This is a genomic window from Anabaena azotica SJ-1, assembly GCF_047275885.1.
GTDB classification, from domain to species: domain Bacteria; phylum Cyanobacteriota; class Cyanobacteriia; order Cyanobacteriales; family Nostocaceae; genus Trichormus_B; species Trichormus_B azotica_A.
In genome coordinates this window covers 3,112,571-3,227,913 of the sequence record NZ_CP178454.1, presented here as the reverse complement: position 1 = coordinate 3,227,913, position 115,343 = coordinate 3,112,571, and the positions used below count along the sequence as shown (strand labels likewise).

Sequence of the window (115,343 nt, the reverse complement as noted above, 5' to 3'; positions counted from 1 at the left end):
TGGTCGCCAACTTTTAGTTTCATCTCCGAGTATGGCTAAACTAATGACTGGTTTTTGATACAAATCAAAAGCTCGATAGTTGTAGATAAACATTCTTTGGGCAAATTCTTTATCATATTGACTTTGCACCTCGACATGAATTAATATCCAAACTTCTTGATTATCTAATAACCACACCTGAAATAACTTATCAGCTTGGCGGTTTTGTGTTTTCGCTGAAGCAGTAATCTGTTCTAATTCTTTATCTAGAGAAATGGGGGTTTTCGTCCAATCAATTTGTTGATGAATTTCTGGATAGAAGAAGGTGAGAAATGAATCAAAATAATCTCCTATCGCTTCCTTCCAGGTTTCATCATAGTTGGCTGTAATTTCAGTCATTTTGCTCAAAACAGTGGAAATTATTTTTTAGTAACCATGCAATTTTAGCAGTTTGGCACATACACCTTGACAATTGGCTCATTTTATTACAGCATTTTTATATATTTATATTGATCTATTTCTTCCTTACTTTGCGTCTTTGATCCTACCCTGTGGGATCTGATGACGGAGATTGACTTTTTACGCGAAACTTACCATAAATTAAAAATGAGCAATTTAAAATTACAAAAGAGGACGAAAATTTTCAAAATCCACTCTTTCCTGCGTTATGGAATTTTGGCTTTTCTCACTGCTATATTGTGCATCTTTACTTGGCCTGTAGTTGCTCAGAACAAAAATACCACAACAGTAGTTAATCTTCCCCAGGAACAACAAGCAAAAACTCTTTATATAGAAGGAAGATTTGCCGAAGCTGTTAATTTACTACAGCAAGCAGAGCAAGTTTATGAAAAAAATAACGATGCTGTCGGACAGTCTGTAGTGCTGAGTAATTTGGCTTTGAATTTTCAACAATTAGGACTGACTGTACAAGCCAATCAAGCAATAGAAAATGCTATTAATATTTTGCAAAAAACTCAAAACTCTGGACAGAGTTTAACAGTTTGGGCGCAAGTTTGGGATGTGAAAGGTAGTTTGCAACTGACGCAGGGAAAAGCGGAAGATGCTTTATCATCTTGGCAGCAAGCGGAATCATTTTACCAGCAGTTACAAAATAGTAATAAAACCACATTTACCCAAGTTAACCAAGCGCAAGCATTAAAGGCTTTGGGACTATATCAACAAGCAATTTCTACTCTGCAAAAATTGATATCTACTCTGGAAAAACAACCAGATTCACTCACAAAAGCGGCTGGTTTTCGCAGTTTGGGTGATGCTCTTGTGGTTGCAGGTGACATCAAACAAGCAGAAGTATATTTAAACAAAAGTCTCAATATTTCTGAACAACTAAAATCAACAGAAGCTATTGCTCAGGCTCATCTAAGTTTAGGTAATCTCGCTCGTGTTAAGGGTAAATTGGCAGTAAAATTAGTAGAGAAAACACGGCAAAATAATCAATCTCTTGATTATTATAAAAAAGCATCTTTATCATCAGCTAATTTATCTACTCAAACCCAAGCAAAGTTAAACCAGTTGGGACTGTTAGTGGAGATGAAAAAATGGCAAGAAGCACAAGAAATTTATCCCGAACTGCAAAACCAAATTGCTAATTTACCTGTTGGTAGACCTAGTATTTATGCACAGGTGAACCTTGCCCAAAGTCTACTGAAATTAAGAAATTATATTCCTATAAATCTGCCAACAATTGCTAAAATTTTGGCTGTCGCAAAGCAGCAAGCGGAACAATTACAAGATGTGCGATCGCAATCTTTTGTGCTAGGTAATTTAGGACACCTATATGAATTAACTCAGCAATGGTCTATTGCCCAAAATTTGACTGAAAAAGCCTTGGACTTGTCCCAGTCTATTCAAGCGGAAGATATTGCCTATCTTTGGCAATGGCAAATGGGTCGCATTTTCTGTCAAGGTGACACTCGTTGCTCACAAAAACCAAATTTTAGCAGTGCTATTACAGAATATACAGAAGCTTTTAATACTCTACAAACCATCCGGGGTGATTTGGTCGCTACTAATGCAGATGTACAGTTCTCCTTCCGTGAAAGTGCTGAACCTGTATATCGTCGTTTGGTAGATTTGTTGTTGCAATCTCCATCTCCCACCCAGGAACATCTCAAAAAAGCTCGTCAAGTGTTGGAAGCTTTACAAGTAGCGAAATTACAAAACTTTTTACAACAAGCCTGTCAAGATAGCAAATTACAATTAGACGAAGTAATTGATACCAAAGACAAAACAGCCGCTGTTATTTATTCAATGATTTTGAGCGATCGCTTAGATGTGATTCTCAAACTACCTAATCAATCACTTTACCATTTTCCTACCCAGATATCTAGAAAAGAAAGTGTAGAAATTTTGAACCGTCTGCATAGTAATCTTCAAGAAGTAGGCAGCGATGAAGAGTTACAGGAAGATGCAAAAAAAGTCTACAGTTGGTTGATTCAGCCATTACAAACACTCCTAGAAAAAAATCAAATCAAAACTCTGATTTTTGTCTTGGATGGACCACTACGAAAAATTCCCATGGCTGCTCTTTATGATGGTCAACAGTATCTAGTAGAAAAATATGCTGTTTCTTTAGCTTTAGGTTTACAAGTACGTGATCCTATACCTTTAAAAAGAACAGAAATGAAGGTGTTAGCAGCCAGTTTAACTGAGCCTCCAGCAAGCGTTTCTGGCTTTTCTCGATTAGAAAATGTGGCAAAAGAAGTAAAAGAAATTAAGAATACAGGGGTAACAGTTAATTGGATTGCTGAACAACAATTTACCAGAAAAATATTTAATCAACAGCTAAATGCTGATAAAATTGACATAGTACATCTAGCTACTCATGGTCAATTTGGTGCAGATCGAGAAAATACCTTTGTGTTAACAGCGGATGGAACTTTAAAGATAGATGATTTCGCGCAGATGTTTAGCCGAGAAAGACAAAGTAGTACACAGAAAATTGAATTGTTGATTTTGAGTGCTTGTCAAACAGCCAGCGGTAACGACCAAGAAGTGATGGGTATTGCTGGAACTACGGTACAAGCAGGTGCTAGCAGTGCGATCGCAAGTTTGTGGGATCTAGACGACGAAGCCAGCGTTACCTTCACTAAAGAATTTTATCAGCACTTGGGGCAACCTAATATTAACAGAGCAGAGGCACTACGTCTGGCACAGTTAGCTTTGCTTGAAAATAGCAACTACGATCATCCCCGCTACTGGTCTCCTTACGTCCTTGTCGGTAGTTGGTTATGAAATTTTTTAGGATCATGAAAATGAATAGGTTGTAAATATCTTATACCCTGGCTGGGAAGGGAGTAACTAGAAGCATTAGTTTCAATCCCTCATAGGGATGATCTTAACAGGAGTCCCCACACTCCGGAAATTTTAAGCAATACTGGTACAGGATGGAAGGTTTACAGAACATTACAAAAATGACGATTCAACCTAAAAATACAGCTTTATTAGATTGGAGTGGTGATACATTAGCGATCGCCTTATTTGAAGACGCAGTAGACTTAACTGGGGATTTAGCGACTTTAAACGATAAGTTGGACGGACTGTTAAAAGAACTGATTGCTGAAGAAGAATTTACAGGTAAGGCAAATAGCACCATAGTTGCACGAGTAGGTGCTAATCATCCAGTGCGGAAGGTGATTTTAGTTGGTTTAGGTAAACCAGACGCGCTGAAATTAGAAACTTTACGCCGTGTTGCGGCTACAGTAGCGCGGACTGCTAAAAAGCAAAAAACCAAAACTCTAGCTATCAGTTTACCTGTTTGGAACAATGACCCAGCAGCTACAGCCCAAGCTATTGCAGAAGGTACACAACTGGCACTTTACCAAGATACGCGCTTTAAATCCGAACCAGAAGATAAAAATCCCCCCATCGAAACTATTGATTTACTGGGGTTAGCCGGACAAGAAGCCGCTATTACCCGTGCTGAACAAATTATTTCTGGTGTGATTTTGGCTAGGCAGTTAGTAGCAGCCCCAGCAAATGCTGTTACACCCATTACCATGGCAGAAACTGCCCAAGCCATAGCCAAAGATCACGGTTTACAACTGGAAATTTTAGAACAGGCAGAATGTGAAAAATTAGGCATGGGTGCATTTTTAGGAGTTGCCCAAGCTTCTGATTTACCACCTAAGTTTATTCACCTGATTTACAAACCAGCTACCACACCCAAGCGCAAACTTGCCATTATTGGTAAAGGTTTAACCTTTGACTCTGGTGGTTTGAATATTAAAGGCGCTGGTAGCGGCATTGAAACCATGAAAATTGACATGGGTGGTGCGGCGGCCACTTTGGGCGCGGCTAAAGCTATTGGGCAGTTAAAGCCAGATGTAGAGGTTCACTTTATCTCAGCCGTCACCGAAAACATGATTAGCGGTCGCGCTATGCGTCCAGGAGACATCTTAACCGCATCCAATGGCAAAACAATCGAAGTTAATAATACCGATGCTGAAGGACGTTTAACCTTGGCTGATGCTTTGGTTTATGCCGATAAATTGGGTGTAGATGCGATCGTTGATTTAGCCACTCTTACAGGTGCTTGTGTGGTTGCCTTGGGTGACGATATCGCCGGTTTATTTACACCTGATGATGCTGTAGCTTCCCAACTACAAACCGCTTCAGAATCTGCGGGTGAGAAAATTTGGCGGCTACCCATGGAAGAAAAATATTTTGACGGGTTGAAATCTGGCATTGCCGACATGAAAAATACTGGACCCCGTTATGGTGGTTCTATTACTGCGGCTTTGTTCCTGAAGCAGTTTGTTAAGGATACTCCTTGGGCGCATTTAGATATCGCCGGTCCCGTTTGGGCTGATAAAGAAAATGGCTACAACGGTGCAGGTGCAACCGGTTTTGGTGTCAGAACTTTGGTTAATTGGGTTTTGAGTTAGTTTAATTTCACCTCAACGGGGCGGGGTTTCCCCGCCTCTATGGTTTCTGTAGGGAACTAGATAAAAGTGCGATCGCTCAAAATAACATATTATTTAGCTAGGTATAACCTGTTTTCCATAGTCATAACTTCATGCCTTTCTCCGATTTCACTAACCCTTATAAAATTCGTCAATTATTGAGCGAGTATATTATGCAAGAATCTGTAATTTACCAGGATATTTTGCAAAAGGGTGAACAGAAAGGAGAACAAAAAGAAGCTTTCCGTTTCTTGAATCGTCAATTAAATCGGCGGTTTGGTGAAATAGATTCACCCATTATTGAAAGGATTCGCTTATTATCTACCGAACAATTAGAAGTATTAGGAGAAGAGTTTTTAGACTTTTCTAAAATATCTGATTTAGTTCATTGGTTAGATGCACAAATTTCCAGGAATTTATAGGACTTTTTCCCGATTCCCAATTTATCAAAAACATCGGGAATCTAATTTTTAATTTTGTGCTGCTATACTAGCCAAGATTCAGTAAAATTACTTAATAATGAGCTTCTTTTGGTAATTATTTTAAGCGTACTTAAATAAGTATGTGTTTATCTACTTCGCTTAGTTGTAGAAAAAGTCTAATTTCTTATGCTTTTTTTTGGAAATTTGAATTTTTAAGTATTGCAATCTGATAAAATTTGTAAGGTTTCTATAAGCTCTGAGCAATGGGATCGACTGGTGTAAGGATCGCAATTGACGCTATGGGGGGAGATAATGCACCCGCTGAAATCGTCGCTGGCGCAATGCGGGCGAGGGAAGAACTGGGTGTACAAATCTTATTGGTTGGTAATCCCCAACAAATTGAGGCTGTAATGCCGCCAAAAACAAATATGGCGGGGTTGGAGATTGTTCCTGCGGAGGATGCGATCGCCATGGATGAAGAGCCTTTAAATGCAGTTAGAAAAAAACGTAAAGCTTCCATCAACGTAGCGATGGACTTAGTTAAAAAGCAACAGGCAGATGCTGTATTCTCTGCCGGTCACTCTGGTGCAGCAATGGCATCAGCATTACTCCGGCTGGGAAGATTACCAGGAATTGACCGCCCAGCTATAGGGACAGTATTCCCCACAATCAAAGCAGGACAACCAGTATTAATACTTGATGTCGGTGCTAATGTAGACTGTCGTCCTAAATTTTTAGAGCAGTTTGCCGTCATGGGGTCGATTTATAGCCAGTATGTTTTGGGAATGCCTGAACCCAAAATAGGATTATTAAATATCGGTGAAGAAGACACCAAAGGTAACGAAGCAGCCGTTCGCGCCCATCAATTATTAAGGGAAAATACACAAATTAACTTTATTGGCAACGCGGAAGGACGTGATGTATTATCAGGTGAATTTGATGTGATTGTCTGTGATGGCTTCGTAGGTAATGTGTTATTAAAATTTGCTGAAGCAGTGGGAGGAGTAATTCTGCAAATTCTTCGGGAAGAACTGCCCCAAGGGCTTCGTGGTCAAATCGGGACAGCAATTTTAAAACCCAACCTCAAGCGTGTTAAACAGCGCATGGATCACGCAGAACATGGTGGTGCTTTACTATTAGGTGTAAATGGAATCTGTTTTATTGGTCACGGTAGTTCCCAAGCACCTTCTATTTTTAGTGCTATTCGTATGGCCAAGGAAGCTGTAGACAATCAGGTATTGCACAGACTACAGTCACAATATCAAATCCTACAGAGTCAGTAACCCAGCCCTAAAGGGACTGAGCTTGCAAGAGAAATCAAGCAACTTGTACTGACCAGACCACCTAGAAATAGGTAGCCGTTATTTGAGTCAAGACACCCCGGAATACGTAGCTAGTTCCCTGCACTGTCGCTTGTAATTAAACAGTTCTAAGGTCACTGGAGCAGTGTTGCAAGCCTAACAAGCTCTTATAACTGGTCAAAGCTAACATTACCCCAGAAATGGGAGTTGGTTTTTCAGATTTCCAATCAAAAAACCTGACTAAAATACAAGATTCAATGCGGTTAAAACCGCCCGTGTCCCTTACCTCTCAGCCCTAAAGGGACTGAGTTTCCCGCATACCGCGAGGTCTTGTGAAAGCGATTAGTTTTCCTGACGAGAAACTGCGCTAACAGCTATGTCATTTGTCATTAGTCATCGGTCATTATTGGTACTTAGTTATTGGTTATTTCTGCTGAACAAAAGACAACTGACAACTGACAATTGACAACTGACAACTGACAACTGACAACTGGGGAGATTAGGAGTGCAGAATTTATTGAAAAATGGTATTGCAATTACAGGAAGTGGCTCGGCAGTACCCTCCACTTCCTTAGAAAACGAGGTTTTAACTCAACTGGTTGAAACTTCAGATGAATGGATAAGCACAAGAACAGGAATTCGTCAACGGCAGTTAGCATTACCGCCTGAATCATTGACTACACTAGCCACAGATGCTAGTAAACAGGCTATTACCGCAGCTGGAATTACAGCAGCAGACATTGATTTAATTTTGCTGGCAACCTCTACCCCTGATGACCTATTTGGTAGTGCTTGTCGCATTCAAGCAGAATTAGGCGCGACAAAAGCAGTCGCCTTTGATTTAACAGCAGCTTGTTCTGGTTTCTTGTTTGGACTAGTTACAGCCGCCCAATTCATCAGAACTGGTGTTTATCAAAATGTACTGCTGATAGGAGCAGATATCCTCTCTCGGTGGGTAGATTGGCAAGATCGCCGCACTTGTGTATTGTTCGGTGATGGTGCAGGGGCGGTCATTTTACAAGCAAATAATAGCGATCGCTTATTAGGATTTTCCCTCAAAAGCGATGGTACTCAGAATCACCATCTCAACCTTGCCTATGAAGGTACAACCCAACAGGTAACACCAGATATTCACATACCCACAGGTAGTTATCATCCCATCAGCATGAACGGCAAAGAAGTTTACCGCTTTGCTGTCCAAAAAGTACCAGAAGTTATAGACAAAGCTTTATTTGAAGCTCATCTTACCGTAGATAGAATAGATTGGTTAATCTTGCATCAAGCAAATCAGCGCATTATTAACGCCGTAGCTGATCGCTTAAATATTCCTGAACATAAAGTTATCAGCAACGTTGCCCATTATGGAAATACTTCCGCCGCTTCTATTCCCCTAGCATTAGATGAAGCAGTAAGGCAAGGAAAAATCAAACCTAACGATATCATTGCCACCTCCGGCTTTGGTGCTGGACTCAGCTGGGGTGCAGCAATTTTTCAATGGGGAAGATAGTTGATAGTTGATAGTTGATACTGGAAAAACTAATAACTAATGACTAATGAATAATAACTGATGAATAATAACTAATGACTAAAACTGCATGGGTGTTTCCCGGACAAGGTTCGCAAGCCTTGAACATGGGAATGGATTTATTAGAAATACCATCTGCCAAAGAAAAATTTGACCAAGCTGAAGCAATTTTGGGCTGGTCTGTAAGTGAAATTTGTCAGAATGACGAAGAACGACTATCACGCACACTCTATACACAGCCTTGTTTATATGTAATAGAAAGTATTCTTGCTGATTTATTGCGAGAACGGAGACAAGAACCAAATTTAGTCGCCGGTCACAGTTTAGGAGAATACATTGCTCTTTATGTTGCTGGCGTTTTTGACTGGTCTACTGGCTTACAATTAGTCAAACGCCGCGCAGAAATTATGGATAATGCTGCTGGAGGGATGATGGCAGCATTACTCAATTTTGACCGAGAACAATTAGAAAAAGTTATTTCCGAAACGGCTGATGTAGTCTTGGCAAATGATAACAGTCCAGCACAAGTTGTTATTTCTGGAACTCCTGACGCTGTACAAGCTGTAATGTCCCAAGTGAAAGCTAAACGTGCTGTTCCTTTGAAAGTTTCTGGTGCTTTTCATTCACATTTAATGACAGCAGCATCAGCAGAATTTCAAACAATTTTAGATGCAACCGTTTTTCAAACAGCAATTGTTCCCGTTTCCTCAAATGTAGACCCAGTTCCCGCAATTGATGCAGATATTTTAAAGCAGCGTTTAACTAAACAAATGACTGGTTCAGTCCGGTGGCGAGAAATTGCTTTACAATTACCAGAAAATGGGATTACAAAAGTAGCAGAAATTGGACCTGGCAACGTTTTAACTGGTTTGATTAAGCGTACTGTTGAGGGTGTGGAATTAAAAAATATTCGTAATCTTGGGGAGTTGCCAAGTTAGGGGAAATTAATTCACAATTAGAGAATAACAATCAATGGGATGAATCAATGAGCCTAATTTTAGAATGTGAAGCACCTCCTCTCCATAAAGATGAAACAGGAGCAGTTCGAGTAGGTAATGCTAGAGTTTTGCTGGAGTTAGTTATTAGAGCTTTTCAGGATGGAGCATCTCCCGAATCTATTGTGCAACGTTATTCAACCCTATCTTTATCAGATGTTTATGTGACAATAGGTTACTATTTGCGACATCAAGAAACTGTAGAAGCTTATCTCAAACATCGTGAACATTTAGCAGAATCTGTTCATCAGAATTTGTCAGGTGTTCAACCTGATTTAAGTCTAATTCGTTCACGTCTATTAGCTCAACAATCTTCAAGATAATTATGTTACATTTGTTGAGTGATGAAAACTTCAACGGTGACATTGTTAGAGGCTTATTTTTGCGTCAACCAGACCTTGATTTAGTGCGTGTTCAGGATGTTGGTTTACAGGAAGTAGATGATCCAGCAATTCTAGATTGGGCTACGGTTAATAATCGCATTGTTTTAACTCATGACCGTGCAACAATGCCAAACTTTGCTTATCAGCGAATTTTGAAAGAACAAAAAATGGTAGGCTTATTCGTTGTGAATGATAGGATGCCAATTAGACAAGCTATTGATGAATTGTTACTGCTTGTTAATTCTAGCGAACAGTTAGAATGGAATGGTATCGTGTTGTATTTGCCGTTGTGAAATACAAAGATAAATAGAAGAAGTGAGACTTAAACATATCATTTTTTGTATAAGTCCCACTATTATTTTAAGTGCGAAAAATATTTCATGAACTAGACAGACAAAGAAACAAATTCATTCACAAATTATTTAACTTGACCGAATTCGTGTTCTACGTCTGCCATATTGTCATATTCCCGTTCTGGCATTTCTTGCAGAATTTGAATTATCTCCTGATTTGCTTTGTTGTCCCTGGCATGGTTGACCAGTTTCTGTTTATTAGCAGGAAAATCTATGCCGCTGAGACTTCTGGAAATATCAATCGCTGATACAGCCATAACTTACCTCTTCATAAATAATTGGTTGTTTAACATCTAGGCTATTGATATTCACTCCCTAAAATTCTCTAGCTACGGATGTATCTTATGATCCCAAAGTGTTGAATATTTAGCATATCTGTGAGAGGAGGGAATAGGAAATAAGGAATAGGAAAACAGTTATTATTTAGTAATTAGGCGGACTTGATATGATTTTGGATATGTTTTATTAAATTTATTAAAAAAATGCACCAATTTATAATATAAAACAGTGCGATCGCCACCAAATAGCCTATTAACAGCCTAAAATCTCCTCTGTGGGGTGACTAAAAGCGATCGCCATAGCTTATGCTAAATTTTAGTCTCTTTGAAATTATCCTCCGTGACCAGAGAACGCGAACCTTTAATGAGTTGGGTACTTTACCACACCTTTAAGTGGTCATTGCTTAGTCCCATGCTGCACACTTATTTTCGGATAAAAATTCATGGTGTGGAAAACATCCCTCAAAACTGTCCAATTCTCGTAGTTAGCAACCACGCCAGTTATTTTGATCCGCCAATTGTTTCTAATTGTGTACGTCGTCCAGTCGCGTACATGGCTAAGGAAGAATTGTTTAAAATCCCTGTTTTAGCACAAATAATTAAATTATATGGTGCTTATCCAGTCAGTCGGGGTACTGCTGACCGTGCAGCTATCCGTGCGGCTTTAGAATGTCTTGATCAGGGTTGGGCTGTCGGTGTATTCTTAGAAGGTACTCGTACCCCCGATGGTCGCATTACTGACCCCAAAAAAGGCGCAGCACTATTAGCAGCAAAGGCAAAAGTACCTTTTTTACCCGTCAGTTTGTGGGGTACGGACAAGATATTACAACCAGGTTCTGCAATTCCCCATGCAGTTCCCATTACTGTCAGAATTGGTAAACCCATTGATCCTCCCAACTCTACTACTAAATCAGAATTAGAAGCAGTAACACAAAAATGTGCGGCTGTAATTAATGAAATGCATGATTTAGGACGATAATAGCAATTTTAGATTTTGGATTATAAATCCTCATAGTGCAGCCAGAATTTATCTACTAAGGAATATGCTTTAAGGATGTAGCAAACAATTCTGGAATTGTATATATTTGAACTTCAGCACTATACCTATAAAAATTGAGAAAATAATTTACACAAATAAAGCTTTGCAAAGCTGATGTAGTGAATTTTTGACAATCTAAAATCCCAAATCCAAAATCTAAAATTGATATGAGTGGCGTTGAAGCCAAAAACATCTGGCAAAGACTAAATAATTTAGCCTTAGTCCGCTTTTTACTTTTAGTTGCTTCCGGTTGGGCAATTGTACAGCTTTTAGATTATTTTCAAGCAGTCATTGTAGTTTTTTCATTGGCTGCCATTTTAGCTTTTTTACTCAACTATCCTGTAGCATTTCTCCGGCGTTTTTTACCTCATGCTGTAGCCGTTATTGTAGTTTTCTTAGTTAGCATGATGATACTTGGGTTGTTGATTATGACCGTTGGTTTAACAGTTTTATCCCAAGGACAACAATTAATTGATAGTATCTCCGGGTTTTTAAATTCTTTAGTACCTTTAATAGAACGAATAGAAGAATTTCTACAAAATCGTAATCTCCAAATAGATTTAAGCGTAATTGAAACTCAACTTCGTGATCAAGCTGTATCAACTTTGGTTACAAGCTTGGCTATTCTACAAGGCATCTTAACTAATTTTATTACTTTTATATTTATTGCCGTCGTGGCTTTTTTTATGTTACTAGATGGAGAAAAACTGTGGAGATTTATGATTAAAATAGTTCCACAAAATCGCCGCCAAAGATTTACCAATATCATCAGACGTAGTTTTTTAGGATTTTTTCGCGGTCAGTTATTATTAACCTTGTTTTTGACAACTTCAACTTTTATAGTTTTCTTATTATTTAATGTCCCCTTTGCTTTATTATTATCACTAATAGTAGGAATTCTAGACATGATACCAGGCATAGGTGCAACATTAGGAGTTAGCACAATTACTTTGATTGTTTTAGCGCAAAACGCTTGGCTGGCATTAAGAGTATTAATAACTTGTGTTGTTCTCCAACAAATTCAAGATAACTTAATTGCGCCACGAGTTATGCAAGGAACAATGAATCTAAACCCAGTAGTAGTATTTTTTTCTTTATTGATTGGTGCGAGAGTAGCAGGTTTGTTAGGTGTCTTTATCTCTATTCCTATTGCTGCAATAATTGTATCTTTACTAGAAATTGAAGAAATGAAATCAGAAATTTAGTAATTGGTAATTGGTAATTTGCAATAAGAATTTTACAATTATGAATTATTTTACTCAAATTAATAAATCATGTAAAATCAGATTATAAAAGCAAAAATCGAAGATTATGTCTGATTTAAGAGTAGAATTAACACAAAACCTGGATGAAGCAGAATGGGATTGGTTAATTCCCCATGCACAAAGAGATGCAATAATTGTGGTAGCAGATGGGTTGGATTTATTGGATGTGGGGGAAGCGATCGCAACGGATAATATTCCCTCTGTCCAAAATTGGATTGATGAACAGTTGCTGGCCAAGCCTTCACCAGAACAGTTGGGAGAATGGAATAGCGATCGCACCAAGCGATTTAATGCTCTAATTGTTGAGCCTTACGTTTTGGTGCAAGAAAAAGCAGCTTTATGACACGACAACCCCATGACCAACTGGCCAAGGAATATCTAGAGGAATTATTAGCACCTCTAGGAGAGGTCAAAACCAGCAAAGATGTAAAAAGCGAAGTTCAGGAAATTGATGTTTGGTTTGTTCCCACCACAACATCTGTAAATTCCGAATTAGGAATATTAGGAAAAATGGCGGTTACAAGCTGTCTTTTTGAACCTTACCGTAATGCACCTAATGAAGTAGAAATTAGGAGTTGTTTGTTAAAATTGTATAGTGTTCAGGGTGATTTGTTACGACAAGCTAAAAGAGAAAAAATTTCTCTATCTGAAGAAGAATTACCCCTTCTATGGATTTTAACACCCACTTGTTCTGAAAGAATCCTGGAAGGGTTTGGAGCAAAAGCAAAGGAGGGATGGGAAACAGGAGTTTATTTTCTACCTCAATATCAGAAAACCGCCATTGTTGCTGTTAACCAGTTACCCATGACAGAAGATACACTATGGTTAAGGGTACTAGGAAAAGGCAGAACTCAAACAGCAGCTATCAGCGAAGTAGTTGAACTGTCAAAAGAGAACGATAAATGGAAGTATCTAGTAAGAATTTTCGCATCTTGGCGAAAAAATTTAGAATTGAATAGTAATGTCAATGATGAAGAGGTAAAGGAGTTGATTATGAGTTTATCACCTGCATATCTTAAACAGTGTGAAGAATGGAAACAAGAGGGAATAGAAGAAGGAAGACAGGAAGGACAAAAAGACGGACAACGTTTGATGGTAGAGAGTTTGTTAGCAGTCCGTTTTGGTAATTTAGATGAGGAGTTATCTGCTATTATCAGTCAGTTGATGGAACTTTCTCTCACAGACAGAAATCAGTTATTACTTAATCTTTCCCGTGAGGAGTTGTTAGCTAGGTTTAAAGTTGATTAGATGTTTTGAAAAACAATGTAGAGACGTTTCATGAAACGTCTCTTTAAATAAAATCAAGTTGACAGAACTTACTTACTGGAAATTCTTGTATTTTGATGCAAGAATATGGAAGTGAATAGTAATCTAAAGTGATGACGTAATCACTTCCCAGATTTTAATTTTTTTAATCAGTATTTTGTTGTAACCATGTTTCTAAATCAGCCATAGCAGAAAAATCAAAGATACTTTCTCCTAATGTTTCTAATTGAGGACTTGATAACTGGCGAATTTGTGATGCAACTTCTAGATCTAGATTACCAAAACGCTTTGATAATTGGCGAATAATTAAATTAGCTTCACCTTCTTGTTTACCGCGCTGTTCACCTTGTTGTAAACCTTCTTTGAGAATTTGTTGATACCAGGGTGATTCTCTTAATACTGTCATATCCCACCTCATGATTTGTTGAACTATTGGTATTTCTAGGACAAATGATGCAAAAAATGATAACAAGGGTTCTAAATCGCTTAACTGTTCATTTTCCCGGAGTTTAATTACTGCTTTTCTGACAATTGCTTCTTCACCACCTCCTTTGAGAACTGGTACAAAGGGTAATAAACTTGATAAATTTTCTGCAAATACTAAACTAGCTTCAATCTCCCATAGATTGATTACTCGATAGTCTTGATAAGTCTTCATTCCCATAAATTCTTGTTGATAGAAGTTGGGAATATTGGGTGTTTTGACGTGGGGTAAAATATTGATCAGTACGGGATAAATGGGTAAGTTATACCGTTCCCTGGCTAAAGCTATATAAGCCGTCATTCTCAGAGGAACTTTCTCGTTATAACGCAATTGTAGCTCATTGAGAATTAAAAATTCACCTTCTGGGTTTTCGGCTTTAATCAGTACGTCATTATCGCGGCTTATCCATTGAAATTCTGTTCTTAATTGAGTTAGTATGATTGTATCATAAATATCTCATGGCTTTTGTTTTACTCATCAATAAAATGATAAATTGATTAGAGGTAATTAACAATTATGAAATTCATTAAATTCATTTAAATTCATGACTCGTTTTATCCATGACCAATTCGCTAAACAATATCTGACAGAACTATTAACACCTTATGGTCAAGTAGATATTAGTAAAGATATTACTTCAGAGGTCAGACAAGTTGATATCCTATTTACTCCCACATCACCATCTTCAGATAGAATAGAAACTCTAGGACTGTTAGGAAGAATGGCCACTTATGCCAATTATGCTATATTTGAGCCATTCCGCAATCCTGTCAGTAAAAGTGAAATTCGCAGTTGTATGGGTAAATTATTTGATATCCATGCAGATTTAGAAAGGCAAGCTAAACGCAATAATACGCGAATTAATGAAGAGGAATTACCCTATTTATGGATATTGACTCCCACAGCATCAGAAGACATCCTAGAAAGTTTTAGTGGCACTATTAATGATAAAAATTGGAGTCAAGGAATTTATTCTTTGAAAAAAGGATTAAAAACAGCTATTATCGTCATTCATCAACTACCCATGACATCAGAAACACTATTTTTGAGGGTATTAGGTAGGGGAAAAGTACAAAGACAAGCGGTGGAAGAATTAGAAGCACTAGCTAATAATCATCCATTTTTGGAAGATGTTATAAAATTAGTACATGACCTAATTGCTTTGTTATCTGCACGTCAAGAAAAAGAAAAGGATATTGATCAAGATGATCAGGAGTTGATTATGAAATTATCAGAAATGTATCAACAACAATTAGAACAAATTAAACAACAAGTAGAGTTGCGAGGAATTGATAGAGGTATCCAAACCGAACGTCGCGCTATGGTTGAAAGTATCCTACAGGTAAGGTTTGGAGAAATAGATTCAGAATTAGCTAAGATTATTGACCAGGTAATTTCTATTTCTAGGGAAGAATTTACTCCGATGCTGTTAAATTTATCTCGTGAGGAATTGTTGGCTAGATTTAAACTTGATTAAACATATCAAAAAAATAAAAGAGGCGTTTTATGCAACGTCTCTTTTAAGAGCTTGGTTGAGATTACAAACAGGAGATTATAAGCATGAGGATATAAAGTTATTAGAACATGAATATTTTGCATCTCGGTTTGAAGGAATATTTAAAACAGATTATCGTACTGCCCATAATGCTACACTTAAATCAGGGAGAATTTGGACTCCTGAATAAAGAAAATCAATATTGGGTGAAAATTATAGGAGAGTTTTATGGCTTTTTATGTAATGTTAGTTAAAGTTAATGAAGATGATCAAGGTGTTACTTATAATTTCGGTACTGATCCCGAACATTTAGGTAAAGTTTATCTTGATAAACATAATGAAAAAGTTCAAGAAATTGAAGCCATTAATATTGAAAATTATCAGCATATTTTTACAAGAGCAGTGGTTAAATTACGTCAGCATTGGAAAGCAGGTAATTTTCCCGATCATACTTGTTGGGCTTCTTAAAGATAATATAGCGGTTCTTGCTTGAGTGAGATACAAGAACCCCACCCCCAACCCCCTCCCCGCAAGCGAGGATGGGGCTATAATATTTTTAATCTTCATCATCAGAATCTTGTTGTAAAATAAGACTATGCAATCGCTCATATTCATCCTCTAGTAGCCACATTTTAGCGGCTTCATAATTGTCACTGGTAAAGATAATTTTATAGTTTTGTGCAGGGTTATGGATACAGAATTTTCCTGATTGTTCTTTGACTAACATCAGAATATAGGGAGGAGATATTAGAGTATCTACCCAGATTTCTGCAAATTCCCATTCAGTTTGTTGTTTTGATGTTTGTTGCAGCATTTTCAAAATTTGGAAGTTTAAGAAAGTACCTTAACTATTCGCCATTTTTTGCACACGGTTAATAATTCCCTTCACTGTTTCTGCATGGGGAGATTTGACAAGTTGCAATATCTCTAAAGACTCCTGTAAATATTCCAGTCCAGTATCAAAATCTCCTTTTTCATCTGCTAACAACTGTCCCAACATTGCTAAAGTAATAGCTTTTCCTTGCACATTACCTATGCTTTCTTCAACTTCTAAAGACTCTTGGTAGAGGGCGATCGCATCTTCTATTTTCCCTGTGTTGGCGTAGATACCAGCTAATTGGTGTAAGGTAGCGGCTTTTCCTTGCACATTACCTATGCTTTCTTCAACTTCTAAAGACTCTTGGTAGAGGGCGATCGCATCTTCTATTTTCCCGGTGTTGGCGTAGATACGACCTAATTCGTGTAAGGTAGCGGCTTTTCCTTGCACATCCCCAATGCTTTCTTTAAGTTGTAAAGACTGTTGGTAGAGGGCGATCGCTTCCTCTATTTTCCCTGTGTTGGCGTAGATTATAGCTAATTGGTGTAAGGTAGCGGCTTTTCCTTGCACATCCCCAATGCTTTCTTTAAGTTGTAAAGACTGTTGGTAGAGGGCGATCGCATCTTCTATTTTCCCTGTGTTGGCGTAGATACGACCTAATTCGTGCAAAGTAGCGGCTTTTCCTTGCACATCCCCAATGCTTTCCGTAAGTTGTAAAGACTGTTGGTAGAGGGCGATCGCATCTTCTATTTTCCCTGTGTTGGCGTAGATACGACCTAATTCGTGCAAAGTAGCGGCTTTAATTTCAACATCCTCAATGCCTTGAGCAATTCCTAAAGACTGCTGGAATAGAGCAATTGCATCCTTGATTTTTCCCGTATCGGCGTAGATAATTGCTAGGTCATTAATTATTCTAGATTTCTCTATTTTGTCTCCTGTTGGACAGAGTTCTAGTGCTTGTTGATAATATTGCTGTGCTTGTTTAATGTATCCAAGTTGTTGTTCAGACCGTGCTAGTTGATGCAAAATGCGATAGTCTTCAATATTGTTTAAGGTTGATTTGCAAATATTTAAGGCTTCACGAAATCGGTTTTCGTTATTCCATTTACTTGCCAAAGCTGATCCAACTATTGAGGCAATTTCCCCTTGTTTCCCCAGCAACGCTAACCGATGAATTTCTAATCTTTCTTCTTCTGTAGAAGTTTCCGCTTCTTCCCACCACAGACGATACAACACTTGCGCTGCTTGTTGATGCAAGGTTTCTACATCAGTGGGTAACTTCAAAGGTAAAATTCTCGGTACTCGCAAAGACTGATCAGGACTAACTTCCAACAATCCCAAGGCCACCGCCCGATTGATATAATTATCTAAATTGGGGATATTTTCACAAACTGCGGTTAATGCTTCTCTAGGTACTGGTAACTCAAACACCAAACCCTGTGACAACATCTCCTGCATCGTTTCATCCATTTGTTGCAACAAAGCTTCAGCTAAAACCTCTTTTCGCAACTCCACCGGATCAACTTCTAGACGATTGAGAATTACAACTTGGTCAACTGTGGAATGTTGCCAAATTTTATTATCCAACCATTCCAACAAGCGGGGATTACCATCAGCTAACCTCTTCGCTTGCGATTTCAACACCTCATCTACCTGAGATTTTGCCCCAAAAGCAACAAGACGACTACACTTTTTTCTTAAATCTGCCCCCCGCATTCCCTCCAACGGTTGTTTATAGAAATACTGCAACTGGCTAAATTCAAAGTCATAACGACAAGTGATAATTAAACGATGATTGGTGTAGGTTTCCCGAATTGCCCAAACCAAAGCCGTTAAAACCTCCGCTGATGCTGTTTTAAGGACAAAGCTATCCTGACGAGGTTCTAAATTATTCTCAAAATCATCCAACACCAACAAAAACGGCTTTTCCCCAGCGTCCCACAATTGCTGAAATACCCGCTTGAATCTAAATTTCAAATCCTCATCAGGATTTTGTAGCTGTTTCCGTTGTTCGTCATCATCCAACTTGTCCGTCAACTTATTGACTAAACTCGGTGCATCAATTTTCCCCACCAACACAACACGCTGAAAAGTTGGTAGTCTGTCACAAAGTCTAGCTGCTAAACTACTTTTACCTAAACCACCCATGCCATAAATTAATACTCCTATTTCTTCACTCGATTGTGTCAGCGTCCTTAAACAACTTTGCAACTGACGACGACGACCGACAAAACTCTCACGGGTGGGAACTTTCACCCTTCCCGCAGGATCTAAAAATTCCGTACTCACAGAAAGCGGTGGTGCTGGTTTCCTTCCCAGAGTCCGCAATGGTGTCACCAATTCCCCTGGTAAACTATCGGCTGCATATAATCGTAATAAATGCCAAGCCCGCGCTTTGTTTTTGATTAATGTTTGATAGGTACTGGCAACTGCTTCGGTGATTTGCTTTCCGGCTGCTAATTCTTTATATAATGTCGCTGCGGCTTCCGTTGCATCAGATTCTAAAACTTTTTGTCCCCATCCCAAAACGGCAAAACTTGCAAAGCGCGGTTTTCTGGGTTTGTCTCCACAGATAATGTTTTTACAGAGTCTGATGATACCCACCGTACAGGAATAATTGACCGTTGCACCAAAAAGCTTTTACCATCGTGCAGAACTTCCCAAGGTAAATGGGCGAGTTTTTCGGCTGTAGCGATCGCTAAAATGATTCCTTGACGCTGATATTGATTGATGAGTTTTTGTAAACAGCGATCGCTCCCATCTAACCAGTTATACAGCCGTAACCCTGTAACTGCGTAATCTTCAGCAAATGAGGAAACGTAATAATCTCTTTCTGCTAACTCGATTAAATCGGTAATTTCGCTCAAAGGGAGCGATCGCTTTTCATATTTGTTGTAATTATCAGTAAAGTACCGTAACTCTACGTAATTACCTGCAACCGCTTTCAGGTCAAGGTGGAGAGTCTGCACGTGATAATTTTAAGATTTAAGATTCTAAAATTTGGCGAATTTGCTCAATTGTGGCATTTTCTAACAGCAATCGTCTACCGTTGCGGCCGACAATCAGAACTTTAGCAATCTTTTTACCAGACTGATTTTGTTTATACTCTAAATACCATTTGCGAATTTGTTCAGCAATAGCGATCGCACCACCAACCAAACCAACTATAGTTGCAACTGTGGTAATGACTGCCTCTTTTTTCACTTCTTCCGAATCTATGGCATAGTTACCTGTTATACCTTCTATCGCTAAAAGTTTCTCTGTAGCTAGAATTGCATCTTCACCTTCAATAGAAAATTTAATTTCTGTCATAAATTCACCTAGAAATATCACTTGATTATTAAAATACCATTGTGATATTAGAGGCAGAGCCTCGATAATGGCATTCCCAGCCGGAGACTGGGAACGAGGGAAAATTTCATCATCAAAAACTTCACTTTCTTGCAACCAGAATTGTTACCATATTTTCAGATTAGATAGTGAAGCCTTGATCCAGTCTGAAACCTTAGAATTACTAGAATGGCATCGCCTCTGCCAGCACCTTTCCACCTTTGCGGCAACTAAGTTAGGGGCGATAGTTGCCCGTGCCTTGCCGATACCGACAACTCTAGAGGAAAGTAAAGAGTTGTTAGCACAAACCAAAGAAGTCTACCAACTGGAAAGCCGGCTGACACCAGGGTTATCCTTTGAGGGCATTCAAGATATTGGTGATTCCCTAGAACGTGCGGAATTGCAAGGAATTTTATCAGGAGAGGAACTGTTAGCGATCGCAACTACCCTGTCCGGTGCCAGAAATTTACGTCGGGTAATTGACAATCAGGAAGATATACCCATCTTGACTGAGTTAGTTGCTGAGTTGCGGACTTACCCGGAATTAGAGCAGGAAATTCACCGTTGTATTGATGAAAGAGCGCAAGTTACAGACCGCGCTAGTCAAAAATTAGGCGAAATTCGCGAAGATTTGCGGAAATTACGTGGTCAAATTACTCAAAAACTGCACAATATCATTCAAGCAAAATCGGGAGCATTACAAGAACCAATTATTACTCAACGAGGCGATCGCTATGTTATCCCCGTAAAAGCACCACAAAAAGACGCAGTACCTGGTATTGTTCACGACACATCTACCAGCGGTGCAACTTTGTATATCGAACCTAATAGCATTGTCTCAACGGGCAACCAACTGCGCCAAGCCATTAGAAGAGAACAAGCTGAAGAAGAAGTTATTCGTCGTAACTTAACAGAACAAGTCGCCGCAGTTAAACCCGATTTAGAAAAGTTATTAGCAATTGTCACCACCTTAGACATAGCCACAGCCAAAGCCAGGTATAGTTTCTGGATAGGTGCTAATCCGCCCCGGTTTGTAAATCGTCAAGAACAAGAAATAATTACCCTGCGGCAATTACGTCATCCCTTGTTAGTTTGGCAACAACAGCATGAACAGGGACATCCAGTAATTCCTGTTGATTTATTAATCAGTCCCCACATTAAAGTTGTCACAATTACCGGACCAAATACTGGTGGTAAAACAGTAACTTTAAAAACCTTGGGATTAGCTGCCTTAATGGCCAAAGTGGGTTTATTTGTTCCTGCCCGTGAACCAGTGGAAATTCCTTGGTTTGACCAAGTTTTAGCCGATATTGGGGATGAACAATCTTTACAACAAAGCTTATCGACATTTTCCGGTCATGTTCGCCGCATTAGTCGGATTTTAAATGCTTTGGGGAGTCAGGAGTCAGGAGTCAGGAGTCAGGAGTCAGAAGGCAGGAGTCAGGAGGTAAATATTGTTCCCCAGTCCCCAGTCCCCAGTCCCCAGTCCCTAGTCTTACTTGATGAAGTGGGTGCGGGTACTGATCCGGTAGAAGGTAGTGCATTAGCGATCGCTCTCCTTCAATATCTCGCTGATCATGCCCAGTTAACCATTGCTACTACCCACTTTGGAGAATTAAAGGCTTTGAAATATGAGGATATTCGCTTTGAAAACGCCTCAGTAGAATTTAACGAAGCCACCCTTTCACCAACTTATCGGTTATTGTGGGGTATTCCTGGACGTTCTAACGCCTTAGCCATTGCCTTACGTCTGGGGTTAAAACCAGAAGTGGTAGAAGTTGCAAAAAGCCAAGTCGGAGAAGCAACGGATGAAGTTAATCAAGTAATTGCTGGTTTAGAAGCACAACGGCGCAGTCAAGAAACTAAAGCGGCACAAGCGCAAGAATTATTACGCCAAGCCGAAAAATTATACACAGAAGTTTCTCGAAAAGCTACAGCTTTGGAAGAGCGAGAAAAAGATTTGCGTGCTTCCCAAGAAGTAGCAGTACAACAGGCAATTATCCAGGCAAAAGGAGAAATTGCCCAAGTAATTCGTCGTTTACAACAAGGAAAACCCACCGCCCAAGATGCCCAGCAAGCAACCAAAGCATTAAGTGAAATTACTGAAAAATATCAACCAGCACCACCACCCAAACCCAAACCAGGGTTTATGCCCAAAGTAGGCGATCGCATCCGCATTCCCAAATTAGGGCAAACCGCCGAAGTTTTAACAGCCCCCAATTCAGATGGAGAGTTCAGTGTGCGTTTTGGCATCATGAAAATGATGGTGCAATTACAAGACGTAGAATCCTTAGACGGGCAGAAACCAGAACCCATTACTAAACCCAAACCAGCCCCAGCCGTTACCCCACCACCAGCACCCGCTTTAGCCATTCGTACCTCGAAAAATACCGTTGATTTGCGCGGAAAACGGGTAGCTGATGCCGAATATATCTTAGAAAAAGCGATTTCCGAAGCTGAAGGACCTTTATGGATTATTCATGGACATGGTACAGGTAAATTAAAGCAAGGAGTTCACGCTTTTTTGCATCAACACCCCAGAGTCAGCCACCACGAAAGCGCAGAACAAGCAGATGGCGGTACAGGTGTCACTATTGCTCATCTGGAATAAGTGACAAGTGACAGGGAACAAGTGACAGAATTTCAATTGAAACATAGATAGCAAGAGAGTTTCACACCTGACTTGTGACTCCTGCTCTATCTTAGCTTCCGCCTTCTAGCTCCTGTTTCCTAGCTCCTGCCTTCTGCCTTGCAAAATGGTATAACTATGGAAAACCAATAATTTTTCTGCTTATTTCGTTTCAAAATGGGTAACAGCAACAGCCTCTATTCGCCGGATCACCTATGCTAAAAGTTATGCAATCGGCCGCTAATTCAGCCACACCGCATTCCCAGTGGGACGATTTAACTCAGTTTGCGCCCCCAAATTCAGTTCAATGGGATAATATCAAAACCCAGTTAGATTTGGTGCTGTTGGCGCTAGAGACTTTAACTGGACTTGGTTCTGATGCAATGCTTTCGGCGGCGATTAGTTTAAATTTAGAGACGAAAGTCCCTGATCGAGTAGCTTTATGGCGACTACGTCAGTCTAATCCCATACGCAAAGGTCAAGGAGGGCGAAAAAAACTAGATGTAGAAGAAGCGCGATCGCTAGTTCTGATTACTTGTTATCTTGCCAAACAGCACCAAGAATTAATTCGTCGTGCCGTAGGGCTATTAGAAAAAATAGCAGCAAAAAATCAAGAACCTCATCAGAATTCTTTACTGGGAGATTATATTGATGCTTTCTGCAATACCTATCAAGAGCGCATGGAAGAAGATGAAACAATCTCCACAGAATTGCTGACTAATTTAGCATTAAAACTGATGGTAGATTTGCTTTTTTATAGTGCCTCTGGTGGACATCGCCGATTGTGGTTAGCACTAATAGACCGTTCCACAAAACAAGTTTAGATTTTCGATTGGAGATTTTAAATTACTAATCAAAAATCAAAAATCAAAAATCAAAAATTTATCTTTGTCCCCCTTGCAATTCCAGCTATGCCCAGACCAAATTCTGTCATTCGTCGCTACACACCCCCTACTTGCACACTAGAAATATTGGCACAAAATTCACCTTTATCAAAGTGGATGGGGCAAACTGTCATTAAGCAATTGCGTTTTCAGTTGCATTTTGATGATCCGACATTACCAGAAGAAAGTAAAGTCCCAATTCAGGGCGATCAGGATCAGCTAGAAGCTTTATGTCATGCTGTAACCCATTACACACAAAAACTTTTACAACAATCAGCAGATAATTTTTGTTTCAATTTTTTAGAACCGCAAAAATCAAATACAACATCAGAACAACCAGAATTAAGTGAAGTTGCCTCCGCCTCATCATTACCTAAAATCCCAGATACTTCTGGTATGAGCATTCTAGAGGCAACGATTTATGTAGAAGCCAGTGATCATTTAACTCATAAACTATTTCTCGGTTCTCTTGGCAACGCCACATCTGGGCCTGTAATTCAACTTACTTTATTACAATTATTTGATTTGGCAAATGCTTTAGATGAATACTCAACTGATGTCATCACATTACCAAATCTCAAAAGTGAAAGTTCTTTTCCCAGTTTGCCAAGTTGGACACCAATAGCGGCAATGATAGTATTAGCTCTGGGTTTAACTCCCTTAACCTGGCATTATGCTAATAACATTAGGCAAAATAACGAGCAAACAGCCAAAAAACCAGCTACAACGGCCGATCAAATTGCTCTTGAATCTTCACCCTCTTTAAATAACCCGCCCACAGGAATTAACACTCCAGGGATTTTGCCTACTCCCCCAAACAATACGGCTACACTACAAATCCCCAATTTAGATCCCCCTCCTCCACCGATTGATCCAAGTTTAACTGCCAAGCCGCTGGATTTCCCTAATGCAACTGTCCCAGCAACAAATCAAACATTACCGAAAAATCTGACCATACCGCAAACTACCAAGCCTGTTATTTCTAGTAATCTAGGACTACCATTACCCACCACACAAGGGAATCTCCCACAAAACTCGACAAGAGTGATTACCCAAAGTGGAATTAATTCTACCAATCGTCAAAATTTACCTCCCACAAATACCAGTAGTTTCTCTAATATCCCCTCTAATATCCCTGCGTCTGTTGCTAATTTACCTAATGAGACTCAAGCTCAAGCTTCTGCTCCCATAACTTCTCAACCAGACTCACAGCCATTAAGTCAAACAACGGATTCCTCTGGTGCAACTTCTTCTCTAGCAACTGATGATAATTTAGTAGCAAAATTGCGATCTGCAAAAAACTCTTCCTTACCGACAGATGTAGCAGCTAAGGAAAATACATTATTTGATATACCTCAAGTAGCCGAAGCTAGAGAATATTTGCAAAAGCGTTGGCAGCCTCCTGCTGGATTTTCCCAAACATTGGAATATAGTTTGATGTTGGGTGTTGATGGGTCTGTTGAGCGCATTTTGCCCTTAAATCGAGCCGCCAGAGAATACGTTAATAGCACGGGCATTCCAGAAATTGGTAAAGCTTTTGTTTCTACTAATAAATCTGGGCAAAATATTAAGCTCCGAGCAGTTTTTAGTCCAGATGGTAAAGTACAAACTTTTCCAGAAACACCGTAAAGATTGTAGGGGCATAGGGGAAGAAAACATATTACCTTCTGCCTTCCGCCTTTACCTTCTGTAATTTAGGGCTTGTTTAATAAACCTAAAACTTTAGATATAAGAAGAGTTTGAAGATTAAAAAAGGTGAATCAGGTGCAAGATTATTCTTATCTTCTTCTAATTCTTCCTCCTGACTCCTGACTCCTGACTCCTGACTCCTATTTATTATGCCACTTGTTAAACTGGTACAATATTTTCACCAGCATTTGCTTAATTTGCTGGTTTTTTAAACGGATTCATTCAGCACAGTTGCGGAACTGGACTGTTATTATAGACACCCTTCCTGGCACTGCATTAAATTTAACTGAAAGTGCGTTAGCCAAAAAGAAGGGAATATGCAAACATCTCAAAAAGATAGCACTGCTTGGGTTATTCAAACATGGGCAGCTTTTCTCATTTCTATTTCTATGACAACTTTCGGTGTTGTCAATTTGCCTGTTGATAACTGGGTAAAAGGTTTTATGGGCATGGGTTTGGCTTTCTCTGTTGGTTCAACTTTTACTTTGGCTAAAACCACCAGAGATTTGCATGAAGCCAAAAAATTAACTTCCAGAATCGACGAGGCAAAAGTTGAGAAGTTGCTGTCGCAACATGATCCTCTAACGCTGAAATAGTTGGTAATTAGGGAAGTTTCACCTTTTTCCTAACTACCAGGTTACGTTTTTATTCTGATGTTATCTCGCTAGGTTCTAGTTCATCTGTAGCTTCTTTTACCCTGCGGATGGGTAAATTTGCGATTAAAGCTGTTGTACGTTGGTTGCTTTCTAGGGAAAACTCCAAGCCATCTGTTTCAATTTCCACGTAGCGACAGACTATTGCCAAAATTTCTTGGCGCATTTTTTCCAAGGTTTGGGGGTCTAAGTCGGCGCGGTCGTGGGCTATAACTACTTGCAGACGACGTTTAACTTGAGTGCGACTGGTGTCAGGTGTGCGAACAAACAGTTTTTCTAAAAGTTCAAGGATCATTGCGGCTAGGTCTAAGGCGAAAACTGGAAAATAAGTTAAACAATCTTTGTCCACAACAATTTCCGCAAGCGGGAAAAGATGTTGTCGTTGGGTGAGTCAAGCTCAAGAAATTCAACAGTTTGCCCTTCTAACCTGCGAGCAATGTTTTCAAAGGCTAAGGCAGCTATTGAGGGGGTGTCTGATAATACTAAAGGTTCACCACGGTTGGTAGATACTATCACACGCTCGTCGTCAGGGATTACCCCAATTAAGGGGATGGCGAGAAGTTCCTGAACATCCTGCACAGACATCATATCATTTGCCCGCACCATTGCGGGTCTGATCCGGTTAATTATTAAATGAATCTTTTTGACACCTTGTGCTTCTAGTAAGCCTACTACTCGGTCAGCGTCGCGGACTGCGGAAATTTCTGGGGTGGTGACAATTAGGGCTTCTTTGGCTGGGGCGATCGCATTTTTAAACCCCATTTCAATGCCTGCGGGACTATCAATCAGTATATACTGGTATTTTTGTGCTAGTGCATTGACCAGCAGTTTCATTTGGTCGGGAGTGACGGCATCTTTGGTACGATTTTGGGCAGCTGGTAGCAGCACAAGATTGGGTTGTCGCTTATCTTTTACCAAGGCTTGATCTAAACGACATTCTCTGGCTAAAACTTCTACGGCTGTGTAGACGATACGGTTTTCTAGTCCTAGCAGCAAATCTAAATTTCTGAGTCCAAAGTCCGCATCAACTAGGGCTACTTGCCGACCTAGTTTGGCTAAAGCCATACCCAAATTTGCGGAAACTGTGGTTTTACCCACTCCTCCTTTACCGGAGGTAGTTACAATAATGCGAGTCATAAATAGGAATTGCGTTCTATTAGGCGTTGTGGAAATAATACTAAATATCTTAGAGGCTTTGATTAATTTTACTTAACTGATTGCGAGAAAAATCCGCTGCTTTGGCGATGCGAATTCCTTGGGGTGTAATGTGTGCTACTTCTGGAAAAAATTGTGTCAGTGATTTTTCTGGCGCTCTTGCTACTGCATCGGCAATTCGCAGTTGGGTTGGTTCCATTTGCAAAGCCATGATTATACACTCACGATTGCCTGTGGCTCCCGCATGAGCTACTCCCCGCAGCCGCCCCCACACAAGAATATCTCCATCTGCTACTACGATACCACCAGGATTGATATCTCCTAAAATAATCACTGTTCCAGGATGACGAATTTCTCCACCAGAACGCACTGTCATTTCTAGATACAGGGCATCTGCTAGAGCTTTGGGGGTAGCCTGAAGATCGGTAGTAAAAGATGTTTGTAGTTGTATTTGTTCTACAGAATAACCTAATGTACAAGCTGCGATCGCTGTTTGCCTCCGACTAGTGGCAACTGATTTTAACTGAAGTTGGACTTCGTTTAAAGTTTCTTCTAATTGTTGTAGTTGTCTGCTGTCTAACAGGCGGTCTTGTGCAACTAGATGTACTATGGTGTTAGGTATCCGTAAGCGATCGCTACCATTAAGACGCTGTTTCATTTGTTGCCAAATCTCTGACCAACTGACTTCGGAAGCAGGTACTTGAGATTCGGCTGGCAAAATTAATAACAGTCTCCCCTCCTCTGTTTTTAACTGGACTTGAATATTATGGTTAATCTTTTCTTCTAATAATCCTAATTCATCATTATTTACATCAGTTAAGTCAGAATTTGTACTAACAGCATTAGCTTGTAAATAAAGGAGAACTGAATTTAACTCAGCATTGGGGATAATAGAATTATTATCTGTATCCTCAGTAGAATCTGCTTCTAGATTGGCAGTTTTGGCAATCTTTTCTTCTACATCAGCTTGTTTAGAAATGGATTCTGCATCAGGAAGTTGAGAATTTGAATCCTGTTGAAAATCATTTGGGGAGTTGGTAGAATCAGAATTCATTCTTAATTAGGTGACAGGTGACAGGTGACAGGTGACAGAGAAGAGAGCAGGGGAGCAGGAAAGAATAGTGTATTACCTCTTCACTCTTGCCTATTGCCTTCTTCTGCTGATAACTGATAACTGAATTATTTTGTTGTTAATCTTTCATAAATTGTAGCTAAGGCATCGGCATTACCGACATTACCGGGAAAAAGTACCACTGGTAAGTTAGGAAATTGAGGATGATCAGATGGTGTAATTACCATTGAACAACCGGCTAAAATTTGACCCAGTAATCTGGCTGAAGTTAAGGCTAATCCCGTACTCAAAACATCGTTAGAAGTAATCCCACCTTTGCTAATCAAAAATCCTATATCTGCTGGTAAACCCTGAACAATATCCATTAATAAAGCCGAAACTTTTGCCCCAAAGTCTAATCTCGTTTTGATATCTTTAAAGGTCAATTCTTGACGACTAGTATAAATTACAGGTGTTTTTCCTGAATTATGGACTATCTTGATTTCTGCTAAACTTTCATTCAGCAATTCAACAGCTTGATGTTCTCCATCATCAAGTAACCTAGAGACATTGATTTCAATTCCTATTGTTCCCTGGGTTTGTAATAAAGACTCTAATTGTTGAGTCGTCTTTTTTACGTGAGAACCAACAATGACTGCACCTGGTTTACCACCACGTACATATTCTGCCATATTTTCAGCAGCGATGGGTTGGGGAGGTAAGGCAGCTAAAGCGGTTAAAATACTGGCAGCAGAACGGAATAAAAAGCGTTTTCCTTGACTTGCGGCTGTTAAGATATCAACAGCAAAGGTGTTAAGATCCGTTTGATTTTCACCGTCTACAACTCCACACTCATTATCATGGAGTTGCAATAATCTTTCTAAACTACCACTACGAATATCTGAAAGTAAAAATCTAGTTACAGTATCTTCTTTAATGCGTCCTTTAGTTTTTTCTTCTACATACTTGGGTAGGTAGCTGTAGTTGTAACTAAAGACAGAATCACGAGCAAATTCTGTTTCATGGACTGGGGTGGGAACACCATCAATAATTAAATAATGGATGCTATCGCGGGTAATTCTTCCCCCTTCAAAAAATGCGGGGACGAGAAAATGAGCATCAAAGGGTCCGAGTTCTTGGGCAATAACATCGGTTTCTATGGGATAATGTCCCCGTAAGGTAGAATCAGAACGACTAACGACGAGAAAATCGTCTATTTGTTCTGCTGCTAAGGCGATTTTCAGGTTATGACAAACTTCTCTGGTAACGGTTGCGGCTGCTTCTGGGGTCAGGGAACGAGTATTAGTTAAAATAAAGAAAATGGGAGCATCATCTTTTAACCCTAAACGCAAGGTTTCTACGTCCCAACGCATCAACAATAAGCAACTGTGGACAGTTTGAGAACCTGTTGGATCATCATCTAAAACGATTATTTTGGGTTGGTTATTCATAAGTATGTAAATGGTGGTAAATATTCTACATCTAAAATTTGTTCAATTGTGTAAGGGCAAGTTTGGGGAAAACAATTTAAACCACTTTTTTTCTTGGCTTGCCGTGCTGCATCATTATATACTTCATCCAGCACGGTTAAAAAATAATTGTAGAGGTTTTTTGATTTCGTTAATTTCCTAATTTCTACTCGAAAATTATCAATTTCTACTTCCCAATGATTTTTACAATCAGGAAGACTCCAGTGTTGATACAATAGCAGATGCTTGAGAAGTTGCAATAAATAACTTTCTAGTTTGTGTTTTTGTTCATTACCCAATGTGGCAATTTCTTCAATCAAATTCTCCCAATCAAGATTTTCTATATCTCGTGCTTGTAATTGTTGTAAAGTTGTTTCTAACCATTGGGGATAATCCTGTTCATAAAGAGTTTGACTCAATAATTTAGATATCATTTAGGATTCTCCTGATTGAATATACAGATTAAGGTTTAGGCATGGAATTTGTTTAATAAATTTATAATTACACTTTTCTGAGTTTTCTGATTTCTGCTTGTACGTCTAAAGCAATTTGCAATGATTGATTTAGTAGTCGTGCATATTCACCAGCTTGATTACTAACTTCTAAGGTTTGCAGATTGGCTAAATTGTTTACTACTAAGTCTTGGTTGTTAGCAAGCAGTTTTTTATTATCGCGCAAAATCCGTTCACTTTTTAAGGCACGAACTAAATCTTCTCGAATCAGTTGCAGTGCAGATATTACTTGTTCTCTGTCGCTAATGCTACTTTGGGAGTTGCCAGAGGTGGCCAGTTGGTCATTAATATCTATAGCTTGAATGACAGCGTGATATTTATCAACTTCGTCGAGGAGGATTGTTAATGCATGGGGACAGGTTTTTTTTCGCCAGAGCGATCGCCCCACAACCACGGCAATGGGTACAATAATCAGTAAAATAACGCCCAATTTGTTGGAAGATCCCAGTGTGGGCAAAATTATAAAAGCATAAATAAAGCCGACGATAATCGGTGTCAGTGCTAAAGCTACCAAACCTTCATTAAAGAAAAACCCCATACGCTTTTCCTTATCTGCCATAATTGAGGGTCTAAAAACGTCTTCTGGATCAAACCCAGTTAAGCGCCTTAGTTCCCCTTTGCTAATTTCTAAGCCGATTAAATCTGGCTGCACCGCTAGATACTCCTTAAGTAAGGGTGATTTGTGTATCTATTTTAGTCCGCTTTACCGTGATGATTGCAGCTATATTCACCGAAACCAGTTTTCATCTAGGATTTGTTCTAATGAACCTATGGGGATAAGAGGGAATATGTCAATAGCAAGTTGCGATCGGTCAGATGCTTCTTTTCTTGCATCTTGATAACATTCATCAAATATTTCTAAAATGTAAGGTTTTAAACTAGGACTATCTTTGAGTTCATCTTTTATTTCTCTGCGAAATGTTCTAATTTCCCCTTGCCAATGTCCTTGATTACGTTCTCGTTCACTATCCCAACATTTGAGTTTTAGTAGATGTACAAGCAGCTTTCTTAATAAACTTTTAATTGCTCGTTTTTGACTTCTACCTAGAGTTTCTAATTCTTCTAACAAATTCTCTAAATCAACAGCGGAAAACTGTCCTGTGCGAAGTTGGTTAATGGTTGTTCTCAGCCACAGGTAATAGTCTTGTTCGTATAAGGTTTGAGTTGTTGGGTCTGTTGATGTAACCATATACTGACGAGGATTTTTCTATTTCTTTTATTTTAGCTTAATAGACATCGACCGAATTTAAATATGCTGTTTCCAGAACCCTTGTAGAGACTATCGCAACGTCTCTACATCCTTCTTTGGAGATGTCTAATTTCTATGAGTTGCAAGTCAGAAAAATCTAATTTACTAAAATTTATTAAGTACAAGACTATGTATCAAAACTAAAATGTCATATTGTGTAATATATAGAGTTAAACAAATTACGCGCTACAAAATAGGATACTCGTAAATCATGAAAGCTCTTACCCCTCCCATAATTGCTAAAACTCTTTCTGTCACTAGTTTTGCTGTCATCACTGCCACTATTTCGTCTCTGGCTATTACCCAACCTGCTCAAGCTCTATCTGCACTCAGCTTTAGCAGTACGGGGTTTAGTAGTACTTTGACTACATCAACGCGAGGTTTTGCTTTTAATGTACTTAATCCAAGTGGTATTACTGTTACTGATTTGTCTTTTTTTGATGAAAACTCTGATGGACTGGCAGAAAGTCATGATATAGGACTATGGAATTCATCAGGAACTCTACTAGCATCTGGGACTGTGAGTGCTGGAACCACCAATGCTTTAGTGGGCTTTTTTCGTACAGTAGATATTGCTGATACTTTTTTAGCCCAAGGTAATGGCTATGTTGTAGGTGCAGTATTTTTAGTTGGCAGTTCAGATAAACAAGCAATTAACTTTGTGGGTTTAACCACACCTTCAGATATTTCTTATGTGGGAGGAAGATTTATTAATAATGGAGTGGCTAGCCTAACATTCCCTACATCAAATTTGGCTAGTGGTATTCCCGGAGGCAGCTTTGAGTTTACCCCTGGTGCTACCACTCCTGTACCCTTTGATTTCAATCCTAATATCAGTTTAGTATTGCTAGGTGGTGGATTAGTTTGGCGTAAACTCAGCAGACGTAAAGCCTCACGTACAGTATAAGTTTATATAGCTCATTAATAGACATCCCTGACAATTAAATATGCGTTTCCTAGAACTTTTGTAAAGACGTTGCAGGCAACGTCTTTACATTCTTTTTCACCAGATGTCTAATGAAGAATGCGATCGCTTTTTTTAGATTAACTTGATGTATACAGAGATCGCTTCGCCTATGGGAGAAAATTAAAACTTCATTTTCCAATTTATGATAAGCTATTAATTAACCCTTATTCTAAAAATGAGGTATTGATGCAACCTATATTAACTACCTTATTATCTTCTCTCTACAACCAAGATTTTCATCTTTGGGTAGAATCAACAATTGAAATATTACAAAAAAAAAGATTTGAAGAATTAGACCTAGAAAATCTAATTTCTGAAATAGAAAGTATGGGGAATAATGATAAAAAATCAGTTAAAAGTAACCTGAGAATTTTATTAATGCACCTGTTAAAATGGCAATATCAACCAGAAAAACGGACAAATAGCTGGCGCACAACTATCAAAGAACATCGTAACCGGTTAGAAGATGATTTTGCCGATAGTCCGAGTTTAAAGAATTATTTTTTAGAAGTATTTAATGAATGTTATCAAAAAGCCAGAGATTTAGCAGCCTCAGAAACAGGTTTATCTATATCTGTTTTTCCAGTAGAGTTTCCTTTTGATCCTAATTTAGTTCTCAAATCTGATTTTTTACCAGAATAGCAGAATTTATGATATATGAAATCGGACAGCCCCAGGGCGGACAAGATGCCCACCCCAGATGATTTTTAGCTAAATAGGACGGTAAACTCGATAGTTAATGTTGGGGAAAATATTATCCATTAATTCGACCTTTTCCAACCAACCACTATCAACTTTCCCGATTTTCACATCTTCATACAGTTTATTAAACCGCATTAGGTGCGATCGCGTTCTTCTCACTGCATAGGGAACCATTGTTCCTGTCCGCATAATAAACGCCCAGTCAGAAGATTGTGCTAATAATAACTCCCGCGCTGCTTGATTCAAAGCTTTCCATTGCAACTCATCCTCTGGTTCCAACTTGGAAATTTCAATCATCCGTTCCGCAGCCTTATGTAAATGCGGATAAATCCAGACATTGGTATTATTCAACCAATATTCATGGAAACCCTTATAACCCCAACTCGACTGAGAAGGACGACAGACTTGTTGTGTTGGGTTAGCCCGCAAATAATCAGCTAAATGGGTCATTTCATAAGTTCCTTGGTCATACCATGACTTACGGAACAAATAATCAATAAACCAAGGACCCTCATACCACCAGTGACCAAATAACTCTGCATCATAGGGAGAAACAATCACCGGGGGACGACCCATAATCCCATGTAAGTGTTCTGATTGGCGCTCCCGATTATACATGAAGTTAGCAGCGTGTTCTGCCGCCTTTTCCTTTGCCCAGTAAGGATCATAAAGCGCCTTATCAGAAAGACCTAAACCACGTCCGGTAATTTTATGATACTTAATCCCAGTATTTTTGCGCTGACCGTTGGGCATAATGTAGGGCTTAATATATTCATATTCAGCTTCCCAGCCCAAATCTTTGTAAAATTCGCGGTATTCTGCTGCACCAGGATAGCCTACTTCCGAAGACCATACCTGTTGAGAAGATTCATGATCTCGACCAAAAGCAGCGACACCAGTTTCTGTGAAAATTGGGGCATAAGTACCATAACGGGGACGAGGACGGGCGTATAATATGCCATGTCCATCAGTAAGGAAATAGCGTAAACCCGCATCCGCCAACATTCGCTCTACGCCTTCATAGTAGGCGCATTCTGGCAACCAAATGCCTCTGGGTGCTTGTCCAAAAGTTTGCTCGTAATGTTCACAAGCCACCTGAATCTGCGCCCACACAGCTTCTGGATACATTTTCATCAGCGGCAAGTAGCCATGAGTAGCGCCGCAGGTGATAATTTCTAAGTTATTAGAATCTTGGTACTGTTTAAAAGCTGTAACTAAATCACCGTCGTATTTTTCCCAAACCTGACGGGCTTCATTAAATTCAGTGGCGTAATGTTCAGCTAAATAGCGTAAATGCCCATTATGAATATTACGCTCTGCTTCTAATTCTATTAGTTCTTCTAGTTGAGCTAGATGTGCATCATAGCGTTCTTGCAGCAAAGGATCACGCAGCATTGACACTAGGGGCGGTGTCATACTCATCGTGATTTTAAAGTCGATGCCATCTCGCTTTAAGCCTTCAAATACTTTCAATAAGGGGATGTAAGTTTCGGTAATGGCTTCATATAGCCATTCCTCCTCCAGCACGTAGTCACTCTCTGGGTGACGAACGAAGGGCAAGTGGGCATGGAGTACAAGCGCAACGTAGCCTATAGCCATAATTATTCTGGGGTGTTCCTGTAAATTGAAGGTCGAGAGTTGGGCAGAAATTAACAATATTTTAAGACTATATCGGGATCATCACAGTAGTTTTATCAGTTATGTTTATAAGTCTGTTGGGTTGTGGTGATCTGGACAAAAATAGCTACCAGTTGGCTACCTTGCTACATCAGAGGTATCCGCTAAAAGGATTGAAAATAAAGAGCTAGTAAAGTATCCAGTTTTTTATGCCCAGTAATAGCACTGTTAATACAGTTAGCGATCGCTCAAGTGGCGGTCAAATAAAGATTATTGAAACCCATCAGTAGGATTACGTTTAGCTAACGCTGAATTCTGAATCATCACTCCTAGTACAGAACGGCGTAAATAAACCAACCATTGCAAATCTCTGAAAAACTTACGCTGTATTCGTTTTGACTTTTGACTTTTGACTTCCGCCTTGCGGTACTACCCCCTTCAATCCTCACTTTCTGTATAAAAATCTTGTAAATTCTGCACTTGCACGCGACGAGAAACACGACGATATTTTTTACTTTCTAACTTCGGTTCATACTGATTTTGACCTTTACCTTTGCTTTTCAGTTTTAATGTAGATTCAGGATCAGCTTGTTGTTTAAGATAATTCTGATATGCGATCGCATCAGTCAGAAATTCTAAATAATGCTCATACCTTTCCCAATCACTACCCACAGCGCAATCAGGTTCATCTCGATGCAAACAATCACTGAACCGACAACTAGCCACTTCTAACCTTTTCCTTGCTTCTGGAAAATAATAGATTAATTCTTCTGGACTACAATCCAAATCAGGTTGATTAAAACCGGGAGTATCAGCCAACAAACCCCCACTAGGCATTTCAAATAATTCTACATGGCGGGTAGTATGGCGACCACGGGCTAATTTCCCAGAAACTTCTCCCACGCGCAGGTTAACATCGGGAATTAGCCCATTAATTAAGCTGGATTTTCCCACACCAGAGGGGCCAGCAATGACGGTAATTTTATTACTTAAGAATTCGTCAACTTGATGAATATTGATCTGATTTTGGACACTAATAAATAATGGTTTATAGCCCCAAGCAAACAGGCGATCGCTAATTTCTTGCTGTTCCTCCGGGGAAATTAAATCACATTTATTCAAACACAACAGCACATCAACCCCTGTAGACTCAGCCTTAATTAAAAACCGACTCAACTGAAAAGGTTCCAAAGGTGGATCAGCCACCGCAAACACCAGCAAAATTTGGTGAACATTAGCGATCGCCGGTCTGTCCAACTCACTTTGTCGGGGTAAAACTTCAGCGATCGCCCCTCGTCCCCCACTCCAATCAGGTTCTTCCACAATCACGCGATCGCCCACCATCACCTGCTGGCCGATTTTCTTCAACCTAGTTCTGCGGGTACAGAGGAGAGTAGGTGACAGGTGACAGGGAACAGGTGACAGAGAAGAGGTGTTTTCCCCCTTGCTCCCTGCTCCCTGCTCCCTTTCCTCTTCATCCAGCTGTACACGATAAAAATTAGCCTGTACAGCCAACACCGTACCCAGCAACTGTTCAGCAGTAGAAACAGTATCCCCTTTCATGCAGCAGTCGCCGGACGGCGTACTAACAGAGAAAAATAACTAGAACAGTCCGTAATTTTTTCCACCTGATAACCCGCCATAGTCAAACTATCAGGAACTTGCTCAATAGGTTCTCCCGCATCTAACCAGACTTCTAGTAAACCTCCATTTGGCATTTGTTCCAGACGTAGTTTTGTCCGCACAAAATTAATAGGACAAGGAGTACCACGCAAGTCTAGTTGAGCATCAGGAGTTAATAGAGAAGATATACTCATCACTTAAATAAACTTCCCAAAAATCCTTCTATACCACCTTTACCGGTTCTGTCTCCCTTAATTTTAGCCAATTGTTCCAACAGTTGTCTCTCCTCCGGCGTGATCTTATTGGGAATATCAATTAACACCGTCAACATATGGTCGCCCCGACTCACAGGATTTCCCAAACGGGGTACACCACGATTTTCCAACTTCATCACCGTATTTGGCTGAGTTCCCGCGGGAATAATCAACTCCACAGGCCCATCTACAGTATTCACCTCCAAACGACAGCCTAAAATCGCTTGTAGATAACTAATTTTGATTTCTGAGAGAACATTAATTCCATCTCGCTGGAATTCTTCATCCTCATTCACAAACAAATAAACATACAAATCTCCAGCAGGTCCACCACGTTGACCAGCATCACCTTCTTGAGAGATTCGTAACCGTGTACCATTATCTACCCCAGCCGGAATAGTAATTTTGAGCTTTTTCGTGACCTGATTTGCGCCTTTGCCATCACACGCATCACACTTATCCTCAACGACCGTCCCTGTGCCATTACAAGTAGGACAAGTAGAAACTTGAGTAAAACTCCCAAAAGGCGTTCTAGTCACACGCCGGACTTGACCAGAACCGCTACAAGTGGCACAAGTACGGGGACGGGTACCTGGTTTAGCACCAGAACCACTACACACTTCACAAGTTTCTAAATGAGAAATGCGAATTTCCTTTTCACCACCAAATACCGCTTCCCGAAAATCTAACTTCAGGTCTAGCCGTAAGTCATCACCGCGTACAGGTCCACTGCGTCGTCTTTGCTGTTGGGTTGGATTACCCATTCCCCCAGCAAAGCCACTGAAAATGCTTTCAAAGATATCGGCAAAACCGCCCATATCACCCATATCTTGAAAACCTGAACCAGCTGCTGCACCAGATACACCAGCTTCACCAAACCGGTTATAACGCTCGCGGGTTTCTGGCTCAGACAAAACTTCGTAAGCACGATTGATTTCTTTAAATCGTTCTTCAGAACCCGGTTCTTTGTTCACATCTGGGTGATACTTCCGGGCTTGGCGGCGATAAGCCTGTTTAATTTCTTCTTTGTCGGCGTCACGAGAGACACCCAGAATTTCATAATAGTCGCGGGCCATAGAGCAAGGGTAAAAGTTAGAAGTAAGAAAGCAGAAGTAGTTGAGAGACTAAGGTAAAGGAATAGAGATACTACTTAATTTTTGTTAATAATTTATTTTACCTTTTACCTTTGACAAAAATTACCAGCAAGTTTTCAGTAACAGATACTTTCTTCGTTTGATGACGATGAAAGCTAGAACAGTAGAAAACAAAATCCGATAGGTCTTTTACAATTGTGCTACTTAGTTGAAGAAAACTAAGCTTCTTAACCAGAGGTACTAGCCGTACTATTAGGTGTGGAAAACCAGCCATATACTTTTAGTTGTATCTGTAGTATGGAAGCATTTAGTTCACTAAAGTTCGCTTCTACAATCTAGCAAACCTTGGCATATAAAACCATTTTCAGGAGTTCAGTAGTCCAGAGCATGGCTTACGCCACAGGGCGTTATCAGTAGATCAGCAAGCAATTTCCAGTCCCCAGTCCCTAATTAATCTATCGCTTCATAATCAGCCGAAGCTGTACTATCCTCATCAAAATCAAAATTAAATTGTGGTATTGATGATGTCTCAGCCGCTGAACTTTCTTCCACTAAAGTTAAGGAAATATCAGACAAGTCTTCTTTTTCCTCTAGTTCTTGCGATTGCGATTGGGAATCTACTGAGTTACTGGCGCGTTTGTAAACATCAGCACCAATAGCAAATAAAGCTTGTTGGAATTCCTCAAATATCGGCTTAAAGGCAACTGCGGAGATATTGGGGTCACTCATGACTGCTTGGAGGCTGTCAAATTTCTGACTGGCCAAATCTTTAATTTCTGCACTAATTAAATCGGCATTATCGTTGAGTGTAGATATGTAACTTCCCAAAAGGTTATCTGCTTGATTTTTGAGATCAATTAGTTCTTTACGTTTCTTATCTTCTTCAGCATACATTTCAGCTTGCTGTCGCATCCGTTCCACTTCGACTTGGCTTAAACCACCTGTATTAGTGATGCGAATACTTTGCTCCCTACCTGTACCCTTATCTTGAGCAGAAACTTTGAGGATACCGTTGACATCAATATCAAAAGCCACTTCAATTTGTGGTATGCCACGAGGAGCAGGGGGAAGTCCTGCCAAAAGGAACTTACCCAGAGTTTTATTATCTCGTGCCATTGCCCGTTCTCCCTGGAGAACGTGAATTTCTACAGAATTCTGACCATCAACTGCGGTAGAAAAGACTTGGGATTTGCTCGTGGGGATTGTGGTGTTACGTTCAATGATTTTAGTAAATACTTCCCCTAGAGTTTCCAGTCCTAAAGATAGGGGAGTTACATCTAAGAGCAGCAAAGTATCAACTTCACCACCCAGGACTCCAGCTTGAACTGCTGCTCCAAGTGCTACAGCCTCATCAGGGTTAACGGAACGATCAGGGGTTTTACCATTATAGAATTTGATCACAGCATTCAGAACCGCAGGAATGCGAGTAGAGCCACCAACCAAAATAATCCGATCAATGTCTTTTGGTTTGAGGTCTGCGTCTTTGAGTGCTTGACTCATCGGTTCTATGGTAGCAGCAATTAAATGTGCTGTGAGTTCTTCAAATTTGGAACGGCTCAGTTCCATTTCCAGATGCTTTGGCCCGGTTTCATCAGAGGTGATAAAAGGCAAGTTAATTGAGGTGTTTAGCATACTGGAAAGTTCAATTTTCGCCTTTTCTGCTGCTTCCCGTAGACGTTGTAGCGCCATTTTATCCAGAGAAATGTCGATTTTTTCTTGTTTCTGAAATTGCTCTAACATCCAGAGAACAATGCAATTATCAAAATCGTCTCCGCCCAGTTGATTGTTACCTCCAGTGGCTTTAACTTCAAATACGCCATCTCCCAGTTGGAGGATGGAGACATCAAAAGTACCTCCTCCCAAGTCAAATACTAAAATTAGTTGTTCTTGGTCTTGTTTGTCTAAACCAAAGGCTAAAGCAGCAGCAGTTGGTTCGTTGATGATTCTCAGAACTTCTAATCCGGCAATTGTTCCAGCATCTTTGGTCGCTTGTCTTTGGGCATCTGTAAAATATGCTGGTACGGTGATTACCGCCTGAGTTACTTCTTCACCCAAAAAGTTTTCCGCATCTTGTTTGAGTTTTTGTAGGATCATGGCGGATATTTCTTGAGGCGTATAATTACGTCCACGAATCTGCACATCAACGGTATCGTCTCGACCTTTGACACAGTTATAAGGTACACGAGTGCGTTCTGTGGTTGTATCTTCCCACCGACGACCAATAAATCTTTTGATACTGTAGATTGTGTTTTCGGCATTAGTGATGGATTGGCGCTTGGCTAACTGACCAACTAATAAATCGCCACTCTTGCCAAATCCTACAATACTGGGAGTAGTGCGTCCCCCTTCTGAATTGGCGATCACTATCGGTTGACCACCTTCCACAACAGCAACGCAACTGTTAGTAGTGCCTAAGTCTATCCCAATAACTTTTCCCATGCTGACAGTAATTTTTATTGAGTGCTTTTACCGTGATTTTTTTTGCGGACTATCGTTTTTGGCTCAGGACTGGAGACTCCAGTTAAGGTGCTAAACAACAATTAAACAAATTGTTTATGACTAAACAACTAAAATATTTTGTTGTTTGTTTCCTACTGTCACCAAGTACGTCGGTACGCCAGCAGCTACAACTTTATAGACAAAATTAACACACTGATTCATCTTTTTGCCCAGCGTTAATCCTGTGCTGGATGCACGTACTCGATGAGATGGCTTATGGCCACGCTATCAGGATATCTTTTAAATTAACAGTAGCATTTACATCACGGCCTTGAACTTTTCCACAACCGCTACAATTATATATCGTCTGTCAACTGTCAGAGAATGTCTGTGGGAATTATGTAATCCATGTTGCTAGTTATCTACTTTCAACAGGGAAAAAGGTGATCGGTTATGGATAAATTTCCTACCTGTCACCTGTCACCTGTTAGCTGCTTGGTTAAGTGTTTTCTTGATTTAACTCATCTTCTTGTTGTATGGGTGTATCTTCCTGGGGGGCTGCTACTTTTACCATGGCATGACGCAGTATGCGATCGCCTAAAAAATAGCCGCGCACTAACTCTTCTAATACTGTTCCTTCTGGATGTTCGTTTGTAGGTTCTCGCATTACTGCTTCATGCAGGTTAGGATCAAATTCTTGTCCTTCTGGACGCATTGGCGACACACCTAAACGTTTAAGGCAATCCACTAATTGTTTATAAACCCCTTGATAACTTTTGTGAATTGTCATCTCGCCTTCTGTTTGGGGTTTGAGATGCGCCCGCGCTCTTTCAAAATTATCAACAACAGGTAGCAATTCCATAATCGTATTTCGCTTCATCTGCGTCTCCATGTCTTCTTTTTCTTTGGAGGTACGCTTGCGATAATTCTCAAAATCTGCGGCAATCCGCATATATTGATTACTACGATCTTCTAGTTGAGTTTTCACCAACTCAAGTTGTTGAGTTAAATTTGCTAAAGCCGCTGTATCTACTTGTGTTGTCTCTGCCGCAGCGACACCATTTTCTTCTATGAGTTCAGGTTCTTGCGGTACATTATGGGCTGTCATTTGCTCAGTCACCTCGCTGCCTGATTCTTGAGAGTTAATTTCGTCTGGGGAGTCGCTTTTCATTGCTTGTTTTACCTCTATTGGTTCACCCAATTGCTGGTTAATGTTGTTTACTTGTTTATTTTCATCTATCATTGTCCACTCATCCCAGATGCTTTTTACGTCACAGCATCAAGCAATTGTAGATTGCGGATTTGGGATTTGTGATTTCGTCTATGCCTAAAGACATAGATTTAGCTGAGGGATTGGGATTTTAGATTTATGGTTTCCCTATTGTGACAAATTGTGAACAGATCAGCGTAGACCTTCTGAGGGCGGTAAACCGAACAGGTAGAGTGATTCGATTTGAGATTTTGGATTGACCCCACGCATAAATCCAGGGGGTACAAACAAGGAATTACACCTGCTCACCCCAGGAATGTGGTGAAATAAAAATTTTTAAGAAGAAAAATTTTAAACTGAAATTTAATACACTCATTATGAGAATAATTGACTACAGTGTGGGAATACTTAAATAATGAGGTTTCCCTGCGAGATTGCTTATGACTTACTCGTCACCACAACGGCCTAGCACCGCGTTAACTACAAGAACACAGTTTTCGCCCTTTGGCAACAAGCTAGTGCAATCTGGCTATGTCAACACTGAACAGATGAAACAGGCACTAATAGAGAGCCGGAAATCTGGCAAAATGCTGACAGATGTCCTAGAGTCAATTACTGGGCAACAACTATCACCAGAGTTTATTCGGGAATACAAGAAACAACATCTATTTGAACTAAAAATATTATATGGCGTTGAATCACTAGATCCAGAAGTCAATCAAATTGGCAATCTGATGGTTGGACAATTGATTGATAGTCTGATACCCGTGGATGTCTGCCGTCGTCATCGTTTGGTTCCGCTATCGAAACGGGAAGACCAAACGCCACCTTATGTTCTAGTGGCAATGGTTGAACCAGATAATCTGGATGCTTCCGATGACCTGAACCGGATCTTGCGTAACAAAAACTTATCCTTGCAGCGGATGGTGATTACTCAAGAAGATTACCAGCATCTGATCAACAAATATTTAGATGAGTTGGCTGTTCGGGAAAAGGAAAAAGAACAGAAAAGAGATACAGATATTAATCAGGATATAAAATACCTGGAAGATCAGGATATAGAGGAAGTTGGTGAGGACAAGGATGCTGATATAAACGCATCCATTAAGGATGCTGAAGATGCACCCATTATTAAACTTGTCAACAGAATCCTGTTTAAAGCTTTGCAGGAAAAGGTTTCGGATATTCATATCGAACCACAAGAGGAAAACTTGCGGATTCGCTTCCGTAAGGATGGGGTACTGCGTGAGGCTTTTGACCCTGTACCTAAAAAAATCATTCCGGCGGTGACAGCCCGATTTAAGATCATTTCCAATCTTGATATCGCGGAAAGGCGTTTACCTCAAGATGGTCGTATCCGTCGTTTGTTTGAAGGACGGAAAGTTGATTTCCGGGTGAATACCTTACCCAGTCGCTATGGGGAAAAGGTGGTATTACGGATTCTGGATAACTCTTCTACCCAACTAGGGTTGGATAAGTTAATTACCGATCCAGAGACTTTGCATATTGTCCAGGATATGGTCAGTAAGCCCTTTGGATTGATTTTGGTGACAGGTCCAACTGGTTCTGGTAAAACGACTTCGTTGTATTCAGCATTGGCAGAAAAGAATGATCCAGGAATTAACATCAGTACGGTAGAAGACCCGATTGAATATAGTTTGCCAGGGATTACCCAAGTACAGGTAATTCGGGAAAAAGGTCTGGATTTTTCGACAGCTTTAAGAGCCTTCTTACGACAAGATCCTGATGTGTTGCTTGTGGGGGAAACACGGGATAAAGAAACGGCAAAAACAGCGATTGAAGCGGCTTTAACAGGTCACTTAGTATTAACTACCTTACACACTAATGATGCTCCTGGTGCGATCGCACGTCTGGGAGAAATGGGAATTGAACCATTCATGGTTTCCAGTTCCCTAATTGGTGTTTTAGCACAACGTTTGGTGCGCCGTGTCTGTTCACAATGTCGAATTCCCTACACTCCCACTACTGAAGAACTGGCTCGTTATGGTCTGTCAGCATCCAAAGAAACATCAGTCACTTTTTACAAAGCTAACTCCCTACCACCAGAATCCATAATTGAAGCCAAAACTAAAAATCAACTCTGTCCAGCTTGTAATGGCATTGGCTATAAAGGACGTTGTGGTGTTTATGAAGTCATGCGAGTCACAGAAAACCTGCAAACTCTCATCAACCAAGAAGCACCCACAGAACGCATCAAAGAAGTAGCTGTAGAAGAAGGCATGAAAACCTTGCTTGCTTACAGTCTAGATTTAGTGCGTCAAGGTTCTACAACTCTGGAAGAAGTAGAGCGCGTAACCTTCACTGATACAGGTTTAGAAGCTGAGTTAAAAGCCAAACGTAAGAGCGGTCTAACTTGTAGAACTTGTGATGCCACATTACAACCGGAATGGCTCGATTGTCCCTACTGTATGACACCTCGTTTTCAAGATTAACAACAGAAAATAGGTGACAGGTGACAGGTGACAGGTGACAGAAAGAAGAAGCAGGGGGGCAGGGGAGCAGGGGGGCAGGGGAGAATAAATTATTATCTATTCCCGATTCCCGATTCCCGATTCCTTATTCCTTATTCCTCATTTTAAATTGGAGCGAAACGACTATGGAAATGATGATTGAAGACTTAATGGAGCAATTGATTGACATGGGAGGCTCGGATCTGCACCTATCCGCAGGTTTACCTCCCTACTTCCGCGTGAGTGGTCATCTGACTCCTATTGGTGATCATGTGCTGACCGCAGATGAATGCCAAAGATTAATTTTTAGTATGCTCAATAATACCCAGCGCAAAACCTTAGAACAGACCTGGGAATTAGATTGTTCCTATGGTGTAAAAGGATTAGCTCGCTTTCGGGTGAATGTCTACAAAGAACGTGGTGCTTATGCTGCTTGTTTGCGAGCATTGAGTTCTAAAATTCCTAACTTTGAAAAATTAGGTTTGCCAGATATAGTCCGAGAAATGTCTGAAAAACCCAGAGGATTAATTCTGGTAACAGGCCCAACAGGTTCAGGTAAAACCACAACCCTAGCGGCAATGATTGACCTCATTAACCGCACTAGAGCAGAACATATTTTAACGGTTGAAGACCCTGTGGAATTTGTTTATGAACCCATTAAAAGCCTAGTTCACCAACGTCAATTAGGGGAAGACACCAAGAGTTTTGCTAATGCCTTGAAAGCAGCATTACGGGAAGATCCAGATATTATCCTGGTAGGGGAAATGCGGGATTTGGAAACAATTGCTTTGGCGATCTCTGCCGCAGAAACAGGTCACTTAGTATTTGGGACACTGCACACAAGTTCCGCAGCCCAAACCATTGACCGGATCATTGACGTTTTCCCCCATGAAAAACAAACCCAAGTACGGGTACAATTATCAAACTCTTTAGTAGCAGTTTTTAGCCAAACTTTAGTACCGAAGAAAAATCCCAAACCAGGTGAATATGGTCGGGTAATGGCTCAAGAAATTATGGTAATCACTCCTGCTATTTCCAACTTAATTCGTGAAGGTAAAACGGCACAAATTTATTCAGCCATTCAAACTGGTGGTAAATTGGGAATGCAAACTTTAGAGAAAGTTTTAGCTGATTTATATAAAGCTGGTTCTATCTCTTTTGAAGCGGCTATGTCCAAAACCTCTAAGCCTGATGAAGTTCAACGTCTCATCGGGTCAGCACCACCACCACAATCAGCAGCAAAACCTGGTACTGCTGCTAAAGCTCGTTAGATTTTTTAATTAGTAATTCCTAATTATCATTTGAATTGCTAATTAGGAATCACCCATTTACTAATTTTGAATTTTTTTGTAAGCACTATTTTGTTAGCGTAGCTCTTCTGAAAGAAGCATTTTGAAATACTATGCCTACTTACCTTGCTCGTATTCGTGATTCTCAAGGAAATTCACGAACTCAGAAATTTGTCGCTGATTCCTTAAGCGATGCTCGGACTAATCTTAGAGATAAGGGTTTTGTAGTTCAAGACCTGAAAGAAGCTCAAAGTTTATCGTCCCGCTTTGATTTACAAAAATTTCAGAATTCCTTGGTTAAGGTTTCTGTAAAAGATAAAGCTGTTTTTTCTCGTCAGTTTGCTGCATTGGTAAATGCAGGTGTAGCGATCGTGAGAGGATTAGCAATACTTGGTGAACAGTGCAGTAATCCCAAACTCAAACAAGCTCTGATTGAAATTGGTGGTGATGTGCAAACGGGAGTTAATCTTTCCGATTCTATGCGTAAACATCCTGACTGTTTTGATGGTTTGTATGTGAGTATGGTTCAGGCCGGAGAAATAGGTGGGGTGCTAGATGAAGTATTAAATCGTCTAGCCAAGCTATTAGAAGACATGGCTCGGTTACAGAACCAAATTAAATCTGCTATGTCTTATCCATTGGTAGTGGGTTTTCTAGCAACCGCTATCTTTGTGGGTATGACTGTGTTTCTAATTCCCATCTTTGCTAATATTTTCAAAGACATAGGTGTAGAATTACCAGCACTAACACAATTCCTGATGACTTGTAGCGAAATATTGCGAAGTTATTGGTCTTTAGTAATTATCGCTGGTTGTATGGCAGCTTCCTTTGCCTATAAGCAGTATTACAAAACTCCCGTAGGTAAAGAAACTATTGATCGTCTTTCTTTAAAAGTACCTTTATTTGGTGACTTGATCCAAAAATCTTCAGTTGCTAGATTTAGCCGCACCTTTGGGGCTTTGACTCGTTCAGGTGTGCCAATTCTAACTTGCTTAGAAATTGTGCGGGATACATCAGGAAATCAAGTGATTGCTAATGCCATAGATGCAGCTAGACTAGATGTTCAACAAGGTGGGATGATTAGCGTTGCTTTGAAAAAAGATGCTGTTTTTCCATCTATGGCTATTGCTATGATGAGTATTGGTGAAGAAACTGGTCAGTTAGATGCAATGTTAATGAAGGTTGCTGATTTCTACGAAGATGAAGTAGAACAGGCAGTTAAATCATTAACAAGTATTTTAGAACCATTAATGATTGTGGTTCTTGGGGGCATGGTTGGTACAATTTTGCTGGCAATGTATTTACCAATGTTCAAGGTATTTGAAAAGCTGGGTTAATTAGTGCAGAAAGGCAAAATTAACGAGGCAAAAAGTATCAGGATTTGTTGAAGGGGAAAAGGAATAAGGTGAAAGAAAAAACCTTGACCTTTACCCTTTCATCTTTGTATTTTTGAATTTTGAATTTTTAAACTTATGTCTGGACAAAAATCTCTTTATGAAGCTAGTTTAGCTGAGTATAGCAATCATTTATCTGCGATCGCACTCCTCAAACAGCATCGTCCATATTTGGAAATGATTCCTAGTCTACGTCGTCCGTCGGAAAGTGTGATCACTATCCCTTTACCCATTGTGCGTATCCGTGATATTGAAGCTAAAACTTCCAACACGATGGCTTTACCCTGTGATATAGCTATTATCATGTGTGACCCGGAATGGAAAATCAAAACCGGTGTAGAAATTTTACTATTTATTCATCGTCCCCATGAAGACTTTTCTGACTTATTGGGAAGATGGAGACAAAGCCAAGTTTGGTTAGATAAAGAATATGAATGGATAATGCACCCCCGTCATAGTCATATTTTGAGTGAGGGTGCAAATAGCATTTATCCGTTGTTTGTAGTTTTTGATCAAACATCAGAACGCATTCAACGGGGTTTAATAGGTGCAGAATTACCTTTTGTCATCCAAACACCCGCAACTTTGGAAGAAGAAGAACATCAAGAATCTTATATTAGGGAATAGGGAATAGGGAACAGGGAACAGTAAGAAGACAAGAGAGTATTATTACCCATTACCCATTACCCATTACCCATTACCTATTTTACAAACTTAGGCATGATTTCCGCTGCGGTAAATAAGCCAGAAATGCCACGTTGATGTAATTCTTGACCAGCTTTCAAATAACCAAAAGCCGGACCGCACACATTAGCAGCCATGCTGGTTTCATCGCCTAATGTAAAGGTGTGAGTAGAAATTTTCCCCTCAAAAGTGCGTCCGGTAATTTTCACATTGGTACTGAGGGGTTTTTTGGGATTGCGGGTATCAACTACACCACCAACAGTGACTCTATCCCGTGAACAAATTCCCGCTATTTCTAACATCACATCATCGGCGTGTTCCATATTTTCCAAGGTTAATACGCCGTTGGTTTTATCTAGTAATGCTTCCACCTCTGCGTCAGTCATCGCCCTAGCAGCTTCTACACTATAACCGGGCATATGTCCAATATCTTCCCGAACCGTGGCGCGGTAGGCTTCCCAGTTAGCAATTCCCACACCAAAGGTAATTACTACATTGTGAATTTCCGCGTAACTTTGGGCTGCTAAAGCAGCGGCGGCGGTTAACAATCCTGGGGTAGCACCACAGCCTGTCATGTAAGTAATTCCCGCTGCTTGCAATTCGTCTTTCATGGACAGAAGTTGTTCAACTGCACTGGTGCGTTTAATAGCATCTACTAACACACCTTTCCAACCAGCTTTGATAAATTCTTTAGCAACGTTGGGGATAAAGTCGTTGGGGAGGTTGGGTAAAGCCAGGAAATAGCCATCTACAGCGTCACCAGTCGCTTGAATAAGGTCTTGAATACTGTTATTGCTTAATGTCCCAACTGGTTCTAAATAACCGACTGTACCATGTTTTTGGTAGGTGGTAATGCAAGCATCGGTGTTTAAGCCTTCTGTGGAGTAAGCATAGCCTTTTTGGTCTGCGGCTGCAACTAGAATCATTTCCCGTTTGCTGGAAAGGAGTTTGGCTGCTGCTTGTCCGAGTCCACCAAAACCGAGAACTCCGACGCGGATAGGTTGTGTGTTCATAGGGATTTTTCTGTGTTGGTTAATGGTTATAAAGGTTAATTATGCTTTATTTTTCTGGGTTCTCAAGTAGGAAAAAGCTATAATTGCTTGAACGTTATTTAAGGTAGCTTAAAAATCGTGAGTAAAGTATTAACCCTGGAACTGAACGATGACGTTTATACAGCTTTACAGCAACAAGCTAGTGCTGTTGGACTTTCAGTAGCAGAATTAGTTGCTGCTTCCCTAAATCGTCAGTATAGTTTGTCAGTTAGTCCTAAATCCGATGCTGAGGAAGCACGTCAGCGTTTGCTTGGCTATGCTGGTGTAATTAGTATGGGTTACGCTACAGGTACAGATAATGAAAGCATTGATGCTGATCTGGCTAAGGCTTATGATAATGACTTATAAAGTATAAATTATAATCGTGTTACTTGATACATCAGGAAGGAGATTATGGACAACATAGTAACTATATTCCATCTAAATGCTGGTCCTCTGCACAATCAAGCAAAAAATTACTACTATGTGAATTCTACGATTCACGACAGCGGAATTACTGATGCAATTCCAGCTATTTTGTTTTCAGCTATGTCCATTGAGGCATTTCTAAATGAATTGCCGGAACTAGCTACAGCATATATTACACCAGGAGAAGAACCAGAGAATTTTGTAAAAAAACTTGCAACAGAATTGACAAATATTGAGGAATCTAACGGACAAATAAAACAAAAGATTGAGGTAACTTACATAGCTATATCAGGTGAACCACCAAATTTCGGTGATACACTCCACCAAAATTTTAGTAATCTCATAAAATTGCGTAACGAGTTAGTTCATCTCAAGCCTAAGGATGAATATACTTTAAACCTTGATAGTGATGATCTTCCTTCTTCAAAGAGGACAATTTTAAACAAACTATCAGGACTAAATATTCTTCGTGAACCAAGCACTTACAAAAATCCTGTTATTAATAAAGATTGTCCTGTGCCTTTATTGGAAAGGATTAGTACACCTGCTGCTGCTAAATGGGCTTGTAATACAGCAGCTAAAACAGTGCAAGACATTGTAAACAAGATGCCTAATTCAGAATTCAAAGATTATTTGAAAAGAAATTATACTAATGTGTATTTTCAATTAATATAAAATTAGTGATTTTATCAAAAAATTTTGATTTTTCTAACTATATCTTAGACTACACAATTGTACATTTTTTTAAACCTGTACTATAAAGCTTCCGGGGATTATTTATGCAGTGGCAACCAATAAAAAATTTACCATCAAATTGGGAAAATTTAGCAAGTTCCGAATTACCACCTTTAGTTACTGTTTGGAATGAACAAGCAGAACGGCTGCGTTCCTCTGGAGAATTCAAAACCTTTATGGAAAGGTTATGTCGAGAGATTGCTATTGAAACTGGAATTATTGAAGGACTATATACCTTAGACAGAGGAATCACTCGTGTACTAATTGAACAAGGAATTAATGAGGCTCTTATTGCTCATAATCCTAATAATCTTGGCAATCCCCCAATCAAGCAAATTGTATCTCTCATCCAAGATCAAGAAGCAGCGATCGAAGGATTATTTGATTTTGTTGGTGGAGGGAGAAGCTTATCTACTTCCTACATCAAAGAGTTACATCAACTTCTCACGCAGAATCAAGACAGTACAGAAGCAAAAACACCAACAGGACAAATTATTCGTGTTCCTCTGAACAGAGGTGACTGGAAGAAGCAACCTAATAATCCAGAAAGAAAAGATGGCTCTATAGATGAATATTGCCCTCCAGAACAGGTTGCTTCTGAAATGGATAATTTGATTCAATGGCATCATCAACATAGAATAGAACAAATTCCCCCTGAAGTGGAAGCAGCATGGTTACATCATCGCTTCACACAAATTCATCCATTTCAAGATGGTAATGGTCGTGTGGCTCGCTGTCTTGCTAGTTTAGTTTTTCTGCAAGCTAGATGGTTTCCTTTGGTTGTTACAGGTGACGAAAGAGCAGCTTATATTGGAGCTTTAGAGCAAGCAGATCAAGGTGATTTATCAAACTTGATTAACTTGTTTGCTAAAAGTCAAAAACAGGCATTTATTCGTAGTCTTGGTTTATCTGAACAAATTTTGTCCGAAACACGACGCGCTCAGGCTGTTATTGCTTCCATAGCTAACAAAATTAGGCAAAATCAATCACCCACTATTCCAGATCGCCGTCAAAAAGTTGAAAGTTTTGCGACAAATCTTTTTAAAATTGCATCGGCTCGTTTAGAAGATATCGCTACCGAAATTAAGTTATCTGTTCAAAATCTAGTAAGTGATGCTGAGAGTTTTGTGGTTCAGGCTGCTGCTGGTGATCCTAAATCATATTATCATCGCTTCCAAGTTGTAGAAACAGCTAAACAATTAGGTTACTTTGCTAATATTCGGACTTATCACAGTTGGATACAATTGGTGATTAATGTAGAATCATCAACAACAATTCTACTTTCTTTTCATGCAGTAGGACACGAGTATCTCGGACTACTTGCTTGTTCTGCTTGTGCATATCACAGAGATAATACTGGAGAAGGTGAACGAAATATTAGTGATATTCAAGCCTTAACAGATTCTCTATTTCAGTTTTCTTATGCTGATGATGAGAGTAACCTGACGGAACGTTTTAAGAAGTGGTTGGAAGATGTGATTGTTACTGGTTTAGAGTATTGGAATAAGAGTGTTTAACAAAAGAGTAAGAGCGATTGCATTTTTGATGTAGATTAAACAGCGATCGCATTTTTGGTGTAGAGTTAGGAGCGATCGGATTATTGATGTAGAGTAAACAGCGATCGCATTTCTGGTGTAGAGTTAGGAGCGATATCTACGATGGGCTACACCTACGCTTATCATTTATAATAAAAATATTACAATCTTCAATGTCACAAGGATTAAAAAATGGATACTACAAAACTGAGTGACACAACAATAGAACTATCAGATATTACAGCTTGGGATAAAAATGGACAGAAACTTTTAGTATCAAAAGTTAGAGCTAGAGATATTGTAGAAGATATTACTGGAAAGGTTGAAGATATTCTCAAGTTTGAGTATGAACATAATAGAGTGATAATTCCTTATGCTATGACAGCTACCCGTGAAGAAATTAAATTTTTTCAATGGGATGGGGAAAAGTTAGAAAATGTCTACACCTTCCCAACTCATGAGGTTTTGTCTGAATATGATCCAGAATTTAGTCATAAAAAGAGGATTTTTGAATATTATTTAGAAACATTAGTGGAAGGATGGTTAAGAGATTTGGCTGAGAATTGGAAAACAGATCATCCTCCAAAATCAGAAGAACTAACCCAGATAGGTTTTGTAGGGAAAATTTATGATGCAGCACACTAAAGGTTAGCAAATTTAATGATTACGCTTTACATAGAAACTAATTTTTTTATTGATTTTGCGAAAAACCAAGATCAAGATACTGAGAATTTAGTAAATTTACAATATCCTGAAGTAACAACAAGAATTAAAATAGTAATTCCTGCAATTTGTTGTATGGAATCTCTTTCTGTACTGGAAAGTGAGCGCAATAGAAGTAATCGTTTTGGTGATAATTTAAATGATGAAGTAAAAAAACTCAAAGGAGATGTTAACTCTCAATATTCTAAAGACATTAAACGATTTCTACAGCAAGCAATAATTAAGAACAATGAGAGAATTAATGAGATTAATACTCGTCTTTTTGACATTTTAGAATGGGCTAAAAATTCTGTAGAATTAATATAATTAAAACCAGATATTCTCAGTAAAAGTCTGGAAAATGAATTTATTAATGATCCTACAGATAATTTAATTTTACATTGTATTCTTGATCATGCCAAAACTTATTTAAACGATCAGAAAGTTTTATTGAGTGGAAATCATACAGACTTTGGTACAAAAGAGATTAAAGAAATATTACAGGAAGCAGGTATACAAAGATATTTTGTCAAGACGGGAGATTTTTTAGGGTGGTTAAATTCACAGCTTTAATTATTGGTTAATATCGCATTTCTAGTGTAGAGTTATGAGCGATACCTTCGGTAAACTTCGCTAACGCATTTTCGATGTAGATTTAGGCGCGATACCTTCGGTAAACTTCGCTAACGCATTTTTGGTGTAGAGTGAGAGCGATACCTACGGTGCGCTTTGCTAACGCATTATTGTTGTAGAGTGAGAGCGTTCGGTGTGCTATAGTTCGTATTCTTCATATCCGTCACGCAGCACAGCAGACAATTGGTGAAGCAACATCAATTAGAGAGAATTGCATTTCTGATGTAAAGTTGAGAGCGATCGCAGAATGATAAACTTTTTGACCTACATTATAATAGTTGTTGTCTACAGACAACTTAACCAAAATTTATTATGAGTATCAGTCTAACACCTAAGCAAGAACACTTTATTCAAACAAAGCTGCAAACTGGGAAATACCACTCTGTAGAAGAAGTTCTAGAAATTGCTCTCCTGTTGCTAGATGAATATGATCGTTCTGAGACAGAATGGGTTAAGGAAGTGCGCGGAAAAATTGATGCTGCTATTGCAATTTCAGAACACACAGCACCTATTGATGGTGAAACATTTGTAAATCAAATTTTAGAGCGTTTTCAGCAACAGCGACAGGTACAAAAATGAATCGTTACGTTATTAATATTCTCGCTAGTCGTGACCTGAACGAAATTGCTGAATACTTCTCACAAAACAACCTAGAAGCGGGTGAAAAATTTTTTCAGGAATTTAATCACAAATGTCAACAATTGGTTTCTTTTCCAAATAGTGGTAAAAGCTATTCAGGAATACGTGCTGATTTGCGAGGATTACTCCTTGAAGGTTATATAATTTTTTATAGAGTGTTGGATGATGGAATTGAAATTTTACGAGTAGTGAGTGGTCGTCGTAACCTTCCCTCTGTTTTTGATGATTCTGAATTGTAAATTGAGAGAGATAGTTTCGGTAAGCTTTACTAACGCATTTCTGATGTAGATTTAGGAGCGAAATTTGTATTAGTAAAGAGTGATATCTAAATCAAGTCATTTTCATCAACTAACTGTAAAACACTTTTATACAAAGGTTTAGCAACCCAAAATCCTGCTTTATTAACAAGATCATCTAATAGAGGTTTGACAGCAGAAATCAGCCCTTGACTTTTCGCTTCTACCAATATTTCTAAAATCAATACATTCATCTAAAATCAATTTCATCTCATGCTACCTTACTAATTATTTCTTTCTCAACTTCCTCCAAAAATGTGATTACTTGCTCTTTAGTAACCGTGGGAAAACCATCTAAAAAATCATCTATTGAATCTCCTGCTTTTAAATAATCTAAAAGTGTTTGGATAGGAACTCTTGTTCCGGTAAAAACAGGAGTACCACTCATAATTTCAGGGGAAACGCTGATAATTGGAGTATTGCTAGACATGGTTTTTTATATGTTCAGATGATATTTTTAGTTTAACATTGATTTTAGATGAGGAATTACGCCAAATTATTTGGGAACAAGTTAAAATTCAAGAAGCTTGCTTGAATATGATATACAATAATATCTAGAAACTTTGCCCAAAATATACGGTTATGGCGATAGTTGTTTCCCTGAGTCCAGAATTAGAAGCTCGACTGAGAGAGAAAGCAGCAAAGCAAGGACAAGATATTAGTTTTGTCGCGGCTGAATTGCTGGAGAATATCCTAGACTGGGAATTACAAGACTCAGAAGCAGCTATTAAGGGTATTCACCAAGGATTAGAAGACTTTGAAGCAGGTCGCTTTCGTTCCTTTGATGATTTTGCTAATGAGCAGCGTCGCAAGTATAACCTGCCAGCAGATTCATGAAATACCGTATTGAAATCTCTAGCACAGCAGAAGCAGAAGCAGACAAAGCATTTTTACAGTTGTCTCAAATAACTTCTCCTGAAAAAGCAAACCAGTGGTATGCAGATTTACTAAGATTAATTGAGTCTTTATCACAAATGCCAAAGCGATGTTCTTTAGCTAGAGAAAATGATTATTTTAGTCAAGAAATGCGTCAGATAATTTATGGTAAAGGACGCAACGCATACAGGATAATTTTCACAATTTTGGAAGGACAAGAAGTTTCTACAGTTCGTATTCTTCATATCCGTCACGCAGCACAGCAGACAATTGGTGAAGCACTAGATGAATCTGATGCAACATAAATTAGAGAGAATTGCATTATCTGATGTAGAGTGAGAGCGATCGCCTTGAGAATGATAAACTTTTTGACCTACATTATAATAGTTCTTATCTACGTTCATCAATCAGTAAATCGCACAATAGAGCAATCAGTGATAAAAAAAGACAGGGGGATAACCCTGTCCTGGAATGAATTATTTAGCAGAGAATTTAGAAATTCATCTCAGCAGCTTGGACTTTTTCTACCTGTTTCTTCTTCAGCACTAGCATAACTTGTGCCAACATCACTAAACAGATGAAAGCAATCATACCTGCAACTCTGGTGGGGTTTTGTAAGACAATTTCTGCATCTTTTTGACCAAAACCACCGACGTTGGGGTTGTTGGTTAAAGCGTCACCAGATGCAACTGTTTGTCCTTCAGAAACAATTAAATCTGGGCCTGCGGGAACGGTATCGTCTACAACTTCACCAGCTTCGGTTTTGATGCTAACTACATATTTAACGTTTCCGTCTTCATCTTCTGTTTTGGCTATCTTGCTAATTGTGCCAGCAGCAGAAGCGTTGTAAATGTTGTTGTTGCTCTTTTCACCGGTGGGGTAAACTTGTCCACGTCCTCTGTTACCGCCTACATGAACGGAATATTTGCCAAAGTGGATATTGCTGTCGGTAGCAGGGTTGGGTGAAAGAACTGGGAAGACGATTTCCTGATATTCTTCGCCTGGTAAGGGGCCAACGATGACGATATTTTCTTTGTCTTCACTGTAGGGTTGGAAGTAAATATCACCTAGTTCTTCCTTCATTTCTTCAGGAATGCGGTCTTCTGGCGCAATCTTGAAGCCGTCGGGTAACATCAGTACAGCACCGACGTTTAAACCGACTTTAGAACCATCAGCACCTACTTGCTGTACGTTGGTATCGTAGGGAATTTTGACAACGGCTTTAAATACGGTGTCAGGTAATACTGATTGAGGTACTTCTACTTCTGTATTTTTTGCTGCTAGGTGACAGTTAGCACAAACAATCCGTCCTGTGGGTTCGCGGGGGGTTTCAGGGTAGGTTGCCTGCGCCCAGAAGGGATAAGCAGAAGCGGTTTGGGGTAGGGCTAGATCGCTGGTGAAGAAAAAGGTCACGGTGGCGATCGCTATAAGTAATGTGTTTAACATTACTTTAGCAGTGCGAGTTAACTTCGCTGGTGTACAGGCGTTTCTCATCTCTATAAAGTCATTAGTCAGTGGTCAGTTGTCAGTTATCATTGGTCAGTTGTCATTGGTCAGTTGTCAAGCGTTGACTAAAGACTAATAACTCCAGACCCAGCACGCTATTAACTCCACCAAGGTGCTTCATCGGTGCGGAAGTCGGTTTCTGTCCAAGGGGTCAAAACGATTTTGTCGTTGTCTGTTTTGGCATGAGCCAATGCTAAAGACTTGGGTGCAGGTCCGCGGACAACTTTACCAGTTGCATCGTACTGGGAACCGTGACAAGGGCATTTGAACTTGTTCTCTGCTACGTTCCAAGGCACTACACAACCTAAGTGGGTGCAGATAGCATTAATGCCATAGTCGGCGATCGCTTCTTTGCTCTCTACCACAATATATGTAGGATCTCCCTTTAGTCCTTGTACTAAGGTGCGATCGCCTACATTATGGCTTTCTAAGAATTGACTAACGCTAACATCGTTACCTAGTTCGTTTTTTGCTGTCACACCACCACCAGCACCACCGCTGGCTGGAGGGATAAAGTACTTAACTACAGGGTACAATGCACCTAGCGCCACTCCAGTGACAGTCCCAAAAGTCAGCAGGTTCATGAACTGACGACGACCCATATCAGGCACGTCCATTGATTCGGAAAATTGAGCCATAATCTACGCGCTCTTTGTGTAATTTGTTAAGCATTTTGACAAGAGTACCAGCACTTTAGCTACCCTTGTCTGAGTCGAAATGCTAAGGCCATCAGCGATGCCACAATTCTTTGTTCCAAGATATCTTTAGCATCTTTTCTGTTAGCATTACATTTCTTTATATCCTTATCATACTGGAGTTACGGAACTTAACATCATAACTAAATGTAAAATCTAATTGAGAACAGCCATGATCCCAAAAGGAGATAGGCTGCAATGTTTCATAGCAAAAAAACCGTCTCAGCATATCATTGCTAGTCCCAAATCCCAAATCCAAAATTTATATGACAGGACAGGAATTTCGTCAACTGTTAATTGATAAGTGGGGATACTCTTATGATGTCCAGTTACGCAGGACTCAGGGGAAGATATTTCTGCAAGTGATGTGGAAATATCTTGAACAAGCTTCATTCCCTTTAAGCGAATCTCAATACCAAGATCATCTTGATAGCATTGCTAATTATCTCAATGCTTTGGGAGGAACAATACAAGTACAAACTTTTATTACTCAAACAAAAGAGCGTCCCCGATTGGGTAAGGCTGTGAGTATACCACTAGATTTGGGCGATCGCGCTTCCGAATGGATATTATAAACAATTTAAAATTTAAACTTGGTATTATTTATGTCAATAATTATTGCTGGAGAACGTAGCGGTGTTGGTAAAACAACCGTAACGCTCACACTTTTAGCCTCATTATGCCGTCGTGGAGTCACAATACAATCTTTTAAAGTCGGACCAGATTATATTGATCCGATGTTTCATCAATATGTTACAGGTCGTCCTTGTCGCAACTTAGATACTGTACTGACTTCAGAAAGTTATGTACAGGAATGCTTTCACCATCATTCCCCAAAATGTGAATATGCATTAGTTGAGGGAGTTATGGGGTTATTTGATGGTGTTGGTCAATCGTCATTGGTCAGTCGTCAGTCGTCAAATAAAAGCGACAACATGACATTTGCAAGTACGGCACATATAGCTAAATTATTAGATATACCAGTGGTATTGGTAATTGATTGTAGTCGCTTGTCTGGTTCAGTCGCGGCGATCGCACATGGTTATTGTTCTTTGGATAGTAAAATTAAGATTGCTGGGCTAGTATTGAATCGTGTAGGAAGCGATCGCCATTTATCATTATTAAAAAATTCCCTAGCACCTCTACAAATCCCCATCCTGGGTGTACTCAGAAGACAAGATAACATAACCATTCCTGACCGTCATCTGGGATTAGTCCCCACCGCAGAATTACCAGAATTAGATAATATCATTAATCGGCTTGCAGATTTAGGTGATACTTGCTTTGATTGGCAACAACTATTACCTCTGATAAAAAGTAACCATTCAGTAATAAATCCACCAAAATCCGAAATCCAAAATCTAAAATCTAAAATTAAAATTGCCGTTGCACGAGACAACGCCTTTAATTTCTACTATCAAGATAACTTAGATATATTAGAAAAATTAGGTGCGGAATTAATATTTTGGAGTCCATTAAAAGATACACAATTGCCAAAAAATATTCAAGGAATTTATTTTGGTGGGGGATTTCCTGAAGTATTCGCATCAGAATTAGCTGCCAACACGAAAATTTTAACCTCAGTTAAAAAAGCTATTTTAGAAGGAATACCGACAATTGCTGAATGTGGCGGTTTAATGTATTTATGTGAGCAAATTATTGATTTTGAAGATAAATCTTGGTCAATGGTGGGAATATTACCCACATCTGCACAAATGGATAAAAAGTTAACTTTAGGATATCGTCGTGCAGTAGCATTAGAAAATAGTTTCTTATTTGATGCCGGAACAAATGTTTATGGACATGAATTTCATCGTTCTCATTTAATTACCAATCCTCAACAACCATTATTTGATACCTATCGCTTTGATTGTGATGAAAATACAGGATTTGAAGGTTGTAATTTACCTAATGTTCATGCTTCATACATCCATCAACACTGGGGAGAAAGTGTAGAAATTCCCCAAAGGTTTCTACAACAATGTCTCAACTTTAGAGAAAATTTTCAGATGACTTTATAGTTATTTATCAATGGAGAATTGATAATTGATAATTTATATTTAACCCTGTTCCCTGTTCCCTGTTCCCTGTTCCCTATTCCCTATTCCCTGTTCTAACTAATGACTAATGTTTTCATTCAGTCTGCGAATGATCCGAGATAGTTCACGAATAATATTGACAGCAATTTCTGGAGTTTCTTCAATCGCATCATAAAGTTGTTCTTGAGTGAGTTCCAAACAATCACAAGGTTCTAAAGTAGTAACAGAAGCGGAACGAGGCTGAGTATCAAATACAGCCATTTCACCAAAGTATTTTCCTGGATCTACCTCTGCTAATTTCGTATCCCCAATATGGACTTTCACTCTACCTGATACAATAATATAGAGCGATCGCCCCTCTTCCCCTTGTTTAAAGATACTGTGATTTGTAGGATATGATAACTCGTTCATCACCGAAGCCAGTCGGACTACAAAATCATCTCGCAATTCATTAAAAATAGGAACACGCCGGACAAATAACAAACGATCAACGCTAGTCAGCATAATTACTAGTTACAGATAAAACATTGGTATAAGTATATAGCGATCCGATTTCATGTCCGCGTAGCGTCGCGTAAGCCATCTTTTTCGTCGAGACAGGGAACAGGGAAGAAGGATTTCAGTATGTACCCAGTCTTGTGTGGCTACGCCATGAAAGCTATCAAAAATCAAATGGGATTCCTATATAACCGAATCAATCAGACAATTGGCCTGATTAACACAGGTTATGACAGAACTACATTATCCCATCCTAGATGCTAATAATACCCCAGGCTTTGTGACTCTGTGAGGTTTATTTATCAGAATTGGCTACCCCATAATCTTAACGGTATACAGTGTACACAGAAGTCCTAGATTCCTGACTTGATCATAAAGGCTTTGCTGTTTAATCCGCTACGAATGATTAGTACCAATGGGGATTCCAAGTTCAAAATGAATACACCGTAAACCGGATTTCTCAAATTTGGAATGGGTTGTTGATTTCTCGGTGCATTACGGCTAATCCTCACTCTCTCAAATCCTCAAATCTTTACATAGTCGTAACACACCCTACTGACTATTTATTTTATAAAAACTTTCATATTTGCCTAAAAAAGTCTATATTTACGTCTTAAATCCTCTATAAATTAGGAATTTTACCGACTCAGTCATAAGTAAATATATTTTTACAATATATCAAAAAATACTTCAATAGTGTATGCTAACTATCACTGTCATGTATAAATAATTATTGAATCTTGGCAGGATAAACTTTGTGGGCAGTTTCAAACTAGAAGATTGATATTCCCACCAGACATCTCTTGATTAATAGCATCTTGCCTGAAGGGTATTATTATGTACTTTGTAGACACTTATTCTCCCATAGAAAATTATAATCATGTACATAGCAAAATTATCTATGAACATCTAGTTACCCCAAATCAGCCTTTAATAGCAAATGCTTTTAATCAGTCTTTTATTATTTTTCACCAAGAACCTATCAATCAGGAAACTTCTACAGCCACAAACATTTCTGCTCATTACTTAAGTCAAGTTCCTGGAACAGATAACGATAAAAAAAATGATTCCGTTGGTGAAAATAGCTTGCAAACAGAACCTAAATATCCTGAACAAAAGCCATTTAAACCCCAAAAATTACCTTTAGTATTAGAAAATAAAAAAGCGCGTCCGTCTTCATCTCCTGGTATTACTATGCTCACACCATCAGCTTATGGTAAATCCTGGGGAAGAGCTTCTGTTGGTGTGGGATTGCAATCTCGCGCTCGTTTTACTGATACAGCAGATGGAGCTTTAGGGGTTGGTTTTGGTTTGGGTGATGCCAAAAAATCAATTGGTTTAGATATCAATATAAGCGTTGTTGATATCAGTTCCTTTGAAGACGGTAGTATTAGTTGGAAATTACATCGGCAACTTCCATACGATTTTGCAGTGGCTGTTGGTGTGAAGAATTTTGTGACCTTTGGTAATACAGATGGGGGTACATCTGGTTATGGTGTAATTACTAAAATGTTTCGGCTGCAAGATAGTGAACAGAAACCTTTTAGTCGATTATATGTTTCCGCTGGTGTTGGTGGAGGACAATTTCGTTCAGAATCAGATGTGAGAAATCAAATTGATTCTGTTGGTGTCTTTGGAAGTGCAGCTTTGAGAATTGCTCAACCTGTGAGTGCAATTGTTGAATGGAGCGGACAAGATTTAGGTTTGGGTGTATCTGTAGCTCCATTTAAGAATATTCCTTTGGTCATAACTCCAGGAATTAGTGATATTACTGGCAATGCTGGAGATGGTACACGCTTTATATTAGGAATTGGTTATAGTGTTGCTTTTTAAGTAAGCATTCAGGAGTCAGGAATTAGAATGTTTGAGAAATTCGTCAATTATCAAATAGGTATTTTTAGCGTTAGCCTGAAAAAGCTGACTGCTGAATGTTGATAGCTGAATACTTACCTTTTTAATTTAATTAATACCAAACTTCAGGATCAAAGCGATGAAATTTAAACGTTCATTTGTGGCAATTTTTTTATCAGTCATTTTAGTGCTGTTTTTGTTTAAATCTGTTCAAGCTCAAGAAGGAAATCAGTCAGATATCACAATTCCTGATCCGCAAGAGGTTGTAAATCCTAATAATCCTGGAAATCAATCAGATATTACTAATCCTGATCCGCAAGAAATTGTCAATACTGGTATTTCAACTGACAACCCAATTATTATAAATCGTGATTTTTTTGATAAGGATTTTTCAGAATTAACACCAGAAGAAGCTGTGGAACAGTTTGAAGAATTACAAGCAGTAGAATATGCAAATCAGCTTGGTATTGATCTTTTTGGCGATATTACTTCAGCGGAAGATATAGCTGACAATCTCAGCAAGCTGGCTAAGTTAACCGGAAAAAATGCAGCAATTCTTTATGTGACTTCCTTAAAAGATAAACTTAGTTTAATTCTCATTCCACCAAAACCAAAAGAGAAAGATTTGTTAAATGATACCAAAGATTTGAAAGATAATTCTCCATCGTTATCAATTAAAAATACCATAAAAATCGGTGATATTTTTCGTCAATATGTGGTAGAAGCTAACAATAGCAATATTCAAAAAGTTGCTAAGGATTTTCGTTTACAAGTTACTAATTCTCGGTCAAAATTTTTCTATAGTAGCGCCCAAAAACTCTATGAATGGATAATTGAACCTATAGAACCAGCCCTAGCAATCAATAAAATAGATACTGTAATCTTGTCTCTTGATAAAGGGTTACGAACTTTACCTGTAGCTGCTTTATATGATGGAAGTAAGTTTCTAATTGAAAAATATAGTGTTGGGATTATACCCAGTTTTAGCCTTACAGATACCCGTTATATTCCTATAGTTCAATCTGATATTCTCGCTGTAGGGATATCTAAAAGTACGGAAGGACAAGATCCTTTACCATCTGTACCTATAGAAATAAACACTGTAGGTAAACAAATTTGGCGTAATCAGGGTCAAATTTTATTGGATCAAGAATCTACATTAGAAAATCTTAAATCTTTCAGCCGCAAACAACATTCTGGAATTCTGCACTTAGCTACTCATGGAGATTTTAAATCTGGCAAAATTAGTAACTCTTATATTCAACTTTGGAATCAGAAAATCCACATAGATCAGTTAAGAAAGTTGTCTCAGGAATTAGAATGGAATAAAGAACCTAAAGTAGAAATGTTGGTTTTGAGTGCCTGTAAAACTGCTGTGGGTAGTGATGAGGCAGAATTAGGATTTTCGGGTTTGGCGGTGCAAGCAGGGGTAAAAACTGTTTTGGGTAGTTTGTGGTATGTGAGTGATCAAGGTTCTTTGGCGCTGATGACAAAATTTTATGATCAGTTAAATACTACTTCTTTGCGATCTGAGTCTCTTAGACAAGCTCAGTTAGGGATGCTGAAGGGAGAAGTCCGTATAGCAGACGGAAAATTATACTTGTCCCCAGAAAAGAGCATTCCTCTAAATCCAGAAATGACTAATTTAGGTAAGATCGACTTATCCCATCCATATTATTGGTCTGCTTTTACCGTAATTGGCAATTGGAATTAATAGTTATAGCAGAATTCAGGAGTCAGGAGTCAGGAGTCAGGGGGCAGGAGGCAGGAGTTCAGGAGTCAGGAGAATAAGAAAAAAATATTTCCCCCCTCTGCTCCTCTGCTCCTCTGCTCCCCCTGCTCCTCTGCTCCCCCTGCTCCCCCTGCTCCCCTGCTCCCTGTTCCCTGTTCCCTCTCTCCACGTAGGAAGTTAATTTTGCACGATCGCTTATCACTGTGATTTCATAAGAATAAATGTCTTGGAAATGGTGCGTTAGAGTTATTATCGCTTTGTTGGGGCTGTGGCTATTCTGGGATCTAGTTTCCCATTTAGGGGCTGAGATTTTTTGGTTTCAGGAAGTTGGCTATTTGCAAACATTTGTGCTGCGCTTAGTGACTCAGGGTGCTTTATGGGTGGGTGCGGTCAGTATCAGTTTTAGCTATTTGTTTTGTAATTTGGCTTTAGCACAACGCTGGAAATATCCCCAGTCTCTGAAAACTGAGTTGGTCAGAAGGGAGGAGACAAGACTGAGTAAGCAACTCACAAAATTCCTCAGTCCACAGTATGGAACAGTCTATAAACCTCTTCATGTTGAGACTAGATACAAAGCAGTTAGATTACGCTGGCTGTTACCGCTGACGTTAGGCTTGAGTTTGTTGGTGGGGTTGATGGTAACGCATTATGGACAAGTTGCTCTAAGTTACTGGAATAGAGGAGTTAATCAGGCTATTTCACCGTTTACAATTCTATTTAGACCAGAGATTGTTTGGAGTTTGGGACGCAGAATAATTTCTCAGGACTGGTATGTTGGTGTGGCTTTGGTCATAGCGATCGCACTCTTAATATATTCTCACTTTTTGCTGAGAGCGATCGCACTGATTTTTAGTCTCGGTTTTAGCTGGATACTATCTCAACATTGGTCTAAAATACTACTTTATTTCCACTCTACCCCCTTCAATAGCAACGACCCTTTATTTGCCAAAGATATCGGTTTTTATATATTTTCACTCCCACTCTGGGAACTGTTGGCATTTTGGCTAATTGGATTATGTTTATATGGCTTTGTATCCGTTGCTCTCACCTATCTTTTATCAGGAGATAGTCTCAGTCAAGGCATTTTCCCTGGTTTTTCTCTACCACAGCAACGTCATTTATTTGGCTTAGGTGGCTGTTTAATGTTGGTAGTAGCCTTTAGCTATTGGTTAGGTCGTTATGAACTCGTTTATTCTCCCCGTGGGGTGAGTTTTGGCGCTAGTTATACCGATGCTAAGGTACAGTTGCCAGTTGACACAATGTTATGTGTTTTAGCTGTAGCGATCGCATTTTATTTATTATGGCAAACTTGCTTTTGGAAACCCAAATCTCAACATCATCGGTGGGCAATTTATAGTTTATGTATTTATATAAGTTTAATAATTATAGGTGATTTTCTTGCACCTGCTGTAGTCCAATCTTTAATAGTTCAACCCAATGAATTGCAGCGAGAGCAACCTTACATCCAGCGGACTATTGCCTTAACTCGGCAAGCATTTGATTTAGAAGCAATTGATTCTCAAACCTTTAATCCCCAAGGAAAATTAACCCAAGCTGATCTCAAAGCCAATGATCTAACAATTAGAAATATTCGTCTTTGGGATCAAGAACCACTATTAAAAACTAACCGCCAATTACAACAAATTCGTCCCTATTATCAATTTCCCGATGCCGATATTGATCGCTACACAATCAAAACTGAACCCAACCAACAAGCAACCGCATCAACCGAAAAACGTCAGGTATTAATTGCAGCCAGAGAATTAGACTACAATTCTGTTCCCCAGCAAGCTAAAACATGGGTAAACCGCAATTTAGTTTACACCCACGGTTATGGCTTTACCATGAGTCCTGTAAATACTGTTGCTCCTGGTGGTTTACCAGAATATTTTGTTAAAGATATTAGTAGTAATGATAGTGCGCTAACTACCTCTAGTGAAGCTATTCGTGAAAGTATTCCTATTGGTAAACCGCGAATTTATTATGGAGAAATTAGCAATACTCATGTCATGACTGGCACGAAAGTTAAAGAATTAGATTATCCCAGTGGTAGCGATAATGTTTACACCAGTTATGAAGGCGTGGGTGGAATTAGAATTGGTTCTCTAGGAAAAAGATGGCTATTTGCTACATATTTAAAAGACTGGCAAATGATATTTACAAGGAATTTTAAGCCAGAGACAAAAGTATTATTCCGGCGAAATATCAACCAACGGATTCGTGCGATCGCACCTTTTTTAAAATTTGACAGCGAACCTTATTTAGTCGCTGCTGATGCCAATCCTGACAACAAAAATGAACAATTTCCAGGAACAAAGAATTATCTTTACTGGATTATAGATGCTTATACAACAAGCGATCGCTATCCCTATTCTGACCAAAATGGCGATGGTATTAACTATATTCGTAACTCCGTTAAAATCGTAATTGACGCTTACAACGGCACAGTCAGATTTTATATTTCTGAACCAAAAGATCCACTAATTATTGCCTGGTCAAAAATCTTCCCGCAAATGTTCCAACCGTTGGCAAATATGCCTGTGAATCTCCGCAGTCATATCCGCTATCCGGTAGACTTTTTCAAAATTCAATCAGAACGGTTAATGATTTATCATATCACTAACCCCCAAGTATTTTATAACCGGGAAGACCAATGGCAAATTCCCAATGAAATCTATGGAACTCAAACCCGTCCTATTGAACCTTACTATTTAACTACTAGTCTTCCTAATGTAGATTTTGAAGAATTTATTTTACTGCTTCCCTACACACCCAAAGAAAGAACAAATTTAATTGCTTGGTTAGCAGCACGTTCAGATGGAGAAAACTACGGTAAATTGCTGTTATATAACTTCCCTAAAGAACGTTTGATTTATGGACCAGAACAAATCGAAGCCAGAATTAACCAAGATCCGGTAATTTCTCAACAAATTTCATTATGGAATCGTCAAGGTTCAAGAGCAATTCAAGGTAATCTTTTAATTGTTCCCATAGAACAATCTTTGTTGTATGTTGAGCCAATTTATTTAGAAGCAACCCAGAATAGTTTACCAACTTTGGTTAGGGTGGTTGTTGCTTATGAAAATCGCATTGTCATGGCACAGACTTTAGAACAAGCCTTACAGGCAATTTTTCAACCAGAAGAAACACCAGCGCCGGCGATTATTCGTCCTGTTGAGGAGGAAGGAATACCACCTGGTTAAAATAATTTGTAATTCATTCTTTACGAAAGATGAGTTAGTATATAACGTATACGAGAAATAGTCTCTCAATCACAGCTATAAATTGTCAAAATTAGTAAATATGTTGTTAAGTGAACATCTTAATTCTAGTAATTTAAAGTCATTTTCTATCAACGGACTATTCGGCTACAAGGATGTGAAAATTCCTTTTGATAAAGAAGCTGTTATTCTGATTGCTGAAAATGGTTCTGGTAAAACCACTATTTTGAATGCTCTTTACTATTCAATATCTTGTAAATTTATTAGATTAATGACTATATATTTTGAAACAATAGTTATTGAATTTGCATCTGGAAAAGAAGTTCTCATTAAAAAGAGTGATTTAATTTCTTGTTATAAAAATGAGGATATTGAATCTGAAATTATATCTTTGCTATCCAATTATATAACTCCGCGTCAAGTAGATATATTATTAAGACATAGTAAACAAGGTTTATTAATAGAGGGTATTCACAAGCTCAGAAATTACATACCAAATGAATACTATCATGAATTACTTTCAGAAGTATTACCCAAGTTTAAAAATGAATATGAACAAGAACGGGAAAGTAAAATTAAAGAAAACCTTCAGGAAATGATATTATATTTTCCTACATATAGAAGAATCGAAGAGGATATTAAAAATTTGGGATATGATGACAGACTACGTTTTGCTGAAAATGATGATCGATTAATTCAATTTGGTATGGATGATGTGATTGCGAAATTCGATGAAATTGAAAAAAATATAAAAGACGCAACTTTAAAATTATTACCAAAAGTGAACGGTGAAATGTTAACTCAGTTTGTTGAAGCTATAACACCCACTCAAGAAATCAGAAATAGTATACAATCTGAAACTTTAAATATAGTATTAAGCAGGGTAGGAGATAATATATCTGAAAGTAATAAAAGTAAAATTGAAGAACTTGTTAATTCAGGAGATATAAATTCTAATAAATATGATCAATTAGTCTCTTTTTTGTCTAAACTTCTTACCTTATATGAGCCACAAAAAGAAAAAGATAATTACATTAAAAAATTTGCTGAAGTATGTAATAACTATTTACACAAAAAACGAATTGTCTATGATGAGAAAAACGTAAAAATTTCAATATTACAAGAAAAAAATAATAAGCCAATAGAGATTAAGCACTTATCTTCTGGTGAAAAACAGATTATATCTTTATTCTCTAAAATTTATCTAGATTCTAATAATGAATACATAGTTTTGTTTGATGAACCTGAGCTTTCTCTGTCTTTAGAATGGCAAAGATTATTACTTCCTGATATTTTGAAATCTGGTAAGTGTAAACTACTTTTAGCTGTGACTCATTCACCATTCATTTTTGATAATGAATTAGATACAAATGCAATAGACTTAGATGATTTTATCACCGAAAAATAGATGTCAGTAGCTAAACTTAGAGAATCTCGCAATAGACCAGCATCAGTATTTATGCAATTTACCCGACAATATAAAGAATATGAATCTGCTTTGTATTGCTTTTTTGAAGGTGAAGACGATAAGTATTATGGAATTAGAATAGACAATATAGCTAGACCTACAAAAGATATTTATGCTAATTGTAGTGGGAAAGAAGGAGTTTTAGGTGTTTATAAGTTAATCAATAATAATCAAAGTTATTCTAAGGTTAGAGCAGCATATTTTATAGATAGAGATTTTGATGAATCAATAAAAAATACACAAATAACGGGAGTATATGAAACTTCATGCTACTCAATAGAAAATTTCTATACATCCATTAATAGTTTTTGCAAAATTCTCAGAACTGAATTTAAGCTTGCTGAATCAGAGGATGATTTTAATAACTGTAAAAACCTTTATACACAACTCCAAAAAGAATTTCATGATGCAGTTGAACTATTAAATATTTGGATAGCTTGTCAACGAGAAAAACAAGCAAAGCTGAATTTAGCAGGATTTAATATCTCAGATTTCGTAGTAATAGATTTAGATAATATAAAAATAAATTACACAATTGATACATTGTATACTAAATTTCCCAAAGCAATTGCTATTACTCAAGAAGAACTAGACTTAAAGCAAAGTAATCTATGTTTACAAGAGCGTCAAAAAAGCTTTCGAGGTAAATTTGAGATTTATTTTTTATTCAAAGTTATTCAAAAATTAATTGAAGCAGCAAATAAAGGAAATCCAAAGTATTTTACTAAAAAAATCAAAGTTACTTTAAATTTAAGAGAAACAACACTAATTTCTGATTTGTCTCAATATGCTGATACACCAGAATGTTTAGTAGATTATTTAGAATCTTTTAGAACTTCTGTGAATTGAAATTCTAACAATACTTTGCGCGAAACATTTATCTGTAGTATTTTATAATCTGTAATTAACCAAACACTCTTAGGAAAATTAACCATGCTATATCACTTAGATTTTCACGTCGAATACCCCGATGACATGACACAGCAAGAACTGTTTAGCATTTGGAGTGAAGAAGCAGATACAGCACTACAAGCAAAACAAGCAGGAATTGTTGTCGATTTGTGGAAATGTGTGGGAACTCGTCGAGTAATTGTCATTGTCGATGTTCCCACACCTGACACCCTTGATCAAATTCTCTTGGATTTACCTATCATGAAAAAAATGGGTCAAAATGTCCAAGTAGAAGTAACACCCCTGAGAAGGTATGAAGACTTTGCAGCCGATGTCAAAGCTAGATTAGAGAAAAAAGAAAAATAGGATATGGGTGAGATATAGATAACTTAGTATTTAATACTCGGAAAAACGAGGATGTCTATCAACTCACCTACAGCTAAACCTAAGCCAGCAACGACTGTTAAAATCCAAAAAGAATCTGTTTTGCTAAAGCCAGAAAAACGCATTTCTAATTCGGCTAACAGCGTAGTTGTTAACGGTATCAAAAATAGGCTGAATAAGATTGACCAAATTGCGATTAAAGCGATTGATGCACTTAAAACTAAGACGACAACTAAGGTTTGAGAACCAAAGGCTAACAGACCTTCTAACCAAGTGTTACTTTTTCTGACTATAGCTATAGCGATCGCAGCTACAAAAGCTCCCACTAACCACGCAATCTGATGAGCCGCAAGATACCATCCTAGAAGATTGTAAGCCAGCCAAAGTAATGCTAAAGCAGTTACAGGAATCCTCTGGAAAAATAGCAAGTTCATATTTCCCATTCCTATAATTATATTACAATAAATACATTATATTTATAAATATATTCTGTGTCTAATTTTATAGATTAATTGTTTCAAAAACATCATCTATCTATAGACTTATTTTTTATTTTTTTGTTCCAGGTTTCAATTAATTGATACTTTTTAAATATATTACTTTTGATATAGATTTAGAAACTTGCAAGCAAACCTATCGACAGAGATAGCTGAAGTTTTATTTTGTTACACATATAATTGAACTCTTGTAAAGAATCTAATTTTCACTTTGCTGAGAAAAACATATATAGAGAAGGTAAATAATATGTATGTTGAGCAGATATTACAACAAAAAGTAGCACCTAAAAAAAGCTTTCATCAGTTAACAGATAGTCAAGTTAAACAAGAATATACCACACAACAGGAGGGAATAAATATTTCTGATTTAGCTATAGCTTTAACTCCACTCAGTTTTGTCTTTATTTGGGCAATATTTTTGTTTATTTTGCACAAAATTCGCTCTCATGCAGACAATAAAATAGCTTTTAGCATGAATGGTTTACATCAAGTTCCTTGTAAGAATTGTAAATTTTTCTCCAATAATCATTATCTTAAATGTGCTGTAAATCCTGATATGGTTCTCACAGAGGAAGCGATAAATTGTTCTGAATACTGCCCTAAAAAAGGTAAATTACCCTCTAATAAGTTCTTTGGTTAGAATTTGAATTTTTTGATTTTTGCGAATTTATGGTTTGATATCCCTGATTTGTTTGATCTTTTTTGTCAATGCAAATTCCCAGCGGCTTCAAATAAAATTGGATGCTCCCAGAAAATGAATAAAATTAAGCCGGGGGAAAGAGTGACGAGACGGAGATTAGCGATCGCTAACCCTAAACCCACAATTACCAGCAATACAGAGTTTTACTCCTGACTCCTGAACGGCAGTTGCTCCACTTGGGAAGACCCCAAGACCGCACCACCTCCTCCTGACTTCTGACTCCTGCTATACTTTTCTATCAACTCCTTGACTTGAGCAGACACCAATGGATGGGGATCTGTTTGTAAATGGGGGAGAATTTCCTGAAGAACGCGCTGGGAAACGACACTCAAGTATGATATTGTTGCTTCCCTCACAAAGCCTGTAGGATGGCGCAAATTTGCTAAGATTTCCGCAGTTGTGAGTCGAACATAAGCCGCTTGTGCAAAGTGTAAGCAACAAGCTAGACACCAATCAGAAAGCAAATTTCCTTGAGATATCAACTTAGAAAGGCGCTTTTTGATTGGGATATTTTCATTTTGCCAAAATCCCGCTTCCGTCAGATATTTGAGCTTTTCTTGTTCTGGTCGTCGATCTAAAATGTTCAACAACAAAGACTTACAAGGCAAATTGATGGTGTGATCTAATATTTCTAAGCCTCTTGCTAAATTGATTAATGATTGAGATTGGAGATTGAAGGCTGCGGCTTGCATTTTTTCTGCTGGGTAAAGCAACTTCAATAACAGCAATAACCTATCTCTAACATCCAATGCTAATTCTAGTAGTGAGCGTTGCAGCAATTGAGCAATAGTCAAAAGCCTCTCATTTCCTTGATAATTTTCTAGAGAGTCTAGACTTTGGAAGTCTATGTACGCAGCGTAAATTTCACCGAGAAATCGTAATTCTTGCTCAATTAAAATTTCGACCCTGCTTTCATAAAATTGATCTACGACATTTATATTTCCTGATTTTTGGTGAATTTTTAGTAAGCTTTGGAGAATATAGTCCCTGGTATTACCCCTGGATGTTTCCAAATGTAGCCATAGAGTTTCTCTTGCTTCTAGTGTGCCGATTTGAGCAATGGTACGCCAAGCGCATATTCTCACAACATCTGGTTTGTAAATATTTGTGGCTAGTTTCAACAACATCGGGATGGCTTCATTTTCCAAACTCACCAAGCATTGCATGGCTGTTTGTCGAGTGGATTTGTAGTAGAGTGCTGCTAAGAGTGTGGGATAGTATTCTTCTAAATGGGTAGCGGTAATCATTTCTAATACAGCACAGCGTACCCGCAATGAGTCATCCTGCAATAAGTTGGGAATGTGAATCCGCAGAGCTTGTAAATAAACCAATTCTTTGAGCGCCCTGACTCCATTGATCCGTTCTCGTTCTTGTTGATGGGTGAGCATCCGCCGCATTGTTTTGGTGGCTGCTGTTTTTTGTTGTTCTGTTCCCTGACGCAGTAGTAATGAAGCTGCGGTGGCACGGATTAATGGATGGTTTTGTGGATGCAGGTATTCTTCTACAAGATTTAAGTTGAGATTTTCTTCGGCCAGCCAAACGTAACGCATAGCCAAAGCAAACACTTCTGGGTCAATGGTTGCTTGGGGTTGGTCTAATAATCGACGAACTTCAGGTACATAGAGGGGATTTACACCTGATTTGAGCATTAATTCTAGGCTTTGGGATTGTAAATCTGTAGGTAATTTCAGCAGTAAGGGTGCTAAAACTTGTCCTGCACCGGGGAGATCAATTTGGGCTAAAAGTTCTAAACAAGAGCTTTTATCGGCTGTATTTCCTGTTTCTACTAAAGCTTTAACTATTCCCTGTTGGAAGGCTCGCAAACCCACAGTTGCGGCACTCAATCCACCTCGTTCTGCACTTAAAACTAATACGTCCACATAGCGCGATCGCAATTCCCAAACTACTTTTAAACAGGTGGCAGCAACGATGACTGTTTCACCTATTAATACCCACTTTTGCAGTGGTTTAGGAACAAATTGATCAATCAGTGATACGCTACCAAAAATAACTAATCCTGTCAAACCAGAGGCGATCGCTTCGGCTGTCCCACTGGATAAGGCCTGCATCCGGCTACGAATCCGTTCTGGAATAGGTTGATATAGCGCCGGACCGCTACTAATTACAAAGGTATAACGCAGCAGTTCATCACAGAATTTGAGACTGATTAAACCCCAAAAAAATCCAGGCTCTTCAATAGCTGGAAAGAGGTTCAATACTGAGATTGCTCCTGGCAATAAAAAGCCCACGGTAATTGGTAAAAGTGCGGCTGTGAAAAATACTCCCACCTTTTCAATCAATCGGCTAGAAATAAACCATTGGGTAATTAATTCACATAGTCCTACAATGCCACCAAATACTCCTAAAAAGCTGGCTAGTTGTTGTTGACCTAAACTAGAGTTGAGTTCGCGCAAATACTGAAAATCTATTAACAAGCCAATCACTTGTAACAGCGCAAAAAACGCGAACAATTGCCAAACATAGCGTTTTAGAGGTGTTTCTAAGCGGCGATGACGAGAAGCTTGTTCTTCTGTAATCTCCCGTTGTGGGGTATGGGGAAAAGCCGTCGGATATTTATAAGTTAAATAAAATAAAATTCCTGAGCCGAATAAAATGACAAAACAGGCAATGAGAATAACTGTATTTAGGTTGGCAAATTTGAGTAACCAAGGCAAACTAAAGCCACTGATCACATCAGCTACTAATATGCCACTACTGACTAACGGGTAAGTGCGCTTAATCTCGCGAATGTTGAATAATTGGTTGGCAACAATAGATGTGTTGAGGTCATTGACTACATAACAGGCATCTACCCATAACCTGAGCAGAAAGATGATAATTACTGCCAGGTAGGGAATATTTATCCCTCCATACAAAAACACTAACAGAAATAATGGCACCACCATACCCGGTGCGATCGCCACAATCACTGCACGTAAGGGAAAAACCTTTTGTAACCAAGAATATAAAACCACCAGTCCCGCACCTGTCACCGCACTGGCAATATAAATCCAAGGTAGTTGTCCCGCACCATATTTATCCAAAAACAGAGCTACAGTGCTATCCTCAGCCCATCGCAATCCCACAGATACAATCGTGTAGAAGGCAAACATCGTCCAAGTGCGTTCCAACTCCTCTGGTCGGAGATTCACCCACTTAAGCATTTGTGCCAAAGCACCTTTATTGGGAGTCAACCAGTGATTTTTCAATTCCATGTAATTTTAATTTCTGAGGTGTGAAACAGTTAATCACAACACAACAGCTAAGTAATTAGGATAACAGTTACTGAATGGCAAAAGTCCTGAGCAACTGAGTATTATCTTTCCCACTCAGGTGTCAGGACTATCATCTTGAAATAAATTTACATTGACATATCTCCTCGTCCTAAAGGAGCGAGGATTCCTTGACACTTCGCTGGGTTGCGCCACAAGTGGTCTTACCATCCCTCCATGTCCGTTTAAAGTCTCCCAATGCCCTATGGCGACTATACCTACATTTTACCATAAAGCCGTCCTAGAAGGACGGAGCTTGTATCCCATTCTTTTGGTCAGGGAACAGTGATTGGGGTCAGGGGATTGAGAACTGGGAACTGATTAATCTTCACCCATTTCTCCTCAACCTCAACCCTTCACCCTTTGGCTTCTTACTTCTTAGGTGAAATCAGCATCATCATATTACGGCCTTCTTTCTTTGGCGCTTGCTGCACCTCACCAAAAGGTTCTAAATCAGTAGCCATCCGTTTGAGCAACTCCTCAGCTAAGTCACTGTGTTGGATTTCTCGACCCCGGAACATCACGGTAGCTTTGACTTTATCACCATCTTTGAGGAAGCGTTCTGCTTGTTTGACGCGCACATTATAGTCATGTTCTTCTATCTTGTAGCGCATCTTCACTTCCTTCACATCAGCCGTGTGCTGTTTCTTCCGGGCTTCCCGCGCCTTTTTCTCCTGCTCAAATTTATATTTCCCATAGTCCATGATTCGGCATACAGGCGGGTCAGCTTTGTCACTGAGTAGCACCAAGTCTAGCTCTTTTTCTTCCGCTAGTTGTAGTGCTTCCTGTGGTGGCATAATACCCAGTTGGGCACCATCAGTATCAATGACCCGAATTTTCGGGAAGCGAATGCGTTCGTTAATTTGGGGCAGATCGCGAGTTCTTTTTTTCTCAATCACAGGCATTATGATTTTTGGGAGCTCTTTATTTAAGGATTTGGCTTGATCTTAGTTTACTTGGTTTTATTTTCTATGCCCATAAAGGCAAAATACGGAAATGACTCAAAACGTGAACTACTCCGTCGTAAGAAGGACGGAGCTTCCCAATTCATCGGGAATAACCTCTAGAACTCCATAGTAATAGAAAGTCTGACATTCCCTCCAAGGGCAGGAGTCCTGATTCCCAAGACCCAAATCTTTCTCTGGCGACACTTACCTATTAGCTTGGTTTTCGCTTACGGCATTGGTGGTCAAGATACTCAATATCTTATCAAAAAATCCTGGGGATTCGTCATACAGGAAAGAATTTGTTTTTACTAAGTAATAAATAAATTCCAAATGCAATCCTCATCCCCTGCTCACAATCCCCACCTTATGAGTACATTGAAGGTGGCGATTTCCGCAAATTCTTAAAAATGAGTCGATATCTTTAGGGTAGCTAATCCATACAATATTTGGTTAGTTTAGTTGTATTCTTGATTCTACTCACTTTGATCAGATTTCTCTACAATAGTTAATCTAAATTACACAAACTTAGCTAATATTAATTATTATTACAATAACTCATTCATCTCTTGACTTTTTTCAAAAAAAATAAATCTAAAAAAGGGTGTAGGGAAAAAAATCACTACTTACAAATTACAACACAAATTACAGCATGGAGGAATGGGTGAACACTGCGGTAAATTGGCAGCAGCGGGTTGGAAATCAAAGAGACTGGGTTTGGCGCGGTTGGCAAATTCGCTATACCTACATTCGCTCTCAATGTAGTTCAGTTCAGCGAATATTCCCACAGCCACAGGAAATTGACTACAAGCAAAAAAACTCATCAGACAAGGGTTTTATCATTCCTAGTCAAAACCAGCCAAGCTCAACACCTTTAATCTTGCTACATGGTTTTGGTGCTTCCATTGGTCATTGGCGACATAATTTAGAGGTTTTGGGTGAATATCACACAGTTTACGCTTTAGATATGCTAGGTTTCGGCGCTTCCGAAAAAGCACCAGCTAATTACAGCGTTGAACTATGGGTAGAACAAGTTTACGAATTTTGGCAAACATTTATCCGCCAACCGGTCATATTAGTAGGTAATTCTATCGGCTCACTCATCGCTTTAGTTGCAGCGGCTGTCCATCCTGATATGGTGCAGGGGGTAGTAATGATGAGTTTACCAGATCCCACTTTAGAACAAGAAGCCCTACCCGCATTTCTACACCCAGTAGTTAGAGGGATTAAAAGTATTATTGCTTCTCCTTTATTACTCAAACCTCTTTTTATATTTTTAAAGCGTCCTAGTGTACTAAGACAGTGGGCAAATTTTGCTTATACTAGTCGAGAAGCTATTACAGATGAACTAATAGACATCTTAGCAGGGCCACCTCAAGACAGAGGCTCTACTCGTGCTTTTATTGCCCTCTTCAAAGCATCCATTGGTGTAGATTTTAGTCCCAGTGTCAAGAAAATATTGCCAAACTTAACAATTCCGATGCTATTAATTTGGGGGCAAAAAGATCAATTTGTGCGTCCAATTCTAGCCAGTGAATTTGCTCGCTATAACGACAAACTAGAACTGCTATATCTGGAAAATGTGGGTCACTGTCCCCATGATGAATCACCAGAACAAGTGAACAAGGCAATTTTAGATTGGATTCAGAGAAATAAATGAGTCTAAAACAGGGAACAGGAACGATTTTTTGAATTACGAATTACAAACTGCACTAGCCAATAGTGACTTGACTCGTATCCACAGATGTAGCGCCATTGACAGAATTAGCGACAGATATCATCTTATTGAGAATATTTTGACTGGGAACTTTGCCTTTTAGCACCACAGTGCTGCCTGTCTGAGCAACCCAGAGGGTATTTATATCATCAAGTTGAGGATCTTCGTCAAAAGCCAATGTTACACGCTTTGCCAAACCACTTTGGTCATATTCTCCATTCAGTCCTAGACGTTCTGGGGGTATTTTTTCTGTAGCTGTAGTTGTAGCTTGAGATATTTGGGGAGTTGGATTTACTTGTGCATTTTCCGGTTTTTCTAATCCAAACAGTCTTTTTAGCCAACTCATAAACAATTTTTTCCTAGTTATAAGGTTTCTTAAACCAGTATAAAGGCTTGAAGAAAAAGTAACATCTACCGCTAAAAGGATAAAGAGCAATTCTCAATCCTTACCACAATTTTATGATTATCTGGTTTAGGATGAAATATGGATAACGCATTATATAAACCTGTGACATCATCTGTATTTAATTCTGAACGCCTTTTATTTACACCCGCTACTCCCCAAACAGATGCTATTCCTGTGATTTTCGCTTTCCCCAATGAGTATACAGTGGGAATAACCAGTCTTGGCTATCAGGTGGTATGGGCGACTTTGGCAATGCGTGATGATTTGCAGGTGAGTCGTTTATTTACTGATACTCAAGAACAACTTCCTAGACAACCAGAAATACTTGGTTTTTCTATGTCTTGGGAATTAGATTATGTGAATATTTTCAATCTTTTAGAATCTTTGCAAATTCCCCTCCGCGCAAGTTTCCGTAATAAACAACATCCTCTAGTTTTTGGTGGTGGTCCTGTGCTTACGGCTAACCCTGAACCTTTTGCAGATTTTTTTGATGTGATTTTATTGGGAGATGGAGAAAATCTACTGGGGAGTTTTATTGATACTTATAAAGAAGTTAGAAATGCTGATAGAGAAACTCAATTAAAAAGATTAGCGCAAGTTCCAGGTATTTATATTCCCAGTTTATATAATATTGAATATTCTAGCTCGGATGGTGAAATATTAGCAATTAATCCAATTGATTCGGAAGTTCCCGCAGTTGTTCAAAAGCAGACTTACCGGGGAAATACTCTTTCTGCTTCAACTGTGGTGACAGAAAAAGCCGCATGGGAAAATATTTTTATGGTGGAAGTGGTAAGGAGTTGTCCTGAAATGTGCCGCTTCTGTTTAGCAAGTTATTTAACTTTGCCTTTTAGAACTGCTAGTTTAGAAAATTCTTTAATTCCGGCTATTGAACAAGGTTTAAAGGTTACTAACCGTCTGGGTTTATTGGGTGCTTCGGTAACTCAACATCCCGAATTTTCGGAGTTATTAGATTATATCAGTCAACCAAAATATGATAATGTGCGGTTGAGTGTCGCTTCTGTGAGAACGAATACGGTAACGGAAAAGTTAGCTCAAACTTTGGCAAAACGGGATACGCGATCGCTTACCATTGCCATAGAAAGTGGTTCGGACAAATTACGCCAAATCATCAATAAAAAGTTATATAACGATGAAATCATCCAAGCTGCGGTGAACGCGAAAGCTGGTGGTTTATCGAGTTTGAAGTTATACGGAATGGTGGGTATTCCAGGGGAAGAAACGGAAGATTTAGATGCTACTGTAACCATGATGAAGGCTGTTAAAAAAGCTGCTCCTGGTTTGCGGTTAACGCTGGGATGCAGCACATTTGTTCCTAAGTCACATACTCCTTTTCAGTGGTTTGGCGTGAATAAGCAATCAGAGAAGCGGTTACAATTTTTACAAAAACAGCTAAAACCCCAGGGTATAGATTTTCGTCCAGAAAGCTATAATTGGTCTATTATCCAGGCTTTGTTATCGAGAGGCGATCGCAGACTTTCCCATCTGCTAGAATTAACTCGTGATTTTGGTGACTCTTTAGGTAGTTACAAACGCGCTTTTAAAGAATTAAAAGGAAAAATTCCTGACTTAGATTTTTACGTTTATAGTAATTGGTCAACTGAGCAAATTTTACCTTGGCATCACTTGCAAGGACCCTTACCTCAGTCTACACTAATAAAGCATTTGGCTGAAGCGATGAGTCTTTTTCGCGCTGCTTCCCTGTAACTAGAGGCTGTAAATTTTTCAACGCAGAGGGAAGAGGAGGTAAACGCAGAGGTACGCAGAGTTATAAAATTAAGGATCATATCTAAAAATGCAAAATACATCAGAGTTTTATTGTGCTTATTGTGGAGAAGAAAACACAACTTTTATTGATTTCAGTGCTGGAATGATGCAAAATTATATAGAAGATTGTCAAGTTTGTTGTCGTCCCAATATTTTGTATATCAGGATTGATGAAGATACGCTAGATATTGAAATAGACACTGAATATGAAGGTTAAAGGTTAGGTTTTCTTTTCATGCTGCACTTTAGTCATTCTTCCATTATTAATGCACCTGTCGAAGTAGTTTGGAAATTCCATGAAAGACCGGACATTTTACAACTACTCACACCACCTTGGCAACCTGTACAGGTACTGCGACGCGAAGGGGGACTTGATGAAGGTGCGATAACGGAGTTTCGTTTGTTTCTCGGTCTTTTACCTTTGACTTGGTTAGCGCGTCACACCAAATATGAAAAATATCGTCTGTTTACTGATGAACAAATATCTGGACCTTTTGAGTCTTGGATACATCGTCATGAGTTTGCGGATGAAAATGGAAAGACTAAATTAACTGATAATATTTCCTATTCTCTTCCTGGTGGTGATGGGGTGGAATTTGTTAGCGGTTGGTTAATTCAAGTGCAGTTAGAAGCGATGTTTCGTTATAGGCATTTTATTACGAAAAGGGAATGTGAGTCAAAATAATTGATGATTAATTATCCATATTTATAGAAAGTTGTGTTAATTTTTCTAGCAGTTTATAAACCGCTGTACCAATTTTTTGCTCTGGATAATTTGCATCATCAGGACTACATCCACCCAGGATTTTTGCTCTAGGTATTGCTTGCGGTATGTATTCAATTAATTTCTCGTAATATGGTTGATGCTTTTCTTGATGAATACCAGCTAATAAGCTTTTACATATTCCTGGTCGTTTTTTTATAAAATGTTTCAAGATATAATTATGTAAACTTTCGGTTGAAGTTTCTTCTAAAACACAATCTTTTAAAGTAGTGTTTAAATCCACAAAATGCAAAATTAACCAAAGTTCAAAACATGGATTACTTAATCCTAGCTGATATAGAGAACTTTCTAAACATTTTTGATAAATTTGTTCAATAGATGTTTTACGGTTATCATATTCATCTGTATCAATGATTAACCATAACTCATCATAATTTTCTTGAGGTTGATATCTTTGTTTTAATTCTTCGAGAAATTTATCTAAGGTCTCTAAGACGATATCAGGATGAGAATTACCCGCTTTAGATTCTTCTCTATCTATAAACTCTACATATAAATTACTCATCCTAAATTCTTCTGCATATTGCTTTTTTAAAGCACGAAAATATTTATATTCAGTTTTATCACCTTCTGCAACTATTATATATAATTTCCATTTTCCATCTGGACTACATTTGCTATCAATTTCAATTGATATCCGCTGATAATCATCATTTCTTTCCCTTCCCATTTTATTTCTCTTTACTCCAACCTAACGCTTTTAAATCTTTGATAAAAGGTATTGCTCCAAATCTTCCATTAAGATATCCAGCAACTAAATCTAAATTTTCTACATCTGTATTTGCTAAAGAATAAAGTATAGATTGTCCATTTTTATCTTTTTCTACAAACCAAATTTCATCTTTTCTAAAAACATCTTTTATATCTAGTAAGTTAACTTCATGTGTTGATGCTATTAACTGACTATTTGAATTTTTATATTCAGTATTGTTTAAAAAATTGTCAAACAGTTTATAAATCAGTATAGAATGTAAACTTCTTTCAATTTCATCTATTACATAAACAGCGTTCCCAATAGCTAAATGTATGAGTATAGGAAATAAATCTATTAATCTTTGTGTACCATCAGATTCCTCAGATATTTTGAACTCAACTTCATTATCTTGTTTATCATCTCTGATGATTGATAAATCTAATACAACTAATTCCTCTGTTGCATCTTTAACCCTAGCAATAATACTTTTATAATTGGGTATAAAAAGCATCGAATTTTCACTTTCTTCATAAGGAAATACTTTTTTTATTTCATCTTTATCATCTGCTTCTATTTCTTTGTCATCTTCTAAAGGAGTTTCCGTAAGAGTAATTTTTTTTATCCCCAAATCTAATGATGATAAAAATTTACTCAAAGAATCTTGAACTTGTTGATTGAGAAAAGGTAATGCAAGAGGTTTATCATTTGGAAAGATAATTGTCAAAACATTACTAAACCATTTATATAGATTCTCAAATTGTTTAATATCACGCTCTTGACTGTTAGTAATAAATAATAAATTCTCTCTTGTACCATCAGCTTCATAAGCAAGTCTATTTTTTTCATATTCAGAAATATTTAAAAATAACTCATGCTCAAAGTTAAATTTTATTTTTTTATCTATTCTTTCATAGATAGCTTTTTCTAGATTTAACCCTATTTCAAATAACCATTCTTCATGAATTTTATGTTTATCAATCAAAAATCCATAAGCATATTGTTTATTTTGATATCTAAACTCAAATTCAAACCTTGAAGGTTTATGAAAACAGGTTTTATCTAGTCTGAAGTTATCAATATTTATATTTTTATTTTTCTCTATTCCATCAACTATAAAGTCTTTTGCAAACTTCATAGCTTTAATCAAATTAGATTTTCCTGAAGCATTAGCACCATATATAATTGACGATCTTAATAACTTGATTGATTCTTGAGAATCTCCTCCAACTATATGATGATTGTGGTGAGTATCATTTGAAGCAATCATATTAAAATCTACCCTTTTGTTAAAGGATAGAAAATTTTCCACTGTGAATCTAATTAACATATTGCTTGGGCTTAAACCATCTAATCAATTGCCTTCATCATAGTTCTAAACCAAACTCTGATGTGAAACTATTTTGTCAATGTTGCTTGCTGATTATCTGTTAACTCTACATCCACTTCCTTTACAGATGGCCGCACACACAAATAAATCAACGCACCAAACAAAGGAATAACTGCAAATAACCAAAATAATTGATGATCCTTCCAACCTCTTCGCGTCATATCATCTCCTAATAAAGTAGAAAATAATAGACTCAACATACAAAAATCCAAACTCATGACATGAATAAATCTGCTAGTTTGCCATTGTTGAGCAAAATTAACCCAATCCCCTTGCAAACTATAGATGACTAAGGCAACTGCACCTAAAGTTAATAAAATACCAGTGATGCGAGAATCAAATATTTTCAAAAATAGATTCTTTGTACCTACAAATTCTGGATTTGGTTCTCTTAAAGCTAAATAGGGTAAAAGTGCAAAAGCACCAACTGCAAAGGAAGCTGTAGCAAACGGCCAAGCGCGGATTTTTTGCCCTCTTCCATCAATAAATAATACAGAACTGTAGATTAAAGGCCAGATACCCATGATATTAAATAAGGCAATTATTACAGGATTAATCCCTTGGAAATTACCTGTAGAAAGACTTTTAATTAACTCAAAAGTATCTGGTTGATCAGGAGGAGCAAGTAAAAAGGCATAGGAAATAAATCCTAGCCATAATAAACCAAAGGAAATTTTTCTCAGCATAAATTACGAAGTTTGACTAAAAGCTTCCGATAGATAATCTGCGGCTGCTGCTACAACTGCGATCGCACCTTCATAGTCTAACCGAGTTGGACCCAAAACACCTACACTTCCCACAGGTACAGAACCTCGACGATAGATAGAAGAAATCAAAGAGCAAGTCCGAATCGGTTCTAGTGGGTTTTCTGTCCCAATTCTCACTGTCACCCTTGACTTACCCGTTTCCTCAACATCCGATTCTTCACAAATTAACCGCCATAATTGCTCTTGTTCTTCTTCTAAAAGATGAATGATAGTTTGTACTTGTTGTACTTGAGAAAATTCTGGTTGACGTAACACCTCACCCACACCCCGCACCATAATTTGTGTTGTATTTGGTGCTACTGTCCGACGCGCTAGTTCTGCAACTGAACTTTTTAAGAATTCTCCATAGCGTTGAAACTCTTGATCTAATTCACTCCAGTCCAGTTTAGCTAATTCTAATAAACTCCGTCCTCGCAAGTGGCTGTTCAAAAAGTTAGAAACAATCTGTAATTCGTGATCAATTACCTCTGGATCAGGTTTAGTTTCTGAAGATGCAGTAAACAAATCCATCACCTTAGAATGTGTTTCATAACTATCTGTCACCACAATCAGCATAATTCTATCAGCTTCAATTTGGACTAATTGCAAATGTCGTAATTGAGCCGTAGTTGTTTGTGGCATGGTAATTAAGGTAATACAACCACTCAAAGTTGCCAAAATTTGAGCAGCACCTTGTAACAAAGCTTCCAAACTCCAATCTTCCCAATGGAGACGTTGTTGTAAAGCTGTTTCTACTTCCTTGGTTAAAGCTTCTGTGCGCGTAGCGTCTCGCAAAGAAGGTGTAATAAGTTGATCAACGTAAATTCGATAACCAGAATCAGAAGGTATTCTACCCGCAGAAGTATGTGGTTGGTAAAGTAATCCTGATTTTTCTAAAACACCCATGACATTGCGGATAGTTGCGGAACTAACACCAAGGTCAAATTCTTCAATTAGGGCTTTAGAACCAACAGGTTCTGCTGTAGCAATATAGTGGCGCACAGTTGCCCAAAGTATATGCTGTTGTCGATTTGTCAGCTGGACTTGCATAGGAGGATATTTTACTGAAGGCAAATTTTAATCAAGGGTTGAAAAAATCTGTGGTTTTCACCACACAAAAAATTAATTATTAATTAAGTCAAGATTGCAAATTATATATTTATACTATATTAATTTAGTGCAAAGCTTCCCTTCCGCATTTATTTTGTGCGTATTCATTAATACAGCCTCACTCATAGCACAAAAAAAGATAAATTCCCGTCTACTTAATCATATTATTTAATCATATCCATTGAATAAGCTGTAGTTGAATATACAAAAGATCCATTTGGGTTTTGTTACATAGCTGGCTGTGAGTAAATAAAGGGGGAAGAAGGCAAAGGGCAAGAGGGAGAAGTAAGACCCTTTTCTTCGCCCCTAGACTCCATACCCCAAAACCTAAGTAATGGGACAGAATTAATTACACAACTCATTTTTCTGTTCCCTGTTCCCCGTTCCCTGTTCCCTCTCTCAACGAGTGAATTTAATTTTGTCCGACTACTTATTCTTTAATACTGAGGAATTTCTGAATCAACTAATATGGAGTAGGCAGAAATACCACCCGTAATATTTTTAACATTTGTAAAGCCTTGACTAATTAACCATTGACACATTTGAGCAGAACGCACACCGTGATGACACAGGACAAGAGTTTCTGCATTAGCATCAAAACGGTTAGGCACTTGCTCACCCCATTCGCCAAATTGACTCAGTGGCAGGTTGACAAAGCCTTCAATACTGGCTATTTCTACTTCTTGTGGTTCGCGCACATCTATCAACTGCAAACCAGGGTCACTGTCAACAAGACGTTTTGCTAGTTCTTCCACGCTAATCTGGGTCAAGGACTGACCAAAAGATTTACCTGTCATGTAGTTTTTCTAAAGAATCCTATACTATTTCATGGTGGCAGAAAAGCGAGAAAATAGGTTGAATGTGAATAATCAACGTTCCTTCTTTGGTTTCCTAATAGCTGGTGTCATTGCCGTGCTACTAATTGCTGTTGCTGGCTTTTACTGGTTTTTCGGCAAAAGTCCGGTGAAATTCAGCACTCCTATCTCTCAACCTGGGGCTGCTGTATTTGTGTCGAAGTTGTCACCTGTTATGGTGTCATTGCTGGTTAATCCTGACCGTTTGCAAGCAATAGAACAAAAAGGGGAAATTTCCCAACTCAAAAACAGTTTTTTAGCAAAAAGTAATATAAATTACCAAAATGATATTAAACCTTGGCTCAATAATGAAATTACATTGGCTGTTACTAGCCAAGATATAGACCGTGATCCAGAAAACGGGCTACAGCCAGGATATTTAATGGCACTTGCTACTGATGACCCAGAAAAAAGCCGTGAGTTTGTGGAAGTGTTGTTTTCTAAGCGGGCTTTAGCTGGAACAAATTTACAAGTAGAACAATATAAAGGTGTGAAATTACTTTATGACTATCCTGAAATAGCAAAACCCGCAGAAATCCAAAATCCAAAATCCAAAATCCAAAATTCCTTAGCTGGTGCAGTTATTGATAATTTTGTTTTGTTTGCTAATGATATTAAGGTGCTGCGAGAAGCAATTAATAATGTTCAAGCCCCAGATTTAAATTTGAGCAGTTATGCTGAATATCAGCAAGCTCTGAAAGAATTACCTAAAGATGCTGTAGCTGTAGGTTTCCTAAATTTGCCGCTGGTTGCACAATGGCAAGGTCTAGAACTGCGAGAATCAACCTATAACAGCCAATTGATTTCTTTGGTTTTAAATTCCCAAGGACTTTTGGCTGAGAGTACGTTTTTCAGTACATCTGAAGTTGTTCCTGTATCTATTCCACTTTCTAAACCTGTGGGTGCATTGCAGTATATTCCAAAATCAGTAGGTTTGGCGATCGCAGGTGCAAATTTAACTAATCTGGGTAATAGTAATTTAGCAAAACTCTGGCAGCAAGGAACAGCAACGATATATGGTTCCCCGGAAGAAGCTTTTTCTCGCTGGCTAAAACCTGTGATTGATGTGCAGAATCGCTGGGGTTTAAACTTAAATGAGGATATTTTTAGTTGGGTAGTAGGAGAATATGCAATTGCTATTTTACCCAATCAAGCAAATACAAACCCGGATTGGGTGTTTGTGGTGGAAAAAACACCGCAATTAGCATCAGGGATAGCGCGATTAGATGACATTGCGAAGAACAGCGGTTTTAATGTCAGTTCCCTCACTCTCAACCAGCAAAAAGTATCCGCGTGGACAGAGTTAACCGCTACTACACAAGATCAAGCAAATGTCAACGTCGAAGCAAAAATCCGGGGAGCGCATACAAGCATTGATAATTATGAAATTTTTACCTCTGATTTGGGAGCCTTGGAAAAAATCCTCTCCAGTCGGGAAAATTCTTTCCTTGATAATGCCAATTTTCAGAATGATGTAGCTGTTTTCCCTAAATCAAATCAAGGTTATGTATATATTGACTGGAAAAAGAGCCAAAATATTCTGGAACATCAGCTACCGATTCTCAAATTTGTAGAGGTGTTGGGTAAGCCACTATTTAACAATTTGCGATCGCTTACAGTTAGTAGTTACAGGAGTGAATCAAAAACCCTGAAAGGCGGTATATTTTTTCACCTCGATTCCTGAATTATTTCCAAACAGGTAGATCCTCAAATTTTTTTAAGAAGTCGGGGATCTGGACATCGTTAATTTTATATTTGTGTCACATTTGAATGTGACACAACCACTACCAATTGATCATTTTTTTACCTAAAATTAGTATCTACAGTTACAAAAAATTATTTGAGAGGGCTAATATGAGAGAGAGTCGCTTTTGGCTTCAATTTTGTCAAGGTAGCTGGCTGTTAGCGTCCATTATCACTATCATGGCTACACCTGTATTAGCCCAGAAAGCCAACTTTGGAACCCTGAAACTCTCACCAGGGTTTGAAGCGCAAACAGGAATTGTAAATGGCTATACAGGAGGTTCTTTCTCATTATCTGCCATGAGTAACCGCGATCGCGATAGAAAAGCTTGTATTGGTTTTGGAGATCCTAATCCTGATCACATCCTGGTTCTAGAAAAAGACTTTGATAACCTAAAAATATTAATTAACAGCGGTGGTAAAGATACCACTATATTCATCAAAGGGCCAGATGATAGCACAATTCGCTGTGGCGATGATACTGGTAAAAGTAAAGACGCTAGTGTGAGCGATCGCAACTGGAAAAAAGGTATATATCAGCTTTGGGTAGGTACATTTAACCCCGGAGTCAAACATAGCTACACTTTAAAAGTCGAAGAATAGGTGACAGGTGACAGGAAGATAATAGGTAACAGGTAAGAGTTGATTAATTTTTTCGAGTACCCAGTCCCCAGTCCCTAGTCCCCAATCACCAATGACCAAGTAACGATAAAATGGGAAAGTAGCTCGTTATGCTTTTTGGGTATTATCTCGATGCTTTCTACACTTAGTGCCGATTTTCGCATCATCTTTGAACGTGACCCAGCAGCCCGAAATTGGTTAGAAGTCCTGTTTTGCTATCCAGGCTTACAAGCCTTAATCTTCCATCGGCTGTCTCATTGGCTGCGTAGTATCGGTATTCCCTTTATCCCCCGATTTATTTCTCACATAGCTCGGTTTTTAACTGGCATTGAAATTCACCCAGGGGCTTTAATTGGTAAAGGAGTATTTATTGATCACGGTATGGGCGTTGTCATTGGTGAAACAGCCATCGTGGGAGACTACGCACTCATTTATCAAGGAGTCACCCTTGGCGGTACTGGTAAAGAAAGCGGCAAACGTCACCCCACATTAGGCGAAAACGTCGTCGTTGGTGCAGGTGCAAAAGTTTTAGGCAATCTCCAAATTGGTAATAATGTCCGCATCGGTGCAGGTTCAGTTGTATTAAGAGATGTTCCTTCTAACTGTACTGTTGTTGGTATACCAGGACGCATCATCTACCGTTCTGGAGTCCGAGTCGCTCCCCTAGAACACAACAACTTACCAGATTCAGAAGCAGAAGTAATTCGCACTTTAGTTGACCGCATTGAAGCATTAGAAGAACAAATTCAAGCCCTCCAAACTCCCGTAAAAACTCCAATTTTAATCGGTCAATTCATTCAAGAAAATGAATTACCAAAAGAACACAATTTCTGTAATATCAGAGATAAAAAGATTCAGGAATTTTTTGATGGTGCAGGAATTTAAACAATGTAAGAATTCAGGAGTCAGGAGTCAGAATATTTGTTTGTAGCAGATTTAAACAAATATACAAATCATGGATACAGAATCAATAACCAAATACCTCAAACAACAGAGAATCCTACTAAATATTATTTTGTTTTTTGTTGCTGGTTCTGTATTTTATGGGTTGCTATTAAGAACAGGTTTAATATTTCCAGTTACTGCAATTCCTGAAGTTTTATGTATTGCAAATTGCCAATTAGAACAAAAAATACATAAGCCTATAATTGGAGATGAATTATTAAATTATGACAAATCAATAGAAAAATTAATTATCAATCCTGTCAATAAACAAAACATATCTTTGTTAATTGAGAAATCTAAACACAGGTTGACAATTTATTACGAACTCAAACCAATAAAGTCTTATCCAGTTGTTTTTGGTGCTAACCCCACAGGGGATAAACGAGGAGAAGGTGACAGAAAAACCCCAGAAGGTATTCTGAAAATTCAAGACCTTTATCCCCACCCCCAATGGTCAAAATTTATGTGGTTGAATTATCCTCATCCTCAATCTTGGCGAAAACATTTTCAAGCTAAAATCAATGGTGAATTAGCTTGGTATATTCCTATTGGTGGTGAAGTAGGTATTCATGGTGTACCTGCTGGTACAGATGAAATGATTGATGCACGTAAAAATTGGACTTTAGGTTGTCCTTCTTTAAAAAATAAAGATGTAGATGAAATATATAAATTTGTCCAGAAAGGTACAATTGTGGAAATTCTGCCTTAATTTTTAAGGATTGATTTCTTCAGAATACCATTCTTGATTTTCATCAAGTTGATAAATAGTTCTATTTTGTGGTTCTCCCCGCAATTCTAAATGGTCTACTTCTGTTGGTTCAAGTAATAATAAACAAAAATTGTCTACTGGTTCTATGGGGTTTGGTGCTGGTGGTGTAAAAGCTTCTGGTGTTCTTATTCTCATCTCACCCGGATCAGGCCAAACAAATTGTAATCTAGCTGCATCACTTAATTCTTGCCACATTTTGATTCTCGCTGGTTGTAAATGTAGATGAGAATGAGCAGTAATTAAAATTAATTCTCCAGCAATACGAAATTGTTCTCTGGTGTTGGGAAAATACCAACAAATTTCTGCTGCTGGTTGTTTTGCTATTTGTTCACCTTTTGCACTGCGAATATCTGTAATAAATTTTAGCTGGTTTGTATCTTCCAGAAAACCACGAAATACAACAGTGCGGTTAGCAGGTAAACCATTTTCTCGCACAGTTGCAAGTTGTACATAACGGGAATAAACCAGACTACGATTTTTATGTAAAGATCGAGTAATTAAACTTTTCCAAGGTGCTAGGGACATTATTTTTATTGTCAATTTTTTGTGATTTGGCTTTAATTATTTGAAAAGATATAACAAGTATTTTTTAAGCTGATAATTGATATTTTAGTAATTGAATAAAATCTCAAAGGTTGTTTTAAAATAGTTTAAAAATGTATTTTGTCTGTACTACTTTTGAGATCCCCGACTTCTAACAATATACCATCAATCATTGAGTGATGTTGAAAATGCGGGGATCTGAACAATAAACACTAATCAATTAATCTTGCACTTGACTTAACCAACTTTGTAAATCTTGTAAACTGGTAAAGTCTAACAACGCTTCTCCAAGGTTTTCTAAATTGCTCAAAGATAACTGAGCAATATTATTTTTTGCTTCCTCTGATAACTCTCCAAAACGTTTATTTAATAGTCGCATAACTAAATTTAAAGCACTCTCTTTGAGTCCTTCTTGTCTTCCTTCTTGTTTAATTTCTTGATAAGCGCGACTTCTTTCTAATGAAATTCCTAACATGACTTGAACCTCCCGCAAAGTCAGATTTTCAAACCTGTACATCATGATTGTCGTAATCATTTCTAAAATCATCTCATTTGATGATGATTCTTGATTACTTTTTGTTAATAAATACCTGGCTGCTGCTGGTGCTTGACTTTCTTTTAAAGTCGTCAGTACCATTAATCCTACCCATACAGGTAATTGTTGAATATCTCCCAACTCATCTAAATATATTCTATGCACTTGATCGCCATTAAGCAAAGAACGATGAGGAGAAATATCACTTTGTTCTATATTCCGAGATGGATATATTATAACCGCTTGCCAGTCACTAAATCTATCACGGTTACGGTAGAAATATAAGTGAGATTCCGCAAATAGTCGCTCATACAGTTGTTCATCTTTCTGAAACTGCACTTCACTAAAATAAACTGTTCCTTTGGGTTCACTTTCTGGAGGTAAAAACACGCCGTCAATTTCAAATTTAGGTTCTTTCACGGCTACAGAATCAAATTTATATAATTCTGCATCTTGGGGTGGGTTTTCCAATAGTTGAAATAAGACAGATGGATATTGTTGAAAGAGTTTATAAAAAATAGAGTCTCTACGCATTAATTAAAATTCCGATTTATTTTGTTAATGAGAGCAGGATGCTGTTTTGGTAACAAGGAAATGTATGAATCTGGCACACAGTCAGAGTTTTATACTGAGATAATAAATAGTTTCAATTTACACAAAATAAGACATAGCGCAAAGTGGTAAATTTTGCAATCTTCCATCCTCTAACTACTTGGCGTTATATTCTTAGTTCGTAATTAATTTAGCAACAAAACTGAACTATGGTTCAAGAACTGGAACATAAACGACCGAGTGCATCTTTCCCCGAATCTGCTCCAGCAGCCAATTCTGCGTTTTTTAGAACTTACAGCCGTCGTACACCAGCCGATTTAAGAGAAAGTTATGATCAGGTGTGCGATAGCGAAGCACTCCGTAGGAATCGCACTCTTAAAGGCTTAGTCGAACTGGGAAAACTCAGCCCCAAAGAGACCACCATCTTCAACAAAATTCAAGATCACTAAACCTAGTCTCAAAGACTTGTACGAAAATACGTAAAAAAATTCCCTAGCTTTGTTTAGAAGCCAGGGTAATGCAATAAAAAAGTCATCCATCATTATGAACCAAAAATCTGCCGATAAGACTGGAATTTTCCAGCCACAATTTCCGACTGTTAAAGATCAGTCATCTAGTACCATTGTTCAAAATACACTGGACACCCCAGACAAAGTGGAAAATCAGCTGATAGCTGCTAATTCTACAAATACTTCCATACAATCAAATGCAGGAGAGTTAATACCTATACTTACCTATGGAGGTGTGTCCGTAGCAGTAATTATTGCAATGACTTGGTTCGTGAAGATATTGCTTGCGTCTATATCTGAATTACTGCAAGCAATACCCAAACATAAGAAATAATTTTGAGCAAGGGTTTAGCGGTGCTAAACCCCTACCTGTAGGTATCAAAAATTTTTCAACAGCAGAACTATGGCAATCAAAATAAAATTAATGGCTGATTATGGGTGCGACCCTTTATGGTGGGCAGATGTTGATAAAGTTGGTAACATCAACCCAGCAAGATTGCCCCTTAGTCAAGAAACGATTAACCGCTTAAGAAATTGGGCGATCGCTTATAATGCAACATTAAATTGGCAAGATCCAGCTAATTCACCAGATTTGAGTCCAGAAGCAGAAGCAGCTTTTGAACAAGAAGGTATTAGTTTGTGGAAACAACTGCAAAAAGAACTTGCACCTAATTATGAAGTTGTATATTTCAGTGAAACTTTACGTCAAGTTGTAACGGATATAAATGAATTAGAATCTTTGCTGACTATCAATGCTTAATGAATAGTCAACCAAAAAAATCAGTAAATAACAGTAATAGGTAAAACTTTGATAAATTACAACCCTGGTGTACAATCATCAGGGTTTTATACTGAAGCTATAATATGGTAATAATTTACACAAACCAAGACATAGCGCAAAGTGGGAAATTTAGCAATCTTCCATCCTCTAACTACTTGGCGTTATAGTCTTAATTTGTTAGTCAGCAACAAGACCTTATTATGGTTCAAGAACTGGAACGTAAACGCCAGAGTGCATCTTTCCCCGAATCTGCTCCAGCAGCCAATCCTGTATTTTTTAGAACCTACAGCCGTCGTACAGAGGACGGTTTAAGGGAAAGTTATGATCAAGTGTGCGATCGCACTCTTAAAGGCTTAGTCGAACTGGGAAAACTTACCCCAGAAGAAGCTGCCCTGTTAGATAAAATGCAGCGCAACATGAAATCCCTCCCCAGTGGACGCTGGATGTGGGTAGGTGGCACAGATTGGTTAACCAAACCCAAAAACTTCTCCGGTGCTTATAACTGCACCTCTACCAACTTGGTAGACTGGAAAGCCTTCGGTTTAATGATGGACTTAGCCATGATGGGCTGCGGTACAGGCGCTGTCATCGAACCACAGTATATTAATCAACTGCCTCCTATCCGTAATCGCCTAAATATCACCGTTAAAGGTGAAATTGGCAGCACTCCTAAAGAACAACGTCGAGAATTTACACAAACCCATATAGAAGCTAACACCGCTACTATCCACGTTGGAGACAGCCGGGAAGGTTGGGTAAAATCCTATCAAACCCTTTTAGAACTATCCAGCGATGAACGCTTTACAGGTGACGTTGAAGTAATTGTTGATATTAGCGACGTGCGCCAATCTGGGGAAACCCTCAAAGGCTTTGGCGGTATGGCTAACCCTGTAAAATTACCTGGATTGTATCAGCGTTGTGCCTCAATTCTCAATAAAGCTTTAGGTAGACAATTAAGTTCAGTTGAATGCTGTTTGTTGATTGATGAAGCTGCTGTCACGATTGTCGCTGGGAACATAAGACGCTGTCTTCCTGAAGATGCCTTAGTTCATACCTCTAAAGGTCTTGTACCTATTCGTGATGTCCAAGTGGGTGATTTAGTACAAACTCCTTTAGGATTTCGTCGAGTAGTTGATAAATTCGACCAAGGATTTCAGGATGTTTACGAAATTGAAACTAATGCAACTTATCCTAGAGCAACTTTAAACCACAGACAAGCAGTTTTAGCAGATGCTAAAGGTGGAGTTAGCTGGAAATCAGTTGCAAGTTTAGAGGAAGGCGATCGCCTGTTTCATAACAAACAAATTTTACCTGGTACAGTTACCCATCTTCCTGCTGATTTTACAGAATCAAGACCTTCCCAAAGCCGAACGAGCAAGGACTTAATTGTTCCTGCTCTCACACCTGAAGTAGCTTGGCTAATTGGATTGACTCACGGTGATGGCTATGTTGCCCTTGGTCGTAATAAGCATGATAAACCCTATGGCCGTGTTGAATGGTCAATGAATAGCTTACAGATTGACCAAACAGCAAGAATTCAAACCAAAATAGATGCTGCTTTAGCTTTATTTGGATTAACTGCTACTCATAGCGTGACCAAAGGAGAAAATACTGCCAAGTCAATTTGTTCTTCTATCCGACTGGCTGAATACTTCCATCGCTACATTAAACAGCCCAATGTTCCCTTGGTAATTCCTAATTTTATTTTGCAAGGTTCAGTAGATATTAGGGCTGCTTACTTAGCTGGATTAATGGACAGTGATGGAGCAGTAAATAATCGGCCTCCCTATCTAGTTACATCAGTTTATCGCTCGTTTATTAGACAAATTGGTGCTGTTTTATCTAGCTTAGGCATTGCTGCTAGAACAACCACTACCCGTCCTGAAAAGCAGGAATGGCAAGTTAAATACAGCCTGACAATACCAGCCCTTAAACAGTCTTATAATGCCCTAATTGCCCCCCATTCAGTGAAGGGAGAACTGAGTCAGGGACTCAAAATGTATGGTTTTACTGTTCCTGGTGCAATTATGCGCGAGGCTTATACCTACAGCGAAATGCGGGAAATGGGTTTCCAAGGTTCTCGCACCGTTGATGCCAATTATGAACGCTATATCGCTGAAGCTGATATCTCACTAGATATTCCTGTCACAGTCAAAGGTTTAGGCAGTTACGATCATGTTCAAACTTATGACATTGAAGTGGAAGAAGCCCATTGTTTTTATTGTGACGGTTATCTGACGCATAACTCAGCGGGGATGCGTCAATTCCTTTCCGAAGATGAACAAGGCGCAACTGCTAAAGATAACCTCTGGCAACAGGACGCACAAGGCAACTGGCGTATAGATCCAGAGCGCGATTCTTTGCGAATGGCGAATCATACAAGAGTATTTCACCGCAAACCAACCTTAGAAGAATCTATTGCAGCAGTTCAAAAGCAATACTACAGTGGTGAAGGGGCAATTCAATGGGCAGGTGAAGCAGTAGCTAGGGCTAATATTGACTTATTGAATACACCAGAACTTAAAAAAGACTTCTTGCAAGCTTACGAGCAAGAAAAAGCTAAGTATTGGATAAAAGAATACTATCCTGAAATTGATGCTGATGAGCTAGAACATAGAATAGGTAGGTTTGGTTTAAATCCGTGCGGAGAAATAATTGGTAGCAATTTTCACTGCAACTTGTCTGAGGTACACTTAAACCAACTCGATCCCGACAACTACAAAGAACAAGAGGAAGCATTTACAGCTGGGGCGCTGTCCGTAGCCGCACTGTTAAATCATCAGTTCCTGGAACCCCGCTATCAATACAGCCGGGAACTTGATCCCATTGTCGGCGTTTCCTTGACTGGTTTATTTGATTTCTTCGTTCATGCTTTTGGTGTGGAGTGGTTACGCTGGTGGGAGGAAGGAAGACCAGAAACCCCAGACGGATTGATATTTAAACGCGGTGAGCAAAAATATCTCAGCTTCTGGAAAGATGTAGTCCATAAAGTAGTTTGGGAATATTGCGATCGCCATCATATCAAACGCCCCAATCGTTGTACTACAGTTCAACCAGCCGGTACAAAATCTTTGTTAACTGGTGCAAGTTCCGGTTGGCATCCTCCTAAAGCCCAAAGATTTATCCGTCGGATCACCTTCCGTAAAAATGACCCTGTAGCCTTAGCTTGTATAGATTATGGCTACAATGTCATACCTTCTCAATCTGACAAAGACGAAAACGGTAACTTACTCAACGATCCTTTTGATCCTCGTTGTACAGAATGGCTTGTAGAAATACCCGTTGCTGTCTCTTGGGCAGATTTACCCGGTGCGGATGTAATTGATGTGTCTAAATTCTCTGTATTGGCACAACTAGATTTTGTCATGCAAGTGCAGAAGTTCTACACATCCCATAACACCTCAGCAACTTTAGAACTGCGTTCCGAGGAAGTTGAATCTTTGGGAACACGCATCTATGAAGCCATTCAAAATGATGAAGGTTACATTTCTGCGGCGTTATTAGCGCGGTTTGATGACATTCAAACTTTCCCCCGCTTACCCTTTGAACCCATAGACAAATCCACATATCAGCATTTGTCTCAAGAAGTCAAGGCACGACGGAAAACAGAAGACTTCTGTGCAGCACTAAGTCGTTACGACTTAGGGGAAATGATGGAAGTAGGGCCAAGTGGTTGTGACTCTGATAAATGTATGTTTCCAGATCAGCAGCCCACTTAATAGGTGATTGGGAATTGGGGATTAGTTAAGAGAAAAAACTATTACCAATTACCCATTACCCAAGAAATAGCTTTCTAAGTTACGATTGATGAAGAATTAATAATTTTTACAGCAATACTTGGAGAGTCTAATGTTTATTAGTGAATTGTCACCCTTATTTAAAGAACTTGCCCAGCATCCAGTTTCATTTATGGGTGGGTTTGTCTCTGGTGTCCTCAGACTGAACTTAGCTGAAGATCCTGTGAAAAGTTGGCTAGATCAACATATTACTTCAGGCGGTTTTCCTAAAGCTGGTACTGATGTACAAAATGGTAAAACCTCCGGACCCCAACAAATTTCCATTGATTAACCTTTTCTTAACCGTTAACTGTTAAAAGTTGACGGTTAATAAATGTAAAAGCGTAATAATATTTGTCTTGATTTGTTATTTAATTTTGTTCGATTATCAAAAGCATAAAAGTATATAATTTTATATTATAATTCTTTGTAAAATCTCATACTTTAGAAAATATCACAATCAGTTATCATAACAACAGATGCGTATGGTCAGTCTGATGGCTGATTAATTTGTGGATTTGCTAACCCTTATGGTTGATTTTCTAAATTTCTGCCATCTGTGAATTAGAGGAAACTATGCAATGCTTGCAATTTGCTTAGTTCTATATTTCCACTTGAAGCAATCGCATTTTGTTGAAAATTACGTGATCGATAATGACTATTTACGTTGGAAATCTCTCTTACCGTGCGACTGAGGCAGACTTAAAAGCCGTGTTTGCCGATTATGGCGAGGTAAAAAGAGTTGTTTTACCTACTGACCGCGAAACCGGAAGGATGCGCGGATTTGCTTTTGTGGAAATGCTTGAAGATGCTCAAGAAGATGCCGCTATCACAGAATTAGATGGTGCGGAATGGATGGGTCGTCAACTGAGAGTTAATAAAGCAAAGCCACGAGAGGATAACGGACGGGACGATAGTCGGCGGGGGAGTTGGAGTAGAAAACAAGATTATTAATAAAGCAAGTCTCTAATTATCTCAGATTTTTTTCTAGTCAAGCAAAATTAGTTTGCTGATATTTACTAGAAACGATAAAACTGTACCCGACTAGTTTTGAACTGCCTACAAGTTTACACACTAGTCGGGGTTTTTTGATGATACTTTAACAGCGATTTTGGTTAATCAATTGCGAGTTCTTTTTAACTATGAATGCTTAATTGGGGCAAGTCCTAATTAACAACAATCTTGAGGCTATTTGCAATAAGGAATTTATAGCATGAATGGGTATATAGATTATGCGATCGCCATCCGTATCGCGGCTGTACCTATAAAATTCCTTAATTAAGTATAAATTTATACTAAAAATTTAATGCTTCTATGATCACTGGGAAATTTATTTAGTTAGAAAAAATACTGAAAGCCATAGAGCCGTCATTTCTTGAATAAGTCAGGGATCTGAAGGTCATTGTCGCTTTGTAGTCCTTGGAATAGCAGCCCAAAATATCGAATTCTTTAGTTTATCTAAAATCAATCTTTAGTTATCAAAATACCTTTCTAAGATAGAAGCAGCGACTAAAAATCGCCATTGGCAAAACTTACCCAACAGCAAAACGCTAGGGAGTAAAAAAATGGCTCAAATATCAGAACCGTTAGATTTGTCTATCAACTACGCTACAGATAAAGCCCTAGATCGTGATTGTACAACCTTATCGCGTCACGTACTCCAGCAACTGCAAAGTTTTTCCGCAGACGCACAGGATTTGAGTGCGCTGATGAATCGCATCGCTTTGGCTGGTAAACTAGTAGCGCGTCGCATGAGCAATGCGGGGTTAATGGAAGGGGTGCTGGGATTTACTGGAGAAGTTAACGTCCAGGGGGAATCCGTTAAAAAGTTGGATGTCTACGCCAATGATGTATTTATCTCGGTGTTTAAGCAAAGCGGTTTAGTTTGTCGCCTAGCTTCCGAGGAAATGGAAAATCCCTATTACATCCCAGAAAATTGCCCTATTGGTCGTTATACCTTGTTGTATGACCCCATAGACGGCTCATCTAATACTGATACTAATCTCAGCTTAGGTTCGATTTTTGCCATCCGTCAACAGGAAGGAAACGACAGTGATGGTAAAGCTACAGACCTCCTAACTAATGGACACAAGCAAATTGCCGCTGGGTATATATTGTACGGGCCTAGTACAATGCTGGTCTATACTATAGGTAAGGGCGTTCATTCCTTTACTTTAGATCCCAGTTTAGGAGAGTTTATTCTCACCGAAGAAAATATCAAGATTCCTGACCACGGTTCAGTTTACAGCGTCAATGAGGGGAACTTCTGGCAGTGGGATGAATCCATTAGGGAATACATTCGCTATGTTCATCGCACAGAAGGTTACACCGCTCGTTACAGTGGCGCGATGGTGAGTGATATTCATAGAATTTTAGTTCAAGGTGGTGTATTTCTCTATCCAGGCACGCTGCAAAAACCAGAAGGTAAATTGCGTCTGCTCTATGAGTCTGCACCTTTAGCATTTGTGATTGAACAAGCCGGTGGTCGTGCTACTACAGGATTGGTGGATATTTTGGATGTAGTTCCGAAAAAGCTACACCAAAGAACACCTCTAATTATTGGTAGTAAACAAGATGTAGCTAAGGTTGAGTCTTTTATTCAAAACGGTCATTAGACGAAGTTTAAAAAAGCGTCTATCTAATTGATGCCAGTAATGAAGCTAAAGATTGGCAATTTGAGATTGGAATGCAGGACTAGCAATGTTTAGCTGTGAAGTTCCAAATGATCTCAGTTGGTTGATGTCAAATGCAAAAACCACCATCAACTGAGGGAATTTTTTCAACTTCATCAAAAACACTGTTAATAGGAGTTAAAAAATAGCTATGGCAACCAATCATTTATTAGAGATTAAACAATACGGTCAAAGTATTTGGATGGATAATTTGAGCCGTGACATTATTCAATCAGGGGAACTCGAAAACTTGGTAAAAAATCAAGGAATCTCTGGTATTACCTCCAATCCTGCCATCTTTGAAAAAGCAATTACTGGTAATGCCATTTATGATGCTGATATTGAAGCTGGAATTCGTGAGGGTTTACCAATATACAAAATCTATGAATCTCTAATTTTTGCAGATATCCGCAATGCTTGTGATATTTTGCGTCCTGTTTATGAAGCCACGAATGGTCTTGATGGTTATGTGAGTATAGAAGTTCCACCAACTATAGCTCATGATACCCAAGCAACAATAGCTGAAGCTCGTCGCTATTTCCAAGAGATTGGGCGAAAAAATGTGATGATTAAAATTCCTGGAACCCAGGCGGGTTTACCCGCAATAGAACAAGCAATATCCGAAGGAATTAACATCAACGTGACACTGTTGTTTGCAGTCCAAAGTTATATTAATGCAGCTTGGGCGTATATTCGTGGCTTAGAAAAACGGGTGAATGAAGGTAGGGATATTAGCCAAATTGTCTCTGTAGCCAGCTTTTTCTTGAGTCGGATTGATAGCAATATCGACAGTAAGATAGATGCTAAATTACAGCGAGGCGTTGACGACATTAACCAAGAAGCGTTACTGCGAGCGGTAAGAGGGAAAATAGCGATCGCCAACGCCAAGATAGCTTACCAAGAATACAAAAAAATCACCAGCACCGATGCGTGGCAGGAAATATCAGCAAAAGGCGCAAAAGTCCAGCGGTTACTGTGGGCCAGCACCAGCACCAAAGACCCCAGTTACAGCGATGTCATGTATGTCGATCAACTAATTGGCAAAGACACAGTGAACACCTTACCACCAGCCACCATCAAAGCTTGTGCTGATCATTGTCATGTAAGCGATCGCCTGGAAACAGGCACCTTAGAAGCTTACACCCTCATAGAAAGCTTGAAAGAACCGGACATAAACATTGATATCAATACCGTCATGGACGAACTACTCGCCGAAGGTATTGACAAGTTTGTCCAGCCCTTCCAGTCACTCATGAACTCTTTAGAAGGCAAAGTCAAGCTATTGTCACCAGTATAGAGAAGAGAGCAGGGGGAGCAGGGGAAGCGGGGGGAGCAGGGGAGGAGAGAAAGGATAACCTAATTATCTTTTGCCTCTTCCCTGTCACCTGTCACCTGTCACCTGTCACCTTTCCCTAAATCCAAAATCCAAAATCCAAAATCCAAAATTCTATGGTCAGTCTGCTAGAAAACCCCTTGCGCGTTGGCCTCCAACAACAAGGGATGCCCGAACCCCAAATTATAGTTATTTTTGGCGCTTCCGGAGATTTAACCTGGCGCAAACTCGTTCCCGCACTCTTCAAATTACGGAGAGAAAGACGCATTCCTCCAGAAACCACCATTGTGGGTGTAGCTCGACGAGAATGGAGTCATGACTACTTCCGTGAACAAATGCAGAAAGGCATGGAAGAAGCTCATAGTAATGTCGAGCTAGGAGAACTCTGGCAAGACTTTTCTCAAGGTCTGTTCTACTGTCCTGGGAACATAGATGATCCCGAAAGCTACCAAAAACTGAAAACCTTATTATCCGAATTAGACGAAAAACGGGGAACACGGGGAAACCGGATGTTCTACCTCTCCGTCGCGCCCAACTTCTTCCCCGAAGCCATCAAACAGCTAGGAGCAGGGGGGATGCTAGACGACCCAGATAAACATCGGTTGGTAATCGAAAAACCCTTTGGACGTGACCTAGCCTCCGCCCAAAACCTCAACCAAGTAGTGCAGAAATATTGCAAAGAAAACCAAGTTTATCGGATTGACCACTACTTAGGTAAAGAAACCGTCCAAAACCTGTTAGTTTTCCGCTTTGCCAACGCCATTTTTGAACCTTTATGGAATCGGCAATTTGTTGATCACGTCCAAATTACCGTTGCAGAAACAGTAGGAGTTGAAGACCGGGCTGGTTATTATGAAAGCGCCGGCGCACTGCGGGATATGTTGCAAAACCACCTCATGCAACTTTACTGCTTAACAGCAATGGAAGCACCCAACGCCATGGATGCTGACAGTATCCGCACAGAAAAAGTCAAAGTATTACAAGCAACTCGTTTAGCTGACGTGAATAATCTTTCACGTTCCGCAGTTCGGGGACAATATAGCGCCGGTTGGATGAAAGGACAACAAGTTCCAGGCTATCGAGAAGAACCAGGCGTTAACCCCAACTCCACCACACCAACCTTTGTGGGGATGAAATTTATCGTTGATAACTGGCGTTGGCAAGGAGTCCCCTTCTACCTGCGGACAGGAAAGCGGATGCCAAAAAAAGTTAGTGAAATCGCTATTCACTTCCGGGAAGTCCCTTCCAGAATGTTCCCCTCCGCTGCCCAACAAAAAAATGCTAACGTCTTGGCACTGCGGATACAACCCAATGAAGGAATTTCCCTGCGGTTTGATGTAAAAATGCCCGGTGGTGATTTCCGCACCCGTTCCGTTGATATGGATTTTACTTATGGTTCTTTTGGCATCGAAGCCACATCCGATGCTTACGATCGCCTCTTCCTCGATTGTATGATGGGCGACCAAACATTATTCACACGGGCAGACGAAGTAGAAGCCGCTTGGCAGGTAGTCACACCAGCCCTTTCTGTTTGGGATGCACCCGCAGATCCCACTACCATTCCTGAGTACGAAGCAGGTACATGGGAACCTGCCGAAGCAGAATTATTAATTAACCAAGACGGTCGCCGCTGGCGCAGACTCTAAATATTTGGGCATTGGGCATTATAGGTAATAAATTCTGACCAATTACCAATTACCAATCACCAATGATCACCAATTACCAATTACCAATTACCAATCTAAACTAGACTATGGTTTCCCAAGCGCCTACGATTTATTCACTGCAAGCCCCCAAGGATGTTTCGCTCACAGAAATAGAAGCGGAACTTACTCAAATTTGGCAAAGTTACGGCTTAACCGGCGAAGATGGGGCGCTACCTGCTGCTACCCGCGCCACAACATTTACTTTAGTGGTTTACGAACCAGAAGAAACCCAGTATTTGTTAACTGCAACCGGATTTTACAACGGTCCAATTGATGGAATTTTAGGGCCACAAACTCAATCAGCTTTGCGGGAAGTACAGAAAAAACATCATCTCCCAGAAACTGGTAGTGCTACACCAGAAACTCTCACCGCCTTACGGGAAGAATATTTCAAAAAGCAACACAGTGGACCAAAAGGCGATAGTCACGGCGCTGCTATGGGCTATACCTTCAGTGCTACAAGTCCGACTATTGCTGATGAAATTGCCCTGCGTAATCCTTGCCGGATTATTGCCTTATGTCCCATTGCTGGAGAAGATGAAGGGGTAAAAGCACAAGTTTCAGCTTATTGTCCCATTCAAAAACAGTCCTCCACAACTCTTATATGTTGTGAATATATTACTCTAACTGGCACTACAGCCGCATTGGAACGTATTGGGGGAATGATACCCGCTTTGTTAATAGGTGGCTTGCCTAAATTCCTCTGGTGGAAAGCAACTCCAGATGCTCATAATCCTCTCTTCAAACGGTTAGCAGCAGTCTGCAATAATGTGATTGTAGATTCCTGTAACTTCAATACTCCAGAAGATGATTTATTAACCTTGCAAGATTTGGTAGATACAGGAGTACCTTTAGCTGATTTAAACTGGCGGCGTTTATCTGCATGGCAAGAGTTGACAGCAGAAGCTTATGATCCACCAAATCGTCGTTCTAGTTTGAAAGACATTGACCGAGTAACTATTGATTACGAAAAAGGCAATCCTTCCCAAGCGTTGCTGTTTTTGGGTTGGTTAGCAAGTCGTTTGCAATGGCAACCCGTCTACTATGCTAAGGAAAGTGGTGATTATGATATCACTACCATTCGCTTTTTAGGTCTAGACCAACGACAAATAGAAGCCGAATTAGCAGGTGTACCAATTGCTGATATTGGTGAAATTGTGGGTGATTTGATTGCTTTGCGTTTGAGTTCTACCAATCCTCAAGCAAATTGTGGAACAGTGATTTGCTCAGAAACTGGTGGTTGTATGCGGATGGAAACTCACGGTGGCGCTCAGTCTGCTGGTTTGTTTCAACAAGTAAGTTCTCTTTCGGAACAAAAAGCTGAGGCATTATTGAGTCAACAGGTACAACGCTGGGGTCGTGAGGCACTATTTGAGGAAAGTTTGGCGATAATTGGCAAAACTTTGAAGTTGGGAAATTAAGATTTTTCCCTATCTAAATGCACAAATCCCCGACTTGTGAAAAAGATCGGGGATTCTTTTTACGCTAAAGTTACAAAAGAAGTGCATCTAGTAGGAGTAAAAACATGAAAGCAGTCTTGATGACAGCAGCAGGAAACCCGGAAGTTCTGCAATTACAAGAAGTCCCCAAACCCACACCGGGAAATACAGAAATTTTAGTTCGTTTAGTGGCCGCTGGAATTAACCCCATTGATACCAAATTGCGGAAACGTGGGACATTTTACCCCGAACAAATGCCGGCTATTTTAGGATGCGATGGTGCAGGTATTGTAGAAGCTGTTGGTGGTGAAGTTACAAAATTTTGCCCTGGAGATGAAGTATATTTTTGCTATGGTGGTTTAGGCGCACATCAAGGTAATTACGCCGAATATACAACCGTTGATGAAAAATTTGTCGCTTCTAAACCTAAATCTATTTCTTTCGCTGAAGCCGCAGCAGCACCCCTAGTTTTAATAACTGCTTGGGAAGCATTATATGAACGGGGAAAACTGGAACCAGGAGAAAAAGTTTTAGTTCATGCTGGTGCTGGTGGTGTTGGTCATGTCGCCATCCAATTAGCTAAACTTAAAGGTGCAGAAGTAGCCACTACTATTAGCACTCAAGAAAAAGCAAATTTTGTTAATCAATTAGGTGCTGATAAAATAATTTTTTACAAACAAACTGATTTTATTCAAGCTACTTTAGACTGGACAAATGGGGAAGGTGTTGATTTAGCTTTTGATACTATTGGGGGAGCAATTTTTGATCAAACTTTTTCCTCAGTGCGCGTTTATGGTGATATTGTCACTATTCTTGAACCGGATGCTAATACTGTTTGGAAAGTTGCCAGAACTAAAAATCTTCGCATTGGTTTAGAATTAATGTTGACACCAATGCTGTTAGGAAATATAGAAGGTCTACAGCATCATGGTGAAATTCTTCAACAATGTGCTACTTGGATAGATGAAGGTAAATTAAAAATCCACGTTAGTCATACATTTCCTTTACAAGAAGCTGCAAATGCTCATCAATTGCTGGAGAATGGTAGTATAACAGGAAAAATAGTTTTACTAATTAGTGATGTTTTTTAAACGCAGAGGTACACGGAGGTTTAACGCGGAGGTTCGCAGAGTTTCTCTTTGTTACTTTGCGTTACTCTGCGTTTTACTATTTTTTCCTCTCCCTGCTTTTGCAGCACAAGCTGAACGCACTCCTTTAACTCTGGAATTGTTACAAGAACGTATTAAAAATCCTACGCTACGGGAAGGGAGTTTAACTATTGATTTGCGGGAAATGGTGATTGATTTACGTCCTGAGAATAGTGTTTTTCGGGATGATTTCTACCAATTATTACGAAAGGAATTACAAAAAACTGGTGCAAAACCTTTGGGTTTAGATTTGAGTTATTCTTTGATTCAGGGTGATTTTATTGGTAGTGATTTGGGTTTAAGGACTCCTCTTTATGCACAAGCTATAGCGCCAATTTTTACGACTACTGAACAAGAACAACTAGAACGTCTACGTTTGGTATGTTTGCAATCACTATCAATAGCTTTTCCTGATTCTAAGGATTGTAAATTGCTTTTAGGAACTCTATCAAATACTTCTAGCGAAATTGCTGTTTTTCGTGGTGCTTTGACTTTCGTGGAAACTAGGTTTAATGGTGAAGTGCTGTTTCCACATACTTTTTTTCTTCAATCTATAAATTCTCAAGGTGCAAGCTTTCTGAAAACTACTAACTGGAATGAAGTCAGATTTGGACGTTCTGTTAAATTTGACGGTGCTACTTTTGTGCAACCTAGTAATTTTCAAGGAAGCATTTTTTTTGAAAAAGCTAATTTCAAAAAAGCTAAATTCCAAGAATTGGTGGATTTTCAAGGTAGTTTTTTTATTGAAAGTTCTAATTTTAATAAAGCTATATTTAAACAAACTTCTAAATTTAATAATTCTTTATGGCAAGGAGAAGCCGATTTTTCTGGTGTTAGTTTTGCAAATCCAGTGCAGTTTAATAAGGCTAAGTTTAATCAGGTGGTTTCTTTTACAGAAGCTATTTTTCAAAAGGATATTATTTTTCGAGAAACTCAGTTTAATCAATCTGTAGATTTTCATGATACGAGTATTCTCAATCAAGCTGATTTTAGCGATGCGTTGTTTGTTAAGGGAGCATTTTTAAATGTATCTGGTTTAAATTTTAATTCTAACCAAGCCAAAATTTTAGGAAATCCTGGGGAAATTGGTAATAAATTTTTTGTTCCCAAATTGCAAGGAAATCAAAATATTTTACGTAATCTGGCGCAAAATTTCCGTCAACAGCAACAAGTTGGTGATGCAAATCAATTAGAATATATAAAACAGCGATTGAGATTAATAGAATTAAGTCAATTTTTGGTGGCTACAAATATTAATCACGCTTCTATTTCTAGGTTAATTAATTTGGGTTTTTCACCTACTCAAGCGCAAGCTATTAAGGAACAGCGAGAGTTAAAATTATTTCGTAATAGTAATGAGTTATTAAGTTTAGCGGATATTGATTTAGACACATATCAAAAAGTGCGCGATCGCTTGGTTGCAATTGACCCCTTATCCATTGGTGGGTGGTTGATTCACGCTATAAATTGGTTGTTGTTAAGTGTATTATTGTTGTTGAGTGGTTATGGAACAAATTTCTGGTTGGTTTTTGGTGTGGGGGGAGTTGCGATCGCTTATTTTGGATTACTATTTTGGTTAATAGACCGTTACCGTCGTTTGCGTCCTGTAGCAATAATCCCCACATTTTACGAAACTATTTCTATTTTTACTAGTTTTAGCTGTTTAATATCCTTAAGTCTATTAGCCATATTCCGTAATACTGAACAACCTTGGCTAACTTTAGGATGTCTATTTCTCATTATTGTTCCTGTTCCCTTAACTTTATTAAGCCGACTTTATCAACAAGGACGTTACCACGATTTAATGAATATCTCTTACTTCACAGAAGATGGAACATTACGACAATTAAGATTGTTAATTGGACGTTTACCAGTCATCCCCAGAAATCCGACTTTTAGAGAAAGATATATGCCTTTATTATTAGATAAACGCTGGAATTGGCTCAATTACTATGATTTTAGTCTCAATAATTTAGTGCGATTAGGATTCAATGATATCCGACTACGGGATGAACATTTACCAGGAATTATCGCTGCACTGGCTTGGTATCAGTGGAGTTTAGGATTACTTTATATTACCCTGGTTTTATGGACTCTCTCACGCACAATTCCCGGATTAAATTTACTGATTTATTTGAAATAAACTACCATCTAAAATAGTTCCTGGGCAATGATATTAACGCTATTTGTACCTTCATTAAAAACAAGATCCACCACAGACATAGACGGCATAAACTCTCCGTGCAATTGTCGGTAGCTCGGATGTACATATTCCTGGTAGGTTAATGTAATATCGGACTGCTCGTACAATTCTGGATCATTGTATTTCCGCGCACCTTGACCAGAAAGATAAGTGTCGGCTCCAAAATGCTTGCAGAGATTGATGATCCGCTCATTGCTCATGCCGAGGTTAGCATCCACCTCCGATTCAACGACGATCTTCGTTGTGATCCCAAACAGATTGATGAAGTACATGATCAGGGCTGTATTTAAGGCAGCCAAGTTGTCGTATTGTTTTTCCAACAAGGCGAAAATGGCTGGGGAAAATTCATCAAAAAATTCTGCTTTGCGGTAATTCTCCTGAAGGTTGCGAATGTGTTTTTGCTGCCAGGATTGTTCGTAATCGATAGTGGCACTATTATAAAAACGGATGCCTTCGGCTGCCTTTTTAAGAGGGACTGTGAGCAGGATCTCGTTGGCGTTGATGCCTTTAATCTGATTGCGATTGGCAACGCTGCGACCACGCGGCACTTGCACATCGTCGAGGATTACAAAAATATCAGATTTCATGATCTTGTTGAAATAGCCCAGCCAGGGCAGGTAATTCGGTTGATGGACGGAGAGGATTATTTGACTTTTCATGGTAATAGTCCGAACAGTTTTTCGAGAAACAAATGGTGGATATAGACAATATACTATGATGATAAATCGGCGTAAACTTATAAGTTTAAAGAACCTAATCTGCTGGCTCCAGATTCCTTAAAAAGGCTATATCAAGCCATTAAGAAGGAAGATAAATCAAAGCCATTTAACGTTATTTTGAGTCCTTATGAAGTTCGGATGTATGAAATTGGATAGTATTTTTTAATGTGGTTGATATTTTGATAGCCTAGTCAAAGTAGTATTTACTAAAAAAGAGGACTGTCAATAAGAAGATATATTATCAATAATACATTGAGATTATTAATAATAAATAGTTTAAAAACAAAGTCTCCTACAAGGGTTTTTTAGCGTATTGATTACAGGATAAAGGTTTCGGATTCTAAACTACCTTTTCATTGAAACGCTTGTGTATACTTAATTTTGGCAAAAGTGGCAAAATTTATCTAGGGGTTGGTGAAAAAGTTGTCTGTGAGGGAACAGGAAACAGGGAACAGTTTCAGCTATCTGGATATCCTCAATTTCCCATATCCGACAAGAAAAAATGCAACTGTTTTGAGACACCATAAGCCAAAACCTTGCACTTTTTTGTTTTAAAAATCCGCAAAACTCTTATTAATAAATGGTTTTATCTTTATTCAGCAAGCCCTATCTAGGCTCTTATGTTGGCAAAGGTATTAGACCAATAAAAGTTCATGCAAAATCTGTACTGGTGGTGTTGGGTAGCCATGAATTATCTTATTGTTTGATAGGCTCAGATAGTTTGATTAGTACCTGCCATGCTTGTTTCTGTAGAAAAGGCAATTTGAATAAGAATCTATCCAGAAATTCCAGCGCACCCAAAACTAGTTTAAATCCTGGCAACCCTACAAGTAAACTGGCTGCAAGCGCAGTTAAATAATAATACTTAATATCTACTTTTTTGAAGCACCGCTTCATCAGAGTCAAATCTCTCTCCAATAGCGGATGTTCATCTTCAGAACGAATTTCCGGCGTTAAACAACGAAATAAATTAATCAATATATTGTGACCAAGTGGTTCAACAAATATTGCCGTACCTTGAGGGCTAAGAACATACACTATTGAATCCATAGCTTTCCCCAGATCAAGATGATGTAAAATTCCAGAACCACATAGTAAATCTATGGAAGATTCATTAAATGTAAGTTCTTCTGCATTCATAACTGCAAAGGAAAGGTTTGTGCCTATTCCTTCTGATTTTGCCTGAGTCATTGCCTTTTCTATGGCTACTTCAGAAATATCAATCCCTGTAACTAACTTCGCACCATTTTGAGCAAGAAAGAATGCATAGCCTCCTGGTCCACAGCCATATTCAAGAATTCTTGCATCTTTAGAATTTATCAGCAAGAATTTTTTATATTCATGCTTAATGCTTTGAGCAACACTGTAAAATCGGCTAACTTTCTTTTCTCGAACAGAATCGTCGGCGAAACGCTTGTCGTGAAATTCTTGTTCACGCCGGATTCTATAAATTTCTTGTTCTGCTTGTTCCTGTGACATGATAAATAATAATTAAGTAGGTTGGCGTTAAAAATTGTCGTTATGGCAAGGCAAAAGGCAAGAGTCAAAAGGGAAGAGATTTTGATCGCTTTTACTTTTTGTTACATAATTTTTGTCACGTCGTTATACTTATCCTTATATGAATAAATTACCAACCTTCCACTCTGAGTATCTTGCATCGGAATAATTGATAGGCGTATCCAGAAAAATGAGCAATAGGCATTGTGAGTAAGGTAACTCCGCAGAAAAACCAGCGACTCAGAAAAGATGGTAGTTCATTGTTATTTCCTCGCCAAATTTCTGACGTAAAAGTATTACGGAACTTCCAGTTTATTCGCAAGCTTTCCAGGAAGACGAATAGTACACCAAACAAAATGATTTCTATGACAGGCAGCCCAAAATTTGGAAACAGCAAATCTATTAAAAGCATTATAATTGTACTAGATATTGCCAGAAATGGTAGTTTACCCCTCAGTTGTAATCGATTTGAGTGCTTGGTCGTTGTTAGGTAGCGACCTCTGCCATATTTAAAGTATTGAATCCACAGTGATTTCCAGGTTTTTCTAGGGTAGTACCAGACGCGAATTTTTGAACTGATGTAGATAGCTTTTTCACTTTTATTGAGTAATTTCTGATTTAACTCTGCATCTTGGTTGGTAATTTGTGTGGTATCAAATCCTCCCACATCTAGTAATGCTTGTCTCCAAAAGCATCCTATATAAACTGTTTCTGCATAGCCATCGTAGTTAGGGTCACGATATTTTGCACCACCACTACCTAAAATACTTTTGGAAGCAAGGGTAACTCCAGATTGAAATGGAGTTTTCCCTACAAAGCGTTGCGCTCCTCCGACGTTGAGGGCTTTTGATTCTAGTAAAGCTTCTACACATTTTTCTATATAGTCTGGTGCGTAGTCTGAATGAGCATCGGCTCTAAGAAAGATATTTCCATTGCATTCTTTAAGGATTAAGTTTAGACCTGCTGATTGGATTTTTTGAGGATTGTGAATGAGTTTAACTCGTGAGTCTTCTACTGAAAGAGTTTCTATTATTTTGTCAGTCCCATCACTACTTCCACCATCAGCTATAAATATTTCGATTAAGTTTGGATATTTAGTTGATAAAAAGTCTCTGATGACTCTTTCTATATTCGCTGCTTCATTGTAAGTGGGGATTGCTAGAGTTACAGAAGGATAACTGCTTACATTTTTTTCAGTTGTTGTAGCTGATAAAGTCAATTTAGACTTTTCAGAGTGTAGAGTTTGTGTTTCATCCATATCTTAAATATCCTCATTATCTATTTTTTAACTTCCGGTTCGCCCATTTGTTAATGATTTAGGAAAAATAGGCATCAATTAAGTGTACCGAACGACATAGCCCCAAATTTGTTGTTCAAACATATTCTTCCCAGGTTCAAATCAATTACAAAGTCACTTAGCAGATTAGAAGACTGAGGTGAACACTAGCTTCTTAAATTCATCCCAAAAATAATAAATATGGGGTAAAAGTTTATGGGATATCTAAAAAAAACGACTTGTATAATGCTGACTATTAAGATTCCATTATAAGTAATTGAATTACAATCTTGAGATCGCCCCAAACTGCGAAAACATTTTACACTATAAAAAATCAGGAACAAGTAACTCAAGAAACTAGGGATTCCAAAATCTTGAATTAGTCCGAGAAAGTTATGTATATAAGTACCACTGTCTCTATAGTAATTTCTCTCCACGTAGTTTCCAGTAATAGGATTATTGTATATGTCTTTGATGCCTAGTTCATATAAATGGGATCTACCTTCTAAAGAAGATGAGTGGCCTTCTGATATAAGCTCAAGGTTCCTATTCGATAATAGAAAATCATAATTAATACTAAAAAAGGTTAACGATAAAACTACTAGTGATAACGATAAAAGAGATACATAAATGAACTTAATTGGATTCAACCGACTGAATAAATAATACAGAATATATAGCGAAAATATAAGAAATGAGGTAAGCGATGCTCTAGAGCCGTTAAGAAATAGAATGATAATAGATATGATTAACAAAGAAATTGGTAAATAGAGATTTTTTTTGCTTTCTCGAATTATATCTTGAGAAATTAGCTGCTTTAAATTTGACTTTTTCTTTGAGTTGAGAACCTTAGATATTAGTATCATTGATACGAGACAAAAAGTGTCACCAATATATAGATAAACACCAGCAAAACTATTTTTGATCCCATCTTCCATTCCATATATAGCTTGAATATATGCAGGATCTACTTTGGAAATTACAAGTAGTGAGGTTAATAGCCATGCAATAAAAATGAGACCTGAGAAAAATTGACTATCAGATATTTTGACAAAGTTTATACCTAAGACTAATGAAAATGAACAATAGGAAAGAGATATTATATCACTGGTTGCCTGTGGGATAGGGTGATAGTCATTAATGGCATTGACTAAAATTAACAAAGTCCATACAAAAAATATGGATACTAGTAATAACTGAAAATTAGTTCTTCTAGACCTCGCCTTTACTAAAAAAGAGATGAAGAGGATTACACATGCAAGTAGACATATAACATAATAGTAATTTCTAAATATACCTATTGCTGCATTTTCAGAAATGTAATAAACGGGCAATAATAGTATAAAAAATAGCACGATTAGCGTATTCAAGAAAAAATAAATATGTTTAATTCTCATGGGTTACTTTTTACTATTACCTGAAGATTTTTCTGCTTCATTATGCTTTCATAATGTTAATTAATATAGGAGTAGCCCTTTCAAGGTGACTAGCGAAGATACGTTGTTTCAGTGCTATCGTCCTGACATCTTCGCTCAGATATTGGGCTTTTTGAAGGTTGAGATAAACCGTTTTCGTTCCAAATTTCACCACCTTGAAAGGGCTAGTCATATAAGATAGGAATCATGCTTGATTTTTGCTACGTATACTGAGAACTGAACATTTGTACGGTAAGCTCTTAGCTTATTTGATTTTTGAAAAATCAAATACTAGTATCTGAAGGCAGAAGACATAAAAGCTTATTTTAGAGGCTTTTTGTCTATGAAGGAATGGTTGGTTTATTTACGCCGTTGTGTACTAGTCCCATAGTTGATATTTTATTGCGATATAATCGCTTCATATAGACCTAATAGTCTATTAGATTCTCTTTCCCAATTGTACTCTTCGAGTATGGCTTTTTGCCCTCTTTTTCCCATTGCCATTGCTTCATCTGGATGTTCTAAAATCCAGAGGATTGCATCAGCCACATCTTGGGGATTATAGGGATCGACTAATAGCCCACACTGATACTTGTTAACAATACTAGCCCACAGAGGAAAATTTGAAGCAATGATCGGTATACCAGCAGACATATACTCAAACATTTTGGTGGAAAGTGATCTTATATAGTTGGGGATAGGATGATCAATTATGAGTCCAACTCTAGCTTTATTCATTAGTTCCATCACCTCATCTCGGTTAATGACACCATGATAGTGAGTATGTTTCCAGCCAGATGTCGTTACCAATTGATCCATTAAGTTTGAGGGATCATACTTTCCAGCTACATGAAATTTTACTTTGAGAGATTCAGGTAATAAATCAATTGTAGAGAGCATTTCAAAAATCCCTTGCATTTTGGTCAAACCACCTGTGTAAACAACTATTGGATCTCGTTCAAGATAAGGTAAAATATCTGATTCCTTAGAATGCTTAGGTAAAAAAGGATGGTTGTGTACAACTACTTTGTTATCGTGTACGAAATTATTAGCAATATCAGGAGTTGCTGTTACTATTGCTTGAACATAATTACTAAACCTTTTTTCAACTCTTCCTGCAATCTGTGCAGTTGCTTTCCTAAGTGAAGTAGGAATCCATTCCTTGCTCAATACTTGTAATGGCATATCTTCATGTACGTCATATATAAGACTTACATGTTGAGCAAACATTTTTTTCCAGATAATAGTCAATGGGAGTAATTCTGGATCGTGGAAGTGCCAAATATCACCAGGCATTTGCTTCAATAATTCCATTAGATTTAGCCATACCTTACCTCGCTGGCGACGTTTATCTATCGATAATAGAGGAACATAGGTAATATTATATTGCCGAGCCATTATTGAGGCATCAGGATGTTCCTGAGCAAATAATTTCACCTGATATCCTGCCCTTGCTAAGGAGGCTGCTTGCTTGTGAAAAATACGGATATCCACTGCTCGATGCACGCTAGTTAGTATGTTAATTTCAACTCTTTTATGATCCATGATTAAACATCCATAGTTGTTATTGATTATTAGTAGATAATATTTGTATACAAATTTTTGTATTTTGTTTTAAATAATTGATCATTATGCCATAAAGATACAAAAATACCATTGAACAATTTACAACGATTTTTTAAAAGATTTATTTTTTGAGTAGCATCGGCACAAGAAAGATTCATATATTTAGACAGTAATAAACTAGCGTCCATCAAAATAAGGGGATACTCTTTTAATTTCAGATGTTGACGTGTAATCAAATTAAAAGTTGAATATTCATAACACACACCTGCTCTAAAGCCACTGTGTTCCGCAAAATAAACTGAAGAATCATAGACTAAACTAGCATCTTCCCAATGCTGCCAAGAATCAGTAGCTTTCCAACGCAAATAATGTTGACGACCACCAATGGGCAGTTCTATATTTAGCCTTTCCTGAAGAACGCTGCGTAATGTTTTAGCCTCTAATATCAGTTTCTCAGGATTGAGATACGTATCATAACTAGGATGCAAACCAACCTCATGACCGCGTGAAATAATTTTTTTGATTAAGCCGCAAATCCTTGAGTCACTAATATCATAGCGCGGGTCAGACGGACTATACCCAGCAATGAAATAAAAGGCACTCTTCACACCAATTTCTTCACTATGATCCATTAACCAATCAAATGTATCCAGTCGATCGTAATAGGGTAAACGTAGACTTGCCATACAACCATTAATAGCTAAAGAAGTTACTAGCTTCAGATCATGGCGAACAAGAAAATCACCACCTAATCTCCTTATCCATTGTTTGATAGTGAAGGGATGCAATTCAAAAGGTTTATCTACATCGCAGGTTAACTTCAACTGAAACTGTCTATTTTTACGTTCAAGTTGAGTCCAGAGATGTTTGAGACAAGCCCAGAGTATTTCCAAATATTCATTGATAATAGGACGATCTAAGAATCCTTCCTGATAGGCTAAGGATGCGGTGGCAGGAAAGCGATCAACATGATTGCGTTCTGGTTTTATAACTTCCTCATAACGGGTTAGCATAAAGAAGGCAGAGCCAAATATATCAAGTCCCAAATAAATTTCTAATTCCGACTGGCGGAAAAAATCGGGATTGCCTGGGTCATTACCATAGATGACAGGGATATGCGGCTCAACAGTTGTAACCCTCAACGGTGTGCTGGCTAGATCCCAAATTTTTAAGGGTTGTTGGGGTAAGGAAACAGGCTGTAACCACTGCTGCAATGGTGTATTAAAAAGCCCATCTACAATGAACAACTGGCGATGATCATCCTGTGTAATGAGTACCTCTTTTCTGTTGGCTACCTGAATTTGGATGTCTAACCCTAAAAACTCTTTCATGAGGACTGAAAGGATATAACGTCTTTCTGGCTCATAGGTATTTGGAATCTGAATCGTTAATGCCATAACATTATGCGGGTTTTACCAGTGCTTTAAATATGTCTCGTCCAGCCATGAGTGGCTTCATTCCCCGACTCATGTGAGTCACTTGAAAGTAGGGAATTTGTTTGGCTCCAAAGTCTCGGAAAAAGATTTCAATCGGCTCAATCATCGACCCCTCAAAATCAAATTTCTTCGTAACTGTGGAGGCAAACTGAATTGCTTCCCACATAAGTAGAGTCATAGCACCGCTATTGCGGAGAATTGAATTACCCCCACCCATTAGGTAATAGGCAGAGTAATCATCCCAGATTAGATAAAGGGCTGCATGGATGCGTTCTTGATTGTCTTCTGCAAAAAAAATCCGCCGTGCTTGATGTTTCAGACAAGCAGCATCTATACTGCGAACCATTTCTCGACTGTAGGGTAGTGATCGTCCCTGTCGTTGAAACGTCATCGTGTTGATGTCGAGAAATTTTTCGATATCTAAATCCGTGCGGACAACAACTTCTTTTTCAGCCTTACGAATGACTCTACGAGTATTGGACTGAAAATTATTCCAGACCTGATCTAAATCAGTTAAATCTTCAATAACGTAAGTATAACGAGTAGTTTGGGTGAACCCATGCCAGTAAAAAGGTAGCCAGTTGGTAATTGAATAATGGAAATTTTGCTGGAAAAAGTCATAGGGAGGAAGTTGCTCAATCAGTGAGGTAAATATCTCTTTCTGTTGAGCCAGTTGGGTTGCATATTTTCCAGTTAGTGGAGCCAGCCAAGGACCCAGAGTTTGGGTTAAACGAGGCATGGTGATTATGTTGAATAGAAATGCTTTTCTTTTGATATAGTATGGAATTGCTCCTACTATTTGTTCGTTTTTTTCAACAAGTGCAACATCCCAATCACAATTATTTTCTCCACAAACTGCATCCAACCACCAATCCATAGAAAATACAGGAATGCTGATTTCTTCTTTACATAATTGCCGATACTTCTGCTTGTTAATGCTCATTTATATTCCAAACAACTTTTCCCGGATTTCTCACAACATTTCTCAAAGCCTTATAAAACCTAGATTTTTACGTCTCGTGTGATCGCAAATCTTTGCCCGCTAAAACGTCTGAAACATAGTCTGGATAAAGCCTATGTTGAATGCGACCGCATTTCTCACAAGCCATGCGGGTTTTATTTACCGTGATTCGCTCAGAAGAAATTCTACTTTTATTCATCATTAAAATTGATCTTACCAAGATATTCTAATGATAAAAATGAATTAATATTTTCTATGCCAGAATATTGCTTATTAAATATTTTCTTCGGTAGACAACCATACCAACAGAGTGAATGGTGATCATACGGTGAATAAAATTTCAATTCCATTTTTTTTATGATAAACATCAAGAGACTATTTGACTTAATATATGGTTTGAAAATGTCCATTATGCTTAGTGTCGTAAATTGTTTATCTACATTTAACATTGTTAAGTATAACCGTTGTATATAAACACCAAACAGTTTTCGATTCACTCGATATTGAAGTGGAACATTACTCCAAAAGTCTATAAACTCTAAATCAAAGAAAGGTAACCACCAATCATATTCCCAGAATTCATATACCCGAACTGAGTTAACAACAAACTTTGCTTGCCTTTCTTTCATATCCCATGATTCAAAAGCACTAGCAATATCTGGGAATTGCTGGAGATCGTCCAAGCTAGTTAAAATCTTTTTTCGTATTGCAGCAGCAAACTGATTGTAACTGTCTCCCCAACTTCTTAGCCTGTAGTGATATTTAATTATGGCTGCTACTAAATCGTCAGACGAAATTTGTTTTTGTTCTGATTGATATAGATGAGGCATACTTGTACTCCTGCTTCCTTCTAATAAATCAGCACTATGTCCTGGTATAAAGATACTATTTTCGGGAATAACACATTTCTGTTTTAGTTCCCAAATTGCAGGCCAGTCTTGTAGATGGAACGAACTGCTTAAGGTGTCTGATATTTGATAGTGAGTCTTTCTTTCATGGGAATGGAACCAGCGATACCAGGCATCCCTACTATAGGGGACAAACTCCCACCGTAAATTTAGATTTTCAGCTACTTCTTGGCTAGTTTTTGACTCTTTATTGCCGGGTTTGCCATAGCTGAATGTAATGATATTGTCATAGCCTATACGTTTTAACATCAACGCAACAAGTCTGGAGTCTAATCCACCACTTAGTGGAATCACAAGAGTCCGCCCTTGAGCTAGGTTAACCAATCGCTGAAATACATTATTAAGAACCTCGTCAAGCTGTTCCAATAATTCTGATTCTTTTACCGTATCAGAGTATTTATGGTGATACTGAAAATAAGTTTTTTTGCTTAATTGCAAGCCCATAGCAGAGTTTTTGACAAATAAACACTCACCTGCTTGAAGCTGCTTAACTTGAGGATAAAGAGTATCTGAACCAGTTACATAGCCAGTCAATAAAAACTCAGTTTCAGCAAGGGGATCGTGTTCTTTATCACCAACTTTTTCTTGCACCCATTTAGCATCATCACTTAAATAAAAGTTATCATTTTCTACGCCATAAAAAAGTGGAATACTACGAACTCTATCAACAGCAGCATAGCACTGCTCTGATTGATGGTGAACAACAGCAAAAAAACTATTTATTTTTTTTATTGCAGCGATCCATTCATCTTCCGTCTTTGCATCTCTAAGATGATCAAAAACTTCCTGTTCCTGTTGTAGTTGTTGATTTGCAAATGCTGCACTGCGAAAAAACATTTTCTTATCATATTGTAACCATTCAAAACGAGGAGAAAAATGAAGATTAATCTTATTTGTCATTTTATTTGTTGTTGAAGTTTGCATGAATTTATCTATCTTATTTTTATTCATAAAATTTACCTATTTTTTTATAATTTGTCAACATCAAAAACAACGTAATTAACAGCTATATCTCTTATTTGGAATGCTTTTTACTTGTACATAGTGTAAGTCATAAATAGCATAATTTTTCTTATCTTTTGAAGCTTAATATAAATTTCAGTTTACTTTTTATATCTCTACCAAAACAAAAAAAATAGTAAGTGATGACACTAAAGATATATAAGCCAACAATAAACAATGAACTCAAATCAAATACCCATTTAGCTAAAACAATTATAATTAAAAATGGCAAGCCAAATACAAGCTTTTTAGTCAAAAAAATTGTAATTCTCTTTGCTGACAATCCTGCATTTGATATCAACCATAGAATCATCCAAAGCCACGCTATCACTCCTGTCA

Annotated in this window: 108 protein-coding genes and 1 pseudogene (2 of these 109 running past the window's edge); 62 read left to right on the top strand and 47 right to left on the bottom strand. The window is 38.5% G+C overall.

The window, feature by feature from the left end; translation table 11 throughout:
* Window positions 1-378 carry the 5' end (the start) of a hypothetical protein gene (locus tag ACLLO5_RS14315; RefSeq protein WP_413171187.1) on the bottom strand. Its footprint begins 561 nt before the window's first position, so the window shows 378 of its 939 coding nt (coding positions 1-378); it begins with the start codon at window positions 376-378; its stop codon lies beyond the left edge, outside the window.
* Window positions 379-585: 207 nt separating this feature from the next.
* On the opposite strand from ACLLO5_RS14315, the gene ACLLO5_RS14310 reads away from it, so the two are divergent.
* The 8 genes and pseudogenes from ACLLO5_RS14310 (at window position 586) to ACLLO5_RS14275 (ending at window position 9,820) form a co-directional block, all read left to right on the top strand.
* Entirely contained in the window at window positions 586-3,231 is a 2,646-nt protein-coding gene (locus ACLLO5_RS14310) for a CHAT domain-containing protein (protein WP_413171186.1), read from the top strand.
* A gap of 179 nt (window positions 3,232-3,410) precedes the next feature.
* Complete coding sequence (locus ACLLO5_RS14305; RefSeq protein ID WP_413171185.1) at window positions 3,411-4,883, top strand: leucyl aminopeptidase; 1,473 nt, start codon at window positions 3,411-3,413, stop codon at window positions 4,881-4,883.
* A 164-nt stretch (window positions 4,884-5,047) separates the two neighbouring features.
* A pseudogene (locus ACLLO5_RS14300) lies at window positions 5,048-5,323 on the top strand (DUF4351 domain-containing protein); the annotation flags it as partial.
* A gap of 263 nt (window positions 5,324-5,586) precedes the next feature.
* Window positions 5,587-6,606, top strand: a complete 1,020-nt coding sequence (gene plsX / locus ACLLO5_RS14295; RefSeq protein ID WP_413171184.1) for a phosphate acyltransferase PlsX — start codon at window positions 5,587-5,589, stop codon at window positions 6,604-6,606.
* A 523-nt stretch (window positions 6,607-7,129) separates the two neighbouring features.
* Complete coding sequence (locus tag ACLLO5_RS14290; RefSeq protein ID WP_413171183.1) at window positions 7,130-8,131, top strand: beta-ketoacyl-ACP synthase III; 1,002 nt, start codon at window positions 7,130-7,132, stop codon at window positions 8,129-8,131.
* A gap of 74 nt (window positions 8,132-8,205) precedes the next feature.
* Window positions 8,206-9,087 carry an ACP S-malonyltransferase gene (fabD, locus tag ACLLO5_RS14285; protein ID WP_413171182.1) on the top strand — a complete coding sequence of 294 codons (882 nt, stop codon included), beginning with the start codon at window positions 8,206-8,208 and terminating at the stop codon, window positions 9,085-9,087.
* Window positions 9,088-9,134: 47 nt separating this feature from the next.
* Window positions 9,135-9,467 carry a DUF433 domain-containing protein gene (locus ACLLO5_RS14280; protein ID WP_413171181.1) on the top strand — a complete coding sequence of 111 codons (333 nt, stop codon included), beginning with the start codon at window positions 9,135-9,137 and terminating at the stop codon, window positions 9,465-9,467.
* Window positions 9,468-9,469: 2 nt separating this feature from the next.
* The gene (locus ACLLO5_RS14275; RefSeq protein ID WP_413171180.1) at window positions 9,470-9,820 is read left to right on the top strand and encodes a DUF5615 family PIN-like protein; all 351 of its coding nucleotides are present in this window, start codon (window positions 9,470-9,472) and stop codon (window positions 9,818-9,820) included.
* 125 nt (window positions 9,821-9,945) lie between these two features.
* Here ACLLO5_RS14275 and ACLLO5_RS14270 read toward each other — a convergent pair whose 3' ends face one another.
* Complete coding sequence (locus ACLLO5_RS14270; protein ID WP_413171179.1) at window positions 9,946-10,137, bottom strand: DUF2795 domain-containing protein; 192 nt, start codon at window positions 10,135-10,137, stop codon at window positions 9,946-9,948.
* 361 nt (window positions 10,138-10,498) lie between these two features.
* On the opposite strand from ACLLO5_RS14270, the gene ACLLO5_RS14265 reads away from it, so the two are divergent.
* The 4 genes from ACLLO5_RS14265 (at window position 10,499) to ACLLO5_RS14250 (ending at window position 13,710) form a co-directional block, all read left to right on the top strand.
* The gene (locus ACLLO5_RS14265) at window positions 10,499-11,137 is read left to right on the top strand and encodes a lysophospholipid acyltransferase family protein (RefSeq protein ID WP_413171178.1); all 639 of its coding nucleotides are present in this window, start codon (window positions 10,499-10,501) and stop codon (window positions 11,135-11,137) included.
* Between the two features lie 227 nt (window positions 11,138-11,364).
* The gene (locus ACLLO5_RS14260; RefSeq protein ID WP_413171177.1) at window positions 11,365-12,402 is read left to right on the top strand and encodes an AI-2E family transporter; all 1,038 of its coding nucleotides are present in this window, start codon (window positions 11,365-11,367) and stop codon (window positions 12,400-12,402) included.
* Window positions 12,403-12,508: 106 nt separating this feature from the next.
* A complete protein-coding gene (locus tag ACLLO5_RS14255; protein WP_413171176.1) occupies window positions 12,509-12,805 on the top strand; it encodes a DUF2288 domain-containing protein in 297 nt (98 codons plus the stop codon).
* On the top strand, window positions 12,802-13,710 hold the full coding sequence (locus ACLLO5_RS14250; protein ID WP_413171175.1) for a hypothetical protein: 909 nt from the start codon (window positions 12,802-12,804) through the stop codon (window positions 13,708-13,710). Before ACLLO5_RS14255 ends, ACLLO5_RS14250 begins: the two co-directional genes overlap by 4 nt.
* 163 nt (window positions 13,711-13,873) lie before the next feature.
* Here the strand turns inward: ACLLO5_RS14250 and ACLLO5_RS14245 are convergent, their stop codons facing one another.
* Window positions 13,874-14,512, bottom strand: a complete 639-nt coding sequence (locus ACLLO5_RS14245; protein WP_413171174.1) for an Rpn family recombination-promoting nuclease/putative transposase — start codon at window positions 14,510-14,512, stop codon at window positions 13,874-13,876.
* 244 nt (window positions 14,513-14,756) lie between these two features.
* On the opposite strand from ACLLO5_RS14245, the gene ACLLO5_RS14240 reads away from it, so the two are divergent.
* On the top strand, window positions 14,757-15,689 hold the full coding sequence (locus ACLLO5_RS14240; RefSeq protein ID WP_413171173.1) for a hypothetical protein: 933 nt from the start codon (window positions 14,757-14,759) through the stop codon (window positions 15,687-15,689).
* 246 nt (window positions 15,690-15,935) lie between these two features.
* Window positions 15,936-16,175, top strand: coding sequence for a hypothetical protein (locus tag ACLLO5_RS14235; RefSeq protein WP_413171172.1), 240 nt, complete (start codon window positions 15,936-15,938; stop codon window positions 16,173-16,175).
* An 88-nt stretch (window positions 16,176-16,263) separates the two neighbouring features.
* On the opposite strand, the gene ACLLO5_RS14230 is transcribed toward ACLLO5_RS14235, so the two are convergent.
* The 4 genes from ACLLO5_RS14230 to ACLLO5_RS14215 are packed head-to-tail and all read right to left on the bottom strand — an operon-like array spanning window position 16,264 to window position 19,971.
* Window positions 16,264-16,521: a hypothetical protein gene (locus tag ACLLO5_RS14230; protein ID WP_413171171.1), complete on the bottom strand. Its 258-nt coding sequence runs from the start codon at window positions 16,519-16,521 to the stop codon at window positions 16,264-16,266.
* Between the two features lie 30 nt (window positions 16,522-16,551).
* Complete coding sequence (locus tag ACLLO5_RS14225) at window positions 16,552-19,050, bottom strand: tetratricopeptide repeat protein (RefSeq protein WP_413171170.1); 2,499 nt, start codon at window positions 19,048-19,050, stop codon at window positions 16,552-16,554.
* Window positions 19,026-19,493: a hypothetical protein gene (locus tag ACLLO5_RS14220; RefSeq protein ID WP_413171169.1), complete on the bottom strand. Its 468-nt coding sequence runs from the start codon at window positions 19,491-19,493 to the stop codon at window positions 19,026-19,028. The genes ACLLO5_RS14225 and ACLLO5_RS14220 overlap by 25 nt, the downstream gene beginning before the upstream one ends.
* 16 nt (window positions 19,494-19,509) lie before the next feature.
* Window positions 19,510-19,971, bottom strand: a complete 462-nt coding sequence (locus ACLLO5_RS14215) for a hypothetical protein (RefSeq protein ID WP_413171168.1) — start codon at window positions 19,969-19,971, stop codon at window positions 19,510-19,512.
* A gap of 40 nt (window positions 19,972-20,011) precedes the next feature.
* Between ACLLO5_RS14215 and ACLLO5_RS14210 the strand changes: the two genes are divergently transcribed.
* The 4 genes from ACLLO5_RS14210 (at window position 20,012) to ACLLO5_RS14195 (ending at window position 25,652) form a co-directional block, all read left to right on the top strand.
* The gene (locus ACLLO5_RS14210) at window positions 20,012-22,465 is read left to right on the top strand and encodes an endonuclease MutS2 (RefSeq protein ID WP_413171167.1); all 2,454 of its coding nucleotides are present in this window, start codon (window positions 20,012-20,014) and stop codon (window positions 22,463-22,465) included.
* A 233-nt stretch (window positions 22,466-22,698) separates the two neighbouring features.
* Entirely contained in the window at window positions 22,699-23,307 is a 609-nt protein-coding gene (locus ACLLO5_RS14205) for a DUF3038 domain-containing protein (protein ID WP_413171166.1), read from the top strand.
* Between the two features lie 87 nt (window positions 23,308-23,394).
* Window positions 23,395-24,996: a DUF4335 domain-containing protein gene (locus ACLLO5_RS14200; RefSeq protein WP_413171165.1), complete on the top strand. Its 1,602-nt coding sequence runs from the start codon at window positions 23,395-23,397 to the stop codon at window positions 24,994-24,996.
* A 377-nt stretch (window positions 24,997-25,373) separates the two neighbouring features.
* Window positions 25,374-25,652 (top strand): YiaA/YiaB family inner membrane protein, encoded by a 279-nt coding sequence (locus tag ACLLO5_RS14195; RefSeq protein ID WP_413171164.1) that lies wholly within the window; start codon window positions 25,374-25,376, stop codon window positions 25,650-25,652.
* Between the two features lie 49 nt (window positions 25,653-25,701).
* Here the strand turns inward: ACLLO5_RS14195 and minE are convergent, their stop codons facing one another.
* The 7 genes from minE to ACLLO5_RS14160 form a co-directional block, all read right to left on the bottom strand.
* Entirely contained in the window at window positions 25,702-26,004 is a 303-nt protein-coding gene (minE, locus tag ACLLO5_RS14190) for a cell division topological specificity factor MinE (protein ID WP_413176092.1), read from the bottom strand.
* 35 nt (window positions 26,005-26,039) lie between these two features.
* Complete coding sequence (gene minD, locus ACLLO5_RS14185; RefSeq protein WP_413171163.1) at window positions 26,040-26,846, bottom strand: septum site-determining protein MinD; 807 nt, start codon at window positions 26,844-26,846, stop codon at window positions 26,040-26,042.
* A gap of 49 nt (window positions 26,847-26,895) precedes the next feature.
* Window positions 26,896-27,918 (bottom strand): septum site-determining protein MinC, encoded by a 1,023-nt coding sequence (gene minC, locus ACLLO5_RS14180; protein WP_413171162.1) that lies wholly within the window; start codon window positions 27,916-27,918, stop codon window positions 26,896-26,898.
* Window positions 27,919-28,043: 125 nt separating this feature from the next.
* On the bottom strand, window positions 28,044-29,366 hold the full coding sequence (locus ACLLO5_RS14175; RefSeq protein WP_413171161.1) for a four-carbon acid sugar kinase family protein: 1,323 nt from the start codon (window positions 29,364-29,366) through the stop codon (window positions 28,044-28,046).
* Window positions 29,363-29,818, bottom strand: coding sequence for a DUF29 domain-containing protein (locus ACLLO5_RS14170; RefSeq protein ID WP_413171160.1), 456 nt, complete (start codon window positions 29,816-29,818; stop codon window positions 29,363-29,365). The genes ACLLO5_RS14175 and ACLLO5_RS14170 overlap by 4 nt, the downstream gene beginning before the upstream one ends.
* A 67-nt stretch (window positions 29,819-29,885) precedes the next feature.
* Entirely contained in the window at window positions 29,886-30,548 is a 663-nt protein-coding gene (locus tag ACLLO5_RS14165; RefSeq protein ID WP_413171159.1) for a hypothetical protein, read from the bottom strand.
* A gap of 75 nt (window positions 30,549-30,623) precedes the next feature.
* A complete protein-coding gene (locus ACLLO5_RS14160; RefSeq protein WP_413171158.1) occupies window positions 30,624-31,085 on the bottom strand; it encodes a DUF29 domain-containing protein in 462 nt (153 codons plus the stop codon).
* Window positions 31,086-31,356: 271 nt separating this feature from the next.
* Between ACLLO5_RS14160 and ACLLO5_RS14155 the strand changes: the two genes are divergently transcribed.
* A complete protein-coding gene (locus tag ACLLO5_RS14155; RefSeq protein ID WP_413171157.1) occupies window positions 31,357-32,052 on the top strand; it encodes a DUF4082 domain-containing protein in 696 nt (231 codons plus the stop codon).
* A 246-nt stretch (window positions 32,053-32,298) separates the two neighbouring features.
* Entirely contained in the window at window positions 32,299-32,754 is a 456-nt protein-coding gene (locus ACLLO5_RS14150; RefSeq protein WP_413171156.1) for a DUF29 domain-containing protein, read from the top strand.
* A 69-nt stretch (window positions 32,755-32,823) separates the two neighbouring features.
* On the opposite strand, the gene ACLLO5_RS14145 is transcribed toward ACLLO5_RS14150, so the two are convergent.
* The 6 genes from ACLLO5_RS14145 to grpE all read right to left on the bottom strand — a co-directional run bounded on the left by ACLLO5_RS14145 (window position 32,824) and on the right by grpE (window position 41,084).
* Window positions 32,824-34,413 (bottom strand): glycoside hydrolase family 57 protein, encoded by a 1,590-nt coding sequence (locus tag ACLLO5_RS14145; protein WP_413171155.1) that lies wholly within the window; start codon window positions 34,411-34,413, stop codon window positions 32,824-32,826.
* Between the two features lie 456 nt (window positions 34,414-34,869).
* Complete coding sequence (rsgA, locus tag ACLLO5_RS14140) at window positions 34,870-35,994, bottom strand: small ribosomal subunit biogenesis GTPase RsgA (protein ID WP_413171154.1); 1,125 nt, start codon at window positions 35,992-35,994, stop codon at window positions 34,870-34,872.
* The gene (locus ACLLO5_RS14135; RefSeq protein ID WP_413171153.1) at window positions 35,991-36,248 is read right to left on the bottom strand and encodes a sulfurtransferase TusA family protein; all 258 of its coding nucleotides are present in this window, start codon (window positions 36,246-36,248) and stop codon (window positions 35,991-35,993) included. The genes rsgA and ACLLO5_RS14135 overlap by 4 nt, the downstream gene beginning before the upstream one ends.
* Complete coding sequence (gene dnaJ, locus ACLLO5_RS14130) at window positions 36,248-37,384, bottom strand: molecular chaperone DnaJ (RefSeq protein WP_413171152.1); 1,137 nt, start codon at window positions 37,382-37,384, stop codon at window positions 36,248-36,250. Before dnaJ ends, ACLLO5_RS14135 begins: the two co-directional genes overlap by 1 nt.
* A 468-nt stretch (window positions 37,385-37,852) precedes the next feature.
* Window positions 37,853-39,841 carry a molecular chaperone DnaK gene (dnaK, locus tag ACLLO5_RS14125; protein WP_413171151.1) on the bottom strand — a complete coding sequence of 663 codons (1,989 nt, stop codon included), beginning with the start codon at window positions 39,839-39,841 and terminating at the stop codon, window positions 37,853-37,855.
* 499 nt (window positions 39,842-40,340) lie between these two features.
* On the bottom strand, window positions 40,341-41,084 hold the full coding sequence (grpE, locus tag ACLLO5_RS14120) for a nucleotide exchange factor GrpE (protein ID WP_413171150.1): 744 nt from the start codon (window positions 41,082-41,084) through the stop codon (window positions 40,341-40,343).
* A gap of 407 nt (window positions 41,085-41,491) precedes the next feature.
* Here grpE and ACLLO5_RS14115 point away from each other — a divergent pair, with 407 nt between their 5' ends.
* The 4 genes from ACLLO5_RS14115 (at window position 41,492) to ACLLO5_RS14100 (ending at window position 46,832) form a co-directional block, all read left to right on the top strand.
* A complete protein-coding gene (locus ACLLO5_RS14115; RefSeq protein ID WP_413171149.1) occupies window positions 41,492-43,504 on the top strand; it encodes a GspE/PulE family protein in 2,013 nt (670 codons plus the stop codon).
* A 164-nt stretch (window positions 43,505-43,668) separates the two neighbouring features.
* Complete coding sequence (locus ACLLO5_RS14110; RefSeq protein WP_413171148.1) at window positions 43,669-44,793, top strand: type IV pilus twitching motility protein PilT; 1,125 nt, start codon at window positions 43,669-43,671, stop codon at window positions 44,791-44,793.
* A 131-nt stretch (window positions 44,794-44,924) separates the two neighbouring features.
* Window positions 44,925-46,148: a type II secretion system F family protein gene (locus ACLLO5_RS14105; RefSeq protein WP_413171147.1), complete on the top strand. Its 1,224-nt coding sequence runs from the start codon at window positions 44,925-44,927 to the stop codon at window positions 46,146-46,148.
* 135 nt (window positions 46,149-46,283) lie between these two features.
* The gene (locus tag ACLLO5_RS14100) at window positions 46,284-46,832 is read left to right on the top strand and encodes a hypothetical protein (RefSeq protein ID WP_413171146.1); all 549 of its coding nucleotides are present in this window, start codon (window positions 46,284-46,286) and stop codon (window positions 46,830-46,832) included.
* 74 nt (window positions 46,833-46,906) lie between these two features.
* Here ACLLO5_RS14100 and bioU read toward each other — a convergent pair whose 3' ends face one another.
* Entirely contained in the window at window positions 46,907-47,902 is a 996-nt protein-coding gene (bioU, locus tag ACLLO5_RS14095) for a (S)-8-amino-7-oxononanoate synthase BioU (RefSeq protein WP_413171145.1), read from the bottom strand.
* Window positions 47,903-48,019: 117 nt separating this feature from the next.
* Between bioU and ACLLO5_RS14090 the strand changes: the two genes are divergently transcribed.
* From ACLLO5_RS14090 to ACLLO5_RS14070, 5 genes are all read left to right on the top strand, one after another.
* Window positions 48,020-48,289: a hypothetical protein gene (locus tag ACLLO5_RS14090; protein ID WP_413171144.1), complete on the top strand. Its 270-nt coding sequence runs from the start codon at window positions 48,020-48,022 to the stop codon at window positions 48,287-48,289.
* Window positions 48,290-48,334: 45 nt separating this feature from the next.
* Window positions 48,335-49,024, top strand: a complete 690-nt coding sequence (locus ACLLO5_RS14085; RefSeq protein ID WP_413171143.1) for a hypothetical protein — start codon at window positions 48,335-48,337, stop codon at window positions 49,022-49,024.
* A 104-nt stretch (window positions 49,025-49,128) separates the two neighbouring features.
* The gene (locus tag ACLLO5_RS14080; protein WP_413171142.1) at window positions 49,129-50,601 is read left to right on the top strand and encodes a Fic family protein; all 1,473 of its coding nucleotides are present in this window, start codon (window positions 49,129-49,131) and stop codon (window positions 50,599-50,601) included.
* 210 nt (window positions 50,602-50,811) lie between these two features.
* Window positions 50,812-51,264 (top strand): hypothetical protein, encoded by a 453-nt coding sequence (locus ACLLO5_RS14075; protein ID WP_413171141.1) that lies wholly within the window; start codon window positions 50,812-50,814, stop codon window positions 51,262-51,264.
* Window positions 51,265-51,279: 15 nt separating this feature from the next.
* A complete protein-coding gene (locus ACLLO5_RS14070; RefSeq protein ID WP_413171140.1) occupies window positions 51,280-51,648 on the top strand; it encodes a PIN domain-containing protein in 369 nt (122 codons plus the stop codon).
* Between the two features lie 469 nt (window positions 51,649-52,117).
* Here the strand turns inward: ACLLO5_RS14070 and ACLLO5_RS14065 are convergent, their stop codons facing one another.
* Window positions 52,118-52,258 (bottom strand): hypothetical protein, encoded by a 141-nt coding sequence (locus ACLLO5_RS14065; protein ID WP_413171139.1) that lies wholly within the window; start codon window positions 52,256-52,258, stop codon window positions 52,118-52,120.
* 8 nt (window positions 52,259-52,266) lie between these two features.
* Here ACLLO5_RS14065 and ACLLO5_RS14060 point away from each other — a divergent pair, with 8 nt between their 5' ends.
* Window positions 52,267-52,533 carry a type II toxin-antitoxin system ParD family antitoxin gene (locus ACLLO5_RS14060; protein ID WP_413171138.1) on the top strand — a complete coding sequence of 89 codons (267 nt, stop codon included), beginning with the start codon at window positions 52,267-52,269 and terminating at the stop codon, window positions 52,531-52,533.
* A complete protein-coding gene (locus tag ACLLO5_RS14055; protein ID WP_413171137.1) occupies window positions 52,530-52,832 on the top strand; it encodes a type II toxin-antitoxin system RelE/ParE family toxin in 303 nt (100 codons plus the stop codon). Before ACLLO5_RS14060 ends, ACLLO5_RS14055 begins: the two co-directional genes overlap by 4 nt.
* 86 nt (window positions 52,833-52,918) lie before the next feature.
* Here ACLLO5_RS14055 and ACLLO5_RS14050 read toward each other — a convergent pair whose 3' ends face one another.
* Both ACLLO5_RS14050 and ACLLO5_RS14045 read right to left on the bottom strand, forming a co-directional pair.
* Window positions 52,919-53,083 (bottom strand): DUF3368 domain-containing protein, encoded by a 165-nt coding sequence (locus tag ACLLO5_RS14050; RefSeq protein WP_413171136.1) that lies wholly within the window; start codon window positions 53,081-53,083, stop codon window positions 52,919-52,921.
* Between the two features lie 17 nt (window positions 53,084-53,100).
* Window positions 53,101-53,319, bottom strand: coding sequence for a DUF433 domain-containing protein (locus ACLLO5_RS14045; protein ID WP_413171135.1), 219 nt, complete (start codon window positions 53,317-53,319; stop codon window positions 53,101-53,103).
* A 152-nt stretch (window positions 53,320-53,471) separates the two neighbouring features.
* Between ACLLO5_RS14045 and ACLLO5_RS14040 the strand changes: the two genes are divergently transcribed.
* The gene (locus ACLLO5_RS14040; RefSeq protein ID WP_413171134.1) at window positions 53,472-53,726 is read left to right on the top strand and encodes a hypothetical protein; all 255 of its coding nucleotides are present in this window, start codon (window positions 53,472-53,474) and stop codon (window positions 53,724-53,726) included.
* Complete coding sequence (locus ACLLO5_RS14035; RefSeq protein ID WP_413171133.1) at window positions 53,723-54,070, top strand: type II toxin-antitoxin system RelE/ParE family toxin; 348 nt, start codon at window positions 53,723-53,725, stop codon at window positions 54,068-54,070. Before ACLLO5_RS14040 ends, ACLLO5_RS14035 begins: the two co-directional genes overlap by 4 nt.
* A 187-nt stretch (window positions 54,071-54,257) precedes the next feature.
* On the opposite strand, the gene petA is transcribed toward ACLLO5_RS14035, so the two are convergent.
* Window positions 54,258-55,259: a cytochrome f gene (petA, locus tag ACLLO5_RS14030; RefSeq protein WP_413171132.1), complete on the bottom strand. Its 1,002-nt coding sequence runs from the start codon at window positions 55,257-55,259 to the stop codon at window positions 54,258-54,260.
* A gap of 110 nt (window positions 55,260-55,369) precedes the next feature.
* The gene (gene petC / locus ACLLO5_RS14025; RefSeq protein ID WP_413171131.1) at window positions 55,370-55,909 is read right to left on the bottom strand and encodes a cytochrome b6-f complex iron-sulfur subunit; all 540 of its coding nucleotides are present in this window, start codon (window positions 55,907-55,909) and stop codon (window positions 55,370-55,372) included.
* Window positions 55,910-56,232: 323 nt separating this feature from the next.
* Here petC and ACLLO5_RS14020 point away from each other — a divergent pair, with 323 nt between their 5' ends.
* Window positions 56,233-56,541 carry a DUF3067 family protein gene (locus ACLLO5_RS14020; RefSeq protein ID WP_413171130.1) on the top strand — a complete coding sequence of 103 codons (309 nt, stop codon included), beginning with the start codon at window positions 56,233-56,235 and terminating at the stop codon, window positions 56,539-56,541.
* Between the two features lie 30 nt (window positions 56,542-56,571).
* The gene (locus ACLLO5_RS14015) at window positions 56,572-57,987 is read left to right on the top strand and encodes a cobyrinate a,c-diamide synthase (RefSeq protein ID WP_413171129.1); all 1,416 of its coding nucleotides are present in this window, start codon (window positions 56,572-56,574) and stop codon (window positions 57,985-57,987) included.
* 96 nt (window positions 57,988-58,083) lie between these two features.
* Here the strand turns inward: ACLLO5_RS14015 and ACLLO5_RS14010 are convergent, their stop codons facing one another.
* A complete protein-coding gene (locus ACLLO5_RS14010) occupies window positions 58,084-58,509 on the bottom strand; it encodes a cyclic nucleotide-binding domain-containing protein (RefSeq protein WP_413171128.1) in 426 nt (141 codons plus the stop codon).
* A gap of 831 nt (window positions 58,510-59,340) precedes the next feature.
* Between ACLLO5_RS14010 and ACLLO5_RS14005 the strand changes: the two genes are divergently transcribed.
* From ACLLO5_RS14005 to ACLLO5_RS13980, 6 genes are all read left to right on the top strand, one after another.
* On the top strand, window positions 59,341-60,336 hold the full coding sequence (locus ACLLO5_RS14005; RefSeq protein ID WP_413171127.1) for a hypothetical protein: 996 nt from the start codon (window positions 59,341-59,343) through the stop codon (window positions 60,334-60,336).
* 157 nt (window positions 60,337-60,493) lie between these two features.
* Window positions 60,494-62,068, top strand: coding sequence for a CHAT domain-containing protein (locus ACLLO5_RS14000; RefSeq protein ID WP_413171126.1), 1,575 nt, complete (start codon window positions 60,494-60,496; stop codon window positions 62,066-62,068).
* A gap of 239 nt (window positions 62,069-62,307) precedes the next feature.
* Window positions 62,308-65,289 (top strand): UPF0182 family protein, encoded by a 2,982-nt coding sequence (locus ACLLO5_RS13995; protein ID WP_413171125.1) that lies wholly within the window; start codon window positions 62,308-62,310, stop codon window positions 65,287-65,289.
* A gap of 100 nt (window positions 65,290-65,389) precedes the next feature.
* Window positions 65,390-66,715 carry an AAA family ATPase gene (locus ACLLO5_RS13990; protein WP_413171124.1) on the top strand — a complete coding sequence of 442 codons (1,326 nt, stop codon included), beginning with the start codon at window positions 65,390-65,392 and terminating at the stop codon, window positions 66,713-66,715.
* The gene (locus ACLLO5_RS13985; RefSeq protein ID WP_413171123.1) at window positions 66,716-67,624 is read left to right on the top strand and encodes a DUF4435 domain-containing protein; all 909 of its coding nucleotides are present in this window, start codon (window positions 66,716-66,718) and stop codon (window positions 67,622-67,624) included.
* Window positions 67,625-67,708: 84 nt separating this feature from the next.
* A complete protein-coding gene (locus tag ACLLO5_RS13980; RefSeq protein WP_413171122.1) occupies window positions 67,709-68,032 on the top strand; it encodes a muconolactone Delta-isomerase in 324 nt (107 codons plus the stop codon).
* A gap of 23 nt (window positions 68,033-68,055) precedes the next feature.
* Here the strand turns inward: ACLLO5_RS13980 and ACLLO5_RS13975 are convergent, their stop codons facing one another.
* Window positions 68,056-68,484, bottom strand: coding sequence for a hypothetical protein (locus tag ACLLO5_RS13975; protein WP_413171121.1), 429 nt, complete (start codon window positions 68,482-68,484; stop codon window positions 68,056-68,058).
* A gap of 310 nt (window positions 68,485-68,794) precedes the next feature.
* Here ACLLO5_RS13975 and ACLLO5_RS13970 point away from each other — a divergent pair, with 310 nt between their 5' ends.
* Entirely contained in the window at window positions 68,795-69,187 is a 393-nt protein-coding gene (locus ACLLO5_RS13970) for a hypothetical protein (RefSeq protein WP_413171120.1), read from the top strand.
* A 203-nt stretch (window positions 69,188-69,390) separates the two neighbouring features.
* On the opposite strand, the gene ACLLO5_RS13965 is transcribed toward ACLLO5_RS13970, so the two are convergent.
* Both ACLLO5_RS13965 and infC read right to left on the bottom strand, forming a co-directional pair.
* The gene (locus ACLLO5_RS13965) at window positions 69,391-72,462 is read right to left on the bottom strand and encodes an MFS transporter (protein WP_413171119.1); all 3,072 of its coding nucleotides are present in this window, start codon (window positions 72,460-72,462) and stop codon (window positions 69,391-69,393) included.
* Between the two features lie 428 nt (window positions 72,463-72,890).
* Window positions 72,891-73,424, bottom strand: coding sequence for a translation initiation factor IF-3 (infC, locus tag ACLLO5_RS13960; RefSeq protein WP_413171118.1), 534 nt, complete (start codon window positions 73,422-73,424; stop codon window positions 72,891-72,893).
* Window positions 73,425-74,127: 703 nt separating this feature from the next.
* Between infC and ACLLO5_RS13955 the strand changes: the two genes are divergently transcribed.
* Window positions 74,128-75,123, top strand: a complete 996-nt coding sequence (locus tag ACLLO5_RS13955; RefSeq protein WP_413176091.1) for an alpha/beta fold hydrolase — start codon at window positions 74,128-74,130, stop codon at window positions 75,121-75,123.
* Window positions 75,124-75,175: 52 nt separating this feature from the next.
* Here ACLLO5_RS13955 and ACLLO5_RS13950 read toward each other — a convergent pair whose 3' ends face one another.
* Complete coding sequence (locus ACLLO5_RS13950) at window positions 75,176-75,526, bottom strand: phospholipid-binding protein (RefSeq protein WP_413171117.1); 351 nt, start codon at window positions 75,524-75,526, stop codon at window positions 75,176-75,178.
* Between the two features lie 162 nt (window positions 75,527-75,688).
* Here ACLLO5_RS13950 and ACLLO5_RS13945 point away from each other — a divergent pair, with 162 nt between their 5' ends.
* From ACLLO5_RS13945 to ACLLO5_RS13935, 3 genes are all read left to right on the top strand, one after another.
* A complete protein-coding gene (locus tag ACLLO5_RS13945; protein WP_413176090.1) occupies window positions 75,689-77,314 on the top strand; it encodes a B12-binding domain-containing radical SAM protein in 1,626 nt (541 codons plus the stop codon).
* Between the two features lie 88 nt (window positions 77,315-77,402).
* Window positions 77,403-77,591, top strand: coding sequence for a CPXCG motif-containing cysteine-rich protein (locus tag ACLLO5_RS13940; RefSeq protein WP_413171116.1), 189 nt, complete (start codon window positions 77,403-77,405; stop codon window positions 77,589-77,591).
* 18 nt (window positions 77,592-77,609) lie between these two features.
* Window positions 77,610-78,059, top strand: a complete 450-nt coding sequence (locus tag ACLLO5_RS13935) for an SRPBCC family protein (RefSeq protein WP_413171115.1) — start codon at window positions 77,610-77,612, stop codon at window positions 78,057-78,059.
* Between the two features lie 7 nt (window positions 78,060-78,066).
* Here ACLLO5_RS13935 and ACLLO5_RS13930 read toward each other — a convergent pair whose 3' ends face one another.
* The 5 genes from ACLLO5_RS13930 to ACLLO5_RS13910 form a co-directional block, all read right to left on the bottom strand.
* The gene (locus ACLLO5_RS13930) at window positions 78,067-78,828 is read right to left on the bottom strand and encodes an RloB family protein (RefSeq protein WP_413171114.1); all 762 of its coding nucleotides are present in this window, start codon (window positions 78,826-78,828) and stop codon (window positions 78,067-78,069) included.
* Window position 78,829: 1 nt separating this feature from the next.
* Window positions 78,830-80,119, bottom strand: a complete 1,290-nt coding sequence (locus ACLLO5_RS13925) for an AAA family ATPase (RefSeq protein ID WP_413171113.1) — start codon at window positions 80,117-80,119, stop codon at window positions 78,830-78,832.
* Between the two features lie 128 nt (window positions 80,120-80,247).
* Complete coding sequence (locus tag ACLLO5_RS13920; protein ID WP_413171112.1) at window positions 80,248-80,925, bottom strand: DUF2834 domain-containing protein; 678 nt, start codon at window positions 80,923-80,925, stop codon at window positions 80,248-80,250.
* A gap of 3 nt (window positions 80,926-80,928) precedes the next feature.
* Window positions 80,929-82,035, bottom strand: a complete 1,107-nt coding sequence (hrcA, locus tag ACLLO5_RS13915) for a heat-inducible transcriptional repressor HrcA (protein ID WP_413171111.1) — start codon at window positions 82,033-82,035, stop codon at window positions 80,929-80,931.
* A 497-nt stretch (window positions 82,036-82,532) separates the two neighbouring features.
* Window positions 82,533-82,892 (bottom strand): rhodanese-like domain-containing protein, encoded by a 360-nt coding sequence (locus ACLLO5_RS13910; RefSeq protein WP_413171110.1) that lies wholly within the window; start codon window positions 82,890-82,892, stop codon window positions 82,533-82,535.
* Between the two features lie 64 nt (window positions 82,893-82,956).
* Here ACLLO5_RS13910 and ACLLO5_RS13905 point away from each other — a divergent pair, with 64 nt between their 5' ends.
* The 4 genes from ACLLO5_RS13905 (at window position 82,957) to ACLLO5_RS13890 (ending at window position 86,967) form a co-directional block, all read left to right on the top strand.
* On the top strand, window positions 82,957-84,633 hold the full coding sequence (locus ACLLO5_RS13905; RefSeq protein ID WP_413176089.1) for a DUF3352 domain-containing protein: 1,677 nt from the start codon (window positions 82,957-82,959) through the stop codon (window positions 84,631-84,633).
* Window positions 84,634-84,803: 170 nt separating this feature from the next.
* Window positions 84,804-85,295, top strand: coding sequence for a hypothetical protein (locus ACLLO5_RS13900; RefSeq protein ID WP_413171109.1), 492 nt, complete (start codon window positions 84,804-84,806; stop codon window positions 85,293-85,295).
* 150 nt (window positions 85,296-85,445) lie between these two features.
* Window positions 85,446-86,198: a serine O-acetyltransferase gene (cysE, locus tag ACLLO5_RS13895; protein WP_413171108.1), complete on the top strand. Its 753-nt coding sequence runs from the start codon at window positions 85,446-85,448 to the stop codon at window positions 86,196-86,198.
* A gap of 70 nt (window positions 86,199-86,268) precedes the next feature.
* A complete protein-coding gene (locus tag ACLLO5_RS13890) occupies window positions 86,269-86,967 on the top strand; it encodes a L,D-transpeptidase family protein (RefSeq protein WP_413171107.1) in 699 nt (232 codons plus the stop codon).
* A gap of 3 nt (window positions 86,968-86,970) precedes the next feature.
* Here the strand turns inward: ACLLO5_RS13890 and ACLLO5_RS13885 are convergent, their stop codons facing one another.
* Window positions 86,971-87,552, bottom strand: coding sequence for an Npun_F5749 family FMN-dependent PPOX-type flavoprotein (locus tag ACLLO5_RS13885; RefSeq protein WP_413171106.1), 582 nt, complete (start codon window positions 87,550-87,552; stop codon window positions 86,971-86,973).
* A 238-nt stretch (window positions 87,553-87,790) separates the two neighbouring features.
* On the bottom strand, window positions 87,791-88,639 hold the full coding sequence (locus tag ACLLO5_RS13880) for an Rpn family recombination-promoting nuclease/putative transposase (RefSeq protein WP_413171105.1): 849 nt from the start codon (window positions 88,637-88,639) through the stop codon (window positions 87,791-87,793).
* Between the two features lie 227 nt (window positions 88,640-88,866).
* Here ACLLO5_RS13880 and ACLLO5_RS13875 point away from each other — a divergent pair, with 227 nt between their 5' ends.
* The 12 genes from ACLLO5_RS13875 (at window position 88,867) to ACLLO5_RS13820 (ending at window position 104,164) form a co-directional block, all read left to right on the top strand.
* A complete protein-coding gene (locus tag ACLLO5_RS13875) occupies window positions 88,867-89,106 on the top strand; it encodes a hypothetical protein (RefSeq protein ID WP_413171104.1) in 240 nt (79 codons plus the stop codon).
* Between the two features lie 94 nt (window positions 89,107-89,200).
* The gene (locus ACLLO5_RS13870; protein WP_413171103.1) at window positions 89,201-89,500 is read left to right on the top strand and encodes a hypothetical protein; all 300 of its coding nucleotides are present in this window, start codon (window positions 89,201-89,203) and stop codon (window positions 89,498-89,500) included.
* Window positions 89,501-89,569: 69 nt separating this feature from the next.
* Window positions 89,570-89,926 (top strand): hypothetical protein, encoded by a 357-nt coding sequence (locus ACLLO5_RS13865; protein WP_413171102.1) that lies wholly within the window; start codon window positions 89,570-89,572, stop codon window positions 89,924-89,926.
* A gap of 221 nt (window positions 89,927-90,147) precedes the next feature.
* Entirely contained in the window at window positions 90,148-93,666 is a 3,519-nt protein-coding gene (nrdJ, locus tag ACLLO5_RS13860; RefSeq protein WP_413171101.1) for a ribonucleoside-triphosphate reductase, adenosylcobalamin-dependent, read from the top strand.
* A 130-nt stretch (window positions 93,667-93,796) separates the two neighbouring features.
* Entirely contained in the window at window positions 93,797-94,015 is a 219-nt protein-coding gene (locus tag ACLLO5_RS13855) for a hypothetical protein (protein ID WP_413171100.1), read from the top strand.
* A gap of 362 nt (window positions 94,016-94,377) precedes the next feature.
* On the top strand, window positions 94,378-94,677 hold the full coding sequence (locus ACLLO5_RS13850) for an RNA recognition motif domain-containing protein (protein WP_413171099.1): 300 nt from the start codon (window positions 94,378-94,380) through the stop codon (window positions 94,675-94,677).
* 611 nt (window positions 94,678-95,288) lie between these two features.
* Window positions 95,289-96,338, top strand: coding sequence for a class 1 fructose-bisphosphatase (gene fbp / locus ACLLO5_RS13845; RefSeq protein WP_413171098.1), 1,050 nt, complete (start codon window positions 95,289-95,291; stop codon window positions 96,336-96,338).
* A gap of 208 nt (window positions 96,339-96,546) precedes the next feature.
* The gene (gene tal, locus ACLLO5_RS13840; protein WP_413171097.1) at window positions 96,547-97,692 is read left to right on the top strand and encodes a transaldolase; all 1,146 of its coding nucleotides are present in this window, start codon (window positions 96,547-96,549) and stop codon (window positions 97,690-97,692) included.
* Window positions 97,693-97,844: 152 nt separating this feature from the next.
* Complete coding sequence (gene zwf / locus ACLLO5_RS13835) at window positions 97,845-99,374, top strand: glucose-6-phosphate dehydrogenase (protein WP_413171096.1); 1,530 nt, start codon at window positions 97,845-97,847, stop codon at window positions 99,372-99,374.
* Window positions 99,375-99,481: 107 nt separating this feature from the next.
* On the top strand, window positions 99,482-100,855 hold the full coding sequence (opcA, locus tag ACLLO5_RS13830) for a glucose-6-phosphate dehydrogenase assembly protein OpcA (RefSeq protein WP_413171095.1): 1,374 nt from the start codon (window positions 99,482-99,484) through the stop codon (window positions 100,853-100,855).
* 104 nt (window positions 100,856-100,959) lie between these two features.
* Window positions 100,960-101,964, top strand: coding sequence for a zinc-dependent alcohol dehydrogenase family protein (locus ACLLO5_RS13825; RefSeq protein WP_413171094.1), 1,005 nt, complete (start codon window positions 100,960-100,962; stop codon window positions 101,962-101,964).
* The gene (locus ACLLO5_RS13820; RefSeq protein ID WP_413171093.1) at window positions 101,954-104,164 is read left to right on the top strand and encodes a pentapeptide repeat-containing protein; all 2,211 of its coding nucleotides are present in this window, start codon (window positions 101,954-101,956) and stop codon (window positions 104,162-104,164) included. Before ACLLO5_RS13825 ends, ACLLO5_RS13820 begins: the two co-directional genes overlap by 11 nt.
* A gap of 8 nt (window positions 104,165-104,172) precedes the next feature.
* Here the strand turns inward: ACLLO5_RS13820 and ACLLO5_RS13815 are convergent, their stop codons facing one another.
* From ACLLO5_RS13815 to ACLLO5_RS13775, 9 genes are all read right to left on the bottom strand, one after another.
* Window positions 104,173-104,883 (bottom strand): WbqC family protein, encoded by a 711-nt coding sequence (locus tag ACLLO5_RS13815; RefSeq protein ID WP_413171092.1) that lies wholly within the window; start codon window positions 104,881-104,883, stop codon window positions 104,173-104,175.
* Between the two features lie 756 nt (window positions 104,884-105,639).
* Complete coding sequence (locus tag ACLLO5_RS13810; RefSeq protein ID WP_413171091.1) at window positions 105,640-106,422, bottom strand: class I SAM-dependent methyltransferase; 783 nt, start codon at window positions 106,420-106,422, stop codon at window positions 105,640-105,642.
* A gap of 148 nt (window positions 106,423-106,570) precedes the next feature.
* On the bottom strand, window positions 106,571-107,698 hold the full coding sequence (locus tag ACLLO5_RS13805) for a glycosyltransferase family 2 protein (protein WP_413171090.1): 1,128 nt from the start codon (window positions 107,696-107,698) through the stop codon (window positions 106,571-106,573).
* A gap of 185 nt (window positions 107,699-107,883) precedes the next feature.
* Window positions 107,884-108,582, bottom strand: a complete 699-nt coding sequence (locus tag ACLLO5_RS13800) for an O-antigen ligase family protein (protein WP_413176087.1) — start codon at window positions 108,580-108,582, stop codon at window positions 107,884-107,886.
* A 948-nt stretch (window positions 108,583-109,530) separates the two neighbouring features.
* Window positions 109,531-110,676, bottom strand: a complete 1,146-nt coding sequence (locus ACLLO5_RS13795) for a glycosyltransferase family 4 protein (RefSeq protein ID WP_413171089.1) — start codon at window positions 110,674-110,676, stop codon at window positions 109,531-109,533.
* Window positions 110,677-110,705: 29 nt separating this feature from the next.
* Window positions 110,706-112,094, bottom strand: coding sequence for a polysaccharide deacetylase family protein (locus ACLLO5_RS13790; RefSeq protein WP_413171088.1), 1,389 nt, complete (start codon window positions 112,092-112,094; stop codon window positions 110,706-110,708).
* 4 nt (window positions 112,095-112,098) lie between these two features.
* The gene (locus ACLLO5_RS13785) at window positions 112,099-113,076 is read right to left on the bottom strand and encodes a GNAT family N-acetyltransferase (protein ID WP_413171087.1); all 978 of its coding nucleotides are present in this window, start codon (window positions 113,074-113,076) and stop codon (window positions 112,099-112,101) included.
* 209 nt (window positions 113,077-113,285) lie between these two features.
* Window positions 113,286-114,953, bottom strand: a complete 1,668-nt coding sequence (locus ACLLO5_RS13780) for an asparagine synthase-related protein (RefSeq protein WP_413171086.1) — start codon at window positions 114,951-114,953, stop codon at window positions 113,286-113,288.
* Between the two features lie 121 nt (window positions 114,954-115,074).
* Window positions 115,075-115,343 carry the 3' end of a lipopolysaccharide biosynthesis protein gene (locus ACLLO5_RS13775; RefSeq protein WP_413171085.1) on the bottom strand. Its footprint extends 1,216 nt past the window's final position, so only the last 269 of its 1,485 coding nucleotides appear in the window; its start codon lies off the right edge, out of view; it ends in the stop codon at window positions 115,075-115,077.

Bases quoted from the DNA above. Each gene is read 5' to 3' on its own strand.
- ACLLO5_RS14305 (WP_413171185.1), top strand. From the start codon at position 3,411: ATGACGATTCAACCTAAAAATACAGCTTTATTAGATTGGAGTGGTGAT.
- ACLLO5_RS14255 (WP_413171176.1), top strand. From the start codon at position 12,509: ATGTCTGATTTAAGAGTAGAATTAACACAAAACCTGGATGAAGCAGAA.
- ACLLO5_RS14280 (WP_413171181.1), top strand. From the start codon at position 9,135: ATGAGCCTAATTTTAGAATGTGAAGCACCTCCTCTCCATAAAGATGAA.
- ACLLO5_RS14075 (WP_413171141.1), top strand. From the start codon at position 50,812: ATGGATACTACAAAACTGAGTGACACAACAATAGAACTATCAGATATT.
- infC (WP_413171118.1), bottom strand. From the start codon at position 73,424: ATGCCTGTGATTGAGAAAAAAAGAACTCGCGATCTGCCCCAAATTAAC.
- minE (WP_413176092.1), bottom strand. From the start codon at position 26,004: ATGATCCTTGAACTTTTAGAAAAACTGTTTGTTCGCACACCTGACACC.
- ACLLO5_RS14245 (WP_413171174.1), bottom strand. From the start codon at position 14,512: ATGACGGCTTATATAGCTTTAGCCAGGGAACGGTATAACTTACCCATT.
- ACLLO5_RS14080 (WP_413171142.1), top strand. From the start codon at position 49,129: ATGCAGTGGCAACCAATAAAAAATTTACCATCAAATTGGGAAAATTTA.
- ACLLO5_RS14155 (WP_413171157.1), top strand. From the start codon at position 31,357: ATGAAAGCTCTTACCCCTCCCATAATTGCTAAAACTCTTTCTGTCACT.
- ACLLO5_RS14055 (WP_413171137.1), top strand. From the start codon at position 52,530: ATGAATCGTTACGTTATTAATATTCTCGCTAGTCGTGACCTGAACGAA.
- ACLLO5_RS13995 (WP_413171125.1), top strand. From the start codon at position 62,308: ATGTCTTGGAAATGGTGCGTTAGAGTTATTATCGCTTTGTTGGGGCTG.
- ACLLO5_RS13930 (WP_413171114.1), bottom strand. From the start codon at position 78,828: ATGGGAAGGGAAAGAAATGATGATTATCAGCGGATATCAATTGAAATT.
- ACLLO5_RS14010 (WP_413171128.1), bottom strand. From the start codon at position 58,509: ATGCTGACTAGCGTTGATCGTTTGTTATTTGTCCGGCGTGTTCCTATT.
- tal (WP_413171097.1), top strand. From the start codon at position 96,547: ATGGCAACCAATCATTTATTAGAGATTAAACAATACGGTCAAAGTATT.
- ACLLO5_RS13815 (WP_413171092.1), bottom strand. From the start codon at position 104,883: ATGAAAAGTCAAATAATCCTCTCCGTCCATCAACCGAATTACCTGCCC.
- nrdJ (WP_413171101.1), top strand. From the start codon at position 90,148: ATGGTTCAAGAACTGGAACGTAAACGCCAGAGTGCATCTTTCCCCGAA.
- ACLLO5_RS14260 (WP_413171177.1), top strand. From the start codon at position 11,365: ATGAGTGGCGTTGAAGCCAAAAACATCTGGCAAAGACTAAATAATTTA.
- ACLLO5_RS13865 (WP_413171102.1), top strand. From the start codon at position 89,570: ATGGCAATCAAAATAAAATTAATGGCTGATTATGGGTGCGACCCTTTA.
- ACLLO5_RS14195 (WP_413171164.1), top strand. From the start codon at position 25,374: ATGCAAACATCTCAAAAAGATAGCACTGCTTGGGTTATTCAAACATGG.
- ACLLO5_RS13785 (WP_413171087.1), bottom strand. From the start codon at position 113,076: ATGAGCATTAACAAGCAGAAGTATCGGCAATTATGTAAAGAAGAAATC.
- ACLLO5_RS14115 (WP_413171149.1), top strand. From the start codon at position 41,492: ATGACTTACTCGTCACCACAACGGCCTAGCACCGCGTTAACTACAAGA.
- ACLLO5_RS14000 (WP_413171126.1), top strand. From the start codon at position 60,494: ATGAAATTTAAACGTTCATTTGTGGCAATTTTTTTATCAGTCATTTTA.
- ACLLO5_RS14170 (WP_413171160.1), bottom strand. From the start codon at position 29,818: ATGATATCTAAATTATTGAGTCAAACTCTTTATGAACAGGATTATCCC.
- ACLLO5_RS13910 (WP_413171110.1), bottom strand. From the start codon at position 82,892: ATGACAGGTAAATCTTTTGGTCAGTCCTTGACCCAGATTAGCGTGGAA.
- ACLLO5_RS14035 (WP_413171133.1), top strand. From the start codon at position 53,723: ATGAAATACCGTATTGAAATCTCTAGCACAGCAGAAGCAGAAGCAGAC.
- ACLLO5_RS14270 (WP_413171179.1), bottom strand. From the start codon at position 10,137: ATGGCTGTATCAGCGATTGATATTTCCAGAAGTCTCAGCGGCATAGAT.
- ACLLO5_RS13940 (WP_413171116.1), top strand. From the start codon at position 77,403: ATGCAAAATACATCAGAGTTTTATTGTGCTTATTGTGGAGAAGAAAAC.
- ACLLO5_RS14145 (WP_413171155.1), bottom strand. From the start codon at position 34,413: ATGGCTATAGGCTACGTTGCGCTTGTACTCCATGCCCACTTGCCCTTC.
- fabD (WP_413171182.1), top strand. From the start codon at position 8,206: ATGACTAAAACTGCATGGGTGTTTCCCGGACAAGGTTCGCAAGCCTTG.
- ACLLO5_RS13870 (WP_413171103.1), top strand. From the start codon at position 89,201: ATGAACCAAAAATCTGCCGATAAGACTGGAATTTTCCAGCCACAATTT.
- ACLLO5_RS14240 (WP_413171173.1), top strand. From the start codon at position 14,757: ATGACTCGTTTTATCCATGACCAATTCGCTAAACAATATCTGACAGAA.
- ACLLO5_RS14105 (WP_413171147.1), top strand. From the start codon at position 44,925: ATGCCTACTTACCTTGCTCGTATTCGTGATTCTCAAGGAAATTCACGA.
- ACLLO5_RS14200 (WP_413171165.1), top strand. From the start codon at position 23,395: ATGCCCAGACCAAATTCTGTCATTCGTCGCTACACACCCCCTACTTGC.
- ACLLO5_RS13935 (WP_413171115.1), top strand. From the start codon at position 77,610: ATGCTGCACTTTAGTCATTCTTCCATTATTAATGCACCTGTCGAAGTA.
- minD (WP_413171163.1), bottom strand. From the start codon at position 26,846: ATGACTCGCATTATTGTAACTACCTCCGGTAAAGGAGGAGTGGGTAAA.
- bioU (WP_413171145.1), bottom strand. From the start codon at position 47,902: ATGAACACACAACCTATCCGCGTCGGAGTTCTCGGTTTTGGTGGACTC.
- petA (WP_413171132.1), bottom strand. From the start codon at position 55,259: ATGAGAAACGCCTGTACACCAGCGAAGTTAACTCGCACTGCTAAAGTA.
- ACLLO5_RS14005 (WP_413171127.1), top strand. From the start codon at position 59,341: ATGTACTTTGTAGACACTTATTCTCCCATAGAAAATTATAATCATGTA.
- cysE (WP_413171108.1), top strand. From the start codon at position 85,446: ATGCTTTCTACACTTAGTGCCGATTTTCGCATCATCTTTGAACGTGAC.
- petC (WP_413171131.1), bottom strand. From the start codon at position 55,909: ATGGCTCAATTTTCCGAATCAATGGACGTGCCTGATATGGGTCGTCGT.
- ACLLO5_RS14020 (WP_413171130.1), top strand. From the start codon at position 56,233: ATGACAGGACAGGAATTTCGTCAACTGTTAATTGATAAGTGGGGATAC.
- ACLLO5_RS13825 (WP_413171094.1), top strand. From the start codon at position 100,960: ATGAAAGCAGTCTTGATGACAGCAGCAGGAAACCCGGAAGTTCTGCAA.
- ACLLO5_RS14050 (WP_413171136.1), bottom strand. From the start codon at position 53,083: ATGAATGTATTGATTTTAGAAATATTGGTAGAAGCGAAAAGTCAAGGG.
- zwf (WP_413171096.1), top strand. From the start codon at position 97,845: ATGGTCAGTCTGCTAGAAAACCCCTTGCGCGTTGGCCTCCAACAACAA.
- ACLLO5_RS13800 (WP_413176087.1), bottom strand. From the start codon at position 108,582: ATGATACTAATATCTAAGGTTCTCAACTCAAAGAAAAAGTCAAATTTA.
- ACLLO5_RS14205 (WP_413171166.1), top strand. From the start codon at position 22,699: ATGCTAAAAGTTATGCAATCGGCCGCTAATTCAGCCACACCGCATTCC.
- ACLLO5_RS14110 (WP_413171148.1), top strand. From the start codon at position 43,669: ATGGAAATGATGATTGAAGACTTAATGGAGCAATTGATTGACATGGGA.
- ACLLO5_RS14160 (WP_413171158.1), bottom strand. From the start codon at position 31,085: ATGGTTACATCAACAGACCCAACAACTCAAACCTTATACGAACAAGAC.
- ACLLO5_RS13990 (WP_413171124.1), top strand. From the start codon at position 65,390: ATGTTGTTAAGTGAACATCTTAATTCTAGTAATTTAAAGTCATTTTCT.
- ACLLO5_RS14060 (WP_413171138.1), top strand. From the start codon at position 52,267: ATGAGTATCAGTCTAACACCTAAGCAAGAACACTTTATTCAAACAAAG.
- ACLLO5_RS14150 (WP_413171156.1), top strand. From the start codon at position 32,299: ATGCAACCTATATTAACTACCTTATTATCTTCTCTCTACAACCAAGAT.
- grpE (WP_413171150.1), bottom strand. From the start codon at position 41,084: ATGATAGATGAAAATAAACAAGTAAACAACATTAACCAGCAATTGGGT.
- hrcA (WP_413171111.1), bottom strand. From the start codon at position 82,035: ATGCAAGTCCAGCTGACAAATCGACAACAGCATATACTTTGGGCAACT.
- ACLLO5_RS13925 (WP_413171113.1), bottom strand. From the start codon at position 80,119: ATGATTGCTTCAAATGATACTCACCACAATCATCATATAGTTGGAGGA.
- ACLLO5_RS13805 (WP_413171090.1), bottom strand. From the start codon at position 107,698: ATGGATGAAACACAAACTCTACACTCTGAAAAGTCTAAATTGACTTTA.
- ACLLO5_RS13880 (WP_413171105.1), bottom strand. From the start codon at position 88,639: ATGCGTAGAGACTCTATTTTTTATAAACTCTTTCAACAATATCCATCT.
- ACLLO5_RS14070 (WP_413171140.1), top strand. From the start codon at position 51,280: ATGATTACGCTTTACATAGAAACTAATTTTTTTATTGATTTTGCGAAA.
- rsgA (WP_413171154.1), bottom strand. From the start codon at position 35,994: ATGAAAGGGGATACTGTTTCTACTGCTGAACAGTTGCTGGGTACGGTG.
- ACLLO5_RS14040 (WP_413171134.1), top strand. From the start codon at position 53,472: ATGGCGATAGTTGTTTCCCTGAGTCCAGAATTAGAAGCTCGACTGAGA.
- ACLLO5_RS13850 (WP_413171099.1), top strand. From the start codon at position 94,378: ATGACTATTTACGTTGGAAATCTCTCTTACCGTGCGACTGAGGCAGAC.
- ACLLO5_RS13810 (WP_413171091.1), bottom strand. From the start codon at position 106,422: ATGTCACAGGAACAAGCAGAACAAGAAATTTATAGAATCCGGCGTGAA.
- ACLLO5_RS14175 (WP_413171161.1), bottom strand. From the start codon at position 29,366: ATGAATAACCAACCCAAAATAATCGTTTTAGATGATGATCCAACAGGT.
- ACLLO5_RS13920 (WP_413171112.1), bottom strand. From the start codon at position 80,925: ATGCTGAGAAAAATTTCCTTTGGTTTATTATGGCTAGGATTTATTTCC.
- ACLLO5_RS14275 (WP_413171180.1), top strand. From the start codon at position 9,470: ATGTTACATTTGTTGAGTGATGAAAACTTCAACGGTGACATTGTTAGA.
- minC (WP_413171162.1), bottom strand. From the start codon at position 27,918: ATGAATTCTGATTCTACCAACTCCCCAAATGATTTTCAACAGGATTCA.
- ACLLO5_RS13885 (WP_413171106.1), bottom strand. From the start codon at position 87,552: ATGTCCCTAGCACCTTGGAAAAGTTTAATTACTCGATCTTTACATAAA.
- fbp (WP_413171098.1), top strand. From the start codon at position 95,289: ATGGCTCAAATATCAGAACCGTTAGATTTGTCTATCAACTACGCTACA.
- ACLLO5_RS14100 (WP_413171146.1), top strand. From the start codon at position 46,284: ATGTCTGGACAAAAATCTCTTTATGAAGCTAGTTTAGCTGAGTATAGC.
- ACLLO5_RS13875 (WP_413171104.1), top strand. From the start codon at position 88,867: ATGGTTCAAGAACTGGAACATAAACGACCGAGTGCATCTTTCCCCGAA.
- ACLLO5_RS13790 (WP_413171088.1), bottom strand. From the start codon at position 112,094: ATGGCATTAACGATTCAGATTCCAAATACCTATGAGCCAGAAAGACGT.
- ACLLO5_RS14250 (WP_413171175.1), top strand. From the start codon at position 12,802: ATGACACGACAACCCCATGACCAACTGGCCAAGGAATATCTAGAGGAA.
- ACLLO5_RS13970 (WP_413171120.1), top strand. From the start codon at position 68,795: ATGTATGTTGAGCAGATATTACAACAAAAAGTAGCACCTAAAAAAAGC.
- ACLLO5_RS14235 (WP_413171172.1), top strand. From the start codon at position 15,936: ATGGCTTTTTATGTAATGTTAGTTAAAGTTAATGAAGATGATCAAGGT.
- ACLLO5_RS13820 (WP_413171093.1), top strand. From the start codon at position 101,954: ATGTTTTTTAAACGCAGAGGTACACGGAGGTTTAACGCGGAGGTTCGC.
- ACLLO5_RS13985 (WP_413171123.1), top strand. From the start codon at position 66,716: ATGTCAGTAGCTAAACTTAGAGAATCTCGCAATAGACCAGCATCAGTA.
- dnaJ (WP_413171152.1), bottom strand. From the start codon at position 37,384: ATGGCCCGCGACTATTATGAAATTCTGGGTGTCTCTCGTGACGCCGAC.
- ACLLO5_RS14310 (WP_413171186.1), top strand. From the start codon at position 586: ATGAGCAATTTAAAATTACAAAAGAGGACGAAAATTTTCAAAATCCAC.
- ACLLO5_RS14045 (WP_413171135.1), bottom strand. From the start codon at position 53,319: ATGTCTAGCAATACTCCAATTATCAGCGTTTCCCCTGAAATTATGAGT.
- opcA (WP_413171095.1), top strand. From the start codon at position 99,482: ATGGTTTCCCAAGCGCCTACGATTTATTCACTGCAAGCCCCCAAGGAT.
- ACLLO5_RS13950 (WP_413171117.1), bottom strand. From the start codon at position 75,526: ATGAGTTGGCTAAAAAGACTGTTTGGATTAGAAAAACCGGAAAATGCA.
- ACLLO5_RS14015 (WP_413171129.1), top strand. From the start codon at position 56,572: ATGTCAATAATTATTGCTGGAGAACGTAGCGGTGTTGGTAAAACAACC.
- ACLLO5_RS13980 (WP_413171122.1), top strand. From the start codon at position 67,709: ATGCTATATCACTTAGATTTTCACGTCGAATACCCCGATGACATGACA.
- ACLLO5_RS13795 (WP_413171089.1), bottom strand. From the start codon at position 110,676: ATGGATCATAAAAGAGTTGAAATTAACATACTAACTAGCGTGCATCGA.
- dnaK (WP_413171151.1), bottom strand. From the start codon at position 39,841: ATGGGAAAAGTTATTGGGATAGACTTAGGCACTACTAACAGTTGCGTT.
- ACLLO5_RS14135 (WP_413171153.1), bottom strand. From the start codon at position 36,248: ATGAGTATATCTTCTCTATTAACTCCTGATGCTCAACTAGACTTGCGT.
- ACLLO5_RS13780 (WP_413171086.1), bottom strand. From the start codon at position 114,953: ATGAATAAAAATAAGATAGATAAATTCATGCAAACTTCAACAACAAAT.
- ACLLO5_RS13965 (WP_413171119.1), bottom strand. From the start codon at position 72,462: ATGGAATTGAAAAATCACTGGTTGACTCCCAATAAAGGTGCTTTGGCA.
- plsX (WP_413171184.1), top strand. From the start codon at position 5,587: ATGGGATCGACTGGTGTAAGGATCGCAATTGACGCTATGGGGGGAGAT.
- ACLLO5_RS13975 (WP_413171121.1), bottom strand. From the start codon at position 68,484: ATGAACTTGCTATTTTTCCAGAGGATTCCTGTAACTGCTTTAGCATTA.
- ACLLO5_RS13855 (WP_413171100.1), top strand. From the start codon at position 93,797: ATGTTTATTAGTGAATTGTCACCCTTATTTAAAGAACTTGCCCAGCAT.
- ACLLO5_RS14085 (WP_413171143.1), top strand. From the start codon at position 48,335: ATGGACAACATAGTAACTATATTCCATCTAAATGCTGGTCCTCTGCAC.
- ACLLO5_RS13900 (WP_413171109.1), top strand. From the start codon at position 84,804: ATGAGAGAGAGTCGCTTTTGGCTTCAATTTTGTCAAGGTAGCTGGCTG.
- ACLLO5_RS13890 (WP_413171107.1), top strand. From the start codon at position 86,269: ATGGATACAGAATCAATAACCAAATACCTCAAACAACAGAGAATCCTA.
- ACLLO5_RS14230 (WP_413171171.1), bottom strand. From the start codon at position 16,521: ATGCTGCAACAAACATCAAAACAACAAACTGAATGGGAATTTGCAGAA.